The sequence below is a fragment of the Exiguobacterium sp. KRL4 genome, assembly GCF_001870785.1.
Lineage (GTDB): Bacteria > Bacillota > Bacilli > Exiguobacteriales > Exiguobacteriaceae > Exiguobacterium_A.
In genome coordinates this window covers 1-95,467 of record NZ_MOLV01000012.1, presented here as the reverse complement: position 1 = coordinate 95,467, position 95,467 = coordinate 1, and the positions used below count along the sequence as shown (strand labels likewise).

Sequence of the window (95,467 nt, the reverse complement as noted above, 5' to 3'; positions counted from 1 at the left end):
TTTCTACATCTTATTTTGTTTGATTTAAAACTTTTTTGTCTTTGTACCCCATAAGAGGATATCAGCATCCTTTCCGATCTTACCTATATGGAATTAAAACTGTATGTGTGCCTGTCAGTGCAGTAATGGAGGCTACACCCTTTCCGATCTTACCTATATGGAATTAAAACGCAAGACGTGCCTTTGCCTCTTTTAGTTCTGCCAATAACTTTCCGATCTTACCTATATGGAATTAAAACTAGTGAGCGTGAAGTTCTTTCATGTCGGCATTCATATCGACTTTCCGATCTTACCTATATGGAATTAAAACCATATATATGATTAATAGAACTCCTTAGTCAGTGACTTTCCGATCTTACCTATATGGAATTAAAACTCATGAGGGTTCAATCGTCTTGCGTATTCGGTTACGTCACTTTCCGATCTTGGATTGTCTAGTTTAGTGTTGACAATCCAAGTGTTACCTTTCCGATCTTACCTATAAGGAATTAAAACTCTGGCGTTTGACCATGGATGAAGCCCATCTTTGGACTTTCCGATCTTACCTATAAGGAATTAAAACTCCAGTCGTGTCTCGAATAGCCGCTCCTGCATCAGCTTTCCGATCTTACCTATAAGGAATTAAAACGCGTCACCACCGTCGTAATAGTATTCCTTTGATACTTTCCGATCTTACCTATATGGAATTAAAACGTATTCGGTGCGAGTTCTGCTAGTGCTGCGCGGTTCTGCCTTTCTGATCTTATTTCCTATATGGAATCAAAACCCTAAACGCTGACGTTCTGTTAATTAGAACGTCTTTTTGCTCCTCACAAAACCGTCACACCTTTTCGGCAGCATACCCGTGGCATCAACAGAATGGATTCGGTATACTGAATGTACGATATGTGAAAATATTCACTAAAAGTCGTTCACACTTTGTGAAAGGGCGTTTGATTATGAATCCACTTAAAGGGATCATCACGATTCCGCGTTCAATTTTAATACAACTGATGCTGGCGGCCGTCTTAATGGGTGTTGCCGTCATCGGTCAATCCTATTTGATCGTCATCATCGTCGACCGGATTTTCCTGCAAGAAGATCCGTTCGCGGCAGTCATTCCGTTGCTGGGTGTCCTGTTGTTGATGCTTGTCCTGCGCGTCGGCGTCACGTACTGGAACGGACGTCTCGGGACGAATCTTGCGGCACGGGTCAAACAGGACTTACGCCAGGCACTTGTCGCGAAATATACAAAAAACTCCGTTGAATCGATGCTCGAAGGGCAATCCGGAAAAAAGGTCAGTGTCCTGCTTGATTCGGTCGATGAGATGGACAGTTATTACAGTCAGTACATGCCGAAAGTCATCCAGACGTCAATCGTCCCGCTGATGGTGCTGATCGCAGCCTTCAGCTATGACTGGGTCACGGGACTCGTCATGATGATTACAGCCCCGTTCATTCCGTTGTTTTACATCGTCATCGGAATCATGACCCAAAATCGGGCCGATACGCAGCTGGAGAAGATGAATGCCTTCTCCGGAACATTTCTGGATACGTTACAGGGACTGACGACGTTGAAATTATTTGGTCGGGCGAAGGCCCAACAGGACGTCATCGAACGGAGCAGCCTTGACTTTCGGGATGCGACATTGACGGTGTTGAAACTTGCCTTCTTGTCATCACTGATGCTCGAATTCATCTCGATGCTCAGTATGGGAATGATTGCGCTTGAAGTCAGCTTACGTTTGATTCTGTTCCAAAGCATCACCTTTGTCCCGGCCTTTTTGATGTTGGTATTGGCGCCGGAATACTATCTGGCGTTAAAGGAAATGGGCGCAGCGTTCCATACGGGACGGGGCAGTGTCGCGGCCGCGAAACAGATTGCGGCGGAACTGACGGAAGATGACCGGAGCGTCGTTTTCGGACAGACGGAACTGCCGGCAGCCCGTCCACCACGGATCGAATTGAAGGACGTCGCTTTTTCATACCGCGATGCCCGGTTTGCGATGACCGAACTGAATCTTGCGATCGAACCGTATCAGAAGGTCGCGGTGATCGGTCGCAGCGGAGCCGGTAAATCAACGGTCCTTCAGTTATTGGCGGGTCTCGCCGATCCGCAGGACGGACAGCTGTTACTTGACGGTCAAGACCGTCAGATGATCACCGAAGCAAGCTGGTTCCGCCAACTGAGCTATATCTCCCAGCATCCGTATTTGTATGCAGGGACACTTGCGGAAAATATCGCGATTGGTGAATTACGCGAGGCATCACGTTCGGCGATTGAACAGGCGGCATCTGACGCCGGTCTGACGGAACTGATCGGACAGTTGCCGAACGGACTCGATACGGTGATCGGGGAAGGCGGACGCGGATTATCCGGCGGAGAAAAACAGCGCGTTGCTTTGGCGCGTGCGTTCTTAAAACGACCAAACATCATCTTGTTTGATGAACCGACGACCGGTCTTGACGTCAAGACGGAACGCTTGCTGCAAGAAGCAATCACGGTTTTAGGACGTGAAGCGACCGTCATCACGGTCGCCCACCGGTTGCATACGATTGAACAATCGGATCAAATCGTCATTCTGGAAGGAGGACAGATTGTCGACCGAGGGACACATGAAGAGTTGATGGGACGTGAATCGGAGTATGCGATGATGCGTGCCGTTCAACGAGGGGAGGAGACACGATGAAAGAGTTGATGGGAATTTTTCGCTTGATGTTGCACCAAAAACGAGACATCGTCTTCTCAATTTTCTTCGGTGTTCTGGCTGGAGTCACAGCGGTCGGTTTGTTTGCGGCAAGTGGATTTTTAATCTCGAAAGCAGCACTGTTGCCACCGATCCAGACACTGGCTGTCTTGATTGCCTTACAAAAGCTGTCGAGCTTGACGCGGGCGGCGAGTCGTTACGCCGAACGCTATTATTCGCACCGGGCGACGTTTACGATTCTCAGTGATTTACGAACGACGTTTTATAAACGACTTGAACCGCTCGCACCAGGCATCTTTGCCAAGTACCGGAGCGGTGACTTGCTCGCACGAATCGTCGGCGACGTCGAAAGTCTGCAAAATACGTTTCTACGTGTTGTTTATCCACCGATCATCTTAGTGCTTGTTTTTCTTTGTACGATCTTTTTCGTCAGCTTCTTTTCGCTCAGTGTTGCACTTGTCCTCGTGATCGGTCTTCTGTTGACGGGATTCATCATTCCCGGCTGGTTTGCCTACCGGGAACAACGCTTTGCGCGGTCCGTCCGGGCACGGCGCGGGGAACTGTCGACGGAAGTGACGGAACTCTTCCAAGGATACCGGGACTTAAAGATTTACCAACAACTCGGAAACAAGGAAGCAGAACTGAATGCTGTCGCAGCGCGATACGTCGCGGAAGAAAAACGTAACGGTCTGCACGCCGTCTCGAATCTTGCATGGAACACACTCGCCACCTTGATCATTTCCTGGATTGTCCTTGGTCTCGGTGCTTATCTGGTCGCCGACGGTCAGCTCGAAGGTGTTTTCCTGGCCTTACTCGTCATGACCTCGTTGACTGTGTTTGAAAATGCAGCCCCAATGGCGATTTTGCCGGGCTTCTTTGAAGACAGCCGCCACGCGGCGCGACGGCTCGATGATGTGGTCGAAGCGACGGTTGAACCGAACTATCGTCCGTTTGAGCTGACGCGGGCACCGGAACTCCGGGCCGAACAGGTCACGTTTGCGTTTCCCGATCAGGAACGTCCGGTCTTACGAGACGTCAGCGTGACGTTTCCTGCGGGCAGCAAAACAGCCATCGTCGGAGCGAGCGGATCCGGGAAATCGACGTTGTTGCAACTGTTGTTGCGCATGTATCCGGCAGACGGAATCCGGATTGAGGGAACGCCAGGTCAAGAGATTGATCCGGAAGCGATATGGCGACAATCGAATGTCGTCTTGCAACAAAACCATTTCTTTTACGGAACGATCCGCGACAATTTGCAGCTGGCCAGTAGCGAGGCAACGGATGATCAGATGACCGAAGCACTGAATCAAGTGGGTCTTTCGTTGCTCGCTCTTGACGACCGGGTGCTCGAAAAAGGGGAAAACCTGTCCGGTGGTGAAAAACAACGGCTGGCGATTGCCCGGATTTTCTTGCGGCAAGCTCCGCTCTACCTGCTCGACGAACCGACCTCATCGGTCGATGCCTTGACGGAACAGACCATCTTACAGCATTTGTTCGCACGTGCGGCGGATGCAACGCTGTTGTTGGTCAGTCACCGTCTCGCAGGACTCGAGGAGATGGACCAAATCGTTGTCATGGAGCAAGGTCAAGTCGTCGAAGTCGGCACGTATGCCGATTTGATGGCACGACAAGGTGCTTTTTATGCCTTAAAACAAGTCGAACAGTCAGTTTTTACACCGGATCAACTGGTCCGTTAAACCAACAGCCCTCTCCGTCGCTACTAAAGCGTTGGAGGGGGCTGTTTAGTATGTAGAGAATTCAAATAGACGACTGATAGCATTAATGGTAAAATAAGGAAAAATAAAGGGGGGATCTTGATAGAGATTCGTCGTTGCGAAGTGCAACTGGATGATCAAACGGTTGCTTATAACCCTTATTATTCCGATTCGGATGCGGTTTGTTTTATGTTATCCGGAGTCGGCTATGCCTATGACCATCCGTAATTTTACCAAAAAATTAGGTGATTCATCTCCCACTTCTAAACGAAGTGAAAGTGGGAGATGAATCGCCAGCCTGTTTTTCGGGTATATTTTTTTTGAAGGAGGTGAAAAAATCTTGGTGAAACACAAGGCCTACAAATTTAGAATCTATCCGACAAAAGAGCAGGAAATTCTGATTGCGAAGACGATTGGATGTTCGCGTTTCGTCTTCAACCACTTTCTGGCGAAGTGGGATGAAATGTACAAGACCACTGGAAAAGGACTGTCCTACGGCTCTTGTTCCAAAGAAATTCCTTTGTTGAAGCAGGAGTTCGACTGGTTGAAGGAAGTCGATAGTACATCTGTTCAGATTAGCGTTAAACATCTTGCCGATGCGTTTGATCGCTTCTTTAAGAAGCAGAATGAACGCCCTCGTTTCAAGTCCAAGCGCCATCCCGTCCAGTCTTACAAGACCAACATCCAGGGCAAGTCTCAACTTCCTGAAGTCTCGATTGTGTGCAACCAGCTCAAACTTCCCAAGCTGAAATGGGTTCGTTTCGCCTATTCGAAACAGATCACAGGCCGTATCTTGAGCGCCACGATCCGACGCAACGCTTCAGGGAAATACTTCGTCTCCCTGCTCGTCGAGCAGGAGATCAACGAACTGCCAAAGACCGGTTCATCCATCGGTATCGATGTCGGACTCAAGAACTTTGCCATCCTGTCGGACGGTACGATCTACAAGAGCGACCGTTACTTCCGTTCGCTTGAGAAGAAACTGGCGCGCGAACAGCGCAAGCTCTCCCGCCGTCAACGCATCGCCCTGAACAAGAAGGTCACGCTTTCCGAGGCGAGGAACTATCAGAAGCAGAAGCGGAAAGTCGCCCGTATCCACGAGGAAATCGCCAACAAGCGCACTGACTTCCTGCACAAGGTATCGACTGAAATCGTCCAAAACCACGACGTCATCGGAATCGAGACCTTGCAGGTGAAGAACATGCAGAAGAACCGCAAGTGGAGCAAGGCCATCTCGGACGTCAGCTGGTCGGAGTTCTTCCGCATGTTGGAATACAAGGCGGACTGGTACGGGAAAACCGTCGTGAAGGTCGGCAAGACCTTCGCATCGAGCCAACTGTGCTCGAGTTGCGGTCATCAACACAAGGACGTGAAACATCTTAGCTTGCGTGAATGGACATGCCCGAGTTGCGGGATCCATCACGACCGGGATGTGAACGCAGGACTGAATCTCAAACAAGAAGCCGAGCGTATCTTAGCTTCCTCAACCGTCGGGACGACGGGGTTAGCCTGATCAGGTTTCGACCGTTAGGTCGGATCACTCAGGAATCCTTCACCTCTAGGCGAAGCGTAGGTGGAGGTAGTTCAATTCAGCCGGATGATGTTACTAAAGCGGGGAATCAACGTGATTGAGATTCAGTATGTCTCGGACGACCTGTTCAGTTTACCGGACGAGCAGGGAGATGCGGAGATGAGTCGGCGGATTGAAGCGGTCATCGATGAGGTGTTACGGGCAAGAACGTATCAGACGATTCACTTCATTGCCAAATCTCTTGGTACGGTACCGCTTGTTTCGATGATGAACCGTGGATTGTTTCCGGAAGCCCGTGTCGTTCTGTTGACACCGTTACTGAAAGATCCGGCAATCGTCGAAGCAATTGCGAAAAGCCGGCATCGAGGATTACTAGTCATCGGGGATCAGGATCATCAGTACAGTCCGGAAGCGTTTGAACGGTGCGGTAGGTCGAACCTAGTCCTCGAACAGGCGGAAGGAGCTAATCATTCTCTAGATATCGATTTTGATGTCGATGCGTCACTTCAAGTACTCGGACGCATCATGCAACGGACGGAAGAAGTTTTGTTCCCCGTATCGGTTAAGGAAAACTGAAAAAACCGACAGAAAACTCTTGGAAGAGAGTTCTGTCGGTTTTTTTAATACGGTCGCATCAACGCGCGGACAGGACTGCCGTCACCGTCGACAATCGGAAGCGGAACGGCGTTTAGATGATAGTCACCCGGTGTGATTGCATCGAGCACGAGTCCTTCCAGGATGTGGACACCGTGTGTTGCGAGGGCATGGTGGGCACTCATTTCTTTACTGTCGATTGCGTCAACAGACGGTAAATCAAGTCCGATCAATTCGATGCCGAGTGCTCCGAGACGTTCGGCAAGACTCGGTGTCAGGACCGGAATCGTTTCCGGGAAAATCGCCTTATCGACCCATCCGTCCGTTTTGATGATGAGTCGGCGGACATCGGTTAAATCAAACGCATCGAGGTCACTTGCGATAATCTCTGTTCGACCGGGCAGGTAGATGACACGGGCATGACCGATGTAGAGGTCTGGATCAAGATCAATGACTTTTTGACCGGCATCGTCAAAGTGAAACGGTGCGTCGATGTGAGTGCCGGTATGCAGACTCATCGTGACTTGACCGACGTTGACGGAACCGGTGTCGGCTTTACTCCAATTGATCGTGTAGTTGAACTTCGTATCGCCCGGCCATGTCGTAATCGACGAGGTTAACGGTTGTGAGACATCTATCCAACGGTTCATTTCACATTCCTCCTCAAAGTTTTGTCCGAACTGACCAGAGTTCCGGGAAGAACCGGTGGTCGAGCACCCGGCGCAGGTAACTGACACCGGACGAGCCGCCCGTGCCCGGTTTTTGACCGATGATTCGTTCGACGGTGCTCATATGGTTAAAGCGCCACATTTGTTGCTGGCTGCCGATATCGAGTAACTTTTCACCGAGTTCATACAAGTCCCAGTACTGTTCGACATCTTGATAGACGATGGCCCAGGAAGCTTCGACACTCGCATCGGCTTCCCAGTCTTGCGTGATATCCCGATTGAGGATTGCTTTGTCAATCGGCAAGCCGCGCCGATTCATCGCCCGGACGGTTTCGTCATAGATGCTCGGTGTTTTTAAGTCATCGTTCAATTGAGCGAACAGCGCCGTTTCATGTTCATAGACCCGAAGCATCTGTGCATTCTTAAATCCAAGGGCAAATTCGATTTGCCGGTTCTGGTAGGACTGGAATCCGGACGAATGTCCGAGTGAGTCACGGAACTCCAAGTATTCAGCCGGTGTCAGTGTCGACAGGACACTCCATGATTGAATCAATTGTTGTTGAATTTTCGAGACGCGGGCGAGCATCTTAAACGACCGCTCGAGCTGATCATCGGCAATCGCTTTAGTTGCGGCCGTCATCTCATGCAAAATCAACTTCATCCAAAGCTCGCTTGTCTGATGGATGACGATGAACAGCATCTCATCATGGTGGTCCGATAAGCGTTGCTGGCTCGTCAAGAGTGAGTCGAGCTGTAAATAATCCCCGTAAGACATATCTTTTTTGAAGTCGGTTTGAATCGTTTCTTCGATTTGCGTCGCATCCGTCTGTTTCATTCCAATCGATCCCCTTTACATCAAAGTGATTGTGAACGTTTTGTCTGATCCGCTTGCGGCGGATTGTTGCGTTTCCAAAATACATAGGCAATCGTCAAGAACAGGAGCCACGGAACCCCGAACTTCAAGACAATCTGGAAATCCGTGAACCAGGTCGTAATGACGAGGGCGAATAATAAGAGAGCCCCGAGCGCGGTCAGATAAGGATACCCCATCATGCGAACCGGCAGTTTCCGGCCGCCGTCCCGTTCCCAGGCTTTCCGGAAATAGAGGTGGGAGATGAAAATCATGAACCAGGTGAAGATTGCCCCGAACATTGAAATCCCCATCATGAAGGGATAAGACACACTCGACTGGGTGCTGATGACAGCGGCGAGGAAAATTCCCAGCGTCGAGACAGCAAGTGCGAACAAGGGAACACCTTTCGTATTCAAGCGGCTGAAAATCCGCGGTGCGTACGTCGCTTTCGACAACGAGTACATCATACGCGTCGATGCATACAACTGACTGTTCATCGCGGATAAGGCAGCAGTCAGGATGATGAAGTTCATGATGCCGGCAGCCCCGGGAATCGATAGCATCTCCATTACTTTGACGAACGGGCTTTGATCAACGCCGCCCGCCTGTTGCCACGGCACGATCATCAGCATCAAGGCAATCGTGATGACATAAAACGTCGATAAGCGGAAGACGGTGGCCTTCAGTGCTTTTGGCACAGCGACATCCGGATCTTTCGCTTCGCCGGCCGTGACGGCAATCAGTTCCGTCCCGAGAAAACTAAACAACGAGATGAAGACGGCGACCCAGAGTCCGGAAAAACCAAACGGCAGGAATCCGCCGTCGTTCGTGAAGTTTTGCGGTCCGATGTCCGGTGAGTTGCTGCCGAAGACAAGATACGCACCGAGAATCATGAACATTAAAATCGCACTGATTTTAATGACCGAGAACCAGTATTCAAACGTCGCAAACGTATTGACGGTCGTAGCGTTGATATAAATCAACGCTACCGCAAAGACTAAAATCCAGATGTACCCGGGGACGTCCGGGAACCAATATTTCATATAGATGGCGATCGCACTGACTTCAACGCCGATCGCAAGGACGTTTGCCACCCAGTAGGAGTAGCGGACAAGAAATCCGGCGTATGGACTGATGTATTGTTCGGCAATCGTTCCGAATGAGCCGGACGTCGGATGGGCGACGGTCATTTCCGCGAGGCAACCCATCAACAGCAGGACGATGAAGGCACCAATCGCGTAACTGACGAGGACGCTTGGTCCGGCGAGACTGATGGCGAGTCCGCTCCCGAGAAAGAGTCCCGTTCCGATCGCACAACCCATCGCAATCATCGTCAGTTGACGTGTTTTTAAGTCACGCCGTAGTTCAGTAGGGTGTTCTTTCATAATTCCTCCTTACGCGACGACTTCGCGTTCGTTCTTGAATTGTTCATATTGTTTTTCATCCATGATCGTTTTCAAAATCGAGACGACCTCATAGACATCTTCAAAGCTATTATACAAGGCGACAGGGGCCAGGCGGACAATATTTGGTGTCCGAAAATCAGGAATGACGTGATGCGCCTTCAACGCTTTACAGATCCGTGCCGCTTCCGGATGTTCGAGACTCAAGTGAGCACCACGTCGTTTGTCGTCACGCGGGTTGCCGATCACAAAGCCGTACGGCGTCAATTCCTGATCGACGAGCGTCATCATGTAGTCCGTCAGTGCGAGTGACTTTGTCCGGACTGCGTCGATCCCGACTTCTGCAAACAGCTCGAGTGCACCGAGTTGCGGGGCAAGGCTCAAGACGTGCGGCGTTCCGATTTGGAAGGCACCAGCGTTTTCGGCGGGAGTCATCGTATGATCCATATCAAACTGTTTATCTTTACGGGAGCCGAACCAGCCGGTCAGACCCGGCAACGTGCCGAAATGCCGTTCGTGGACAAACAGTCCGCCGACCGTTCCCGGACCGCCGTTTAAATGTTTGTAGTTGCACCAGTAGGCAAAGTCGACGCCCCAGTCATGAAAGGCATGCGGAATCGCACCGACGGAATGACAGCCGTCAAAGCCAATCAAGATACCGCGGGCATGGGCTTCCCGTGTCAGACGCTCCATATCTAAAATCTGACCACTCCGGTAAAGGACTGTCGGTAAGACAATCAACGCAATCTCCTCCGTCATCGCGGCGATGATATCCGCTTCGTCGAGGAATCGTCCGTCGCGACTCTCGACTTGAACGAGATGTTCTGCCGGATCGAGTCCACGCAACCGAAGTTGGCTTTGGAGCGCATAAATATCAGACGGGAATGTTAAGCTGTCGGCTAAAATCTTTGTCCGTTGTCCGGACGGGGCAAAGAATGTTGCCACGAGTTGGTGCAGATTGACCGTCGTCGAACCGGTCACCATGACTTCATCCGCACTTCCGCCGATGAGAGGAGCGTTTAAGGCAGACAGTTTTTCCGACAGTTCAAACCACGGATGGCGTCCTTTCATCCAGCCGTCAATTCCAAGTTCCCGCCAATCGGCGAGTGATTCAAGCAATGTCGCTTCCGCACGTTTTGACAACAATCCAAGTGAATTGCCGTCCATGTAAATCGTATCTTTCTGCAGATAAAATTCGTGACGGTATGGAGCGAGTACATCTTGTTGATCCTGTTCGATGGCATGCTTGCGTGATGCGTTCAATGTCATGTCCGTTCCTCCTTGAATGAATCAGTAATCAGTTTTGAGAAAAGCGTAGCAAACAAATTGACATTGTGTCAATATTATCGGATAGAGAAGCAGGAGAGGTGGGGGAAATCATGAAATCAGACGACATGAAAATCGATAAACGGCATCTTCGGACGATGCGAACGCGGGAAAAACTGTTGGTGGCAGCTCGGGAAGTTTTTCTCGAAAACGACTTTCAAACGACGACGATTTCACAAATCATTAAGCGGGCGGGCGTTGGCTACGGAACGGCATATGTCCATTTTGAAGGAAAAGATGAACTGTTGATCGTACTGATGGAAGACGTCATGGATCGTTTTCATCAAGTGGCGGAACAGCCGTTTGAGCCCGGAACCGCCGAAGAAGCACGCGAGCAAATTGAACAGCAGGCGACGGCTTTCTTACAGCTTGCTGAGCGGGAACGGGAGATGCTCCGGATCGTCGAACAGGCAATCGGCGTATCGTATGCCATCCGGACCAAGTGGAAACAAATCCGCGAACGCTTCATCGAGCGGATCAGTCGCGATATCCGTTATGCGCAAGCAGCGGGGCTTGCCCGTCCGGACCTCAATCCGACACTCGTCGCACGCGGCTGGTTTTTTGCAAACGAAATGTATCTGTTCGAAGTCGTCCGCGAAGAGACGACAGCGTCGATTGACGAAATCGCGAAAACCTTGACGGCTGTTTATACGACCGGACTGTATCCACACGATTAAAGCCGGCTGTTCCCGGGAATCCTTTAGGGAAAGGGAGCGATAAGCATGGCATTTGATTACGATTTGGATTTTGAGACGACGGACTTCCGCAAAGAACCGGAAAAGTATCGGGTCGGACGGGGCGAGCAGGGTGTCTTACTCGTTGAACCGTATAAAGGAGAAATCCTGCCGCACTGGCGATTTAAGACGCCGGAGATTGCGAAGGAATCTTCTGAAAAAATCTATCAGATGTATCTCGATTATAAAGCGGTCGGAGACTTCGTCGGAATGGACATGGCGCGAAAGTTCATTCAGATGGGACACACACGGGCGCGCCGCTATACGAATTACAAAGGTGGACGGAAGTATAAAAACAAAGAGACCGGTGAGTTGAACGAGCGGGAAATTGATCCAGAAAAAGCAAAGTCGGCTGAGATTTTTCAAGAAAAATGGGATTTGATTCGGGCGGATGAAGAATATTTAGCGTTAAAAAAGGCGCATCAAAAACAATATGGCTAAACGAACGGTCAGGAGTTCTTCAAGCGGAGGAATGGAGTGAAGACGGTGCGAAACGGATCAAAAATCATATTGGCAATCGTGGTTGTCGGTGTACTGGCGTTGAGTTGGTGGCTCGTGTCGCCGCTGTTCTTGAATCAAGCCGTGGATGAAGAATTGCCGCCGAGTTCTTCGACGATAGAACAAGAAGATGAGACACCAGCATCCGAGACGGACAAGTCGGAACCGGCAACACCGGCTGACTTCTCAGGAACGTTCGTGGACGGTGAAAAAAATTATCAAACGTCCGGAAAAATTAAAACGGTAACGGCAGACGATGCGTTATATCTGCGGTTCGAAGATTTTCAAACGACGAACGGACCGGACTTGTTTGTTTACTTGGTCGAGCCAGGTAAAAAGACAGCAGACGGGATTCGTATCGGGGCGTTAAAAGGGAATCAGGGAGACCAAAACTACGTCCTCCCGAAAGAAGTGGATTTGACGAAACACAGCCGTGTCGTCATTTGGTGTCGGACTTTTGATGCTGATTTTGGAACGGGTGATTTAAAAGCAGCCAGCAAATGAAAAAAGCAACTCGCTTCCGGATGTGATATCGGAAGCGAGTTGCTTTTTGTCTGGTATTAAGACGTTTGTTCGATTTTTTTGATCAGCCGGGATTGACGGCGTTGCCAGACGACAGAACCAATCAAGGTCACAGCGAGGAAAACAAGTCCGAGTATGAACGGATAGAGAATGTTGACGTCATATAACAATCCGGCAAGTGTCGGACCGAGGACGTTTCCGATACTCATGTAGGCATTGTTCATGCCCATCGCAAACCCTTGTTCGTTTCCGGCAAGCTTGGAAATCATCGTGTTCAAGACCGGACGCAGGATGGATGTCGCAAGGAAAATGACGAGTGTGACGGCAAAGAATCCACCGTAGCTCGCTGTCAGTAACGACAACAAGAAACCGAGTGTCGCAATCAACAGGAAGATGTTCAAGACTTTTCCTTCGCCGAGACTGCGCGACAACTTGTCGACGACGAAAATTTGGGCGATGACACTGATGATTCCGGTCGACGTCACCATGATGGCGATGTCTTTTGGAGACGCCCCAAATTGATTGTCGACGAACAGACCAAGAACGGACTCATAGGCCATCAACCCAAAACTCATGACCAGTGTGATGACGAGTGGGACGAAGTACGGTTTATGGAACGACGCTCCGAGCTTGCTCCACATCGAACCTTCATCCGGTGCCATCGCCGTTGCGTCATGGACGTCACTTTCTTGAAGCAACAGAACGCTGAACAAAACAGCAAGTAACGAGACGAGTGCTGAGATGAGCAGTGGCAATTTCAAATCGAATTCAGCAAGAAAACCGCCGATTCCGGGACCGATGACGATTCCGAGTGACATCGCTGCAGAGACATAACTATTCCCTTTTGCGCGCTGATCCATCGTCGTGATGTCCGCGACATAGGCAAAGATCGCTGGAATCAATAAGGCCGCACCGACACCACCGATTGCCCGCGAGATATAGAGAATCGTGACGGAATTCGAGAAGTAAAAGACGAACATCGATAACGTCAGCCCAATCAAACCATAAATGATCATCTTCCGGCGACCGTATTGATCCGCCCATTTTCCGGCGACGGGTGACATGATGAGTTGTGCTCCGGCAAATATGGCAATCATCAGACCGGCAGCGGTTCCGCCTTGACCGATTGAAGCTAAATAAGCGGGCAGAATCGGAATGATGATCCCGAAGCTCCCGACGGCGATGAACATATTGATCATCAGGACCGTTAATTTTTTACGTTGATCCGCTTGCAAGGGGATCCCTTCTTTCTGGACGCTACTGTCAGCGTTTAGTGTATGTACCTTTACTATCTTAGTTTCAAGGGAAAGACCGTGTCAATTTAGAGCGTTGAAAAAGCTTAAAACAGACAAACGATGATTTAAAGTGAAAAGGAGTGATTCTGAACTGCTCCCACAAAAAAGGTTACAGTTTTTCGATTTGTCTGACTCACGCCCCGTGCTTCACTTCGTAGTCTAGGTTTGTCTGTGTCCATCCGCCAGCTCTCTTATTTTTGCTAACAGACTCATCAATTAAATGAAGGATTACATATTTTTGAAAAAAAACAAGATTCGTTCATGCAAAAACAATGCAAGGATTCGGGGTGCAATTGGGGAGCGACCAGGATGTTATTGCATGGGGATACGTTCGCTTGCATAAAAGTTCTGGTCATATGTGTAAACGCTTACATAGTTAGGGACGGAAGGCCGCTGCATATGCTCAACAGTGAGCATAAACTAAGGGTGTAAGCAGGAATGATATCCCTAAAGGAGGATTCATCATGACACAATCACTAGATGGACATGAACGGACGACTGGGGCGATACGAAATTTACCAATCCACGTCACGTCCGAGATCGGTGAGTTGAAGACGGTACTCTTGAAACGGCCGGGCCGGGAGCTCGAGAACTTGACACCAGACCATCTCGGTCGTCTGCTGTTCGACGATATCCCGCACCTGCCCGTCATCCAAAAGGAGCACGACTATTTTGCCGCTGTCCTGAGAAACAGAGGAATCGAGGTGCTCTACCTCGAGAAGCTGATGGAGGAGGTACTCGCGATTCCTCACTTGCGGGAACAGTTCGTCGCCAACGTACTCGAGGAATCGAAGTCGAACATTAACGGGTCGTACGAGAAGCTCCGCGATTATCTGCTCAGCTTCGACAACGAGCAGCTCGTCGAGGCCGTCATGGCGGGTATCCGCAAGACGGAAATTCCGCACAGCAAGCGGACGCACCTGCATGAGATGATCGAGGACACATATCCGTTCTATCTCGATCCGATGCCGAACCTCTATTTCACGCGTGATCCAGCCGCTGCGATCGGAGACGGCCTGACGATCAACCGGATGAAGGAACCGGCGCGGCGGCGTGAATCGCTCTTCATGCACTATATCATCACATATCACCCCCGCTTCGCGAAGCATGACATCCCGGTCTGGTCGGACCGTGAATACCGCTTCTCGATGGAAGGGGGCGACGAACTCGTTCTGTCGAAAGAAGTGCTCGCAATCGGTATCTCGGAACGGACGACGGCACAAGGTATCGAACGGCTTGCACGCAACCTGTTCGAGCGGAGCGAGTTCAAGAAGGTCATCGCGATTGAAATTCCGAAATCCCGCGCATTTATGCATCTCGACACCGTCTTCACGATGGTTGACTACGACAAGTTCACGATCCATTCGGCGATACAGGGATCGGGCGGGCAGATGAACATCTTTGAGCTGACGCGCGGTGCGGACGACATTACGATCACGAAACGGACCGACCTGCTCGAGACGTTGAAGGAAGCGCTCCATCTCGACCACCTTGTCCTCATCCCGTGCGGTGGAGGGGACGCGATCGCCTCGGCCCGCGAGCAGTGGAGTGACGGATCGAATACGCTCGCAATCGCACCGGGCGTCGTCGTCACGTACGACCGAAACTACGTCTCGAACGAGCTGCTACGGTCACACGGAATCGAAGTAATCGAGATTGGGTCGAGCGAACTGTCACGTGGACGAGGTGGTCCGCGGTGTATGAGTTGTCCGTTGGTACGAGAAGATATCTAAAACCAAGAGGAGGAACCTATCATGTCGAAAACAGCGCATATTGATCTCCGGAATCGTCACTTCCTTTCATTGAATGAGTTTACAGAAAGTGAGATCAATTACCTGATTGATCTATCGGCAGAACTAAAACGGCAGAAACAGGAAGGCATTCCGCACCGTGTCCTTAGTGGTAAGAACATCGCGCTCTTGTTCGAGAAACCGTCGACTCGGACGCGTTGCGCCTTCACAGTCGCTGCAATCGATCTTGGAATGCATCCGGAGTACCTCGGTAAGAACGACATCCAGTTTGGCAAGAAGGAATCGGTCCGTGACACGGCGATCGTCCTCGGCCGGATGTTCGACGGCATCCAGTATCGCGGCTTCAGCCACGCGACGGTCGAAGGGCTCGCGAAGGACGCAGGCATCCCGGTCTGGAACGGCTTGACCGACCTGTACCATCCGACGCAAATCCTCGCTGACTTCCTGACCGTCAAGGAACAGAGAGGGCATCTGAAAGGCATCAAGTTCGTCTACGTCGGTGACGGCCGCAATAATATGGGCAATACCCTTTTGATTGGCGGGGCTAAGGTCGGGATGGACATCCGGATCTGCGCGCCGGAATCGCTCTGGCCGGAACACGCGATCATCGAATACGCAGAAGCGGTCGCTGCCGAGAACGGCGGACGGATCATGGTGACGGAAGACATCGACGCCGCCGTCGACGGGGCAGACGTCATCTACACGGATGTCTGGGTCTCGATGGGTGAAGAAGCCCAGTTCGAGGAGCGGATCAAGCTGCTCACACCGTATCAGGTCGATATGGAGATGATCCGCAAGACGGGCAACGACGATGTCATCTTCCTCCACTGTCTGCCTGCCTTCCATGATCAGGAGACGGAGGTTGGGCGCGCCATCTTCGAGAAATACGGACTACGCGAGATGGAGGTGACGGATGAGGTGTTCCAAAGCACACATTCCTCCGTCTTCGATCAGGCAGAGAACCGGATGCATACGATCAAGGCCGTGATGGCGGCGACGATGACGGATTGCTCTGACATGTGGAACTGATTTCTCACACCAGAAAGGATGAGAGTTATGGTTACCAAACCGCATGACACGACCGGCACGACAGGTACGTCGCCAGCGAAACAACAGAAGAAATTAGGATTCTTCGCACTGACGGCAGTCGTCGTCGGCTCGATGATTGGTGGCGGGGCGTTCAACCTCGCCGCCGACATGGCGGTTGGCGCGAGCGCCGGTGCTGTCCTGATCGGATGGGTGATCACCGGTATCGGGATCATCGCGCTCGGACTCAGCTTCCAAAACTTGACGATGCGACGGCCGGACCTCGACGGCGGCATCTACAGTTACGCCCGTGCAGGGTTTGGTCCGTTCGTCGGCTTCAACTCGGCTTGGGGATACTGGCTGTCGGCCTGGCTCGGCAACGTCGCCTATGCCACGCTCCTGTTCAGCTCGGTCGGTTATTTCTTCCCCGTCTTTGAGGGCGGGCAGAACCTCGCCTCGATCCTCGGGGCATCCGTTCTTCTCTGGCTCGTCCACGCCTTGATCCTGCGCGGCGTCCATGAGGCCTCGCTCGTCAACATCATCACGACGATTGCGAAGCTCGTACCGATTTTTGCCTTCATCACGCTCATATTGTTTGCCTTCAACCTCGACCAGTTCACGTTCCAGTTCTTCGGTGAAGGCGGCTTCAACTTCAGCTCAGTCAAGGAGCAAGTCGTCTCGACGATGCTCGTCACGCTCTGGGTATTCATCGGTGTCGAAGGGGCGGTCGTCCTGTCAGGGCGCGCAAATAAACGCTCTGACATCGGAAAGGCGACCGTGATTGGTCTGATTGGGACACTCATCATCTACGTTCTGATCTCCGTCATGTCGCTCGGTGTCATGTCTAATGCGGATCTCGCCGCCATTGACCGTCCGGCGATGGCGTATCTCCTCGAGAGCGTCGTCGGGCAATGGGGTGCTGTCCTGATTAATATCGGGCTCGTCATCTCGGTGCTCGGGGCATGGCTCGGCTGGACGCTGCTTGCGGCCGAGATTCCGTATATCGCAGCGAAGGATGGGGTCTTCCCGAAATGGTTTGCGAAAGAGAACAAGAACGAGGCACCGGTCAATGCCCTTTGGCTGACGAACGGCTTGATTCAGCTCTTCCTGTTCACCTTCCTGATTTCGGACGCCGCCTACACGTTTGCTTTCTCGCTCGCTTCGAGCGCGATCCTGATCCCTTACGCGGTCTCTGCCTTCTTCCAGGTGAAGGTGTCGCGCGGCGAGATCGGTTATGCGCCGGGTGAGAAACGGACGCGCGACCTGATGCTCGGGCTCGTCGCTTCCGCCTATGGCATTTGGCTAATTTACGCGGCGGGCATGGATTATCTCCTGCTGACGACGCTCCTGTACGCACCGGGTACGCTTCTGTACGTCAAGGCACAACGGGAGGCAGGCATCAAAGGACTGACGAAATGGGAATGGACGGGTACTGCGGTACTGACAGTCCTCGCGTTTGCTGCGCTCATCGCAATGTGGAATGGCAATTTATCCATCTAGGAGGAGTTTGACATGAAAGGAAAACGAATCGTCATCGCGCTTGGTGGGAACGCGATTCAGCAAGGAAAGGAAGCGACGGCTGAGGCACAGATCCGGGCCGTCGCAAGGACAGCGGACGCGCTCGCTGGGCTCGTTTCGGAAGGCTATGAGATGGTCGTCACCCACGGGAACGGGCCACAGGTCGGGAGCCTGCTACTTCAGCAGGCGGCGTCGATCCCAGCAATCCCGGCGATGCCACTCGACGTCTGTGTTGCGATGACACAAGGGATGATCGGCTACTGGTTTCAGAACGCGCTCGACCATGCGTTCCTGCACAGAAAAAGTCCGCCGACGGTCGCGACCGTCGTCACGCGTTGCGTCGTCGATCCGAATGACCCGGCCTTCCTGAATCCGACGAAACCGATTGGTCCGTTCTATAGCGAGGAGGAGGCGAATGCCCTGACGATGAACGGATATGTCTACCGCGAGGACGCGGGGCGCGGCTACCGGCGTGTCGTCCCGAGCCCACGCCCACAGTCGATCATCGAGCATCACGTGTTGACCGACCTCGTCGAACGAGGACATCTCGTCGTCGCCTCGGGTGGTGGTGGGATCCCCGTCGTCGAGACAGGAGAAGGATATGTCGGCGTCGAGGCCGTCATCGACAAGGACTTTGCGGCCGAGAAACTCGCTGAGCTGATCGAGGCCGACACGCTCGTCATTCTGACGGCGGTCGAACATGTCGCGATCCACTATCATCAGCCGGACGAGCTGGCGCTTCGGGAAGTGACCGCCGCGGAGCTTGAGCGATATATCGCAAGCGGGGAGTTCGCGCCCGGGAGTATGTTGCCGAAGGTCGAGGCCGCGCTCGAGTTCGTCCGTTCGAAGGACGGACGCCGTGCCGTCATCACCTCGCTCGACCGAGTGAAGGAGGCGCTTGCCGGTGAGACGGGCACGATGATCGCTGTCTCGTTCAACCAGCTCGTCTGAAGGAAAAGGAGCGACTGCGGCCGCTCCTTTTCGATTGCCTTAAAACCGTGACATCCTGCATACGCACGGCTCGATGAGGGAATGTATGATAGTGAGGAGAACGAGTGAAGGAGTGAACGGGATGAACCGGAACGTGACGACGGAAGAACTGCGCGGTCTCGACATCTTCGAAACATGTACGGAGCGGGAGCTCGCGCAGCTTCTGCCGCACGTTTTCCACCGGACGTACCGGAAAGGGCAACTGCTGTTCATGGAAGGGGACCCGCGCGAGCGGATCTACTTCCTGCTCGAAGGGTATGTCCGGTTAGAGCGGCTGAATCTCGCCGGGACGCTCCAGTATTCCGATTACCTGAAGCCATGCCAACTTTTCCCTTACAGCGGGATATTCGAGGACGAATTCTACAGGTACACGGCGGAAGCACTGACGGACATCGAGGTCTACTATGTCCCGACGTACCAGCTTGAGCAGATGGCGAAGCGGCACTCGGCCATGTTGTTCCATATCATCAAGCAGATGAACCGTCTGCTCGACCTGCACGAGCGGCGCGTCCAGGAGATCATCACGCCGAACGCGACGGTGCGCGTCATCAACACGATCCACTTCCTGATGGAGGACCTCGGGGACACGCGGGAGGATGGGATTCACGTAAGCTGTCCGTTCACGACGATCGAACTGTCGCGTCTGTCCGGGACGTCGCGAGAGACGGTGTCCGGCGTCCTGTCGAAGCTGCGCAAGGACAACATCATCCGCTTCAGTGCGAAGCATCTGATCATCGGAAAGCCGGACTTTTTTGTGAAGGAATGACCGGAATACAAAAGAAGGCCGTCTTTTCTTTGAACGGCTGTCCGTCAAGTAGACAGGTAAAATAATAAAAAATAGTCTGACGGCCTGAACCCTGAATTCAAGGGAACTCAGGCCGTTTAGTCGTTGTTCTTCCTTGATCATAAAAAAAACTCCCTTCAGAAGTAGGCAGTTGAAATAACTAAACTGTCTACTTTTGAAGGGAGCATATCAATGGGAGTCAAAGCGTCAAAGTGTTTTCTTGAACAGCCAATTGACGTTTGGTGATAGTAGCGGTCGGAACAGTCGGACGACCGGACGACTCGATAAAATCCAAACGAAGAACAAAGCGAGCAAGAAGGAGGAACCAATCAGTAACACCGGCGATTCGGCAATCCATGGTGGAACGGAATCCCGAAACAGTCGGACGATGAATGAGTGCAACAAATAAATCGCCAACGTCTGAATCCCGATTTGATCAAACCGTTCACCGAACGAACGGTGTGGAATCATCATTAATACGGAGAAAATCATCACGGTACTGACCGCATATAAAAAGAGTTGAATCAGTGCCCCTTTGAGCAAGGGAACTTCAAACTCCCCGTAAGTATCCCGGTAAAACAACCAAACGGTATCAAATCCATTTTTCGTCCAGACGGCCATAGCGACGGCGATCGCGATCGAGACGATCAATCCGGTCAAACGACCAATGGGAGACGTCAAGCGGTCACGGATTCGACCACTAGCGAGCCAACCGCGTTGTTTGATGAGATACCCCATCAAGAAGAACGGATAAAAGCTGACGACCTTTTGGAGGGACAGGAAATTCGTGATGGAACCCGGATTGGCATTGATCAGTAAGGCAAACACCACACTGATCAACAGCGGATACCGAAGCGTCAGGAAACCAGGGGTCACGATCTGCCAGATGATGATGCCAAGCAGGTACCACAGGGTCCAACTCGGGACGAGCGGATGGAGTAGCCCGTCCATCAATCCATCGACCGTCTTTTCATTGACATAAGCAAGATAGACTTCATGGATCGATTGCCAAATCAAGTAAAGCACAACGAACGAAATGATCCGTCTGGGTCGGACCTCCTTAAAAAAGTAACCGCTCATGAAGATGAACGCTGGCATATGCAACAAGTAGATGATGTTGTAGACGATTTGAACGGAGTCGTTGCCATCCAGGTTACGGAACGTTTCAATCAGATGACCAAACACGACCATGAAGATCAGTAACACTTTGTAGTTCCCGAGCCAATGATCATAAGGTACGGTCATTGGTTTTGGTGTTTGGTTCATTTGTTTTCTCCAAGAATGATTTGATCGACGAAACGTTGACTGGATTTCCCGTCCTGCTGTTCGAAGAAATATTCGGCAAAGGCTTTGACGTTTTGCATCTCGAAGTCTTCGTTTTTGATCCGCTCAATCAATTCTTCAGACGTTCGAACAATCGGTCCAGGGACAAATTCTTCAAAGTCATAGTAGAAGTCACGTTTCGAGATGTAATCTTCTAAATCATAGGCGAAGAACAACATCGGTCGGTCGAGCAGTGAAAATTCAAAACAAGTCGACGAGTAGTCAGTAATCAAAATGTCAGAGACGAACAGCAACTCATTGATTTCTCGATGATCCGTCAGATCAAGGAAAAAGTCCGCATAGACTTCCGGGATCTCCATCCGGCGGCGGACGAACGGGTGCATCTTCAAGACAAACACGTAGTCTTCGTGGAATGCTTCATACAAGGCATCCAAATCGAGTTGGCTGAAATCATAGTGCGCACTCTTCGCACCATTACCTCGGAACGTCGGAGCAAACATGATGACTTTTTTAGTTTTGAAAATCGGATATTCTTCATAAATCCGTTCCTTCGCTTCGGCGATATAGTCTTGGTCAAAGAACATATCCGTCCGTGGAATACCGGTTGCGACGACTTGATCTTCGCGTAAGCCAAATCCTTCCGCATAATGACGTGCGACGTTATGCGAACTGACGATGGCTTTCGTATAGTTCCGGTGACTGAGCGAGTTGGCACTTGGACCGCCTGGTTTTCCGAGACGGCTGTAGCCGAATGTCTTGAAGGCTCCGACAGCATGCCAGACCTGAACAAGATCGCTTCCTTTACGGATGTTGAGCGGATAAATCATCGGATAAAAATCATCCACTAAAATCGTTTTTGCCGTCGCGAGATGATATGGTAACGTAAATTTGTCGCGCCAATCGCGTCGTGATTGGAGATTCGGTTTGAAAAACGTTTTAACGTCTAAATGTAAGTCACGTCGTTCGATTTCATTTAAGATGTAAGCGAAGTTCCCACTGACATCGCTCCGAGAGTCGGAAGCAAAAATGACTTTATTCTCTTGGATCGGCTGTGTCCACTTCGTCACATTGTAGATGGCCTTAAACGTAAAACGACGGAACTTGAACGCCCGTTTTCGCCAATTCTTCTTCGTTTTATTGAATTTTTCAATCATCCGGATAAAACGTTTCGTCTCCCCTTGCTTAAGGGAATGGAAACTTAAAGTATTACTGTATTCTGAGTACTGGACGACCACTTCGTACTCTAGTTTAAGCAACAGGTTACTATGTTTCGTATCGACTCGATAGATGACAGGAATCAAAGGACGCGTATCACCAAATGGAGCTTCATGTAAAATCGATTCTCCTTGGACGATAGCGAAGAAAGCATCAAAATAGCCCATCGGTAAAGGACGACCGGTTGGTGTGATGTGATTGAGGTCGAGTTCTCCGCTAAAGGTTTCCTCAGCCCAGTCGCCTTCGAATGGGAAACGTAGGATGAACGTTCGTTTATTTCGTTTGTTCCGGAAGATGATTGCCCGCTCGAGTGGAATCGGTTCTTCGGCAGCTTCAGACTGGATGTAACCATCTTCCGGCTGTGTTTCTTCTGTCAGTTCAGGAGTAGCTGGATTTTCAAAAAGTAACTGCTCGGCCTGAAGAAAATCAGTTAATCCAAAAAGGCGTGCCTCGAAGCGGAATTTTGTTCCGGCTAGTTCTAGATAGTTAACGTGTGCCTGTAGTAGTGGCATCTGTATTTCTTCTGTCAAAACAATCTCTCCTCGCTTAAATGATTACAATGCATTTACACAATAATGACAGATTTTTAAAATCAGCATGAACATAGTATAGTGATATTAGAAATCATCCATCATTATATCGTGACGAACCAAAAAAAATAGAACTTTGTCTATTTTTTTTGGTTTGCTTGATGGAATCGTCGAAAAAAACACCATATTTTAAGAGATACCCACATCGCTGGCAAGTGGAAACAAAAAACTTTTTTATAAGGGAGGGAAGCGGAGTGACTCATGACAGCGCCATCGTTGATGGATGATCACTCTGCGATACAAGATGATTTATGCAGCAATCTTAGCTGGCGGAAAAGGAACAAGAATGGGGAACGTGGACCGTCCAAAACAATTCCTCTCAATTGGAGAGCGTCCGATTCTCGTGCATACCGTCGAAAAATTTCTTTTAAACGAAGATTTTGATCAAATCATTATTGTGACACCAACCGCGTGGATCAACTATACACGTGACATTTTAGATAAGTATATCGGAAATGATACACGGATTGTCATCACGGCAGGCGGGAACGATCGAAACGAATCGATCATGGCTGCTATCAACTGGATTGAAGACAAAAACGGTCTGTCTGACGAAGACATCATCGTTACGCATGATGCGGTCCGTCCCTTCTTGACACACCGGATCATCAAAGAGAATATCTCGACTGCTTTGGAATATGGTGCTTGCGATACTGTAATCTCCGCCATCGATACGATTGTTGCTTCGACAGACGGGAAAACAATTTCAGACATTCCGGTTCGTGATCAGATGTATCAAGGACAAACACCACAAAGTTTCCAAATCACGAAATTAAAAAACCATTACGAAGCGTTGTCAGCAGAAGAACGAGCCATCTTAACGGATGCGTGTAAGATCTTATTGCTTAAAGGCGAAGATGTTGCACTGGTGACAGGTGAACTGTTTAACATTAAAGTCACGACACCGTATGATCTGCGGATCGCCAATGCAATTCTGAAGGAGCGGATTCACCAATGATTAACCAAGTCTATCAACTCGTGGCGCCACGCCAGATCGAGGTGACGTATGACGAACGGTCACTCAATTCGGACCGGGTTGTCGTACGCCCGACCTACCTGTCGATTTGTCATGCCGATCAACGGTATTTCACGGGAAGCCGGAGTGCTGAAGTATTGGCGAAGAAATTACCGATGGCGATGATTCACGAAGGAATCGGTAAAGTTGTCCATGATCCGTCTGGAACGTTTGCGATCGGTACATTAGTTGCAATGGTTCCGAATACACCGTCAGAAACAGATGACATCATCGGGGAAAACTATTTACGGACAAGTCGTTTCCGTTCGAGTGGCTATGATGGTTACATGCAGGATTATGTCTTCATCAAATCAGACCGTCTTGTTGAAGTACCAGCCGATCTCGATCCAGAAGTTGCAGCCTTTACGGAGCTTGTCAGTGTGTCGGTTCATGCGATGACTCGTTTTGATCAAATCGCCCATCCACGCCGCGAAACATTTGGTGTTTGGGGAGACGGGAATCTAGGGTTCATCACAGCACTGATGCTTCGGAAATTATATCCGGAAGCGAAATTGTTTGTGTTCGGAAAAACACAATCCAAACTGGATTATTTCTCATTTGCGGACGAGACATACCATATCGACCAAATTCCAGAAGGTGTTTCGTTTAACCATGGTTTTGAGTGTGTGGGTGGAATCGGTAGTCAATACGCGATCAATCAGATGATTGACTACATCATCCCGGAAGGAACGATGGCTTTACTCGGTGTTTCAGAAGAACCGGTCGCCATCAACACGCGGATGATTCTCGAAAAGGGACTTCGTGTCTATGGATCAAGCCGAAGTACACCGGCTGACTTTGCACGGACGATGGAATTGTATCAACTGTATCCAGATATTCCAGCGTATCTCTCGAATCTTGTCTCAGGCGTATTCCAGATTCGCCAAATCGAAGATATTCATCAGGCCTTTGAAAGTGATTTGACGAACCGTTTTGGGAAAACCGTCATGGAATGGTGTATGTAAGCATGAGATCGGGAAGAGAAGGGATCACTTTATGAAACAGAAATTACGGTTGATTCAACGACGAACGGTCCACTATCTGCTCGTGGTAACGTACTGGATGTCTAAACTTTTTCCGGTACAACCTAAAAAAGTCGTCTTCGCCACGTATCGTTCGGACAAACTCGTCGATAACTTCCGCGCCGTCTATGATGAACTGGAAAGTCGGGAACTTGGATTTCATTATGTGTTTTTATTGAAACGGTTCCCGCAAAATCTGTTCGGTCAGGTGAAGTACGTTTTTCATATGATGCGAGCAACCTATGAACTGGCGACGGCTCGTTACTTCATCATCGATGACTACTACTACCCCGTGTATGTGTCGTCACTGCGCAGAGGGACTGAAGTGGTTCAATTGTGGCATGCGTGCGGGGCGTTCAAAAAGTTCGGGTACAGTGTCCTCGATAAGTCCTATTCGCCGGATGACGACTATTTAAAAATGGTTGATATTCATCGCAACTACTCGAAAGTCTATGTTTCGGGAGAAGCGTGTGTCGCACCGTTTGCAGAAGCGTTTGGAATGGATTCAAAACGGATTCACCCGTTTGGTGTTCCCCGGACGGACCAGTTGTTGAATCAAGAGCGACAGGTTCAGATTGAGAACAAATTATATGCGAGTCATCCCGAGTGGCGTTCGAAAAAGTTGATTTTGCTTGCACCGACGTTTCGTGGGAACGGACAGACGACCGCCCATTACGATCAGGAGCTTGATTTTCAACAATTTCGCGAACAGCTTGGACCGGATCATATTCTTCTGTTACGGATGCATCCGTTTGTCTTGAATCGTCCGGTCGTTCCGGCAGAATTTTCCGATCAAATCATTGACATGACGGATTATCCTGACATCAATGATTTAATGCAAATTTCGGATATTTTGGTGACAGATTATTCTTCCGTCATCTTCGAATTTGCCTTGCTTAAAAAACCCATCATCTTTTTGGTCAACGATTTGAATTCGTATAAGGAAGAACGTGATTTTTACTTCCCGTACGAATCGTTTGTGCCGGGACCCATCGTGTCGTCATTCAATGACGTCATTACGTGGATCAAAGCGAATCAGTTTGAACCGGAGCAGATTGAACGTTTTGCCGCACGTTTCTTTACGTATCAGGATGGACAGGCGACGAAACGCATCGTCGATCATGTCTTGACGGGAGCACTCCCGGAGACGCCTGCACATCAAGAAAAGATGAACACCGTCTAATGCCAAAAGACTTGTACACGCTATCAAACAGGTTCATTCCTTCATCCGGGGAATGAACCTGTTTTTGATTCAAAGGAAAAAGAAAAGCGTCCAGCTTTCACGATTCCGTTTGGGGAAGGAATGGAAAGAGGGACGCTTTAGATGATTTTATGGGGCTTGATTGGCGCGAGCAGGGGTAGCTCGCAGAATGCGCACCGGTTTAGAAGTGCGTTAACTTGTCACGTGCAGCTGTTCGTTTTTTCAGCGGGGGAATCAAGGCAGGCCATCCGAATTGAATGACGCCTGCGACACGTTCATGTTCAGCAGCACCGATCATTTCGGCATATTCATCCGTGAACCAATGTTTTCCGCTTTTCCAACAACAGCCTAAACCAAGTTCAGTCGCTAGGAGTTGAACGTTTTGAATCATGGCAGCGGTCGCGAGCAAATCTTCCATCTGCTGATCTTCCGTTCCCTGTACCTCATATAAAACAGTCAGATAAACGGGGACGTCTGCAAATTTTTGACGCATCATTTGACGTTGTTCGTCTGTTTTTTGATCGAGTTGACCCCGTTTAGCAAGCAACGTCATCAATTGGTCGACATACCGGACTTGTCCATCTGCATTGGCAAGAACGAATCGCCAAGGTTCACGCAATTTATGAGTCGGTGCATAGATGGCGGCTTCTAAAATTTCTTCAATCATCTCGTTTGGAATCGGTTGATCCGTATAGGCACGAACCGAGCGACGTTCCAAAATCAGTTGTCGGGCGTTCATGGTGATCATCTCCTGACGTAAGTACTCTTAGAATATAATTGATAACGATTATCATTGTCAATGGTTAATTAAAAAAACGCTGTATCAAATCAGCGTTTCTCAGATGAAGCCATTAACTTTTTTTTCAGTTGACGAAGTCGGAACAAAGCAAACAGGTAATGGGCAAAATAAATCGTGAATCCAAAGAATAGCGCAATCACCATATTCAACTGGACACCGGGAACGACGGTCAAGTTCAAGTAAAGAAGAACAGCCATCGAGAGTGTATAGAGAGTTGCCTCCAGCAATTGAGGCATCATCCGATTTTTTTTCAAGAAGAAGGACCGGACGATTGGTAAGATGACTAAACTGACAAGGCGGTCGAGCAGACCGATCACAAGAATACTGATGATGATCGACAACGGACCTGCAAAGTATAATAAGTTCGGGAACGAGACATAAGAAATAAGCAAAAGAGGTCCGATCAATAGGAAAATCGATACAGAGGCTCTAAAAAAGATAAATAAACTGTTGATACTCGTTAAAAAGGCACGGGTGACTTTTTGAGACCAGGATGAAGGGCGTCCGACTTGCCAGGCAAAACAACAAGCAAAGATAAACGCATAAAACTGCAGAAAGGCAACCATAAAGCATCTCCTTTTGGATATGAAACTCAATGAACCTAGTGTAGCGATTTTATGAAGGAAGTGCAAAGACGAACGATTAAAAACCCGTTGACGATGTGCCATCAACGGGTTCAAAAGGTCTTAATCGAGATTGGGTTCTTTTTTTCCATGCAGGAAAAAGGATAAAAGCAAGGCGAGCGCCGATAAGACGGTAGCGACCCAAAATGCATCGGTGATTCCGTTGATTGTCGCCTGTTTCGTCAATTGGGAAATCCAACTGAGCGAAGCGGCTTGTGAACTGCCTAATTGTTGACCAAGCTCGCCTAAGTGTTGCGAAAGTGTCGGATCAAGTGTCGTGAACTGATTGGCGTCATCGGCAAGGTGTGCTGTCGTTTGACGTGTCATCACCGTCACGAGAATGGCGGTTCCAATCGAACCAGCGACTTGACGCAATGTATTTTGCGTCGCATTTCCGTGGGGAATCATCTTCATCGGCAAGGCATTCATACCTGCCGTCATGATCGGCATCATGATGAAGGCCATTCCAAACGAACGAAGCATATAGATACCCATGATGGAAGTATAAGACGTTTCCATATCGAGTTGAGTCAACTCCCATGTCCCATACGTCATCAGCGTCAGTCCAAAAATCGCGAGCGGTCGAATTCCGAATCGGTCAAACAGTCGACCGGGACTTATTGTTGAATTATGTCATTGGTGGACAATTTGGTTTATTGATATCGTGGCTCCGGAACGACCGGCCGTATTCTGCTTCGTATATGGCGGATCAATTGAGTCGGATGATCGTCTTCGGCACGGTCGAAAATATCGTTTTCCGAATAAAGTGCAGGATGGTATTTAAAAACCGCCCGATTACCATGAAGGTAAGGGCGGTTTGCTTATGCTTGTTCGAGTTCAAATTGTTTAGTGTAGAGGGTACTTCGATTGCGACCTGTATCTTTTGAACGATACAGCGCTTTATCGGCTTGTTGTAAGGCTTCGAGGGAAGTATGAGAACTACTTGAGTGAGCAATCCCCAGTGAAATCGTGATTTGCAGATCGGGAACCAGTGTCGTCGGGAAAAGATTTCGAGCGACGGTCATCCGAGCCAACTCGGCGATTTTTTTGGCGTCGAGGGCAGATGTATTGGGTAAGATGATTAAAAATTCTTCGCCGCCGTACCGTCCAACCAAGTCGTCCGGACGAGCTAGTGACGCGAGGGTCGTCCCGAGTTGGCGTAAGACGTCGTCCCCAGCGTCATGACCATATGTATCGTTGACATGCTTAAAGAAATCAATATCAATCAGGATAAGAGAATAGCCCTCTTCCGCTGAACCGACAAGAGACAGGGAGTCATCGAGCCGGCGACGGTTGGCAAGTCCGGTCAAAGCATCGGTCATCGCCAGCTTTTGCTGATACTGAATATTTTCGAAGTGTCGTCGTAGCTCCGCCAATAGATGATAGGTCACTAAACCGGCAATCAAGTTAAAGAAAATATAAGCGAGTGATATTTCGATGAAGGTCGACCAACTATTCGTTAAGAGATAGATCGCGGGTAAAGAATAGACGATTCCGATACCAACCATCAATTCAAAATGCCAGAGTGTCATTCGGGCGTATCGTCTGACGATGGAAATCGTCATGATAAACAATCCGATGACGATGGATGAAAGGATCGCGGCATCGATTTGTTCGACAGGCGTCAACGCAAAGCGTGTAACGATGATGATCAGACCGGTCACAAGTGCGCTTAGCCATCCGCCAAACATCGTGGCGATGACAACAGGAACGATTCGTAAATCGACACGTGCCACATCGATTTGGATACTGTTGAACATCAAGAGAACGGCAATCAGTCCAGCAATCCCACCTAAGGCGAGCCGGATATTCAGATTCGTGTTTGGGGTAACCCGTGGTCGATTCCGGAACGGTAGAAACAAAAGAGTGATCGTTGTAAACAGTAGACAAAAATTGATGATGAAATTATTCATGATGGACAACAAATCCTCCCAGCTCCTTATACACGCATTTTTAAGTAATATATTTCTAGTATACTCATTTTACTAACGGCAAGAAATGGAAAAATGTTAAGTGAAACAAGGAAAGTCGACAAAAAAGACAAAGTACACAGTCAAGTGAACTTTGTCCAAGAAAAAAGTATATTTTTTTGAATGGCTATTTTTTATGAAGAAACAGCCTCTTCGTCCATCGTCAAGAGGATCTTATCAAACACACGGACCATCACATTTAGTTCTTCTTCAGTCAATGTACCGAAGCGTTCCTGCAGATACTTACGGCGAACGATTTCAAGTTCCCGAAAAGCGGCTTCCCCTTCGTCTGTCAATGCAAGGACGATCGATCTCCGGTCGTCAGTCGAACGCGTCCGCGTGACGAATCCTGCTTTGTAGAGACGATCGGTCAAAGCTGTTACCTGGCTTGTCGCAAGCTCAAACTGTTCTGCGAGTAAGGTCGGACGTTGAGGACCATTTTCAGACAAACTGCGTAAGATAAAAAATTCACTTCGGGTCGCAGTCCCTTCGAAGAGGCGATTTAGTTCCCGGCGTAATGTCCGGAGAATGACACGCATTTGTTCCTCTAATCGATAGGTCAGTTGATCACGTTCTTGTGGCATTCAAGCAACATCCTTTCTTTCCGTTAACTTCTATAGTTTAGTGTACTAAAAATATCGGATTTTTACCATGAACAGCACTAAATTCAAAAAAGTAATTGACAATTTAAAGACGATTTGTGTAACATGACGAAGTAATAACGAAATTTATAACTAATTGAATTAGTTCTCACTCAACCAGTGGGATGGAGGTTGCGATTCTTAAGAGTACAGTCACGGATGTCGTCAAGCGGCAGATGAGGTGACTGAAAAGGAAGAATTGCCGAAATCAATCATCGCTTTGAAGATGATCGATTGGGATTAGATCAAACAGGTCTAATACTGTCACAAGTCAGATTTGATTTGTGGGGAGCTATCTTTCACGACGGTAGAATGGGGCGCATCCGTTTACTATGTTGCGTTCTCATCTTCCTTCTGGAAGGTGAGGGCGCTTTTTGTTTTTTTAGATTCAAAAAGTGTCCTCTCAAAAATTTAAAAAAGAGAGAAGCGAATGTCATGAACACTTTACAACCCCAAAGAAAACTTGATTCAACAGAAGAAGGATTAAAACGTGGTTTGCAAGCCCGCCATATGTCGATGATTGCGATTGGTGGCGCGATCGGAACCGGACTCTTCATCGCATCCGGTGCATCCGTTGCTGCTGCGGGTCCGGGAGGTGCGTTGTTATCGTACACGGTCGTCGGACTAATGGTGTACTTCCTGATGACGAGTCTGGGTGAGATGGCAGCCTATATGCCAGTCGCCGGTTCGTTCTCAACGTACGGTGCAAAATTCGTCGATCCATCGTTTGGTTTTGCGCTAGGTTGGAACTACTGGTACAACTGGGCGGTTACGATTGCCGTTGAACTCGTTGCGGCACAAATCGTCATGACGTATTGGTTCCCAGACGTACCTGGTTTTTATTTCAGTGCCATCTTCTTGTTGTTGATGATTGGTTTAAATTTCTTCTCCGTTAAAGGGTTCGGAGAAGCGGAATATTGGTTTGCAATGATCAAAGTCGTCACCGTCATCATCTTCTTGATCGTCGGAGTTGCCATGATCTTCGGCGTCTTCACGTCGGAAGCACCGGTCGGCTTTAAAAACTTTGCATTAGGTGACGCGCCGTTCGTCGGCGGTATTCCTGCTGTCATTGGTATCATTCTGGTCGCTGGTTTCAGCTTCCAAGGAACCGAGCTCGTCGGAATCGCGGCGGGTGAGTCTGAAGATCCGAAAAAAAATGTCCCGAAAGCTGTTAAACAAGTCTTTTGGCGGATTCTACTTTTTTATGTGTTTGCGATTTTTGTCATCGGGATGTTGATTCCGTATACAAGTCCGAACCTCGTTTCAAATGATATTACCGATGTAGCCGTCAGTCCGTTTACACTTGTCTTTGAAAAAGCCGGTCTCGCTTTCTCGGCAGCATTAATGAACGCCGTCATCTTGACGTCTGTCTTATCAGCCGGGAACTCGGGGATGTACGCGTCGACACGGATGCTGTATACACTGGCACGCCAAGGTGATGCACCAAAAATGTTTGCTAAAGTTTCAAAAAACGGTGTACCACGTAATGCCTTGCTCGCGACGGGTGCCATCGGAGCACTCTGTTTCCTGACATCGATGTTTGGTGGTCAAGTGTATCTCTGGTTGCTCAATGCTTCCGGGATGACGGGATTCATCGCATGGCTTGGTATCGCAATCAGTCATTACCGTTTCCGGAAAGGGTTCGTCGCGCAAGGTCATTCGTTAAGCGACTTGCCGTATGTCGCCCCGGCATTCCCGTTTGGACCACTGTTTGCCTTTGGACTTTGTTTCCTTGTCATTGTTGGTCAAAACTATGCTGCTTTCCTCGCGGATCAAATTGATTGGGTCGGAATCGCAGCGACGTATGTCGGTATTCCGTTATTCCTTGCTTTTTGGTTAGGTCATAAATTTAAAAACCGGACATCGGTTGTTCCTTATTCAGAAATGGAATTCCCGGAACATCCTCGTCCATAATCAAATTGTCGATCCCATGTGTGAACGGGATCGGCTTTTTTGTCGTGTCGTTGCTAGAAAAATGTTGAAAAATACAATCAAGCAGTAAAAAATCGATTAAGATAAAAGAAAATGGAGGCGACTACAGTGAATTATTGGTATCACTTTAAACGAGCATTCATTCCGATTGCGATTTTGCTTGTGACGTTAGCGATTTATCAGATGCTTTATCGAATGAACAACATCTGGTATTCGCTCGGTGGATTGATCTTAGTGTTTGCCGCGATTTATTTTGTGATGCGGCGCTTAAAAGCGAATCCGGAAGATTGACTGAGCAAGATAGTAGGGGAGTGGCACGGAACGCGTTAAAATAGGCATATACAGAGGAGGGGAAGCTAGATGGCAAAAGCAATATTCGCAGGTGGCTGTTTTTGGTGCATGGTCAAGCCATTTCATAAATATGATGGTGTCGAACAAGTCATTTCCGGTTATACAGGTGGTCATACAGAAAACCCGACTTATAAAGAGGTCTGTTCAGAAACGACAGGACATTTAGAAGCCGTAGAAGTCACGTATGATCCGTCTGTCATCACGTATGAGGGATTACTCGAAATTTTTTGGAGACAAATTGATCCGACCGATGGAGGCGGACAGTTTAATGATCGTGGTCAATCGTACGAACCGGCTATCTTTTATGTCGATGAAGAACAAAAACAAGCAGCTGAACGTTCGAAAGCGGTACTTGACGCATCAGGTCGGTTCTCGCGACCGGTAGCGGTCGATATCCGTCCGGCGAAACCGTTTTGGCCGGCAGAAGACTATCATCAGGATTATTACAAAAAAAATCCGTTCCGCTACCAGATGTATAGTGTAGGGTCAGGTCGAGCAAAATTCGTCAAAGAAGCATGGAAAGATCAAGGGAAAGAGCAGGAACTGAAACAACGTCTGACACCGATTCAGTATAAGGTGACACAAGAAAGTGGAACAGAACCGGCTTTCCGAAATGAGTACTGGGATGAAGAGCGACCAGGTCTTTATGTCGATATCGTCGACGGAACACCGCTCTTTACGTCAAAAGATAAATTTAACTCGAATTGTGGATGGCCGAGTTTTGCAAAACCGATTTCTGAAGACAAAATGGAAGTCACTCTTGATACGACACACGGCATGACACGGACAGAAGTCCGTTCGGCTGACGCTGATAGTCATCTTGGTCATATTTTTGATGACGGTCCAAAAGAGTTGGGTGGTTTACGCTACTGTATCAATTCAGCGTCTCTGCGCTTTATTCCGTTAGAAGAGCTTGAGACGGCAGGATATGGGGAATATAAAAAACACTTCGAATGAGTAAGACAGATAGACAGCAAAGCGGATTCGTTTTGCTGTCTTTTTACCACACTTTTAAGGAGGCGTTGAAATGTTCACACGTGTGTATGAAGAAATCCGGCAGCTGACCATCTCAAAGGTACTCGATTTTTACGATCATGAAATTCGTGGTCTTGATGAAGCGGCACGGCAAATCAAGTATCAAAAGATGAGTACGAGCCCTTTTTTATTTTTCCGTGGGAGCTCCCATCTCTTTTATTATGATTTGACACGAATTCCGTTAGGGTTCGATACGCCTAGTGAGACACCGACCTGGATCCAAGGCGACCTTCACTTCGAAAATTTTGGTGTTCATGGGAATGCTAAAGGGGAGATCATCTATGACGTCAATGATTTTGATGAAGGATATCTCGGTTCTTATCTATATGATTTGATCCGGATGGCGGTCTCCGTTCAATTGTTCGCTGAAGAAGCAGGTTATGACGCAGAGCCAGCCATTGCAGCCTATATTCAACACTACTTAGATGACTTACGACAATATGCCAAAGGCAAAAATCCGAGCAAAGTTTGTTTTACGATCGACAATACAAAAGGACCGATTCGGAAACTGATCAAAAAGGCAGAAAAAAAGAAAACGGAATTACTTGGCGAGCGGACGACTGTCATTGATGGTCAACGGAAATTTATCGATTTAGCGGATATGAAACGAGTGGATGCAGCAACGTATGCAGCAATAGAAGCCGTCTGGCCGGATTATATCGCTTCGATTGATGAAGAAGATCGGCAGGGTACGGCTTTTTATGATATCAAAGACATCGTCTATAAACTCGACAGCGGGACGGCATCGATTGGTCTCGAACGCTATTATATTCTCGTTGAAGGAGAAGGGGGGGAGCACAAAGACTTGATTCTGGAAATGAAGCAGGCACAAACATCCGTGCCCTCTCTTTTTTTACCGGTCTATCTGGAGGATGTCGAAACGATTCATCAGGGACGCCGTGTCGTGACGTCACAAAAGGCGATGCAGGCGCATGAAGATCCTTACCTTGGGTACGTCACGATGAATGAAAAAGAATATTACATTCGGGAACGATCGCCTTACAAAAAAAAGTTAAAAGCTAAACACATCAAAAGTCAGGAAGACCTCGAAAACGTCTTATCAATTCAAGGTCAGATAACTGCGAAAATACATGCGCGGGCCGACATGGATGCAGGAATTGGCGTAAATATCTTAAACCATCATGCAGATGTCGTGATCATCAAATCAATCGGTGTGTCAGATACTGAATTTACACGCCAAATCCAGCGCTGGTCACAAGCCTATACAATGCGGACAAAGCTTGATTTTCAAGTGTTTCTGGACTGGCTTCAGGTACGTTGATATGTAGCAATGGGAGAAGGAAAGACTTAAAAGATTCTTTTGGACACATGGTATGTAACATGTGTTACAGAAGAATCTTTTTTAGTGCAACAACTTATGAAAGCGTAACGCAAAAAATAAATAGGTCTAAAGAACTATATCAATTTATCAGAAAACTTTGTAAATTTTTGATTAAGTTCTTTTTTAAAAGATAAATAAAAACACAACAGGGGGAAGATCATCATGAGTTTGACGCGGAAAAAAGATATTTCCGCTATGATTGCTGCGAGTCAGCGAAACAGCGGACTTGCTCGAAATCTTGGCGCAATGGATTTAACGTTTTTAGGAATTGGCGCCATCATTGGTACGGGAATCTTTGTCCTAACCGGAACAGGAGCACTAACAGCAGGACCTGGTCTTATTGTTTCTTTCATTTTATCTGCTATTGCCTGTGGGTTAGCGGCACTCGCTTATGCGGAGTTCGCTTCAACGATTCCGGTAAGTGGATCCGTTTATACGTATACGTATGCGACGATGGGTGAAATCTTTGCCTGGATCATCGGTTGGAACTTGATACTCGAGTATGGGCTCGCCTCTAGTGCCGTCGCGGCAGGGTGGTCCGGTTACTTCCAATCGCTTCTCGGTGGGTTTGGTATTCATCTTCCGACAGCAATCTCAGCAGCACCCGGTGCGATAGAAGGCGCCAAAACATTCTTCAACTTACCGGCCTTCCTGATTTTACTTGCGATCACAGGCTTGTTATCGATGGGAATCAAGGAAACAAAACGTGTTAACAATATCATGGTTATCATTAAACTAGCAGTCGTCGTCTTATTCATCGTCGTTGGTGTCGGCTATGTTGAACCGACGAACTGGGCACCGTTCACACCATTCGGTTGGGGTGGAGTCTTCTCAGGAGCAGCGATCGTCTTCTTCGCTTACATCGGCTTTGATGCTGTTACATCAGCGGCAGAAGAAGTACGTGACCCACAGAAGAACTTACCACGTGGGATCATCGGTTCGTTGGCAGTTTGTACAGTACTTTACGTCATCGTTGCCGCAATCATGACAGGAATCGTTCCTTACCAACAGTTTGCTGGTGTCGATCACCCTGTATCACTCGCGATTCAAATGGCAGGTCAAAACTGGGTTGCAGGATTCATCGATTTAGGTGCAATCCTCGGTATCACAACCGTCATCATCGTTATGACATACGGAATGGTGCGTTTAGCGTTCGCCATCTCACGTGACGGAATGTTCCCAAAAGTCTTCTCAGAAGTACACCCGAAATACAAAACGCCGTTCAAAGCAACTTGGATGATTGGTCTTGGTAGCGCGACAGTTGCCGGATTAGTCCCGCTTGATGTCATCGCAAACCTCGTTAACATGGGGACACTTGCAGCATTCGTCTTGATCTCAGTCGCTGTCTTGATCCTTCGTAAAACACAACCGGATCTTCCACGTGCATTTAAATGCCCGGGAATGCCGTACGTGCCGATTGCAGCAATTGCTTCATGTCTTTTCTTGATGTTCAACTTGAAGCTTGAGACGTGGATTGCTTTCTTCATCTGGCTTGCGATTGGACTTGTCCTCTACTTCGCCTTTGCCCGAAAGAACTCGAATCTAGAACCAGGAAATATGCCGGCTACTGAAATCGCAGCTTCAGACGAAAAATAAAAAAATGCGATCCCGAGAGGGGTCGCATTTTTTTGATGACTTCAAACAAATAGGAGTTCCGTCACTGATGCATCATAATGCTGGAATCGAGTTTTTGATTCGGACAGCTTCGAATTCCCGTTGAATACTTTGATTCGCTTTTGCTTCTTCTTCTGCCGACCAGCCAAGCTCACTTCGCATTAAAGCAAGCACACCATCGGCATGTTTTTCGGCATTCGGATAATCAAAGAAGACGGCAGACGCACGGCGGTTCAAGAAATCGCCCGGTTGCATGACGAGTTCCGCTTCTAATCCATATAGAAGTCCCCCGAACCAGTGCAATGGCAGCTGATAACGTTCCGCTTCGTTTCCACGCGAACGAATCAATTCGAAGACACGTTCGACATCCGTGCCGTAGCGCTGAATCAACCACGTTGTTTCCGTCGGAGACAACCCAAGTGCTTCGCCTTTCGGTTGTTGTTCTTTCAGATAACGGGCAAACCCTTTACTGCCATCCGGATGTCCGCCACCGAGTAAGATATCGTGTGTTCGTGATGCAAGATAAATTCGATTTTCTTCATCTTTGAATTGATCGGAAACCATATCGATGATCCGTTCGGCCATCTTCCGGTAACCCGTCAACTTGCCGCCGGCGATGGACATCAAACCGGATTTTGAAACGAAAATCTCATCTTTTCGTGACAATTCGCTTGGGTCTTTTCCATCTTCGTGAATCAAAGGACGTAATCCAGACCACGTCGATTCAACATGCTCGGCATGGAGGTCGACGTTAAACATCTGATTGGTCGCATCGAGGATATAGTCGCGATCTTCTTCCGTTACACCGGGCTCGAGGATATCCCCTTGGTAATTCGTATCCGTCGTCCCGACATACGTTTTCCCTTCACGAGGAATCGCAAAAATCATCCGACCGTCAGCGACGTCAAAATAGACCGCTTGTTGGAGTGGGAAGTGTGCCTGATCGATGACGAGGTGAATACCTTTCGTCAAATGCAGCGATTTCCCGGATTTCGAGCCGTCCTTTTCGCGCAACTCATCGACCCATGGCCCGGTCGCATTGATGATTTTTTTGGCACGAATCGTATACGTTTTGCCACTTAAGACATCCTGGACTTCGACACCAACGACCTTACCGTTGTGATAGACCAGTGATTCAGCTTTCGTGTAGTTGACGGCACGTCCACCGTATCCGACAGCTGCCTTTAAGACTTCGACGGTCAAGCGTGCATCGTCCGTTTTATACTCGACATAACGTCCGCCGCCAACAAGGTGTTCAGTCCGTAAAAGGGGTTCATACCGAAGTGTCTCTTCTTTAGATAACATCTTCCGTCGCTCATGCCGTCTGACGCCTGCCAGTTGATCATAGACCCGCAAGCCGATGGACGTGGAAAAACTACCAAACGTCCCGCCCTCGACCAGCGGCAACATCATCCACTCCGGTGTCGTGACGTGTGGGGCGTTTTCGTAAACGATGGCCCGTTCTTTTCCGACTTCCGCGACCAACTTGATTTCAAATTGTTTGAGGTAACGTAAGCCACCGTGGACGAGTTTCGTCGAACGGCTTGATGTGCCTTCTGCGAAATCCTGCATCTCAATCAATCCGGTCCGCATACCCCGGCTTTGCGCATCAAGTAAAATCCCCGCACCTGTAATGCCGCCACCAATGACCAACACATCAAGCAGTTCCTGTCCCATCTCTTCGAGCCATGCTGTTCGTTCCGTACTTGAAAACATGCATATTTCCCCCTGTTCATTTGAAATAGAGTAATTTATTCTACTTCTATCCACTTACCCTCTTTTACGCTCTTTTGAGCACAATCGATAATTTTCATGACAAGTAGGGCTTGCTCCGTCGTGACGGTCAGTGGTACCTCGTTCCGGAGTGCTGCTGCGAGATCAAGATAATAGTTTTTAAAGCCGGATTCAAGGAAAGGACGTTCTTCGAGGGGTTGCTCCGGTCTGCCCCACCTGTATGTCGTTTCTTTCGTGTCGACGTGATCGACGAAATAACTGGCCTTTGTTCCATGGACAGCAAGTGAAGGACCGGGTGCAGGCACAAGTGATCCGATATGCAGAATGGCGCGCCGTGTTCCGAATGCCAGAATCAGGTGGGTATAATCTTCGACCGGACCATCAGGGCGTTGGATTGTCTGATCACAAAAAACACGATCCGGTTGTTCGCTAAACAACATCAGAGCTTGATCGATTAAATGTGAACCCAAATCGTAAAGGAGACCGGCACCGGGGACGTCTTGTTCCCGCCAGCGGGCTCGGACGGTCGGACGATAGCGGTCGTAATGCGCTTCGAATGTTTGAACGATGCCAAGTTCATCATCTTGAACAAGTTGTCGTAACGTCCGGAAGTCTTTTGTATAGCGGCGATTATGGTAAACTGTCAGTAAACGATTTTGCTGACGTGCGAGATCAGTCAGTTGTTCTGCTTCCGTCAAGGTGACGGTGAAGGGTTTTTCGACCAGGACATGACACCCTGCTAAAAGTGCCATTTTGGCGAGGGGAAAATGTTCCGCATTGGGTGTCGCGATCACGACCAGTTCAATCGTTTCTGATGCTAACAATTGTTCAAATGAAGGATAGACGGGAACATCCGGATAACGCGCAGCAACGGCTTCCGGACGACTTGACTGGACGGCAACGAGTTGATAATCAGGCGCAGTGATGTACGGAGCATGCAAATGTTCTCCGGCAAGTCCAAAACCAACTAAAGCGGTACGAATCATAAAGGACACTTCCTTTTCAGTTAATACATTCAATCTATCATACGAGGTGAGCAAGATGATTACAGAACAACAAGTCATTGAAAAAATGCGCCAGACGATGGCGAAAATCGAACAGACAAGCGGCACGGATCAAACGGGACACATTGCGGCCATGAAAGCCTACTGTGAATTGTTGTTGGAGCAACCTCAGACAGAACAAACGGCTACATCTGTCATGATGCCGGCATCCCAGCCGACAACGCCGGAAGTTGACCCGATGCTTGCCCGATTCATGGGAGTGACTCAGGAAAAAGAGGAAAAAGGACCGTCTTTACTCGATTTTTGAATAAATCAAATTGATTCCGGGAATAGAGTAGAAGGAAAAAAACAAGGGGGAACAGATTATGAAAACAGTCATCGTCATCGGAGCAGGTCCAGGAAACGGAGCAGAAATCAGTAAACGATTCGGAAAAGAAGGCTTTCAAGTCGTCTGTGCTGCGCGCACGCAAGAAACACTGGCTGCCGTCATCACGGAATTGAAGGAACAAGGCATCGAAGCCGTTGGTGTCGAATGTGATGCGTCACGTCGGACGGATCTGGAATCGCTTGTCGAATGGACAAAAGATCAGTATGGACAAATCGATGTCCTCGTTTACAACGCTTCGATTTTACATCAGGCATCGGTCCTTGAGGTTTCGGCAGAACAGATTACAAAAGAATTCGAGATCGATGTTCTCGGGGCGTTACATGCCGCACAAATCGTTGCACCGGATATGATTGCGCGTAAAGAAGGGGCAATCCTCATTACAGGCGGTGGTGCCGCTCTTCACGCCATCAAATCACTGCCTGGTCTCTCAATCGGGAAAGCAGGCGTGCGTCAATTGACGCATATGCTGCATGACACGTTAAAAGACGACAACGTCTACGTCGGTACGGTCACGATTGCGGGTGAAGTCAAACGCGGAACGGCGCTTGATCCGAAAAATGTGGCTGAAGCCTTCTATACGTTGTATACGAACAAAACAGACGTGGAAAAAGTGCTGGCTACCGAATGAGAACGTTGACGGTTTATTTTGACGGATGGTGTCCACTTTGTCAGAAGTCCAAGCGATTCCTGGAACAGCTGGATCGTTTTGATCAGTTGACGTTCATCGATGCGCGACAAGTCCGGACGTTTGAACAGCCGGCCTTACTTAAGCGGATGCATGTCGAAACCGAACAAGGTGTCCGGTATGCCGGGATTCATGGTATTCGTTTACTGACAAAGACGTTGCCGTTTCTACTACCGGCGTATCCGTTTGTCTCGTTATCGATTCGTCTCGGAATCGGTGAAGTGATCTATGACGGCGTCGCTAAAAATCGGGTCATTCCCGTCAGCTGTACGACGGATTGCCGGATCAATTAAGGAAATAAAGCGTCGACGCGTCTCATGTCGGCGTTTTTTTCATGACACGTAATCGGATAGGGGAGGAACCTTCAGATGAAAAGATGGATCAGTTATATGCTACTCATAATCGGCGTCATGTTCATAACCGGCTGTGCACTTGACTCAGAACCGGATGCAAAGACCGGGATTCAACAGCCGGATGGCAATAAAGTGACACAAGTGACCGTCGATCGTGTCATCGATGGAGATACGGTCAAAGTCCGGCTAAAAAACGGTCAGACAGAAGATGTCCGCCTGCTGTTGATCGATACACCAGAAACGGTCAATCCGGAAAAACCGGTTCAACCGTACGGACCAGAAGCCTCGCGTTTTACGAAAGACGCCCTGCCCGCCGGCAGTGATGTCCTGATTGAACGGGATCAATCGAAAACAGATCGATACGGACGGTTGCTCGCGTATGTCTGGGCAGACGGAAAGATGATCAATCAGGAATTGCTCAGGCAGGGTCTGGCGCGTGTCGCCTATATTTATGAACCGGATACGCGTTACGTCGAGACGTTTCAAGAGATTGAAGCAGAAGCAAAAGAGAAGAAGGTAGGCGTTTGGGAGACGACCGGTTATGCGACGGATCGTGGATTTGATGCTTCCGTCCTGACCGAGAAGCCGGTGAAGCAAACGGATGACTGTGAAAACATCAAAGGTAACATCAACCGCCAAGGGAAAAAAATCTATCACATCGAAGGGGGACGCTCGTATGACGAAGTGAATCCGGAAGAGATATTTTGCAGTGAACAAGAAGCGAAAGAAGCAGGGTTTATCCGGGCTGCAAATTAAACGTTCATCACAAAAGAGGTACCTGCCGAAAAATCGGAGGTACCTCTTTTACATGTACGCTACTGTTGTGATCAGGGCTGCGTCGGGGGTTGATAATGTTGAATCTTATCATCTTCATCAAAGGCGATCGTGACATCCGTAATGCCTTTAAGAATCCGAATCTGTAACTCAAGCCGATCCTTGATATCGTCCGCTTGTGCAATCGTCAGTTCAGGGTCGACTTCCAGTTCGATTTCGACATGGAAGTGATCCCCTTCTTTGATGACTTCGAGCTTTTCGATGTCACGGACGTCAGGATCCCGCATCAGGATTTCACCGATCTTCGCTGTCAATACTTCATCAATCTCACCAAGGGCACCAGCAGCGTTTTGAATGAAGACATTATAAACGACATAAAACATCATTAAACCAATCAGAATCGAAGCGATTCCTTCCGCTTGATAAAACGAAGTATAGTGCGAAATCAATACGGCAATGATGGCAATGATCCCGCCGAGTGTCGCGACCAAGTCTTCCATGAAGACAAGTCGTGTCGCTGGTTTTGCTTGAGATAAGTTCGTAAAACTTTGACCGACGAGTGTCAGACCACGTGATTTTAAACCGGTCTCATGAGCGATTTCAATCATCGCTTTATAAAAGACACCGACTTCAAGGACAACACCGATGCCGAGTGCGGTCAAGATGATCCAAAGACCACTTGTTTTGTCACCTGGCGCGTGTAAAATGTGTAAGATACCTTCACGGATTGTTTCGTAGGCGAGAATCGCGACAACAAGAATCGCTGCGAGCAGGACAAGGTTGACGAGGCGGCCAAAGCCGTTCGGAAAACGTTTTGTTGGTGCTTTTTTACTTAATGCTGAACCGATATAGACAAAATATTGATTGGCTGCGTCACCGATTGTATGCATCATTTCCGCAAACATCGCAATGTTTCCGGTCAAGACATACGCAACGAATTTTATGATGGCGATAATGGTATTGACGATCGCAGCAGCAAGAGCGGATTTATTTCCGCGCCTTAATAAAACAAAGAAATTCGACATGAGGGTTCCTCCCTTTAGAGAGCAGAAACGCGGGACTTACCCGCGTCCTGCTTGAAATGATGGATAAAGTGTCATCCCGCCATCTGCAAATAGCGTGATGCCAGTGACATAACTTGCTTCATCGGAGGCGAGCCACGCGGCGACCGCGGAAATTTCTTCCGGTTTTCCGATGTTCCCCATCGGAATCATGCTTTCAACATCAGCACGTTGTTTCGGATCTTCGAATTTCTCCGCATTGATCGGCGTATTGATCGCACCTGGTCCGATCGCATTGATGCGAATTCCTTTTGGAGCGTACTCCATCGCCAGTGTCTGCGTCATCAGTTTGACGCCGCCTTTACTGGCCGCATAATGAACAAACGTTGGCCATGGAATGATTTCGTGAACACTCGACATATTGATGATGTTGCCTTTGACGTCATGTTCCACAAAATATTTGAGGGCTTCACGGGCGCCGAGGAATGCACCGGTCAAGTTGACATCGATGACTTTCTGCCACTCTTCAAGAGACATCTCGTGAGAAGGTGATGGCATCTCGACACCGGCATTATTGACGAAGACGTCAAGTTGTCCAAAGTGATCAACGGTTTGTTTGACGAGGTTAATCATATCGTCTTCTTTTGAGACGTCCCCTTGAACGGTCAAAGCTTCACCGCCGGCTTGTTTGATGTCTTCTGCGATTTTAGACGCCTCTTCCGGGTGACTCCGGTAATTGATGACGACACGCATACCTTCTTCCGCATAACGGCGAACGATTGCTTCACCGATTCCCATTGATCCACCTGTTACGATCGCGACTTTTCCTTTTAGACTGTTATACATAAGATGATTTCCTCCTTATTGTTTCGTAAATCCAATCATGATCCCGCCAACGACGACTAAGATACAGCCGATGATGACGAACGTCATTTCTTTTTTTGTTTTTGTTTCTTTTAAGAGTAGGACGCCACCGATCGTCGAGATGACGACACCGGTTTGTGACAATGAAAAACTGGTTGCGACACCAACTTTGGCTGTGGCGAATAGCAGGGCAATATTTCCGACGGCCCACATCAGACCACCAATCGTATTGCCGGCCGTTTTTTTCGTGAACAAGTTTCCTTTGCGCAACGAGAGGAGTAGGGCACTGATGACCATCCCGATCGCTTGGGGTAAGACTGCTTCCCAGCCGTTGATGTTGAACCAGCGGGCGATGACGACATAGCCGACATAGCCGACGGTCGAAATCAAGAGTAACAACAGCCCTTTTCCGATATTTTCATCTTGTTTACTTTTGTCTTCTTTATAAGAAGTGAACGCTGCCCCGGCGACGATTAAGACAAGCGCACTGATTCCGAGTAGCAGAGCGGTCCGGTTCGACCACTCACCAAAGGCGAGGACACCAAATAAAGAGGTTCCGACGAGTTGCATCCCCGTCGAGATTGGCATCGTTTTTGAGACACCCATTTGTTTAAAGGCCGCAAACTGATTCATTTGACCAAGTGCCCAAAAGGCACCGGAGAAAAATCCGGCAATCCAAGCCGTCGTCGAAAGTTCAGGACTGACAAAAAAGAACGTAATGACAGCAAACATCAAAGCTCCAAGTGTCGTTCCGATAATTTGTTGTTCCGTCGAACCACCGATTTTAGAGACGACTAACGGAAGTGTCCCCCACATCAAGGCCGGTACGAGTGCAATTAAGATATCAATCACGTATTTCACCTCTTCTACTTTTCTTTCTATCTACTTGAAGATGTACCCCGGGAACAGGCTTAAAAAACATGGAAGAACTTAAAAAAAGTTATTTCAAAATAAAAAACGTTCTCCGTGGAGAACGTTTTTGAATACTCATTTAAAGGGTTCGTCCGCAATCCGGACAATTTGACGACCGATTCGTCGTCCGTTCCATAAAGCAATGATGGCAATTGTAAGCGATGCACCCATCAGATCATAATGGGCCAGGAAATAGCCGGTATAGCTGACGGGGAGACTGACGATTCCGACGAGGGAGCTGGTCCACTGGCGAATCTTCAGAGACTCCATGTTGGCGATCCGAGAGAATTTCTGTTGCTCGAATAGACGCCACCGGGTGGGTTCGCTGAGCGCATCGTTGACGAGACGCGGGAAGGCAAGAAGGCGTGCGCCATAAGAACCGGCGATCTGTAAGTAACGGTTTTGGTTTTTCCCTTCTTCATCAAGCCACCTTCGGACCATCGGCTTCGCTAGGTCAAGAAGGTTGATCTTCGGAGATAGGATTTGTAAGATCCCTAGAATCGTCGAAGCGGCTCGACCAAAAAAGGCAAACTCAGCCGGCAATTGAATCGGTTCGTTTCGAACCAATAATTCAATATCCGATAATACTTTTTCGATCAACTTCGTATCGACGTTTTCCATGTCGCTTTCCAGATAGAAGGTGACGGCTTTTTCAATCGCTTGACGGATATTTTGTTTGTTGGCGTTTGGTAACAAAAAACGTAAATCTTCGAGTCCGTCAACGATCGCATCGTAATCGAGTGTGACGAATGACTGTAAGATGCGTTGGATGGCCCGCATGTCATCAGCCGTCGTCGCCCCGATCATTCCGAAATCAAGGAGGACGATTCGACCATCGCTTTGGACGAGGACGTTACCTGGGTGGGGATCGGCGTGGAATTTTCCGCCGAACAACAACTGTTCACCGGCATTTAAAAACAGATTGCGGGCTAGTTCTTCCCGGTCGATGTTATGTTTCGCCAGATAATCGAGATCGGTAATCCGGGTGCCTTCGATCCATTCCATGACAAGGACACGATTCGTACAATGTTCTTCGAAATAGTCTGGGATATAGATGACGGGATTCGTTTCATACATTTTTTTAAAATACAGTCCGTTTTTCAATTCCGTCCGGTAGTTGAGCTCATCTCCGATGACGAAAACCATCTGACGATAGAGGCTCTGTAAATCAGTTGATTTATTGAGTGACGTCCGGCGCAACATGGCGATGACAATGCGCATGGCCCGGAAATCCGTTTTGATGATTTGTTCGATGTTCGGCCGTTGGACTTTGATTGCGATTTTTCGACCAGTTGATTTTAAGGTCGCACTGTAGACCTCACCAATCGAAGCAGAAGCGACCGGACGCGGGGAAATATTGTCGACGATATCTTCAATTGAGGTGCCCCAGTCTTCTTCGATGATTTTACGGGATTCGCCGAGTTTACTCGATGGAACTTTATCAACGAGTTCCGTCAGCTCCATCAAAACGGATGGAGGAAACAGATCGGCCCGAATCGAGAGAAACTGTCCGAGTTTAATGAGCAGTCCCTCGAGGCGAAGCGCTTTTTTCTTATAGTCACGCGCAATCGTAATCATGATGCGCTCAAATTCTTCATTATTCGTACCGGGTCGGTTCTTCCGGGTGAATCGATAAATCGTCCAAATGTAACGAGCGAACATCGTTACGATGATGAAAATCCGATAAAGCGCCCAACGTTTCATACCTTCACCTACGCTTCCTCTACAGTTTGTTTCAGTATAGGATACTTTACCTAAAAACGACACTTACAAACGGTCGAATCGGTGACAGAAAAAATAAGCTTGCCGGAATTGAAAAAGAGCGTATAGTAAGTATTGGAATTTCTATTGAGAAAGGTGAAATGTGCGTATGTCCTGGGACTTATTAAATATCATTGGAACGGTAGCATTTGCGATGAGTGGCGCAATTGTCGCGATGGAAGAAAAATATGATTTGTTTGGTGTTTGGTTACTCGCGTTGATCACGGCATTCGGCGGCGGTGCCATCCGTAACCTGTTGATTGGGGTCCCGGTCTCCGCGCTTTGGTCGCAAGGCGGTTTGTTTTTAATCGCAATTTTAGTCGCTTTGCTGATCTTCGTTTTACCGCAATTGTTTTTACCGCACTGGACACGGTGGGGAGTGCTCGCTGATGCACTCGGTTTATCAGCGTTTGCGATTCAAGGTGCGTTGATGGCTTCCGCCAAAGGATTGCCGTTATCGGCAACGATTTCCGCAGCTGTCTTGACGGGAGTCGGCGGCGGGGTGATCCGCGATCTGCTCGCCGGTCGCAAACCACTGGTCCTGCATAAAGAAATCTATGCGATGTGGGCTGTCATGGCGGCACTCGTCATCGATCGGTTTGAACTGACCAATCCTCTCCATTTGTTCACATTACTGGGGCTGATCACGATTTTACGTATGCTATCCTATTATTATGAATGGAATTTACCAGCACGACGTTTAGGGGGAGAAAAAGAATGAAAATCTTAATCATGATTGGGGCACTGTCGATGATGATGGCAGTGGCACTCGGGGCGTTTGGTGCCCATGCGTTGAAAGATATGTTGTCCGAGCGGATGCTCGCGAACTGGCAAACCGGTGTCCTCTATCAGATGGTTCACTCGCTTGGCATTTTGGCACTGGGCGGCATGTTATTAAAAGTGTCGATTTCACAATTTTCACTGGCCGGCTGGTTGATGCTCGCCGGAATCGTCTTCTTCTCCGGTAGCCTGTATGTGATGGCGTTGACAGGAGTGACGAAACTGGGAGCGATTACACCAATTGGTGGTGTCCTGTTCATCACGGCTTGGATTTTTGTCGCTATCGGGGCGTATAAAGGATTTTGACACTCCCACGATTAAAACCGTGGGATTCTGAAGTGCTTGTGCGAGCGCAGTCCATTTCTGTTTGGCTCAAGCCTTCAGATGAGGGTGTGCCATCACCCCTCCTGAGACAGACCGTATAGGTTCTCAGGCTGATGGACTGTTACCATCCACCACAGGTCGTTGCAGGTGTGTCCACCTGGTGTTTTAGCGTCTTTTGCGTGACGACAGGCATCGTTTTACCGGTCACATGTTTTCGTGACCGAACCGTATACGATTTTCAAGGGGCGATGGACACAGGCGTTTTAGAGACTTGTACTTGTCTATGGGATAGATATACCCGAACGTCGGGATAGATATACCCGAACGTCGGATGTGAAAACATCCGAACTCACTTTCATCCCATGCCTAAAGGCGGGCTATGCCCGATATGGGCTTTCCCGTTCGTAAAATCTGTAAGGATCTACTCGCTTCACGTGACTCGAACAGAGAAACGGATGAAGCGGATAGATCCTTTTCTGATGAACGCAAAAAAACCGGCAAACAGAACGTCGTCTGTTCACCGGTACGATATAGAGCGATGGAAGCAGATGCCTCAGCGCTTGGCAGGTTGTGTTTTATTTAGCTTCGATAATGCTTGCTCATAGCGATCCAGTACACGTTCCGCGACTGGCTTTAGCTCTTTTGAAAGCACAGCGAATTGCAATTCACGCGATCGTGTCGATCGGTTCATAGCATTCCCCATGGTAATTCCTCCTTCAGGTACAAATCTGACAGTTTTTGTGGCCGCAAAGAGTATATTCCCGTAGGGTTTTCCTATGAAACGTGATTCAGCAGATTAAAGTGCGAAATGTGCTTCGAGCTCGTCCGACTCGAGACGGTTACCAATGAAGAACTCACCGAATTCACCATATTTTGCACTGACTTCGTCAAACCGCATTTCATAGACGATTTTCTTGAACTGGAGAATATCATTGGCGAAGAGGGTGACGCCCCATTCCCAATCGTCAAATCCAGTCGATCCGCCGATGATTTGTTGAATCTTGCCGGCATAACTCCGACCGATCATCCCGTGACGGTACATCAGCTCTTTGCGTTTCTCCATCGAGAGTGTGTACCAGTTGTCACCGTCGCGGCGTGACTTGCTCATTGGATAGAAACAGATGTGCTTCGATTTTGGCAGGATTGGATAGAGACGGTCGCGGACATACGGATTTTCGTACGGGTTACCTTCTCCTGACCCACGGTATGTTCCAAGTTCGACAACAGAGACGTATGAATACGTTGGAATCAAGTAGTCGTAGAGATCAAGTTTCTGCATTTTGACTTCGACGGCTTGAATGTCTTCCATCGTCGGACGAAGGACCATCAAGACGAGGTCGGCTTTTTGACCGATGATCGTATAGAGGGCATGGCTTCCTTCTTTTTGTTCTTCGACCTGTGCGAGTTCACTCAAGAAAGCTTGGAATTCATGAATCATCTTTGTCCGGACCGTAGCTTCGACTTGCTTGAGACGGCTCCAGTCAATCCGGCGGAAATCATGGAATGTATACCAGCCGTCGAGTGTTTCGGCGGCTTGTTGCGTAACGGTTGGTTCTGATGATTGATGTTGCATAAGAAAACCTCCTGAATCTGGAATGGTAAACGGGTTGATCCATGTTCAATCTTACCATATCTTTTCAAATTGCCCGTAAGAAAACGGTTCATTTCAAAAGCGGACCGGACATATATCCCGAAGGAACAGGGTATGCTCTTAAAGGGTGTGAGATTTTCAGAGTGTCCGGAACTGTACTATATGAAAAAAATACTGTAATAGTATTCGAAAAGTCAGTCGTAGGAATGAAAAACACACTTTTTTGCAAATTGTTTTAACAACGAAACAGAACTGTGTATAATGAACAATGGAATGCAACAACAACAGAAACTGACACTTATTCGCCATAAAAGGAGCTAATATCATGCAATTATTCGAAATGCTTGAGACAAAAGTAAAAGCCCACCAACCAACCATCGTGTTCCCTGAAGGAATTGACGCACGTGTTCTTGGTGCAGCTGTCCGTTTGAAAAAAGATGGTCTTGTGACACCAATCGTCATCGGACCGCGCGTTAAAATCGAAGAGACAGCGGCTGCGAACCAAATCGATGTGACGGATCTCGAAACAATCGACCCGGCTTCATATGACGGAATCGAAGAACTGGTTGCGTCATTCGTCGAACGCCGTAAAGGAAAAGCGACAGCCGAGCAGGCGCGTGAAGTCATCCTCAAAGATGTCAACACGTTCGGCACGATGCTCGTTCACACCGGAAAAGCAGAAGGTCTTGTCTCGGGTGCGATGCACGCGACGGGTGACACGGTGCGCCCGGCACTTCAAATCATTAAGATGCAGGAAGGTTACAAAAAGACATCAGGTGTCTTCATCATGGTCCGTGACGATGAGCAGTACGTGTTCGCCGATTGCGCGATCAACATCGCGCCTGACGCTAACGATTTAGCAGAAAACGCCATCGCTTCTGCCAAAACGGCGAAAACATTCGGCATCGAGCCGAAAGTTGCCTTGCTCAGCTTCTCGACAAAAGGTTCGGCGAAATCACCGGAAACAGAACGCGTCGTTGAAGCGACACGTCTCGCGAAAGAACGGGCACCAGAACTCGCAATCGACGGCGAATTACAATTCGACGCAGCATTCGTTCCGAGTGTCGCGAAATCAAAAGCACCGGAATCAGATGTTGCCGGTCAAGCGAATGTCTTCATCTTCCCAAGCCTTGAGTCTGGAAACATCGGCTACAAAATCGCCCAGCGTCTCGGTGGTTTTGAAGCGATCGGACCAATCCTTCAAGGACTGAACAAACCGGTCAACGATCTTTCGCGTGGTTGTAACGAAGAAGATGTCTACAAATTAGCAATCATCACGGCGGCACAAGCAGTCGAAGAACGCCAAGCGTAAGCCATTTTCGAAAAAGGCTTTACTTTTTCAGTGAACTCCGTAAAATGGAACACATCACGCATCAACGAATAAACGTATAGCAACGCTCGTATAATAGTGGGAATTGGCCCACGAGTCTCTACCGGATCGCCGTAACGATCCGACTACGGGTGGTGAGTTACTGCTCTCTTTTTTAGCGTACAGTGGCTGCCCCCGGGTAGCGGCTGTGCGTTTTTTTTCGTCAAAAAAGGAGAAATCAGTTATGAAACGTTTGGAAGAAATGATTACACAAGAAGGACTGGTCTTATCGGATCAAGTCTTAAAAGTCGATTCCTTTTTAAACCATCAGGTCGATCCGACCTTGATGTGGGAAATCGCGTATGAATTCATGGACCGGTTTAAAGATGCCGGGATTACCCGGATCTTGACGATTGAAGCGGGAGGGATTGCACCTGCCATGATGACAGCCTTACGTCTTGGCGTCCCGATGGTCTATGCCCGGAAAACAAAGTCGTTAACGCTAAACGAAGGCACGATTTCAGCGGAAGTCTACTCGTTTACAAAACAACAGACCAGTACGATCACCGTCGCTGAAAAATATCTGCAAGCGGGCGAACGCGTCTTGATCATCGATGATTTCCTGGCGAACGGTGAAGCGGCATTTGGTCTCGCGAAACTCGTCGAACAGGCAGGAGCTGAAGTCGCAGGCTTCGGCATCGTCATTGAAAAATCATTCCAACCAGGACGTCAAAAGTTACTTGATGCCGGTTTCCGTGTTGAATCCCTTGCCCGCATCGAAAAGCTCGAAGCCGGACAAGCGACATTCGTTGACCCGGTGAACGTATGAAGACGTTATCGAACGTAAAAGCCGCGAGCCTTGGTCTGCAACATGTCCTCGCGATGTATACGGGGGCTGCGATTGTTCCGTTGATTGTCGGCAGTGCGATTGGTTTATCCGGTGAAGAACTGGCCTATCTCGTCGCGATTGATCTATTCATGTGTGGCGTGGCGACGTTACTGCAAGTCTTCGTGACAAAATATACCGGCGTCGGCTTACCGGTCGTCCTCGGATGTACATTTACGGCAGTCGGTCCGATGATTGCAATCGGGAGCCTGCAAGGAATCACAGCGATTTATGGTGCCTTGATCGCGAGCGGACTGATCATCGTAGTGATTTCCGGATTATTCAGCCGGATTGCGGTACTGTTTCCACCGGTTGTCCTCGGATCCGTCGTGACGATTATCGGGATTTCGCTGATTCCAGCGGCCATCAATGATATCGGTGGCGGGCAAGGGGCAAAAGACTTTGGGGACTTACGGTATTTAGGACTCGCCGGGTTGACGATTGTCTTGATTTTAGTCTTTAACCGATACGGGACTGTTTTTTCAAAAGCGGCAGCTGTATTGATTGCCGTCTTGATCGGAACACTGGTCGCATTCGGTATGGGAATGATTGATTTTAGTCCCGTTGCACAAGCGTCATGGTTCCAGATGGTGACACCGTTTTACTTTGGTGTACCAACGTTCAACGCAACGGCGATTCTGACGATGACACTCGTCGGTCTCGTGTCGATGGTCGAGTCGACGGGTGTCTTCTTGACGCTTGGTGAGATGACCGATAAGAAGTTGACCGATCAAGACTTGGCGCGTGGTTACCGGGCGGAAGGGGCAGCGACGATCATTGGCGGAATCTTTAACAGTTTCCCGTATACGACGTACAGCCAAAATGTCGGTCTCGTTCAACTGACCGGTGTGAAGACACGGAAAGTTATCGTCTTTGCCGGATTCTTTTTGATTTTGCTTGGTTTCTTACCAAAAGTCGCGACGTTCACGACCTTGATTCCAAAACCTGTCCTCGGTGGAGCGATGCTCGTTATGTTCGGAACGGTCGCAGCGAGCGGGATTCGGATTTTATCCCGTGTCAATTTTGCCAAAAATGATAACGTGATTACCGTTGCTTTAGCGCTTGGTGTCGGGCTTGGCATCAGTATGAATCCAGCGATTGTCGCGTCACTGCCGGAACAAGTCCGCGTCTTGACGGACAGCCCGATTGTCGCAGGATCACTGACGGCACTGGCGTTAAATGCTTTGTTCCGTCTTACCGAACAGAAGTCATCGTCTGAAAAATCACGTCTCGCTAAAGTTGAATAAGGTTTGTAACTTCTGTGAAAGGAGCTGTCATGTATACTATTTGGTATAGGTGGTTGCTCCTTTCATATTTCGTTACATAAATCAGAATATTTCGAGTATGTGTTCTTGAACAAAAATATCACGTGAAAACGTTTACAAAACGGACACAATTTCATTATACTGACAACGTAGCGGTTAGGGGAACTGCTAGGAAACAAACAGAGACGGGAAGGACGTCATACAGATGAAACAACAGACAGAACTGAATCGGGGATTAGAAGAACGTCACATTACATTGATGTCGCTGGGGGCGGCAATCGGTGTCGGGTTGTTCTTGGGGTCGGCCAAGGCGATTCAACTCGCTGGACCGGGAATACTGATCGGGTACTTAATCGGTGGTCTTATTATCTTTATCATCATGCGTGCTCTTGGGGAACTCGCAGTCCGTGAACCGGTATCAGGCAGTTTTGCCGAGTATGCTCGGAAATATGTCAGCCCGCTAGCCGGTTTCCTGACAGGATGGAATTATTGGTTACTCTGGATTTTCACATGTATGGCCGAAATTACGGCCGTCGGGATCTACATGCAAGAATGGTTCCCGAACTCACCAACGTGGATGTGGGCACTCGGTGCACTCATTCTGATGACGAGCATTAACTTCATTGCCGTTAAGTTTTATGGTGAATTTGAATTTTGGTTTGCTTTGATTAAAATCGTCGCCATCGTTGCGATGATCATCCTCGGAACACTGACGATCGTCATTGGTTTCGGGAACGGTGGTACACCGGTCGGGATTTCAAATCTTTGGTCGCACGGCGGTTTCTTACCGAACGGATTTGGTGGGGTCTTACTTGCGATGCAAATGGTCATGTTTGCCTTCTTAGGGATTGAAGTGATTGGGGTCACAGCAGGGGAAGCAAAAAATCCGAAGAAAACGATTCGCAAGGCCGTCAACAACGTTTTTTGGCGAATCCTGGTTTTCTATATCGGCGCATTGTTCGTCATTCTGTCGATTTATCCATGGGATCAAGTCGGACAGAATAACAGTAGTCCGTTTGTATTATTGTTTGAATCATTAGGTATTCCGGCAGCGGCTGGGATCATCAACTTCGTCGTCTTGACGGCAGCCTTGTCGTCATGTAACTCAGGGATCTTCTCGACGGCACGAATGATGATGAATTTGTCGCAAAATCAGGAAGCGCCGAAACGATTTGCGAAGATTTCAAAAAATGGTGTACCGGCACTGGCAACGATTCTTTCCGGAGTTGCCTTGTTGGTTGGCGTCGCCTTGAACTACTTCTTACCGGATGATGTCTTTGCGATCGTCACGAGTATTGCGACGTTCGGTGCGGTCTGGACATGGGCGATGATCTTGATTGCCCAGATGCGGGCACGGAAAGTCCATGGAACAGCTGAATTCGCGGTTCCGTTTTTCCCGATTGCGAACTATATCGCGTTAGTCGCTCTCGCGGGTGTCATCGTCTTGATGGCGTTTGATGCGGGGACGCGGATCGCACTTGTCGTTGGACCACTTTGGTACGTGATTTTGATTGCTGTCTATTATGCACGGGGTATGCATAAACAAAAGCGTCAACCACTGGATCAAGCGTCTGGCGAATGAATGAAGGAGATCAGCTTTGGCTGGTCTCTTTTGTTCTGTTTTGCTAACGGTTTTGCTACACTGGACACAGATACGTCAGAGGAGGATTAATTATGAAGACGATTCATGTTGATGAATTACAAGAAAAGCTCGAAGCAGGCGAAGCGTTACACGTCGTGGATGTCCGGGAACAAGACGAATACGACGCCGGTCATATTCCAAACGTCCGTTTCCTGCCGATGTCTGAGATTGGTGAACGCTATACCGAACTGCAAGAAGGCGAAACGTATTATCTGATTTGTAAAGCAGGGGCCCGAAGTGAGAACGTCGGACGGTTCCTCGAACAGTACGGTTACGACATCATTAATGTCGAAGGCGGCATGATGAACTGGAAGGGCAATCAAGAAGCTTAACTGAAATGAGTGAAAAGAAGAAGGTTCCTTGTAAAAAGGAATTTTCTTCTTTTTTTATTTGCTGTGAAAAAATACACATTCTAGCCGATAAAAAGAATAGAACAACGAGTCATCGTACTCGAGAATGGGAGTTGGACATGAAAGAAAAGAAAAAGCGTACATTGAGCATCAAACAAAAACTGATTTTGACCTCTATGCTCTTATTATTGATTCCGTCACTATTAATCGGCTTTGTCTCTTACAGTCAAGCCAAACAAAAAATCACGGACCAGATTCTTCAATCCGCACATGCCGGCGTCGACCGGATGAATGACGAAATCATGAATATCGTCGATCCGATGCGACGGGATGTCGCGTTTTTTGCGGACCGGATTGACGGGACTTTGTATCAATCAGGCAAACAGAACCTCGACTTAAAAGAAAAAATGACCGAATACTTAGATACACATCCCCAGGCCGCCAATATTTATTATGCGACGACGACTGGAGAGATGACGATTTATCCAGAGCAGTCGATGCCGGAGGATTATGACCCACGGGATCGTCCTTGGTATCAAGCAGCAGAAGACGCGAAAGGAAAAGTCGTCATCACGGATCCGTATGTCGATGCGGCGTCCGGAAAGATGATGGTCACCCTCTCACAAACAGGTGGCAATGGACGAGGCGTCATCGCGGTTGACGTCGATGTCGACCGGATCGCAGAAATCGCCAAAAAAATCAAAATAGGTAAAGAAGGTTACGTGACGATTTTGGACTCTGGTAAAAAATTCGTCAGTCACCCGACGCTAAAACCCGGTGAAAAAGCCTCAGGGGACTGGGTGGATTCAATTTACGCCGGCAAAGAGGGGCAATTTTCCTACCTGTTTGAAAATGAAGAAAAACAAATGGACTTCATGACGAACAATCTGACGGGCTGGAAGGTCGCCGGCACGCTGTACGACCATGAAATCACGGATGAATCATCGAGCATCCTTTGGACAACACTTGGCGTCATCGCCGTGACTTTCGTCTTTGCAGCTATTCTTTTATTTTTCATCTTACGTTCGATCCTCAGTCCGCTGAGTCGATTGACGAAAAGTGCGGAGCGGATTCAAGAAGGGGACTTGACGGAGCAGGTCGTCGTCGAATCCAACGATGAAATCGGGCAAGTGGCGGAAAGCTTTAACGTCATGATCGTATCGCTCCGTTCGATCATTACGAATCTTGACCAATCGATCGGACAGGTCGCAGCTTCGTCAGAGGAATTGATGGCGAATGCGGCGCAAACGACGGCAGCATCCGAACAAATCGCTGGTTCGATCCAAGAGATGGCGGCAGGTGCCGGTCAATCGAAGCGTCAGCTCGACGGAAATGCGGTTTCTTTGCAGGCCATTACATCGGGTGTCATGCGGATTGCGGAAAGTTCGACGAATGTCTCCGAATTATCGCGTGCGACAGCAGCGGAAGCGGAAGATGGAACGGCAGCAGTCGTTAAAAACGTCGAGCAGATGAAGGCAATTGATACATCGGTCGAAAACTTTGGGGAAGTCATCCAGTCGCTTGCCCACCGTTCCAATGAAATCGGAAAGATTGTCGACGTCATCAACGGCATCGCGACGCAAACCAATCTGCTTGCTTTGAATGCAGCAATCGAGGCGGCACGTGCCGGTGAGAACGGAAAAGGATTTGCGGTCGTCGCAAGTGAAGTCCGCAAACTCGCTGAACAATCACAGGAATCGACGAAACAGATTTCGCATTTGATCCAAAACATCAAACAAGAAACAGAACAATCTGTCTTCTTGATGAAAGAAGTATCACATCATACAAAAGCAGGACTCGAAACGACAGAAGATTCTGCCGTCCGCTTCAAACAAATCATGTTACGGACACAAGAGATGACACCACGAATCGAAGACGTCACGGCGACAGTCGAAGAAATTGCCGCCAACGTTCAGGAAGTGTCGGCATCGGCAACTGAAATCGCCCATATCGCCGATGAGAATTCTGCGGCATCGGAACGTGTCGCCGCAACGACTGAAGAACAGCTTGGTTCGATGGAAGATATTTCACAATCGGCTAAAACGTTGTCGGACATGGCGGAAGAATTACAAGTCCTCGTTTCACGATTTAAAGTCTAATCCTTCAAACGATCGTCACTTCGAGTGGCGATCGTTTTTGGTTTGAAAAAGACGTTGTCGTAGACCAAATTTCTGCTAAATGTTGCTTGAATAGAACAAGAAACGGGAAAATACTTGTATAGCCTGGCAACTTGTAATCGGGAGGTGTCAACGATGGCACGGCTGACAAAATTAATGGAATGGCAGCAAGCTGGTCTGATTGATGCAGAGACGACCCAACGGATTAAAGACTACGAAACACATCGTCAAAAAAAGCAACGCGTCCCGCTTTTACTGATAATCGGACTGACGTTCGTCGGTCTGGCGCTACTCAGTTTTTTGGCGGCGAACTGGCAGGTGATTCCCGCTCTTATTAAAATCGGATTGGTCTTAGTCATTATGGTCAGCTGTTATGTGCTTGCCGATTTGTCAGAGCGTCGAACGATTTGGAATCCCGTCGCCTTTCGCATTCTTGGACTGGTCGCCTTCGCAGGAGCCCTCATCGTAACGGTTCAGAGTTTTCATATGTCGATGCAAGGGACCTTCATCGGTTGGGCAGTCTTTGTCGCCGCGCTCGCTCATTTTTTTACGTGGCGTCATACGGCCTATGCCGTCTTCGCCTTTATTGCAGGTTTGAACATCTTCACGGGGATCGGGGGATTTGGGAGTGAACAAGCGACGTTTCTCGACTGGACGTCAATCGTCTTCCTTGTGCTCGTCTCACTCGCTTGGTTTTACTTTAGCCAGTCGTTACCTTCACTTGTCTTCAGTTGGTTATTTCTTTATTTTTCAGGGCTGGAATTGTTTGCACTCGTCTCGTATGATGGTGTGCTCTGGCCGATCTGGACCTTGTTCATCCTTGTCCCGCTGTTACTTGTCGTCAAACAAGAAGTCCATCGTCAGTTTTTATATCACCTGTATTTAGTTGTTGCAGCCATCAACTCGCTAGTGTATCTGACGGTCCGTGCCGAAACGACGAACTCATCGATTCCTTGGGGCGAAGCCATCGCCCTTGCCATCTTTGCTGTTGCGATCGGGTATTTGATGTATCAAAAATTCCGTCCGCTGCTCTGGCTGTTACCACTGGGTCTGTTCGGTTTGTTGTGGTTTGACGAACAAGCGATTTTGATTGCAGCCCTCGTCGAAATCATTGCGTTTGTCTATTTGATCGAACAGGAACGCAAAGGTCATCGTTTGACGATTGCCTTTGTCTACTTCATTGCTGTCCAACTGACGATCTACGTCATCTATGCCTGGGATCGTCTCGACATGTCGCTCTTCTTCTTGGTCGGTGCGCTGTTGGTCTTCTTCGTTGCCGGTGTCCTGTGGTGGATTCGAAAACGTCGTGAGGGAGGAGTTCCGTCATGAAACGGTATCTGTTTCCGGTGTTACAAATTATCGTCGTCCTGGGTGTGATCCTCAGCTTTTATTCGATTTCCTGGTTTGGTGACAGCTATCGTTTTCGGGCGGAACCCTTTGATCCGTTTAATCCCGTCTACGGTGAATATGTCATGTTACAGTATCCTGACTTGAAGCCCGAGGACTCGATCCAAAAAGGATTGGTCTATGTCACGTTTACGACCGATGCGGATGGTTATGCAAAGATTGATCAGATTTCAAATGAACGGTTTTTTGGTTCTGTTGCAGGCGATTATTATGATCAATACGTGACGATTCCACAATTGACGCAGTATTACGTGGAACAAGGCACGGGCAAAGGCTATGAGGATGCTAAAAAACTAGAGGTCAAAGCAGATGTCTCACCTTGGGGAACCGTTCGGGCAACTGATTTAACGGTACGAAAATGACTTGAGTTGAATTGAATCAAAAAAACCGCTCAGACGAATCACTTCGAAGAAGTGACGGTCTGTGCGGTTTTGATATCAGGCTGATTTTTTAAGTGTAAAAGCTGACTTTTGAGTCAGCCCCGTGACCTTGATTCTTATTGTGCGTCTTTATCAAACGTGATTCGGGCAATCGCATCATGTTGGTGAATCGTTTCTTCGTTCCGGCATTCGACGAAGAACGACGCGATTGGATCCATTTCGTAAAGGTCGGCAGCAATCAAACGCACCATATCTTCAACGAAACGTGGGTTTTCATACGCCATTTCAGTGACGCGTTTTTCATCCGGACGTTTGAGGACAGGATGAAGTGGTGCTGAAGCATTCGATTCTGCTGCGTCGAGGAGTTCCTGTTTCCAGTTGAACTCTTCGGCTTCGTCCCGTAACGATGCTTCCATCGTGACGTAACCCCGTTGGTTGTGGGCACTGTATTCACTGATTTCTTTTGAGCACGGGCAGAGTGTCGTGACGTTGATCGTCAGACCAACCGATAAAGTAGCTTCGTCCGTTTCCGTATTGACGCTGACAGTTTGCCAGACTTCGGCATTCATCAATCCACTGAGTCCCGTGGCTGGTGCTTTCCGCGAAAAGAACCATGGGTACCGGATTGTCAGCTGACCTTCTGCTTGTTCCATCCGCTCTGCTAAATCGCGTGCGAATTGAATGAGTGATTCATTTGTGACGACCCAACCTTCGTGATGGTACTGGTCAAGTTGCTCCGTCAAGCGGCTCATGTTGATTCCTTTACGGTCTTGCACAAGCGAAGTCGACAGTTCAAACGTCGCGATTGTAGCTTGTGTCGTCTCACCATCTTGAATGACGACGGGATGTTTGACGTTCGAGATTCCGACTGCATCCAGTGCAAACAAGAAATTTTTTGGTGTATTCTGAAGATCAATCATTTTTTCTTTTTCAGTCGGCTTTGTTCCTTTAATAGGAGGAACTGAACCAAACAACTTGTGACGCTCTTCTTTGGTTGGCAATGTAATCGGGTAGGTAGACATTCTAATCGGCCCCTTTGTCCTTTTGTAGTGGTACAAGTAGTAATAACATGACAGGAATGCTAGAGACGAGCAAGTCTGGTGATTCCGGGAATGTGTTTTCGCGACGTATCGTTGATATGAATTTTATCACGAACGCCTCTAAAAACGAAACCCGCAAGGCTCGGAAGAAACAGTTTGCTTATTTAGAGGCATAACTTGCTTGCAATCGGGCACATTATCGTATAGTATGTGTTCATGTGAACGTGTAAACTATTGTGTCCTGTGAATTTTTGATGTAATTTATATTGTAATAGGAAGGAATGAAGTAGATGGATTGGCAGTTAGTACTTCAATATGCCTGGGTTGTCCTCGTTTTAATCGCATTAGAAGGACTCCTTTCGGCAGATAACGCGCTTGTTTTAGCGGTAATGGTAAAACATTTACCCGGCGAGCAACAGAAAAAAGCTTTATTTTATGGATTGGCAGGAGCATTTGTTCTTCGATTTGCGGCATTATTCGCAATCTCATTCCTCGTCGACATTTGGCAAATCCAGGCACTTGGTGCAGCGTACTTGTTGATCATGGGACTGCGGCATATCTATAAAACCGTCAAGGCCCGGCGAATCGGTGAGAATCATGGAGCTGAAAATGAGCGCGACGCAGAACCAAAATCAGAAGAACCGGTTTCAAAAGCAGAGTTTTGGAAAACAGTCGCAAAAATTGAATTCGCTGACCTTGCGTTTGCGGTCGATTCGATTTTGGCAGCTGTCGCCTTGGCTGTTGCGCTTCCAAACTGGGGAACTGGTGAAGTCGGTGGCTTGAACACAGGTCACTTCGTCGTCATCTTAACCGGTGGATTGACGGGTGTCGTCTTGATGCGTTTTGCAGCACGTGTCTTCGTACGATTGCTCGCGGAACGTCCGGGTCTTGAAACAGCCGCTTTCGCAATCGTTGCGTGGGTCGGTGTCAAACTCGCTGTCCTTGCACTCGAACACCCGAAATACCATGCATCGATTGAAGGAACGATTTTTGAAGTGATGAAGCTTCCAGAAGGATTTGCCCACAGTACACCATGGCAGATTTTCTTCTGGACAGTCATGGTCAGTCTCGCACTTTGGGGTTGGTTCTCTTCTCCAAAAACAAAATCAAATCCAGATGCACAAAAGAAAGTCGAAAAACATCTGTAAGATCTTTGGGCTCTCCTTCACGGAGAGTCTTTTTTTGTCTAATAATCCGAAAGACCGGGTAAAAAGATGAATCAGTTCCAAGTCTTCAGTCTTTTTCTTTTAGGTAAGTCGACTTATAATAAACTTACTGAAGAAAAAGGAGATTCGTTTTTATGGATATTGGATTAATTACGCAGTATGCGACGGTTGGACTTGTCTTAATCATCTTACAAGGATTACTGTCGGCAGATAACGCCATGGTCATGGCGGTCCTCGTTCGTCCGCTACCGGATGAGCAACGAAAAAAAGCTTTATTTTATGGACTGATCGGGGCTCTCGTCTTACGTTTCATCGCAATTTTCTTTGCCTCGTATTTAGCAACGATTTGGGAATTGCAGGCACTTGGTGCGGTGTACCTCTTCTACGTCGCGTTTAAAGGAATCGTCGAGGCACGTTCCAACAAACACCAAGTTCCGGACGCGCTGGCGTCGGGAAAGGCCTCACCGAATTTTTGGTGGACCGTCGTCAAAGTCGAATTTTCCGACTTGGCATTTGCTGTTGACTCGACGCTTGCGGCAGTTGCGATGGCAACCACGTTACCGATGATCGGTGGTACGATCGGTGGTCTGAACACGGGACAATTCTGGGTCGTCTTCTTTAGCGGCATTATCGGCCTTGTCATCATGCGTTACTTTGCGAGCTGGTTTGTCGTGTTGTTACAGAAACGACCGGGAATCGAAGAAGCCGCCTTTTGGCTCGTTGCGTGGGTTGGTGTCAAGCTCGTCGTCATGACACTCGCGCACCCATCCATTCACGTCTTGCCACACGAATTTCCGGAAAGCACATTATGGCAATCCATCTTCTGGGTTGTGCTCGTCTTGATTTTGGTGTTAGGTTGGTTTAGAAGCGGTACAAAAACAGAAAAATAACAATTAGAAAAACGGACAGGATCATCATTCCTCTGTCCGTTTTTTATGAGGAGTGAGGACGATGCAAAACGGTAATTTTATTCGAATGCTGACACGGATGCAAAATGTACCACGCTGGGATGAGTACGCACCCCGTTTTCCGGATAATGCGGCGAGCCATAGTTTTCGGGTCGCCTTATTTAGTTTAATGGCGAGTTATCTCGAACAAGAAGCAACAGGCGTCAAATACGATCGTTTGTCGTTGCTCGGGAAAGCTTTGTTTCATGATATGAACGAAGTCATCACGGGACCGATTAAACACCGAACAAAAAAAGAACCGACGCTTCACGCTCATATCCAAGCGATGGAACAACAAGCGAGTGAGAAACTCGTCGCCTTGCTGTCCAAATCGTTACAACCCGATTTTACGAGCTATTTAGTGTTTGCTGAAGATGAATCGACAGAAGGACGGATGGTCGAAGCAATCGATACGTTTGATGCGATGTTGTTTGCAAAACGAGAAGCAGAAATGACGGGATCCGCCTTTTTTACGGCCAAAACGACGGAACTGAAAATCGTTTTATTGGATCATCCGTTGTCCGCGATTCGGACATTGACCGAGTCCGTCTTTGCAGGGGATTTGATGTCCCGCTTCATTGATAATATCTTAATGATGGACACGATTCGCCGTTGGAAAGGACGGTTCAATACGATTGATGACAATGATGCGACGCATGCATTTCGTGCTGCATCGCTCGGATTGTTCAACGGATTGATTGAGTCCAAAAAATACGGTGTCGAAATCAATACGGCAGAAGTCGTCTCACGTCTGCTCTGTCATGACTTGGTCGAAGGGACGACAGGAGACGTCCTTGGTCCCGTCAAACATGCGACGCCCGTTACAGCGGCGGCTTTTGAGGCTTATGAGCGAACAGAAGGCGAGGCTTTAATTAATCTGTTGCCGTCTTCCATGCGACAAGAATTCCATCGGTTCGTTGTCGAGGCAAAAGATGAGACGTACGAAGGACAGATGGTCGATGTCGTCGATAAGCTTGATGCGTTGATCAAGATGAACATGGAACGAAAACTGAACGGAGTCGAATATGAGACAGGGTACCGAGCACAATTAAAGAAAGTCCAGACGGTCTACGAAAATCCATCGGTCGTCTTTTTCCTGGCCTATGTCTTGCATGACTTGGATTACGTAACATCCTAAAAGGAGGGAAATCATGACGAATACCTCACTGATTCAAACGAAACGACTGACATTCATCCTGATTTTAGGATCACTGGCAGCGCTTGGACCACTTTCGATCGATATGTATTTACCGGCATTTCCCGATATGTCCCGTTCCTTTGGTGCGAGTGCATCGTCGATCCAACTGAGTTTGACAGCCTGTATGCTCGGAATGGCTCTCGGACAAATCATCGTCGGACCGCTCAGTGATGTCCGCGGTCGAAAACGTCCGTTATTGCTGGCATTATTCGCTTACCTGCTCGCGTCACTCGCTTGTGCCTTTGCGCCGACGATTGAGGTGTTGATTGCCCTGCGGTTCGCTCAGGGGGCGGCTGGAGCGTCCGGTATCGTCATCTCACGAGCGATTGTCCGTGATTTATTTGAAGGTCCGGAATTGACGAAGTTTTTTGCGGCCCTGTCACTGGTCAACGGAACGGCACCCATTCTCGCGCCGATCATCGGAGGACAGATTTTACGGTTTGGCGACTGGCGGGTTGTGTTTTATCTCCTTGCGATCTTAAGTACGCTGATGCTGATCGCGGTGGCCTTCCGTTTACCGGAAACACTTCCGGTCCATCACCGCGTCGAGGGGAATTTAAAAACGACGTTCCAAACATTCGGGCGGTTGTTATCGGACCGGACGTTCATCGGGTATGCCTTCGCTCAAGCCTTTGCGATGGGCGCGATGTTCGCGTATATTTCCGGTTCTCCGTTCGTCTTACAAAATATTTACGGGGCGACTCCACAACAATTCAGTTTTTTGTTTGGTCTAAACGGGATTGGGATCATCATCGCAGCACAAACTGCGGGACGACTTGCAGGTCGCGTCGACAGTGAAAAGATGATGCGCATTGCCTTGACCGTCGTAGCGTTAGCAGGCATTTGTCTATTCCTTGCCTTGACCTTATCGAGTTCGCTTGTTCTTGTCATGATTCCGTTGTTCTTCGTCGTCTCGAGTGTCGGTATGATTTCGACACTTGGTTTTACCTTGGCGATGCAAAATTATGGTTCGACGGCAGGAAGTGCTTCGGCGTTACTCGGTCTGTTGCCGATGCTTGTCGGGTCACTCGTCTCACCACTCGTCGGGGTGATGGGCGAAGACTCGGCCTTACCGATGGGATTAATCATCATGACGCTTGATTGTTTGGCTTTACTTGTCTATACCTTATTGATTGTTCGGAAAAAAGCATAAGACTTTTTGACGGTTAAAGAATCGTACCGCACCAAGTCAATCTCATCTCGTTCAACAGGAATCACTCGCTTCACGCGACCTCTACAGGAAAAAAGCGCAAGTTAATCTGCGCTGTCAGAGACAAACAAGACCCGTTTTCTTGCCTGAACCAGGCAGAAAAACTCGCTTGTGTCTTGCCTGAAGAAAGTGCGTGAACAAAGAGTGATTCCTTTTTTGCGTCAGCCTCTTTTTTGTGGATGCTGCTTTTAGATTCCAGAAAAAAGTCAAAAAAATTCAGGGGATTTTGAAACTATTCCCAAAAATAAACCGTAAATAAAGATGAGCTCAGCACAGAAGAGAGGAGCAGTCGGATGAAAAAACGATCTCTTTCGGATACACGGCCGGTATCTGAACCAAAGAATCAACGGACACTGGAAAGTTTGTTGGCGCGTCATTACGCGGCACAAAAAAAGTATGCCCGCAGGCGCCAGGAAGCAGACAGTCCACGGGAAAAGGAATTAGCTGATTTATTATATGAAGAAAATCGACATGCGTATCTTCAAGCCTATCGTCAACTATACGGATCGAATCCGTTTATCGAGGTGACAGAAGATGGACGTTAGTACCCTTTATCTGTATGCGCTGGCCGCCGCTGCTTGCGGTGTCTTATTATCCGTCATTTTTTCCGATTTGATTCCGGGCATCGATCAAATCTTTCATCCGACGTTAATCTTGTCCTTTATCATTTTGACATCCGCCTTTGGATTCGGACTGGAACATCTGACGTCACTTGGTTCGCTCGTTATTTTGCTGATCAGTGCCGGCATCAGTCTCCTTTTGACGTCTTTACTGCATTTATTCATTTTTGTACCGCTTGCCAAAGCAGAGCAATCAATCAGTTTTTCAGAACAGACCCTCGAAGGCCGCAGTGCCATCGTCATCATCCCGATTCCGGAGGCAGGCTACGGTGAAATTCTCGTCGACGATGTTTCGGGGCGAATCGCTAAATCAGCCGTTCTTTTTGAAGGTCCCGCTTTAGCACAAGGCACAAAAGTCATCATCGTTGAAATCAAACAAGGCGTGGCCCATGTCATGACCTATCCCACTCAATGGAAAGAGGAGATGTTTTCGTGAATCCGATCATTATCGTTGCTATCATTGCCGGGGCGCTGATCTTAGCGCTGATTGCCTTATTCGTAACGAAATACCGCACAGTTGGACCGGAAGAAGCCTTAATCGTGTCCGGAAGTTATCTCGGGAATAGTCCGACCGTCAACACCGATGAGTCGGGGAACCGGGTCAAAATCATTCGTGGGGGTGGAGCATTCATCTTACCTGTCTTTCAACAGGCTTCACCGATCAGTTTACTGTCGAGCAAGTTAGAGGTAACGACACCGGAAGTCTACACGGAACAAGGTGTTCCGGTCATGGCGGACGGAACAGCAATCATTAAAATCGGAAGCTCGATTTCAGAAATCGCGACGGCGGCCGAACAATTTCTCGGTAAATCAAAGGAAGACCGGGAAGGGGAAGCCCGTGAAGTCCTCGAAGGTCACTTGCGTTCGATCCTCGGTTCGATGACGGTCGAAGAGATTTATAAGAACCGGGATAAATTCTCGCAAGAAGTCCAACGTGTCGCTTCACAGGACTTAGCGAAGATGGGACTTGTCATCGTATCGTTTACGATCAAAGATGTCCGCGATAAAAACGGTTATTTGGAATCACTCGGGAAACCGCGGATTGCCCAAGTTCGCCGGGATGCTGATATTGCAACAGCTGATGCAGAAAAAGAAACACGGATCAAACGGGCGGAAGCATCAAAAGATGCCAAAAAAGCCGAACTGGAACGGGCGACGGAAATTGCAGAAGCGGAAAAAGAAAATCAGCTAAAAATGGCCGATTACCGCCGCGAGCAAGACATCGCGAAGGCGAAAGCCGACCAAGCATATGATCTTGAAAATGCCCGTGCGCAACAGGAAGTCACGGAACAACAAATGCAGATCAAAATCATCGAACGCCAAAAACAAATTGAGCTCGAAGAACGTGAGATTCTCCGCCGCGAGAAACAATATGATGCCGAAGTCAAAAAACGGGCGGATGCCGATCGCTACTCGATTGAACAGGCGGCCCAAGCCGACCGGGCAAAACAGTACGCAGAAGCGGACGCGACGAAATACCGGATCGAGGCATCTGCGAAAGCCGACGCCGAACGGATTCGTCTCGATGGTCTAGCCAAAGCGGAAGCCGAGCGGGCGCAAGGGGAGACGGAAGCAGATATCATCCGCCTGAAGGGTCTCGCGGAAGCCGAAGCAAAAGAAAAAATCGCCCAAGCCTTCGAACAGTTTGGACAAGCGGCGATTCTCGACATGGTCATCCGGATGATGCCAGAATATGCGAAACAAGTCGCAGCACCACTCGGCAACATCGACAAGATCACGGTCGTCGATACGGGAAGCGGCGAAGGCGGTGGAGCGAACCGGGTGACCGGCTACGCAACCGATTTGATGGCATCGTTGCAGGAAACACTCAAAGCGTCATCCGGAATCGACGTCAAAGACTTGATTGAGAATTTCTCGGGCAAAGGAACGGTGAAACCGTTGACGGTCAACTTGAATCAAGGTGAACCGGTTGTGTCAGGCAAATCTGAATGAAATCAAACATGATTTTAACGGATGTCGAAAAAAATCTTTTTTAATAAAACAGCTAAAAAAATCCGAATGCTCCCATCCCTCTGTCTAAAAGAAGAGGTGGGGACATTCGGATTTTTTTAATGCGAATCAGACTTATAGATCATAGCCGATGACGAGTAATCCCGGTCCAGTATGTGAACCGATAGCTGCTCCGGCAATCGTGATCAGGACTTCACTTGGTGCAAAGTGTTCTTCGATTAAGTGTTTCAACTGTTCTGCCCGTTCGATCGAATCGCCGTGACCGATGATGATACGGTGTCCGTCGATTGACGGGCGTGCTTCTTCCATCCACTCGACGATACGGTTCATGACTTTTTTCTGACCACGGATTTTTTCTTTTGGAATCAGCTTACCGTCCTCGACTGTCAACAGCGGAAGGATTGACAACAAACCACCGATGAAGGCACTCGCTCGCGAGACACGACCGCCGCGCATCAAGTATTCAAGCGATTCGACGGTAAAGAGATGACGGACGGTATTGATCTTTTGTTCGGCATACGTTTTTGTTTCTTCAAACGTGTGGCCCTCTGCAAATGCAGCGACGTCTAACACGAACAGGCCTTGACCGGTCGAAGCCGTTTTCGTATCGATGATCGCATATGGAACATCCGGATACGTTTCAGCAAGTTCTTCCGCAAGCATCGTCGCCGTTTGATACGTACCGGACAACTCACTTGAAAAAGCAAGGTAGATAAACGGTTCCCCTTGTTTAAAGTGCGCCGTGAAGACCTCGACCATCCGTGACACCTCGACTTGAAACGTCTTCGGGGCCGCACCTTCCCGCATTTTAGCGTAGAGTTCGACCGGCGAAATCGATTCGCCGTCAAAATACGTATCTTCTCCGATCAACACGCCAAACGGCATGACGGTGAAGCCAGCGGCGTCGAGTAATTCCTTTGGTGCGTCCGCACCGCTATCTGTAATAAAACGTACCATGTTCGTTCTCTCCTTTATCCACCTAGGACTTTTTCATTTCGATCTAACATCCGACCCAGGTTTACACCGAAGCGTTCATTCTCGACTTCGCTTAAGACGGACGGTGTTAATGTCGCATCAAGTGCCATTAAGGACCGATAGACACGTAACAGGCAGGCTTCGACTGTTAACGGGCGCTGCAGTAATTCTTCGAGGGAAGCCATCGTCTCCGGCACAACGGTCGGATACACGAATTTTGTTGCTTCTCCTTGTAAGGCGGCAGCATAAAAATCACGGACGAGTCGTGCGCGTTCGCTTCCGCTTCCATTGACGCAGAGATAAATTTGGACAGCGACGCCTCCGCGGACACGTCGTTGTGAAATCCCGGCAAATTTTTTCCCGGCAATCGATAAGTCATACGATCCGGGACAATACGAACCAACCACTTCTCCGGCAACGATTGCATCCGTCTCTTCTCTAAACATATGGCGGACAAGTGCAAGCATCGCTTCGTAGCCACTGTCGATGTCAATTCCACCACGTTCCGGAAGAACAAGTGAGATGTTCAGGACACCGGCATCAAGAACGACGGCAAGACCACCGGAGTTACGAATGACCGGCTGGAAACCGTGTGCGTGTAAGACCTCAATCCCTTGATCGAGATGAGGCAGACGCGCATCTTGGATTCCGAGGACAACCGTTTCATGGTGCACCCAAGAGCGGATCGCTGCACCTTCTGTTGCGACAGAGGCGCATAATGTATCGTCCATCGCAAACGATTGTGTGGCATGAAAGGCGCTTCCGAGTGACGTTTGATCAAAAATACGATAATGTTCTTGTTTTAAGAGTTCGATTCCCATAGACCCGTTCCTTTTTTTCTGGATTTGCGACATCATTATAGCATAAGGGGATGTAAACTTTCTGTAAGAAGCAAGTGAAGGGACAGGAACAGACCATTTAAAACCGAAATATAACGAGAGAGAACGAATGACCAAAGGAGAGAAAACATGTATCAGTCACTGGGACAACTAAAAGAAACAAAAGTATTCAAGGATCCCGTTCACCGCTACATCTATGTCAGCGATCAATTAATCTGGCAGTTGATTGGAACAAAGGAATTTCAACGTTTGCGCCGGATCAAACAACTGGGGACATCATTTTTAACCTTCCATGGAGCTGAGCATACACGTTTTCATCATTCGTTAGGGGTGTATGAGATTACCCGTCAGCTGATCGATGTCTTTAACGGGCGGGCGGACTGGGATGATCAGTACCGTGAATTGACGCTCGTCGCAGCACTTCTTCACGACGTTGGACATGGTCCGTTTTCGCATGCATTTGAAAATGTCTTTGGTGTTGACCATGAAGAGTGGACGGAACGAATCATTCTTGGGGATACGGAAATTAAACAGGTCCTTGATCAAGTCGGGGAAGGATTTGCGGAAGAAGTCGCCTCGATCATCAACAAGACACACCCGAATCAATTGCTCGTGACGATGATCAGTTCCCAGCTTGATGTTGACCGGATGGATTATTTGTTGCGGGATGCCCACTTCGCCGGTGTCAGTTACGGAAAGTTTGATCTCGAGCGGATGCTGCGTGTCCTGCGTCCGGCACCGAACCAGATGGTCGTCAAACAGTCGGGCATGCATTCGATCGAGGATTACATCATGCGACGGTATCAGATGTACTGGCAGGTGTATCTCCATCCAGTCACCCGGTCGAGTGATTACTTGCTCAAAGCAATCCTCGAACGGGCCAAAGAACTGTATACAAGCGACTACAGGTTTGCGATTGATCCGGTACATTTAAGTCCACTCTTCACACAACAGATGTTACTGAAAAACTATTTGGCGCTCGACGAGACGATTGTTTACTTCTATTTCCAACAATGGGCGGAAGAAGAAGACATGGTGCTGAGTGACCTGGCCCGTCGCTTCGTTGATCGGAAACTGTTTAAATATGTCGATTATCCGGCAGAAAAACGGACACGTGTCCATGAAAAACTCTGCCTGTTATTTGAAAAGATTGGTCTTGATCCGACGTATTATTTACTAGAAGACAAGCTCAGTCGTCTGCCGTATGACTTGTATGGGGACAATGGCGAAATCAGTAAACAGCCGATCATGCTTCAGATGAAAAATGGACAAATGAAAGAAATTTCACAAGTCTCTCCACTCGTTCAAGCCATTGCCAATTCACGTCAAACGGATGAAAAGTTATTTTACCCGCAAGAAATCCTGCATGATTTACGCGAATTCGCGAATGAAAAGATGCAAATTGATCAGTTGTTGCTCGGAGAAGATCCATCATGAAGGACGTCATCGCACGAATTTTAAAGCGGGTCGGGTTAGAAGCGGAAACGGTAGAACCACTAAAGGGAGCAACGTCCTCGTCTGTGTTTCGGGCAGGGGGAAGTGTCTTTCGGATTCATACGAATACTAGATGGCTCAAGCAGGAACCAGACCTCGTCGCGCACGAGGTTTTTGCGTTACAGGCAACGGGAATGCTTGGCCCGGATGCCGAGAATTATCAACTGACGTGGGAGGATGATCTCCCACCATGGATTCAGATGACCTATCTGCCAGGTACAGTACGACTGGAACCGTTAGATGCAGAGTATCTCAGAGGACTGGCCAAGACGTTGATTGCGATTCATCAATTACCGGTTCCGAAGACACACTACCGGTATGCACCATATACGACCGTAAGAACCATTCCTTCCTGGACAACCCAAAAAGACGTATGGCAACGAGCCGTATCGGAACAACCGGCGGCGAGTCAGCAAATCCGGTTCATCCACCGCGACTTCCATCCTGTTAATGTGTTATACGATTCAAGCGAACAGTATAACGTAGTGGGCTGGATCAATGCCTGTGTCGGACCGATTGAAGCGGACGTCGCGCATTGTCGATTAAATTTAGCTTTACTTGAATCGATTGAAATTGCCGATCAATTTTTAGCTGAATATATCAAGTTAAGCGGATTTTCGTATGATCGAAAATGGGATTTGACGGCTATTTTTGATATGGGACCGGAACACCTCGATGTTTATCCCGGTTGGAAAGCATATGGGAAGGCGAACATTAGTCAGGCCAATGTTCGGGAACGGATGGAAAACATTGTATTGAAAGTTTATGAAAATGACGAAAGCGGTTACTAAATGAACTTTACCCCTTGCAGTTCTTCCGAATGTTGATTATTCTAGTACTTGGGGAAGAGATTGAACGTCAGACCTCGTACTTATGTACAACTAATAAAATAAACTATGGATTGAGGGATAGTTCGTGAAATATTTAATCGCAATACTAGGACTTGTCGTCGTGTTTGGTTTGGCATTCCTTGTCAGTAGCAACCGTAAAGGCATCAAATTGAAACCGCTTGCGGTCATGCTAGTGCTTCAGTTAGTCTTTGGATTCATTTTACTCAACACATCGTTTGGTTATATCGTCATCCGTGGAGTTGCAAAAGTCTTTGATAAATTATTGGGATATGCGGCAATCGGAATCAACTTTGTCTTTGGTGGATTGGCAAATGAAGGGGCACAGCCATTCTTCATTAACGTCCTCTTACCAATCGTCTTCATCTCAGCTTTGATCGGAATTTTGCAGTTCACGAAAATCCTTCCGCTTTTGATGCGTGGAATCGGATTTGGATTATCGAAGATCAACGGGATGGGACAACTTGAGTCTTACAATGCCGTCGCTTCAGCAGCAATCGGTCAGTCGGAAGTGTTCATCACCGTCAAAAAACAAATCGGTAAATTGCCGCCAAATCGTCTGTACACATTATGTGCGTCGGCGATGTCGACGGTTTCGATGTCAATCGTCGGTGCCTACATGACGATGGTCGAACCGAAATATGTCGTCACAGCAATCGTCTTGAACTTGTTTGGTGGATTCATGATCGTTTCGATCATCAACCCGTACACGGTTGATCCAAAAGAGGACATTTTGGAAATCATCGAAGAAAAACAAACGTTTTTCGAAATGCTTGGCGAATACATCATGGATGGATTCAAAGTTGCGATCATCGTCGGGGCGATGTTGATCGGATACAACGCCTTGATCGGAATGGTCAACGATATCTTCTTGATGGTTCTCGGCATCTCGTTCCAGGATATTCTCGGTTACATCTTTGCACCAGTCGCCTTCATCATGGGGATTCCATGGGCGGAAGCGGTCAGTGCCGGTAGTGTCATGGCAACAAAATTGATCACAAACGAATTCGTCGCGATGCTCAGCTTGCCTGAGTACGCAAAAGAATTCTCAGCTCGTACACTTGGAATCGTATCCGTCTTCCTGATTTCATTCGCCAACTTCTCGTCTATCGGGATCATCGCGGGTGCTGTCAAAGGACTGGACGATCGTCAAGGCAGTGTCGCAGCGAGCTTTGGTCTGAAGTTACTTTACGGGGCAACACTTGTTAGCGTCTTGACGGCAATTGTCGTCAGTGTCTTAATCTAATCAAAACAGCAGTGACGGATCAGTCGCTCCTAGAAAAAGAAGGACTCGATTTTTTAAATCGGGTCCTTCTTTTTTCGTATTCGAGATGGGGGCATTTAACCACGCGAAGCAATCCCGACCCGTTCACGTGAAAATAGCTTTTCATCATACGCAGCATAGGCGAAGCGGGCGACGTTGATGCGCGGGATTGGACCTGTGTCATGGGTGAATCGATTGGATTCGATCAAGACATCGTCAATCGCAGCTTCGTCGACCAATTGAGTCGGACAGATGACAGTATAATCAACATCCGCATCCTTTAAGGTCAAGTACGCTTTTAGGTGATCTTCTGCCGCGATGGTTGAACGGCGACGGGATTCGCTTGATTGAAAACGATATTTCCCGGGTTCTTCCGAAGCATCAAGAATTCCGGCCGTCGAAACGAAAACAATCCGATCGATATGCTGTTCTTTCATTTTAATGATGAGGTGTGGGACCGCGACCGATAAAATTTGTTTTTGATCGGTGCCTAGACAACTGAAGACCACTGACGTCCCGTGAACAACTCGTTCTAGATCATCGGCATTCGTCGCATCACCATGAATGATTGTCAGACTAGGATGTTCAGGTAAGGCATGTTGCTCAGACCGGACAAGCGCCTGAACCTCGTGTCCTTCTTGTAACAATAAATCGAGCAATGGTCGACCCGTTCGTCCCGTCGCACCGAGTAAGCTTACTGTTGCCATTTAGATTCATCCTTTCGTGAGTGAACTGTATAGAGAAGAGGAACGACAAGTGAAAATCGTTCCTCCCGAATTGTACTTATTTATCGGCAAACATCACGCCGGCTTGACCGTAATCTGTTTTTTCCATCTCTTCGATGAAGACGGTGACATTTTCTTTTGGAGCGTCCACGGACTCGGAAACGGCCGCTGTGACTTTTTCGATCAACGCCCGTTTTTGTTCGACGGTGCGTCCTGCTAACATCTTGACTGTAACGTAAGGCATCTAATTTTCCTCCTTCTAGCATAAGTTCAACACGCCATCAGTATACCGTACGTCACCTGGGTTCCGTCAAACAGTGACATTTAAATTGCTAAAGACGGGTATAGTACAGGAATAGACTGTATCAAACGAGAACTACTTAATTAAGAAAACATAAGGATGAGGTGAACGCATGGAGATGGAACCGGTGATCCGTAAGAAAATCCATACCCTATTGATTTTTGACCGCGCTTTACCAGAAGATCAAACATATCCGTTGTCGGGAGCAAAAGGTCTTGAAGTGGCGGAAGTACTATTCGATCAAAATATTCCGTTTGGACGTCTCGTCACGGATAAGGAATTAGCGTTACTTGTCGGAAACGAAGAAGCAAAACGGTACGGAATGTTGACGTTATTGCGGGATGAAGACCGTTTCAAGCCGATTTTTCAAAACCGGAAACCAACACCTGACATCGAAGAAGAAATTTCAGAACGGATCCGCGAGCTTGCCAATCAATTACGGGCGATTCGTTCGAGATGCTCATCACTTGAACGGATTGTCTTATTTGGTCGTGCTGCCCAAACGTTGTATGACCAAGCGTTACGACAGTTAGAAGAGCTCAACCCACCGGCTCATGAAGAGTTGACGTCCCTGGAGTGCCTTCGCTTGCCGACGATCCGTCGGGTCACACGGGAGCAGCTCGAGCCATTAAGACGTTAAGGAAGACTTGCGTCGACTGTTGGATGCGGTATGATAGAAGCAACAGTGGTAAAAGGGGACGAGTAAACGATGGAAAAGAAAATTAATTTTAATATCATTTCAGATAACTCAACAGATGGTCATGGTGGATTTGGTGTCGGGACACTCAGTCTGAACAGCATGTCGCCGGTCATCATCTCACCGGAAGATGGTGAAGCCTATATCGATATGGGGGCGATGCATGCGAAAGCCGCCATCGAAAAGCGAATCAAGTTCACGACGGATCAAGCAGACACACCAAACGGGAAACCATACTGGATCGTCTGGGTGACAGTGGGGCGAAAGCCGGAAGGATTTTATTACGGTGGCGTCGCGGCGTGTGACTTGCTAGTCGACGTTGAAGCACGGCGCGGCTTTAAGATTTTGGCGGATCACGTCAACAAGATGGACAAATCGTTAAAAGGACGGATTGTCGTCAGTCATATGGACGATACGTCCAAACAATTGTTACGTGAATTCTTACAAACACATAAACCCGAGATGTGGGCCAATGCGGAACCTGAATTGCATGAAGCGCTAGCTTAAAATAAAGGTGCCAACTCTGTTAAAGGGTTGGCATTTTTTTGATCGATTATGTGCGTAACGTCACGACAATTAATTCAGGGCGGTTGAAAATCCGAAAAGGGAACAGGCTGTTACCGAGACCCCGGCTGATGATCAGTTTGGTTTGCTCCATCATATGTTCACCGGCCGTCAGCTCCGGGAAAAATCCTTGACCGGGTGCATACATCCCGTCTGTGAACGGAAGACGGATTTGTCCGCCGTGGGCATGACCGGATAACACGAGATCCATTTTTCGTTCCGCATACAGCGGCAAATATTCCGGACGATGGGCCATCAAGAGTTGGAAGGCATCTGTATCGACTGTCGATTGGGCCTGATCGAGACTTTGGCGGATGCCGTCCGGTTCTTGTAAACCTTCACTCCAGCGAGTCGTCGTAGGATCATCAATCCCAAGTAACTCAATGAACTGATTGCCTTTTTCAAGTGGGACGGACGTATTTCGAAGAACTGTGACACCGAGCTGCTCGAGCTTCGGCAAAATCGTCAAATTACGACGGACTTCATGATTACCGGTCACGAAATAGACAGGATAGTCGGCCGTTAATTTTTCCATCAATAAAAGGGCTTCTGCTTCCCCGTCACGGCGAGAGTCGATCAAGTCGCCTGTCATCAAGATGATATCCGGCTGAAGTTTGTGAACTTTTTTGAGGAGATACTTTTGTTTGCGGCCAAAGGATTTTCCGTGTAAATCAGCAATCTGAAGAATCGTATAGTCATTGAACGCAGCAGGTAATCGCTCCGATTGAACGGTCACCGACGTCGTTTCGATTTGATTGTTTTCACGATACAGAAACCAGCTACTGAGAGCAAGGATTCCGATTGAAAGATACCAGCGTTTTTTAACGCGCAAAAATCCCACCTCTTTTCTTTTGTTCAGCATACCAAAAAGACCCTGTCTTCCGCATGAGGGAAGGCAGGGTCTAACTGCAGTTACGCTTCTTTTTTCAAATCATTCGCTGCTTTGGTTGCGTCCGGTTCCTTGGAAAGATCCATGAACAGGGCAATCACCATCATCCCAACGACGAAGATGAAGGGGAAGGCGGCAAGGACAGCGGCTGCCTGCAAGGCACTGAGCCCACCTGCATATAGCAGAACAGCTGCAATCGAAGACTGGATGATGCCCCATGTCAACTTGATGCGCAGACTTGGAAGCAGGCTACCACCGGAAGACAACATCCCGAGGACATAGGTTGCCGAGTCGGCAGACGTGATGAAGAACGTCGTGATCAAGAAGACACCGATGATGCTGAGGAAGGTACCAAGCGTACCAAATGTCTCGAACAAGGCAAACATCCCCGTTTCGACACCTTTATCATTGACGGTCGAGATTAAATCGATGTTGTTGAATAATTCGTTCCAAATCGCTGATCCACCGAAGACGGAGAACCAAAGTAGTCCAAAGATGGTGGGGATTAAAACGATCCCAAGGACGAACTCACGAATCGTCCGTCCTTTTGAGACGCGGGCGATGAACGTTCCGACGAAGGGTGACCAGGAAATCCACCATGCCCAGTAGAAAATCGTCCAATCGTTGATCCATCCTCGTTCCTCAGGGTTAAACGCTGATGCGCGGAAACTCATGACGGGCAGGTTCTGCAAGTACGCACCTGTCGTTTGGACAAACAGATCCATGATGAAGCTGAATGGTCCAAGGAACAGGACACCGACCATCAAAAGAATGGCAAGAACGATGTTGGCGTTACTTAAGCGGACGATTCCTTTATCGAGACCGGAAGCGGCACTCATCATGTAAAGAACGGATACCACTAAAATGATAATCAATTGTGTGAAAAATGAGTTCGGAATACTGTCGACAAGGAAATGCAGGCCACCGGAAATTTGCTGGGCGCCGAGACCAAGTGACGTTGCGACACCAAATGCCGTTGCGACGATCGCCAACACTTCAACCGTTCCTTTACCGGCAGTTTGGTACTTTGGTTTCATGAGTGAAGCGACGGTATCACCAATCGTTGCCGGACGTCCTTTGCGGAACGTCGAGTAGGCAATGGCAAGACCCACGATCGCATAGAGTGCCCATGGATGGAGACCCCAGTGGAAAAATGAATAACGCATGGCCAGTCGTGCGGCTTCTGTCGGATCGCCGGTTGCGACCGGTGGTGTATGGAAGTGGGTCAATGGTTCCGAGACTCCCCAGAAAACGAGACCGATTCCCATGCCGGCACTAAACAACATTGCGAACCAGGAAATGAGTCCGTATTCCGGACGATCGGAGTCTTTACCGAGTCGGATGGAGCCGAAACGCGAAAAAATCAAAAAGATGGCAACCAATAAAAAGGCACTCATCCCGAGAAGATAAAGCCAACCAAAACCATTCGAGATAAAGTTTTGAGCGATTCCCGTGACATTGCCAAGATTTGCGGCACCAATGAGTGATTCAGGTAAGATTCCCCATATGGTAAAGAGCACACAGAAAATGACGGAGACAATAAAGACATTCGTGATCTTACTTTTTCTTTTACTTTCCATCGTGATCAACACCTTCTTTCGAATTTTACATGTGAGTTTTGCATCTGTTTTAGACAACGACTTTAGACAACGACATTAATGATACCCGCGTTATTTGAAACTAAAACTTTATCACGCAAGTTTCAACCCTAACAAACATTGATGACAACTGGCAAATGGAAATGGGTAATGACGGAAAGTGGAAACGTGGAAAAACAATGCGTTTTTTTGTCGGAAATCCAGTAATGGAGCGGTTTAAACTTACTTTCATGAACGGACGGATTCAAGTGGATTATTTATTATTTCCCGGTCTTGGTTTTTTGTAACGTATATCGATGAAGCAAAAAAACAGACGCAACAAAATTGGTTTGATATCGTAACAAGTAGCCACTATACAACAGGAGGAATTCGACATGAATCACGACCAAACAAAACAACAGATTATCGACGCCTTTCAGTTCCGTCATGCGACCAAATCATTTGATCCAACTAAAAAAGTAACAGCGGACGATTTTTCATTTATTTTGGAGACGGCACGTCTTTCACCAAGCTCATTTGGATATGAGCCGTGGAATCTGCTTGTCATTCAAAATGAAGCGATCCGAAACGAAATACGGGACGTCGCTTGGGGAGCGCAAGGACAGTTACCGACCGCGAGCCACTATGTCATTTTCCTTGCTCGGACAGGCGGGCAGATGCAGCCGGACGGGTCACACGTGACGTATATGATGGATGTACTTGGTTTATCAGACGAAGCGAAAGCCGGTCGGACGAAGCGATACGGATTGTTCTTAGAAGAAGATTTTAAGATTGGGGATAATCAGAAGGCGATGGAAGATTGGTCGGCGAAACAAGCGTATATTGCTCTTGGCAACATGATGTCCGCAGCAGCCCAAATTGGGATTGATTCTTGTCCGATCGAAGGATTTGATCAACAGGCGGTAGAACAACTTTTGGCACGACACGATTTGCTCGATCGGTCTGTTTTCACGGTACCGGTCATGGTTGCGTTTGGTTACCGGGCAGACGAACCAAAACGTGCGAAACAACGCCGCTGTCTGGACGAAATCGTCACATTCATCGACTAAAAAAACAGGCATGATTTTTCGAATTATATAGAAGTTTCTTTCAAAGTTCGGTATACTCGCACTTGTATGATTAAGAAGCGCCGTAAACGCCACTCGCATACGAACAACTTTTGTCTTGATGAAAGAAAGGGGTTCTATCGCAAATGGAACAAAAATTAAAGTTATGGTTCACGGAACACCAAACGGAAGATTACGGTATCACATTCCGTGTCAACCACGTTTATGAGAGCGAACAAACGGAGTTTCAACGCCTTGAGATGGTTGAGACGGACGAGTTCGGTACAATGTTGTTACTTGACGGAATGGTCATGACAACAGATCGAGATGAGTTTGTGTACCACGAAATGGTCGCACACGTTCCACTCTTTACACACCCGAACCCAAAATCGGTTCTGGTCGTAGGTGGAGGAGACGGTGGCGTCATCCGTGAAGTCTTAAAACACCCATCAGTCGAAAAGGCAGTTCTTGTCGAAATCGACGGGAAAGTCATCGAGTACTCGAAAAAATATCTACCAAACATCGCAGGTGGTCTTGACGACGCACGTGTTGAAGTCATCGTTGGAGACGGATTCATGCATATCGCAGAAGCTGTCAATGAATATGATGTCATCATGGTTGATTCAACAGAACCAGTCGGTCCAGCCGTCAACCTGTTTACAAAAGGATTCTATTCTGGAATCTCAAAAGCCTTAAAAGAAGACGGCATCTTCGTCGCGCAATCTGACAATCCATGGTTCACACCGGACTTGATTCGTGATGTGCAACGTGACGTCAAAGAGATCTTCCCGATCACAAAACTCTACATCGCCAACGTTCCGACTTATCCGAGCGGTCTATGGACATTTACGATTGGATCGAAAAAACATGATCCACTCGCTGTCGCACCAGAGCGTTTCCATGAGATCGAAACGAAGTATTATACACCGGAACTTCATACAGCAGCATTCGCGCTACCGAAGTTCGTCAAAGATTTAACGATTTAATTGTACGTCAGGAGTGTTCCGTTTTTAGGGGCACTCCTTTCTATGACTGGAGGAATAATGATGCGTTTTGATGAAGCTTATTCAGGTAAAGTATTTATCGCGAGCCAACCGACTCACGAAGATGCAAAAGCTGTACTATATGGTATGCCGATGGACTGGACGGTCAGCTTCCGTCCCGGTTCACGATTTGGTCCGGCTCGGATCCGTGAAGTCTCACTCGGTCTTGAAGAATACAGTCCGTATCTTGACGGCGATATTGCCGATGCGAAACTGTTTGACGCAGGCGACATCCCGCTTCCGTTCGGCAATGCGCAAAAGTCACTCGATATGATCGAAGAGTATGTCGATTCGTTGTTGACGGCAGGGAAGTTCCCGCTTGGCATGGGTGGCGAACACCTCGTCACGTGGCCGGTCGTCAAGGCGTTTGATAAACATTATGATGACTTTGTTGTGCTGCACTTTGATGCACATACAGACTTACGTGATTCCTATGAAGGCGAACCGTTGTCGCACTCGACACCGCTTAAAAAAATCGCGAACTTGATTGGACCGGAAAACTGTTATTCGTTTGGCATTCGTTCAGGGATGAAAGAAGAGTTTGAATGGGCGAAGACGTCTGGTTACAACTTGTTTAAATACGAAATCGTCGAACCGTTAAAAGCGGTTTTACCGAAGCTTGCCGGTAAAAAGGTCTACGTGACGATCGATATCGATGTCCTTGATCCGTCAGCTGCACCGGGAACCGGCACACAGGAAATCGGTGGTGTGACGACAAAAGAATTGCTCGAAGTCGTCCACATGATTGCACGTGCGGATGTCGACGTCATCGGAGCCGATCTCGTTGAGGTCTGCCCGGCGTATGATCAGTCTGACATGACGGCGATTGCCGCAGCAAAAGTGTTACGCGAGATGATGATTGGATTCGTCAAATAATATAATCAAGCGAGGATCAGTTTTCTATTTGGAAACTGGTCTTTTTTTGTAGATGATATCTTGACTTTCGTTAGCACATTAGAGCGTTTACATAAATGGATTTTTCCTTTAAGTTTAAGATGTCATCACAAGGGAAAGGTTCTTAATGTAAAGTAAATTGTTGGTTTGAGAGCGAAATACATCATGACATGAGAGGTGGAAAAAAAGATGAAGAAACTCTTATCTTTCGTTACAGCTGCTCTGCTATTCGCACTATTTGTGCTCCCAGTAGGCGCAGCGGACGACGCAATGGTTCGTGTGATTCACGCTTCACCTGATGCTCCAGCAGTGGACATCGCCGTCGATGGCAAAAAAGCAGTCTCAGGAGCAGAATTTAAGGATGTCACAGATTATCTGACTCTCCCAGCCGGAGAACGTAAAGTAGAAGTCTTCGCAGCCGGTACAACAAAAGATCCTGTACTTTCTCAAACACTCAACATTGAAGCTGGAAAATTCTATTCTGTAGCTGCAATCGGTAAATTGGCAGACATCAAACTGGCTGTCATGGAAGATAACGGCAAAGGCGAAGATGGAAAATCAATGGTCCGTGTCGCTCACTTTGCACCGGATGCACCAGCCGTTGATGTCGCACCAAAAGGTGGAGATCCACTCTTTAGCGACCTCGAGTTCTCGAAAGTCTCTGACTACGGTACACTGGATGCCGGTACGTACGATCTTGAAGTACGACCAGCCGGTGCAACGGACGTCGTCAAAGCACTTGATGGCATTAAACTCGATAGTGGCAAAAACTATACAGCACTCGCAATTGGTCTACTTGAAGGCGAACCAGCCTTTGACGTCCTCTTGATTCCAGATGGCGGTGAAATGGCAGCCATGCCGGACACAGGTCTTGGCGGAACAACTGAAAATTCTTCGATGGCAACAACTTGGGCGCTCGTAGCACTTGCTGGAGCAGCGCTTGTTGGGACAGCCTATGTCGTCCGTCGTAAAGAAAACGCGTAATCTCCTTGTAATGATCATTGTGATGCTCGCGGGGTGTGGAGGAGCAGAGGAACCTGCTCCATCTGTACCACGTTCCGAGGAACCAGCGCCACCTGTCGTTGAGTCACCAGTGCCAAATTCGGAGTCGGAACCGACAGAGATGGAAACATTCGTGCCCGCTCGTTTAAGTATTCCAACCATTGATGTTGAAGCCAATGTAGAGATCGTGGGGAAGGATACGAAAGGACGGATGGATGTCCCGAAGCAGACTGATCAAGTCGGTTGGTATCAGTACGGTGCAAAAGCCAATCAGACCGGCAATGTCATTCTGGCCGGACATCTCGATGACACCGACGGTCCGGCTGTGTTTTATGACTTAGCGAAGGTGAAACGAGGACAAAAAATTGAATTGAGTTCAAAAACGGGTGAAAAAGTTTTGTATGTGGTGACAAACGTAAAATCATACCCCGTGGATCAAGCACCAGTCGGATCGATTTTCGGTGCGACACTTGCACAACGTTTAACGTTAATTACGTGTATCGGTACGTTCACACAATCAAAAGGATACGATGAACGATTGGTCGTGACGGCCGAACAGGAAAAATAAAAAATGGACCGATCCACTGCGGATTGGTCCATTTGCTGTTTACGATGTAGAGAGACGTTAAGCGTTTAGTTCAGAAGCTGCGACAAGATCTGTCGTCAAGGCAGAGAGTCCTTGTGTCGTTTGACTGATGCCCTGAATCGTTTGGACGATTTGGCTTAGATCATTTTTATTGCGACCGAACATATCCAAGTAGTTTTCCATCTCTTGTTTAACGGTATGGATGCCGCTTTTCACTTGTTGTAATTCATTGCGAGATGCTGAGTTGGAACGGGTGATATCTTCCATCTGGGAGACGAGTTCGTTGATATTACCGTTATTTTTTTGAATCAAGGTATTGATGCTGCTGCTGAGTAATTTAGCGTTTTCCGCTAAGTTACGGACTTCGATCGCAACGACGGAGAAGCCTTTACCATGTTCACCTGCACGAGCGGCCTCGATGGAAGCATTCAAAGCAAGCAGGTTGGTCTGGTTAGCGATGTCTTCAATTCCTTGCGTCATCTTGACGATTTCGTCAGACGTTGTTTTCAACTGTTGGATGCTTGTTAACGACGTACTGACTTGTTCTGTCGCTTGGACAAATTGTTGCTCCATTTTATCCATCTGCGTTTCGTTTTCTGATGTCAAGCCGACGAGATTACGACTTGTTTTTTCGGTTTGATTCGTCTCAGACAAGATTTGTGTGGCGCGGCGACTTGTTTCTAAAATCGCACCTTCTGTCTGTTCAACTGTACTAGCGACTTCTTGGCTGACCCGGACGACGTCCTGTAACAAACGGCTCCGTGAGTCATTGGCGGCACTGACTTCATGTAAACGAGCATCGACATATTGACTCGTCACGATTTGGGCATCGAGATTCATCGCATGATTCAATGCTAAAATCGCATTCGCCAATTGGGCCGGTTCGTGTTGGAAATGTTCGACGATTTTCGGAATCAGTAATGTATTAAAAGCAGCGTAAGAAGCGATGAACCACGTGACAGGGACGAACGTCCGGTTGTGGGTTTTCCCCATCCGTGTCCGCATCGCGAGGAACTTGTCATCCATGTTTCCAGTCAATAAACTTCCGAAATAGTCAGCAAACACTTTTTTCAGACGTTCCCGTGTCGAAGAATTTTGAGCGATTTGGACCATTTCCGGATGAAGGAGTAAATGATCGAGTACTTGCTCGAGTACTTCGTCTAACACACTGTTGACGACAGGTGCCATCGCCTTTAAGGTTTGTAAATGTTCTTCCGTGTAGCCCATGTATTCCAGGCGTCCTGTTAAGCTTGGATCACTTGTTTTCGTAATCAGTCGTTTGTCTGGAAATCCGATGGTCGCCTGATAGGTCGACATCGATGATTTAGTTTTAAATGGATTGCGCACGATATGCCCCCGATTTTCTTGGAATTAAGATTTTTAGTGTCTTGTTAGTTATCGGCTGTTTCTAGAAATCTAATAATCATTTTCTGAAAAATTTGCTCCTACTTAACAAAATATTGACCTGAAATGAAAAAACTCATGGTCTGTGACCATGAGTGGAATCTCCACTTCGAAAGCGAAGGGTACACGTTATATATGTTGTCCATCATTTAGACAAATTGATCCTTTTGAAACGCTTTTTGGGCATCAACGATCGACCGCATCCGGCTTACGCAGTCTTGAACGAATTGGATGTCGATCGACGTAAAGCGAGTGACAGGTCCTTTGGCTGACTCAGCGCTAAATGTGAAGGTTCCGAGATTCCAAAGTTCGATTTTAAATCGTTTTCCTTTGTTGTCATCGAAGTATTCTACGAATTCGATTTTCGGTACCATACGAACCCCTCCTTGTTAAACCATTCCCGATTTACTCAAATTAAAAAAGCCAAACTGCGTCTTTCAGACAGTTTGGCTCAAAATATTTAAGCAGTCGGTACATCATAACCAATTTCTTCGATCGCTTCGACAAGACGTTCTGTCGCGACATCGTCGTGTGTGACGGTAACCGTATTGTCCGGAAGTGATACCGTGGCATTCGTGACGCCATCGAGTTCGTTTAACGCCGATTCGACGCTCGCTTTACAGTGGTTACACGTCATCCCGATGACGTTTAGAGTTGTTTCTTTCATGATCATTTTCCTCCTTTGGATAATGGAATACGTTTTAAGCGTAACGCATTTGTGACGACAGATACAGAGCTGAAGGCCATCGCGGCACCTGCGACCCATGGGGCAAGGAGTCCGAGGAAAGCAATCGGAATTCCAATCGTATTGTAGCCGAGTGCAAAAAACAGATTTTGACGAATGTTTTTCATCGTCTGCTCGCTTAAGCGGATGGCTGTTGCGACTTGTTGCAGATCATGTCCAAGCAGGGTGACATCTGCCGCTTCAAGTGCGACATCTGTCCCGCTGCCAAGCGCAATCCCAACATCTGCTGTCGCAAGGGCTGGTGCGTCATTGATGCCATCGCCGACCATCGCGACCCGTTGACCCATTGCTTGTAAGGCTTTGATTTTGTCTGCTTTTTCAATCGGTAACACATCGGCAAAGACCTGTGTCTGCGGAATACCAAGTTCATGTGCGAGCTCCAAAGCGACTTCTTGTCGGTCGCCTGTCAACAGATAAACCGCTTTAGTTTTCTGAAGCTCTTGAATGACGTGTTTCGTCGTTGGTTTTAGCTCATCCCGAATCGCATAACCGGCTTCGATCTGTCCATCGACCGCGACATAGACGAACGTCGCACCAGTGGAAGTCCAGTCGGGGAGAATCAGCTCATGCTCACGCATCATCCGTGCTGAACCGACCATCACGTGATGTCCTAAAATCGTTCCGCGGACACCACGTCCGGCATCGACGGTGAAGTCTTCGATATCAAAGACGACATCTCGTTCTTCCGTGACTGCATGCGCAAGGGGATGTTCTGATTTTTTTTCAATGGCTGCCGCAAAATCGAGTGCTTGTTCCTGGCCGAACGTTTGCACGACGACAGGGCGGCCAATCGTCAACGTACCGGTCTTATCAAAGACGACGGCATCGACATGTTGTAACGATTCCAGCTGGGCACCACCTTTAAACAGTACGCCGTGTTCTGCTCCTTTACCCGTTCCGACCATGATTGAGGTCGGTGTCGCAAGTCCAAGGGCACACGGACAGGCGATGACGAGCACGGCGATCGCTGGCCGGATGGCTTCGGCAAATGAGCCGGTCGTCCACCACCAGACAGCTAGTGTCACGATGGCAATGGCGACGACGATCGGGACGAAGATACCGGAAATTCGGTCTGCTTGTCGCTGAATCGGTGCTTTTTCCGTCTGGGCCTGTTCGACGACCCGGATGATGTTCGCGAGCATCGTCTCTTGACCAACTTTGGTCGCTTCCAGCAAAAGATGACCATTCGTATTTAACGTTCCACCGATGACAGCGTCATGAACAGTTTTATGAGCAGGAAGCGGTTCACCGGTCAACATCGATTCATCGAGATAGGCATCTCCCGAGACGATCACGCCATCAACCGGAATTTTTTGTCCGGGTTTCACGACGAGTTGCATCCCGACTTGGACATGCTCCATCGGGACTTTCCGTTCGATGCCATCTTCAAGTACGACAGCATCGGTTGCCTGTAAGGAAAGAAGACTTTTGATGGCACCGGTCGTTTGTTGTTTAGCCCGATCCTCGAGCACTTTCCCCAGAAGGACAAGCGTAATCAGGACGGCACTTGTCTCAAAATAGAGATTGGGCATGAGTGGATGGATCAGCATTTCCGCAATTGAGTAGAAATAAGCCGCGGAAGTTCCGAGTACGACCAAAACATCCATGTTGGCGCTGCCGCTGCGAAGACTCTTATAGGCACCGCTGTAGAACGGGGCACCAATGATGAACTGGACAGGTGTCGCAAGTGCAAATTGAAGCCACGGATTCATCAGGAACGGCAGGTGAAGCGGACTGTTCGGAATGTGCGACACCATGCTCAGTAACAAGGGTAACGACAGTAACGTGGCGATGAAAAACCGGTAGAGCATCCGACGATTTTGAACCTGTTCGTGGGGCGTCGTCTTGAGCGTCGCACCGTAGCCGACTTTTTTGATTTTATCAAGGATCACCTGCTCCTCCATCTCGTCCGGGACCGCAATCCGTGCCGTCTCAAGAGGTAAGTTGACGGTCGCTTCGACACCGTCCATCCGGTTCAAGACCTTTTCAATCCGGGCGGAGCAGGCGGCACATGTCATGCCTTCGATATTCAGTTCAATCGTTTTTGACATCTGAATCCCTCCTTACTTTTTGAGACGAGCGATGACAGCCATCAGTTCGTCGACGTAAACATCGGTCTCTTGCTGTCCGGTTGCTGCGTCATGGAGACACATCTTGACATGACGTTCGATGATTTGCAGTTCGACCTGGCGTAAAGCCGCTTGAATCGAGGCGGTTTGGGTCAAGATATCGATACAATAGCGATCGTCCGCCACCATATTGGCAATGCCGCGGACCTGTCCTTCGATCCGTCTCAAGCGTTTCGTTAAAGCATCCTGCTCTTCAGAGGAGCGGGGGACAAGGGGATGATCATGGTTCATGGGGACACCTCTTTCTTCTGTAATAGTTATTATGTTGAGTATATCATATAGGTATGGGGGGTACCAGTATATTGTTTATAACTGAAAAACCGCTTCATCCAAAAGGACAAAGCGGATCTGATAGACAATCTGCTTATTGGTTCGAGACTTGTGGTTTGATGATTTGTTCGTTGAGCGAACGGTTACTGATAATGTCTTCCGCTTGCGTCGCTCGTTTGATGAAGAAAGAGAGAAGAAACGCAAGACCAGCAATGAACGTCGAGATGAAGAAGGCGTAGTTGATGCCGTCAAGCGTTGCTTGCATCACGATTTGTTGTTTCATCGCTGCAGCGGCTTCAGCCGTTGGTTGACTTGTCATATTTTTCGCTGCTTCTTGTGCGAGTTCCGTTCCACGTGTTTTCGCATGAGTCGACATGATCGTCACGAGTAGAGCCGTTCCGATCGCACCTGATACTTGTTGTAACGTGTTGTTCATCGCAGTACCGTGCGGATAATAACGTGTTGGCAACTGGTTTAACCCGTTTGTCGAAACAGGCATCATGACCATCGACATCCCGAACATCCGGAGTGAATAAAGGATGATCAAATGGGTGTAAGTCGTATCCATTTCGAGCTGACTGAAGTAATAACTCGTGACGACGGTAATGAATAATCCTGTGATCGCGAGTGGACGTCCACCGATTTTATCAAACAATTTTCCGTTGATCGGCGACATGACGGCCATCAAAATCGCACCCGGTAGTAACATCAGACCGGCATCAAGTGGTGAGATACCGCGAATCGTCTGGACATAAATCGGGAGCAGCAACATTCCGGAGAACATCGCAATCGTCACGACCATCGAGATGACGGACGATAAAGCGAACATCGGATAACGATAAATCTTGAAGTTGAGCATTGGACGTTCCATTTTCAATTGACGCGTAATGAAGGTGACGAGTGCGATGACACCGATGACCAGCGCCAGGATGACCTGCAGGCTATCCCAGCCTTTGGAGCCGGCAGAACTAAAGCCGTACAAAAGACCTCCGAATCCGAACGAAGACAAGACGACGGAAGTAAAGTCAAGTTTCGCATCGGAACGTTCTTTGACGTCACGCAGTAAGACGACTCCACCAACCAGGACAATCAAAGCAATCGGTGTGATGAAGTGGAACAACATCCGCCAATCGTAATGTTCGATGATCCAACCGGAAAGTGTCGGACCAATAGCGGGGGCACCCATCATGATAAGACCGAAGAAGCCCATCGCGGTTCCACGTTTTTCAATCGGGAAGCTGACGAGCATGACGTTCATCAAAAGCGGCATCATGATGGCAGATCCTGAAGCCTGGATCATCCGTCCGGCGAGTAAAACCGGGAAGGTATCCGCGAATCCAGCAAGAATCGTTCCGAGCGAGAACAAGGTCATCGCTAAGATAAACAGACGGCGGACGGAGAATTTTTGAATTAAGAAAGCCGACGTCGGAATTAAAATCCCGTTGACGAGCATGAAGCCTGTCGACAGCCACTGGACCGTCGATGTTTCAATGTTTAAGTCTTTCATGATCGAAGGCAACGCAATATTAAGTAGTGTGTTGTTTAAGAAAGCGATAAAAGCACCGATCATCAATACGGCAAGGATGCCGTAAGGGGGACGAGCGGAAGTAGATTTTTCGTGTTGCATGGTATTCCTCCTTAATGAACTAACAGTACACAATTCTATACGGTCGTTATATCTGTTGTCTATCTTAATCTGATTTAGATTAAATTACAAACATTAATAGCTAAGAAAGGTAATTTTATTTGTTGTGAACAAGATGAGGTTCGATTGAACCAGCTCTGATCAAAAAAATCCCTTCCCCCTGTTTGATTGCAACAGGGAGAAGGGATTTTTTAAAGAAGAAAACAGATTAACCGACATGCGTGTTTAAGGCGTCTGTCGTAATGTCGTAATGGGACGTCGTCCAAACGGCCCGACCATCCTGAACGAACAAGACTTGCGGTGATTCATGTCGGACGTTGTAGTGTTCCGCGATATGGTTCGATAACGTCCGTGCTTCTTGAACCAATAGATAAGCAGTCGGGATCGCGGTCGTATCGGCGTATTTCGTATACTCGGAAAAACCAGCCGAACTGATCGGACAAGTCGTACTGTGTTTACAAATCACAAACGTGGTGTGTTCAGAAACGAATTGATCAAAGTCGGAAATCGATTGTAATTTTCTCAGTTGTGTCATAGTATCATCCTCCATAAGTCCGTAAACGGTCACTTAACTTCAGATTCTCCCTGTAATCGACGGGACAGTCAATCAAAACGGGTCCGTCACTCGTAAAAGCTTGCTTGAGACAAGCGGCGAGCGTTCCATGTTCGCCGACACGAAGACCAAGGGCGCCAAAGGCAACAGCCAGTTGAACAAGATCGGGATTATCAAACTCGATATAAGGCGCTCGCCCATATGCCTGCTGTTGTTTCCATTCAATTAGTCCGTACGTCCCGTCGCGCCAGATGATGACGACGATTGGAAGTTTCAGGCGAACAGCGGTCTCGAGATCTTGACCGTTCATCAAGAAGGCACCGTCTCCGGAGGCACACAAGACACGGCGTTCCGGATAAAGTAATTTAGCGGCAATCGCACTTGATAATCCGTACCCCATCGAAGAAAAGCCGTTTGAAATGAACAGCTGATTGGGACGTGTCGTCTGAAAATGCCGTCCGAGCCAGACTTTATGTGCACCGACATCAGAAAAAATCATCCCGTCTTCACCGGTCGCCTGTTCGAGTTCCCGGACGATGCTTTGCGGATGGAGGGGGAGGGCCATCGAATACGTCGCTTGAATTTCTTGACGCAAGCGATCGCGATCCTGTTGCCAGCCGGACCAAGCCCGGTTCGGGACATCTTCGGACAGCAACTGTAACGTGTCCGGTAACGAACCAATCAGATTAGCGACGACCGGATAAAATTGATCGATTTCATGTTGGTTCGTATCGATGTGCAGGACCGGTGTCCGGTTCGGATTCCACTTTGAAGGTGGCAATTCGGTGATGTCATAGCCGATGGCAATGATGAGATCACTTTGGTCAAGAATCCGTTGATTGTAGTCGGCATTCGGTAAACCAATCGTATGGGCTGCCAGTTCGTGGAACGATGAAATCGTTCCTTTGCCCATCATTGTCTCGACGACTGGAGCCCCTAAACGTTCGACAAAAAGACGGAAAGCGTCCGTCGCACCACTTCGGTTGATTCCGAATCCGGCAATCACGACCGGTTTGGTCGCTTGTTCGATCTGACGCAAGACGGCGCTATCCTTGACGGACGTCGGATGGAGGAACGTTGGGGCACTATCGCGTAAGACCGGTGTTTTCGCATCGACATCGGACTTCGCGATATCTTCCGGGAAGGACAGATGTGTCGCGCCCGGTTTTTCAGAAGCAGCCTGAGCAAATGCTTGCCGGACGACTTCTGAAATGATTTCACCGGAAGCAATCGACGTACTCGATTTTGTGATGGGGCGATACATCTCAACTAAATCAAACATCTGGTGGGAGGCCTTATGTTGGCGCCATGTCACCCCTTGGCCGGTAATCGCGACGACAGGGGAATGATCCATCGTTGCACTCGCGATTCCCGTCATCATGTTCGTTGCGCCAGGACCGAGTGTCGACAAACAAACGCCGGGGCGTCCGCTTAACCGTCCGAACATCGAGGCCATGAAGGCGGCGTTCGTCTCATGACGTGTCGTGATGAACGTGATGTCTGACTTGCTGATTGCTTCGAGTAACGTGATATTTTCTTCACCAGGAACACCAAAGATATGCGTGACCCCTTCAGCTTCTAAACACTGGACAAATCGTTCGGCGGCGTTCATTGGTCAAGACCGCCGATTGAGACATACTTCGTTTCAAGATAAGCCTCAAGCCCTTCAGAACCGCCTTCACGTCCGACACCGGACTGTTTCATGCCGCCAAACGGTGCTTGAGCCGCCGAAGGAACACCGTCATTCCAACCGACGATTCCATAATCGAGATTTTCGATGGCCCGGAATGCCCGTGCGTAGTTGTTCGTGAAGACATAAGAAGCAAGACCAAACGGTGTTTGATTGGCATAGTGGACAGCTTCTTCGTCCGAACTGACACGTTGGACAGGTGCGACCGGACCAAACGTCTCTTCGTTCATGATCAGCATCTGTGGGGTGACGTCAGCGAGGACCGTTGCTTCATAATAATAGACATCTTGTTCCTCGTCTGCGTGTCCCGTTCCACCGGTGACGATGCGGGCGCCGGCTGACGTTGCATCATCGACATGTTTTTTGACTTTTTCGTAACCGGCCTTGTTGATCATCGGACCGATTTTCGTTTCACGATCGAGTCCGTTACCGGTTTTGAGTTTAGCGGTTTCCTGTCCTAACTTCTCGACGAAGACGTCATAAATCGAATCCGAGACATAAATCCGGTTTCCGCAGACACACGTTTGACCACCATTGCGGAATTTTGATTTGATTGTTTCCGCGACGGCAAGATCGAGGTCACAATCATCAAAGACGAGAATCGGCGCATGTCCACCCAGCTCAAGCGACATCGCTTTGATCGTCTCGGCGCCTTGTGCCATCAACGTCCGACCGACTTCCGTCGAACCGGTGAAAGTGATCTTATCCACGTGTGGATGGGTCGCAAGCGATTCACCCAAGTCTTTTCCGCTGCCCGTCACGGCATTGACAACCCCGTCCGGAATCCCGACTTCCTGACAGAGTTCAAGTAGCCGCAGTGCCGTCAATGGAGTCGCTGTCGGTGGCTTCAAGACAAACGTACAGCCTGCGACGAGCGCCGGTGCTAACTTTCTTGTAATCATCGCAGCCGGGAAGTTCCAGGGGGTAATCGCAGCAACGACACCGATTGGTTGCTGGATGACATGGAGCCGTTTGTTTGTATCATGCGTTGGAATGATCCGACCGTAAGCCCGTTTTCCTTCTTCTGCAAACCATTTGACGAAGTTTGCCGCATATTCGACTTCGCCTTCCGACTCAGCGAGCGGTTTCCCCATCTCGAGTGTCATCAAGCGGGCCAGTTCATCCTTTTTCTCGAGCATCTTGGCATACAATTTTTCAAGAAGGGCCGCACGTTCATAAACTGTCCGTTTCGACCATTCCGGAAAAGCCATGTGAGCTGCTTCAACCGCATCGTTGACATCAGATTTTGTTCCGTTTGGTACACTGCCGACGATTTCACCTGTCGCCGGATTCTTGACATCCGTCCGCTCGCGTTCATGATCAAGCCACTGTCCGTTGATTAAAAACTGTCCGTCCATCTTACAAAATCCCCCTTTTTTATTCGCATTGTTAAGAATATACCCGAAGATTGAAAAAAAGATTCGCTTTTCTGAAAAAGGTTGTGCAAAAGGCTAGAAATTGACCGATAAACAGTGTAGGATAATTCAGTAAATGTAATGTATTTTCTATTGAATAATTTGATGGAAAACGAATGAGGAAAATGAATGTAAAGTAACGGAATGTATGTGGAAACGTTGACATTCCAACTCGGTTTGATAAGATGAATATAGGGTATTTGCGCAATCGGTTGCGCTTAAACGAAATCAACCGATGATTCATATAAAACATCAAGGAATACTATAAAATAACGGACAACAAAGACTGAAATACGAGAGGATTTATCCACAATGACACAAATGATACCACGCCCTGAAACGGCACAAAAAACACTCACACGAGCTTGGTGGAAAGAGGCAGTTGCTTACCAAATCTATCCGCGCAGCTTTTATGATGCAAACAATGATGGAATCGGCGATATCCCGGGTATCATTGCCAAGTTGGATTATCTAAAAGATCTCGGAGTCGATGTATTATGGATTTGCCCAATGTTCAAATCACCGAATGATGACAATGGATATGACATCAGTGATTATGAAGACATCATGGACGAATTCGGAACGATGGCCGATTTTGATTTATTAATGGAAGAAGCACATAAACGTGACATTAAAGTATTACTCGATTTAGTCGTCAATCATACGTCGGACGAACACCCGTGGTTCCTTGAATCCCGTTCGTCAAAAGACAATGACAAACGCGACTGGTACATCTGGAAGGATGCCGTCAACGGCGGGGATCCAAACAACTGGGAAAGTATCTTTGGTGGTTCGGCTTGGGAATACGATGAAAAAACGGAACAATATTTCTTACACGTCTTCTCACGTCGCCAGCCGGATTTAAACTGGCAGAACAAAGACATGCGCCAAGCGGTCTACACGATGATCAATTGGTGGCTCGACAAAGGGGTGGACGGTTTCCGGATCGACGCGATCAGCCACATTAATAAGGATCAATCTTACGCCGACTTACCGAATCCACTCGGTATGCCCCATGTGCCTTCATTCGAGATGCACATGAATATCGAAGGAATCCATGAATATCTCGAAGAATTGAAAAACGAGACGTTTTCGAAATACGACATCATGACGGTCGGTGAAGCGAACGGTGTGACACCGGAAGAGGCCGATCTCTGGGTCGGAGAAGAAAACGGCAAGATGAACATGGTCTTCCAGTTCGAGCACATGGATCTGTGGCGCGCCGATGCCGAAAAAGGCGTCGACGTCGTCAAGCTGAAACAAGTCTTGACGAAATGGCAAAAGGGGCTCGAAGAAACAGGCTGGAACGCACTTTATCTTGAAAACCACGACAAGGTCCGCTCCGTCTCACTTTGGGGCGATGAAGGACAATACTGGAAACAAAGCGCGAAGTCACTTGCGATGATGTATTTCTTCATGCAAGGGACGCCGTTCATCTATCAAGGACAGGAAATCGGGATGACGAACGTGCAGTTCCCGGACATCTCAGATTATGATGACGTCGCGACGAAAAACATGTACAACATGCAACTGGCATCAGGGAAAACACATCAAGAAATCATGGAAGTCATCTGGAACTCGTCCCGTGATAACTCCCGGACACCGATGCAGTGGACGAATGAACAAAACGGTGGGTTCTCTGAACAGTCTCCATGGTTCGGCGTCAATCCGAACTTCTCGGATATCAACGTTGCGGCTCAGCAAATAGACGAAGATTCAATCCTCAACTTCTACAAACGGATGATTCAAATTCGGAAGATGGAAGAAACGTTGATCTACGGGGAATATGATTTGATTCTTCCGGAAGATACAAAAGTCTACGCGTATACGCGGACGCTTGGGAACGAACAGTTCCTGATCGTCACGAACTTAAAAGGTGAAGTGGCGGAAGTCGATACGGACATCATTCTCCATGCGGACAACATCATGCTTGCGAACTATGAGACAACGTATCATGAAGGAACAGAATTGACGCTTCAACCATTCGAAGCACGCCTTTACCGCGTACGCTAAAACAAGGCTGGATTTGGCAGATGCCGAATCCGGCTTTTGCTGTCGCTAAAAAAGAAATCAAGAAGATGCAGGACAGAAGAAAATCGTGTACGCTAGACGATGAGGTGATAGAAGTGAAACCAGTACGTTATCCGGTCCGCCTGCGACAAGTGACATCGATTCAAGATGACGCGATGCGGGAGTCCGTTGAATTAGAAGCAGACGGGACCTTGTTTGAAACAAAAGACGGGTTTGCCCTGAAGTTCATGCAAGAAGATGAACAACCGATTGATACGACCATCAAGTGGTCACATGACCAGGTTGCTTTGAACCGAAAAGGTCCGGTCTCGATGCACCATGTCTTCATTTTAGGTCAGAATACAAAAAGTGGTTATGAGAGCCAGTTTGGCCAAATGGTGATGGAGACGGAAACAGCGACGATCGAGATGACGGAGCAACGCATGCAATTCCAGTACGATTTGATGATGAATCATCAGCCGGTCGGCTTGTATACGATTGAATTAACTTGGGAACGGAGTGAAGCAAATGGCATTTGAACAAACAGTAAAAGAGATGGAACAGATGCTCGAAGAAGATTGGTTCGAGTGGTTGGAAAATGATGAGCCGAAATACAACGAGTGGCGTGATCAACTTGAAGCACTGGCAGAACAGGTCATGACGGAATACAATTCAAAAGTCGATTCGGACGCGATTGACTCCTTATTGTTGATCAATGAAGACTTACCCGTCTTGTACGGTGAAGATACGGTCATGCTGTATACGGCATTACTCCATGCGCGTAAAGAAGATGATTCGGTCTACGAACGTTATTTGACGATCTTAGGGGCATTTTCTGAAGAAAATCATCCGGCCCTCCGTGAAGTCGAACAGGCGGTTGCAAAAAAAGATTACAAGACAGCGTATGCCCGTGCCGTCAAATTACCACAATCGCTTGGATTAGAATAAGTACCTGCTAAAGTAGTTCCATTCAAAGGATATTTGAAGGAGCTGCTTTTTTGATTTTCTATATACTAAGATGATTGGTGATTTCATTGAAATTCTAGACAGTTGGTCTAAGATTGTAAAGAATCGGGCATGAAGTAAAGGAAGCAGAACAGTTTCAAGATGGAGGAGTTTACATGAAAGTCGTTCAAGTCAACGCATACGGCGGTGTCGAGCAACTCGAAGTCGTCGAACGTCCAGTCCCGACACCGCGCGCCGGGGAAGTCCTGGTCGAAGTGAAAGCATGCGGCATCAACAACACAGAAATCTGGATGCGGGAAGGTGCCTACGGAACGGATGCCCAATCAGGCTGGAAACCGGAGGGCGTTCAGTTTCCCCGTGTCCCGGGTTCTGACATCAGTGGACGGATCGTGCAAGTCGGAAGCGGGGTCGATGAAGCACGCAACGGTCAAGACGTCGTCCTGTTCCCGTTCACGTCAAGTGGACAAGAGGGAGCGGAACACATCAGCGAAGATATGTCGTTCATCGGATCAGAGTATGACGGGGGATATGCCGAGTATGTCGTTTGGCCGGCAGAACTGTGTTATGCGATGCCGCTTGCCGATTATACGAAAAGTGCTGTTTTCTCCGTCAGTGGATTAACGGCGTGGCATATGAACGAACAAATCCAGTTACAGCCGGGACAAACGGTCCTCGTGACAGGCGCAAACGGCGGCGTCGGCTCCTTGAATGTCCAGATTGCCGCCCACGTGTTTAGTGCGACCGTCATTGCCGTGGTCGGAGACTTGAAGACGGAAGAGGCACTCAAACGTCTTGGCGCCACGCATGTCGTATCGTATCGCTCGGAACAATTGGCGGACGAGATCATCGCTGTTAACGGGGGACCGATTGACGCTGTTCTCGACGTGGTCGGAGATCCATTGTTCAAGACGGCACTGACTGTTTTGAAAAATGGCGGGAAGTTCTGTATTTCCGGTTCTGCCGGCGGACAACAGACGAACCTCGATTTCCGAACGATGTACTTAAAGCATTTGACGTTTTACGGCTCTGTTCTCGGAACGCGCGCTGAATATGCCCGGATGCTTGACGCGATTGCTGAAGGAAAACTGGAACCGGTCATCGACCGGACATTTCCGCTTGAAGAGGCAGCGGCAGCCCAGTCCTACTTTAAAGAAACAGGCAAGCTCGGGAAAATCGTATTAATACCGAATCAAAATTAGAAAAACGTGTGTACTCACTCGACTCCTACAGGAAAAAGCACGGTCACCCGTGCTGTCAGAGACAGGTAAGACCCGACTCCATGTCCTTTGGACAAAGGAGGCGCGGCTTGCGCCTCCATAGATGTCAACTTAAGAAAATGACTAACTTCTCTCGAAAAATGGTAAGGAATATTACCGCCTACGAGAGGAGTTTTTTTATATGTTAGCCCGAGCGAAATTCGATTTCCTCGACCAATTATTTACGTTTCTAGAGCCGGCTAAAATCGATCAGATGGCGAAGGAGACAGGTTTTGTACAGCGGAAACGAAAATTCGATGCCAATGACTTTTTATCTTTACTCTTCGGGATTCATGGAAATCTGATAGACTCTAGTCTTCAAGAATTGAGCACGAAGTGCGCCGTGAATCAAGACATCGAGATTAGTCGTGCCGCAATCGACAAAAAATTTACCAAAGCTGCCGTATTATT

The 95,467-nt window shown here is 48.2% G+C and carries 92 protein-coding genes, 2 pseudogenes, 1 CRISPR repeat array and 2 riboswitches; of the genes and pseudogenes, 58 read left to right on the top strand and 36 right to left on the bottom strand.

What is annotated here, in order from left to right; genetic code table 11:
• Positions 1-69: 69 nt before the first annotated feature.
• Positions 70-376: a CRISPR direct-repeat array (repeat unit 31 nt; unit sequence CTTTCCGATCTTACCTATATGGAATTAAAAC).
• Between the two features lie 562 nt (positions 377-938).
• From cydD to BLD48_RS09560, 5 genes are all read left to right on the top strand, one after another.
• Positions 939-2,669 (top strand): thiol reductant ABC exporter subunit CydD, encoded by a 1,731-nt coding sequence (gene cydD, locus BLD48_RS09575; RefSeq protein WP_071500017.1) that lies wholly within the window; start codon positions 939-941, stop codon positions 2,667-2,669.
• The gene (cydC, locus tag BLD48_RS09570; protein WP_071500016.1) at positions 2,666-4,384 is read left to right on the top strand and encodes a thiol reductant ABC exporter subunit CydC; all 1,719 of its coding nucleotides are present in this window, start codon (positions 2,666-2,668) and stop codon (positions 4,382-4,384) included. Before cydD ends, cydC begins: the two co-directional genes overlap by 4 nt.
• Positions 4,385-4,501: 117 nt before the next feature.
• On the top strand, positions 4,502-4,630 hold the full coding sequence (locus BLD48_RS16600; RefSeq protein ID WP_255366254.1) for a hypothetical protein: 129 nt from the start codon (positions 4,502-4,504) through the stop codon (positions 4,628-4,630).
• Between the two features lie 112 nt (positions 4,631-4,742).
• Positions 4,743-5,915: an IS200/IS605 family element RNA-guided endonuclease TnpB gene (gene tnpB, locus BLD48_RS09565; protein WP_071500015.1), complete on the top strand. Its 1,173-nt coding sequence runs from the start codon at positions 4,743-4,745 to the stop codon at positions 5,913-5,915.
• A 60-nt stretch (positions 5,916-5,975) separates the two neighbouring features.
• On the top strand, positions 5,976-6,509 hold the full coding sequence (locus tag BLD48_RS09560) for a cyclase (RefSeq protein ID WP_236629984.1): 534 nt from the start codon (positions 5,976-5,978) through the stop codon (positions 6,507-6,509).
• A 44-nt stretch (positions 6,510-6,553) separates the two neighbouring features.
• Here the strand turns inward: BLD48_RS09560 and kynB are convergent, their stop codons facing one another.
• Genes kynB through kynU form a run of 4 tightly spaced genes read right to left on the bottom strand, consistent with a single transcriptional unit; the run spans position 6,554 to position 10,720 of the window.
• On the bottom strand, positions 6,554-7,177 hold the full coding sequence (gene kynB, locus BLD48_RS09555) for an arylformamidase (RefSeq protein WP_071500014.1): 624 nt from the start codon (positions 7,175-7,177) through the stop codon (positions 6,554-6,556).
• A gap of 13 nt (positions 7,178-7,190) precedes the next feature.
• Positions 7,191-8,030: a tryptophan 2,3-dioxygenase gene (gene kynA / locus BLD48_RS09550; RefSeq protein ID WP_071500013.1), complete on the bottom strand. Its 840-nt coding sequence runs from the start codon at positions 8,028-8,030 to the stop codon at positions 7,191-7,193.
• 20 nt (positions 8,031-8,050) lie between these two features.
• Entirely contained in the window at positions 8,051-9,433 is a 1,383-nt protein-coding gene (locus BLD48_RS09545) for an amino acid permease (RefSeq protein ID WP_071500012.1), read from the bottom strand.
• A 9-nt stretch (positions 9,434-9,442) separates the two neighbouring features.
• Positions 9,443-10,720, bottom strand: coding sequence for a kynureninase (gene kynU, locus BLD48_RS09540; protein ID WP_071500011.1), 1,278 nt, complete (start codon positions 10,718-10,720; stop codon positions 9,443-9,445).
• Between the two features lie 110 nt (positions 10,721-10,830).
• Between kynU and BLD48_RS09535 the strand changes: the two genes are divergently transcribed.
• The 3 genes from BLD48_RS09535 to BLD48_RS09525 are packed head-to-tail and all read left to right on the top strand — an operon-like array spanning position 10,831 to position 12,513.
• On the top strand, positions 10,831-11,454 hold the full coding sequence (locus tag BLD48_RS09535; RefSeq protein ID WP_071500010.1) for a TetR/AcrR family transcriptional regulator: 624 nt from the start codon (positions 10,831-10,833) through the stop codon (positions 11,452-11,454).
• Between the two features lie 45 nt (positions 11,455-11,499).
• Positions 11,500-11,952: a DUF4385 domain-containing protein gene (locus BLD48_RS09530; protein WP_071500009.1), complete on the top strand. Its 453-nt coding sequence runs from the start codon at positions 11,500-11,502 to the stop codon at positions 11,950-11,952.
• A gap of 36 nt (positions 11,953-11,988) precedes the next feature.
• Entirely contained in the window at positions 11,989-12,513 is a 525-nt protein-coding gene (locus tag BLD48_RS09525) for a DM13 domain-containing protein (RefSeq protein WP_071500008.1), read from the top strand.
• 56 nt (positions 12,514-12,569) lie between these two features.
• Here BLD48_RS09525 and BLD48_RS09520 read toward each other — a convergent pair whose 3' ends face one another.
• Positions 12,570-13,766, bottom strand: coding sequence for an MFS transporter (locus BLD48_RS09520; RefSeq protein ID WP_071500007.1), 1,197 nt, complete (start codon positions 13,764-13,766; stop codon positions 12,570-12,572).
• A 524-nt stretch (positions 13,767-14,290) separates the two neighbouring features.
• On the opposite strand from BLD48_RS09520, the gene arcA reads away from it, so the two are divergent.
• From arcA to BLD48_RS09495, 5 genes are all read left to right on the top strand, one after another.
• Positions 14,291-15,559: an arginine deiminase gene (arcA, locus tag BLD48_RS09515; protein ID WP_051590475.1), complete on the top strand. Its 1,269-nt coding sequence runs from the start codon at positions 14,291-14,293 to the stop codon at positions 15,557-15,559.
• A gap of 21 nt (positions 15,560-15,580) precedes the next feature.
• Positions 15,581-16,606: an ornithine carbamoyltransferase gene (gene argF / locus BLD48_RS09510; RefSeq protein WP_071500006.1), complete on the top strand. Its 1,026-nt coding sequence runs from the start codon at positions 15,581-15,583 to the stop codon at positions 16,604-16,606.
• Positions 16,607-16,633: 27 nt separating this feature from the next.
• Entirely contained in the window at positions 16,634-18,103 is a 1,470-nt protein-coding gene (gene arcD, locus BLD48_RS09505; RefSeq protein ID WP_071500005.1) for an arginine-ornithine antiporter, read from the top strand.
• Positions 18,104-18,115: 12 nt separating this feature from the next.
• Entirely contained in the window at positions 18,116-19,072 is a 957-nt protein-coding gene (arcC, locus tag BLD48_RS09500) for a carbamate kinase (RefSeq protein WP_071500004.1), read from the top strand.
• Between the two features lie 121 nt (positions 19,073-19,193).
• Positions 19,194-19,877 carry a Crp/Fnr family transcriptional regulator gene (locus BLD48_RS09495; RefSeq protein WP_071500003.1) on the top strand — a complete coding sequence of 228 codons (684 nt, stop codon included), beginning with the start codon at positions 19,194-19,196 and terminating at the stop codon, positions 19,875-19,877.
• Positions 19,878-20,102: 225 nt separating this feature from the next.
• Here the strand turns inward: BLD48_RS09495 and BLD48_RS09490 are convergent, their stop codons facing one another.
• The gene (locus BLD48_RS09490) at positions 20,103-21,161 is read right to left on the bottom strand and encodes an acyltransferase family protein (protein ID WP_071500002.1); all 1,059 of its coding nucleotides are present in this window, start codon (positions 21,159-21,161) and stop codon (positions 20,103-20,105) included.
• Positions 21,158-22,924, bottom strand: coding sequence for a CDP-glycerol glycerophosphotransferase family protein (locus tag BLD48_RS09485; RefSeq protein WP_236624353.1), 1,767 nt, complete (start codon positions 22,922-22,924; stop codon positions 21,158-21,160). Before BLD48_RS09485 ends, BLD48_RS09490 begins: the two co-directional genes overlap by 4 nt.
• A 304-nt stretch (positions 22,925-23,228) precedes the next feature.
• Here BLD48_RS09485 and BLD48_RS09480 point away from each other — a divergent pair, with 304 nt between their 5' ends.
• The 3 genes from BLD48_RS09480 to BLD48_RS09470 are packed head-to-tail and all read left to right on the top strand — an operon-like array spanning position 23,229 to position 26,204.
• On the top strand, positions 23,229-23,942 hold the full coding sequence (locus BLD48_RS09480) for an IspD/TarI family cytidylyltransferase (protein WP_071500001.1): 714 nt from the start codon (positions 23,229-23,231) through the stop codon (positions 23,940-23,942).
• Positions 23,939-24,964 carry a ribitol-5-phosphate dehydrogenase gene (locus tag BLD48_RS09475; RefSeq protein WP_014969219.1) on the top strand — a complete coding sequence of 342 codons (1,026 nt, stop codon included), beginning with the start codon at positions 23,939-23,941 and terminating at the stop codon, positions 24,962-24,964. The genes BLD48_RS09480 and BLD48_RS09475 overlap by 4 nt, the downstream gene beginning before the upstream one ends.
• A gap of 31 nt (positions 24,965-24,995) precedes the next feature.
• Entirely contained in the window at positions 24,996-26,204 is a 1,209-nt protein-coding gene (locus BLD48_RS09470; protein ID WP_083412287.1) for a CDP-glycerol glycerophosphotransferase family protein, read from the top strand.
• A 199-nt stretch (positions 26,205-26,403) separates the two neighbouring features.
• Here the strand turns inward: BLD48_RS09470 and BLD48_RS09465 are convergent, their stop codons facing one another.
• The 3 genes and pseudogenes from BLD48_RS09465 to BLD48_RS09455 all read right to left on the bottom strand — a co-directional run.
• Positions 26,404-26,961, bottom strand: coding sequence for a nitroreductase family protein (locus BLD48_RS09465; protein ID WP_071500000.1), 558 nt, complete (start codon positions 26,959-26,961; stop codon positions 26,404-26,406).
• 89 nt (positions 26,962-27,050) lie between these two features.
• Positions 27,051-27,587 carry a hypothetical protein gene (locus BLD48_RS09460; RefSeq protein WP_071499999.1) on the bottom strand — a complete coding sequence of 179 codons (537 nt, stop codon included), beginning with the start codon at positions 27,585-27,587 and terminating at the stop codon, positions 27,051-27,053.
• A gap of 120 nt (positions 27,588-27,707) precedes the next feature.
• Positions 27,708-28,256 (bottom strand): annotated as a pseudogene (locus BLD48_RS09455) (MFS transporter); the annotation flags it as partial.
• On the opposite strand from BLD48_RS09455, the gene BLD48_RS16665 reads away from it, so the two are divergent.
• Entirely contained in the window at positions 28,184-28,531 is a 348-nt protein-coding gene (locus tag BLD48_RS16665) for a TetR-like C-terminal domain-containing protein (RefSeq protein ID WP_161487709.1), read from the top strand. The pseudogene BLD48_RS09455 and the gene BLD48_RS16665 overlap by 73 nt on opposite strands.
• Here BLD48_RS16665 and BLD48_RS09450 read toward each other — a convergent pair.
• Both BLD48_RS09450 and BLD48_RS09445 read right to left on the bottom strand, forming a co-directional pair.
• Positions 28,466-29,557: a GGDEF domain-containing protein gene (locus BLD48_RS09450; protein WP_236629982.1), complete on the bottom strand. Its 1,092-nt coding sequence runs from the start codon at positions 29,555-29,557 to the stop codon at positions 28,466-28,468. The two genes, BLD48_RS16665 and BLD48_RS09450, sit on opposite strands and share 66 nt — an antisense overlap.
• Before the next feature lie 191 nt (positions 29,558-29,748).
• Positions 29,749-30,198 (bottom strand): MarR family winged helix-turn-helix transcriptional regulator, encoded by a 450-nt coding sequence (locus tag BLD48_RS09445; RefSeq protein ID WP_071499996.1) that lies wholly within the window; start codon positions 30,196-30,198, stop codon positions 29,749-29,751.
• Between the two features lie 175 nt (positions 30,199-30,373).
• Positions 30,374-30,558: riboswitch (Lysine riboswitch) on the top strand.
• A 132-nt stretch (positions 30,559-30,690) separates the two neighbouring features.
• Between BLD48_RS09445 and BLD48_RS09440 the strand changes: the two genes are divergently transcribed.
• From BLD48_RS09440 to bcaP, 5 genes are all read left to right on the top strand, one after another.
• Complete coding sequence (locus BLD48_RS09440) at positions 30,691-32,169, top strand: amino acid permease (protein ID WP_071499995.1); 1,479 nt, start codon at positions 30,691-30,693, stop codon at positions 32,167-32,169.
• A gap of 126 nt (positions 32,170-32,295) precedes the next feature.
• Positions 32,296-32,478 carry a hypothetical protein gene (locus tag BLD48_RS09435; RefSeq protein ID WP_014969226.1) on the top strand — a complete coding sequence of 61 codons (183 nt, stop codon included), beginning with the start codon at positions 32,296-32,298 and terminating at the stop codon, positions 32,476-32,478.
• Positions 32,479-32,547: 69 nt separating this feature from the next.
• Positions 32,548-33,495 (top strand): peptide-methionine (S)-S-oxide reductase MsrA, encoded by a 948-nt coding sequence (msrA, locus tag BLD48_RS09430; protein WP_071499994.1) that lies wholly within the window; start codon positions 32,548-32,550, stop codon positions 33,493-33,495.
• A gap of 70 nt (positions 33,496-33,565) precedes the next feature.
• The gene (locus BLD48_RS09425; protein ID WP_071499993.1) at positions 33,566-34,855 is read left to right on the top strand and encodes a DUF2252 domain-containing protein; all 1,290 of its coding nucleotides are present in this window, start codon (positions 33,566-33,568) and stop codon (positions 34,853-34,855) included.
• 222 nt (positions 34,856-35,077) lie between these two features.
• Positions 35,078-36,511: a branched-chain amino acid transporter BcaP gene (bcaP, locus tag BLD48_RS09420; RefSeq protein WP_071499992.1), complete on the top strand. Its 1,434-nt coding sequence runs from the start codon at positions 35,078-35,080 to the stop codon at positions 36,509-36,511.
• A 72-nt stretch (positions 36,512-36,583) separates the two neighbouring features.
• Here bcaP and BLD48_RS09415 read toward each other — a convergent pair whose 3' ends face one another.
• Positions 36,584-38,245 (bottom strand): glycerol-3-phosphate dehydrogenase/oxidase, encoded by a 1,662-nt coding sequence (locus tag BLD48_RS09415; RefSeq protein WP_071499991.1) that lies wholly within the window; start codon positions 38,243-38,245, stop codon positions 36,584-36,586.
• A 35-nt stretch (positions 38,246-38,280) separates the two neighbouring features.
• A complete protein-coding gene (locus BLD48_RS09410; RefSeq protein ID WP_071499990.1) occupies positions 38,281-39,249 on the bottom strand; it encodes a Gfo/Idh/MocA family oxidoreductase in 969 nt (322 codons plus the stop codon).
• Between the two features lie 55 nt (positions 39,250-39,304).
• Between BLD48_RS09410 and BLD48_RS09405 the strand changes: the two genes are divergently transcribed.
• From BLD48_RS09405 to BLD48_RS09390, 4 genes are all read left to right on the top strand, one after another.
• Positions 39,305-39,574, top strand: a complete 270-nt coding sequence (locus BLD48_RS09405) for a DUF5327 family protein (protein WP_071499989.1) — start codon at positions 39,305-39,307, stop codon at positions 39,572-39,574.
• A gap of 58 nt (positions 39,575-39,632) precedes the next feature.
• Entirely contained in the window at positions 39,633-40,283 is a 651-nt protein-coding gene (locus tag BLD48_RS09400; RefSeq protein WP_071499988.1) for an SDR family NAD(P)-dependent oxidoreductase, read from the top strand.
• Positions 40,280-40,633, top strand: coding sequence for a thiol-disulfide oxidoreductase DCC family protein (locus BLD48_RS09395; protein ID WP_071499987.1), 354 nt, complete (start codon positions 40,280-40,282; stop codon positions 40,631-40,633). Before BLD48_RS09400 ends, BLD48_RS09395 begins: the two co-directional genes overlap by 4 nt.
• A gap of 75 nt (positions 40,634-40,708) precedes the next feature.
• On the top strand, positions 40,709-41,449 hold the full coding sequence (locus BLD48_RS09390; RefSeq protein ID WP_071499986.1) for a thermonuclease family protein: 741 nt from the start codon (positions 40,709-40,711) through the stop codon (positions 41,447-41,449).
• A gap of 71 nt (positions 41,450-41,520) precedes the next feature.
• On the opposite strand, the gene BLD48_RS09385 is transcribed toward BLD48_RS09390, so the two are convergent.
• From BLD48_RS09385 to BLD48_RS09370, 4 genes are all read right to left on the bottom strand, one after another.
• Entirely contained in the window at positions 41,521-42,492 is a 972-nt protein-coding gene (locus BLD48_RS09385; protein ID WP_071499985.1) for a cation diffusion facilitator family transporter, read from the bottom strand.
• A gap of 36 nt (positions 42,493-42,528) precedes the next feature.
• Positions 42,529-43,314: a glucose 1-dehydrogenase gene (locus BLD48_RS09380; RefSeq protein WP_071499984.1), complete on the bottom strand. Its 786-nt coding sequence runs from the start codon at positions 43,312-43,314 to the stop codon at positions 42,529-42,531.
• Positions 43,315-43,329: 15 nt separating this feature from the next.
• Positions 43,330-44,181 (bottom strand): GRP family sugar transporter, encoded by an 852-nt coding sequence (locus tag BLD48_RS09375; protein ID WP_201723146.1) that lies wholly within the window; start codon positions 44,179-44,181, stop codon positions 43,330-43,332.
• A 138-nt stretch (positions 44,182-44,319) separates the two neighbouring features.
• Positions 44,320-45,948 carry an ABC1 kinase family protein gene (locus BLD48_RS09370; protein WP_071499982.1) on the bottom strand — a complete coding sequence of 543 codons (1,629 nt, stop codon included), beginning with the start codon at positions 45,946-45,948 and terminating at the stop codon, positions 44,320-44,322.
• A 166-nt stretch (positions 45,949-46,114) separates the two neighbouring features.
• On the opposite strand from BLD48_RS09370, the gene BLD48_RS09365 reads away from it, so the two are divergent.
• Together BLD48_RS09365 and BLD48_RS09360 are read left to right on the top strand one after the other, a co-directional pair.
• Complete coding sequence (locus BLD48_RS09365; RefSeq protein WP_014969240.1) at positions 46,115-46,726, top strand: trimeric intracellular cation channel family protein; 612 nt, start codon at positions 46,115-46,117, stop codon at positions 46,724-46,726.
• The gene (locus BLD48_RS09360; protein ID WP_014969241.1) at positions 46,723-47,091 is read left to right on the top strand and encodes a DUF423 domain-containing protein; all 369 of its coding nucleotides are present in this window, start codon (positions 46,723-46,725) and stop codon (positions 47,089-47,091) included. Before BLD48_RS09365 ends, BLD48_RS09360 begins: the two co-directional genes overlap by 4 nt.
• A 571-nt stretch (positions 47,092-47,662) precedes the next feature.
• Here BLD48_RS09360 and BLD48_RS16385 read toward each other — a convergent pair.
• Together BLD48_RS16385 and hemQ are read right to left on the bottom strand one after the other, a co-directional pair.
• Entirely contained in the window at positions 47,663-47,812 is a 150-nt protein-coding gene (locus BLD48_RS16385) for a hypothetical protein (protein ID WP_012369127.1), read from the bottom strand.
• A 93-nt stretch (positions 47,813-47,905) separates the two neighbouring features.
• A complete protein-coding gene (gene hemQ, locus BLD48_RS09355; protein ID WP_071499981.1) occupies positions 47,906-48,682 on the bottom strand; it encodes a hydrogen peroxide-dependent heme synthase in 777 nt (258 codons plus the stop codon).
• A 343-nt stretch (positions 48,683-49,025) separates the two neighbouring features.
• On the opposite strand from hemQ, the gene pta reads away from it, so the two are divergent.
• The 8 genes from pta to BLD48_RS09315 all read left to right on the top strand — a co-directional run bounded on the left by pta (position 49,026) and on the right by BLD48_RS09315 (position 58,038).
• The gene (gene pta / locus BLD48_RS09350; RefSeq protein WP_071499980.1) at positions 49,026-50,012 is read left to right on the top strand and encodes a phosphate acetyltransferase; all 987 of its coding nucleotides are present in this window, start codon (positions 49,026-49,028) and stop codon (positions 50,010-50,012) included.
• Between the two features lie 66 nt (positions 50,013-50,078).
• Positions 50,079-50,178, top strand: a riboswitch (purine riboswitch).
• Positions 50,179-50,253: 75 nt separating this feature from the next.
• Positions 50,254-50,838 (top strand): xanthine phosphoribosyltransferase, encoded by a 585-nt coding sequence (locus tag BLD48_RS09345; RefSeq protein ID WP_071499979.1) that lies wholly within the window; start codon positions 50,254-50,256, stop codon positions 50,836-50,838.
• Complete coding sequence (locus tag BLD48_RS09340) at positions 50,835-52,142, top strand: nucleobase:cation symporter-2 family protein (protein ID WP_071499978.1); 1,308 nt, start codon at positions 50,835-50,837, stop codon at positions 52,140-52,142. The genes BLD48_RS09345 and BLD48_RS09340 overlap by 4 nt, the downstream gene beginning before the upstream one ends.
• Positions 52,143-52,365: 223 nt before the next feature.
• A complete protein-coding gene (locus BLD48_RS09335; RefSeq protein ID WP_071499977.1) occupies positions 52,366-53,742 on the top strand; it encodes an amino acid permease in 1,377 nt (458 codons plus the stop codon).
• 92 nt (positions 53,743-53,834) lie between these two features.
• Positions 53,835-54,134, top strand: coding sequence for a rhodanese-like domain-containing protein (locus BLD48_RS09330; RefSeq protein ID WP_071499976.1), 300 nt, complete (start codon positions 53,835-53,837; stop codon positions 54,132-54,134).
• Positions 54,135-54,271: 137 nt separating this feature from the next.
• Entirely contained in the window at positions 54,272-56,251 is a 1,980-nt protein-coding gene (locus BLD48_RS09325) for a methyl-accepting chemotaxis protein (RefSeq protein WP_071499975.1), read from the top strand.
• 153 nt (positions 56,252-56,404) lie between these two features.
• Complete coding sequence (locus BLD48_RS09320) at positions 56,405-57,598, top strand: DUF2157 domain-containing protein (RefSeq protein ID WP_071499974.1); 1,194 nt, start codon at positions 56,405-56,407, stop codon at positions 57,596-57,598.
• Positions 57,595-58,038 (top strand): GDYXXLXY domain-containing protein, encoded by a 444-nt coding sequence (locus BLD48_RS09315; RefSeq protein ID WP_071499973.1) that lies wholly within the window; start codon positions 57,595-57,597, stop codon positions 58,036-58,038. The genes BLD48_RS09320 and BLD48_RS09315 overlap by 4 nt, the downstream gene beginning before the upstream one ends.
• Before the next feature lie 134 nt (positions 58,039-58,172).
• Here the strand turns inward: BLD48_RS09315 and folE2 are convergent, their stop codons facing one another.
• Entirely contained in the window at positions 58,173-59,078 is a 906-nt protein-coding gene (folE2, locus tag BLD48_RS09310; protein WP_014969252.1) for a GTP cyclohydrolase FolE2, read from the bottom strand.
• A gap of 308 nt (positions 59,079-59,386) precedes the next feature.
• Here folE2 and BLD48_RS09305 point away from each other — a divergent pair, with 308 nt between their 5' ends.
• The 7 genes from BLD48_RS09305 (at position 59,387) to BLD48_RS09275 (ending at position 66,190) form a co-directional block, all read left to right on the top strand.
• Positions 59,387-60,244 (top strand): TerC family protein, encoded by an 858-nt coding sequence (locus BLD48_RS09305; RefSeq protein WP_071499972.1) that lies wholly within the window; start codon positions 59,387-59,389, stop codon positions 60,242-60,244.
• Positions 60,245-60,396: 152 nt separating this feature from the next.
• Positions 60,397-61,152, top strand: a complete 756-nt coding sequence (locus BLD48_RS09300; RefSeq protein ID WP_071499971.1) for a TerC family protein — start codon at positions 60,397-60,399, stop codon at positions 61,150-61,152.
• Positions 61,153-61,213: 61 nt separating this feature from the next.
• Positions 61,214-62,347 (top strand): YfbR-like 5'-deoxynucleotidase, encoded by a 1,134-nt coding sequence (locus BLD48_RS09295; protein WP_071499970.1) that lies wholly within the window; start codon positions 61,214-61,216, stop codon positions 62,345-62,347.
• Between the two features lie 13 nt (positions 62,348-62,360).
• The gene (locus BLD48_RS09290; protein WP_071499969.1) at positions 62,361-63,560 is read left to right on the top strand and encodes a Bcr/CflA family multidrug efflux MFS transporter; all 1,200 of its coding nucleotides are present in this window, start codon (positions 62,361-62,363) and stop codon (positions 63,558-63,560) included.
• A gap of 350 nt (positions 63,561-63,910) precedes the next feature.
• Positions 63,911-64,162, top strand: coding sequence for a hypothetical protein (locus BLD48_RS09285; protein WP_071499968.1), 252 nt, complete (start codon positions 63,911-63,913; stop codon positions 64,160-64,162).
• Positions 64,152-64,673 (top strand): NfeD family membrane protein, encoded by a 522-nt coding sequence (locus BLD48_RS09280; protein WP_071499967.1) that lies wholly within the window; start codon positions 64,152-64,154, stop codon positions 64,671-64,673. Before BLD48_RS09285 ends, BLD48_RS09280 begins: the two co-directional genes overlap by 11 nt.
• Positions 64,649-66,190 carry a flotillin lipid rafts scaffold protein FloT gene (locus BLD48_RS09275; protein ID WP_071499966.1) on the top strand — a complete coding sequence of 514 codons (1,542 nt, stop codon included), beginning with the start codon at positions 64,649-64,651 and terminating at the stop codon, positions 66,188-66,190. Before BLD48_RS09280 ends, BLD48_RS09275 begins: the two co-directional genes overlap by 25 nt.
• Before the next feature lie 132 nt (positions 66,191-66,322).
• Here the strand turns inward: BLD48_RS09275 and BLD48_RS09270 are convergent, their stop codons facing one another.
• Positions 66,323-67,165, bottom strand: a complete 843-nt coding sequence (locus BLD48_RS09270; RefSeq protein ID WP_071499965.1) for a DegV family protein — start codon at positions 67,163-67,165, stop codon at positions 66,323-66,325.
• Between the two features lie 14 nt (positions 67,166-67,179).
• Complete coding sequence (lipL, locus tag BLD48_RS09265) at positions 67,180-68,004, bottom strand: octanoyl-[GcvH]:protein N-octanoyltransferase (RefSeq protein WP_071499964.1); 825 nt, start codon at positions 68,002-68,004, stop codon at positions 67,180-67,182.
• A gap of 147 nt (positions 68,005-68,151) precedes the next feature.
• On the opposite strand from lipL, the gene BLD48_RS09260 reads away from it, so the two are divergent.
• The 3 genes from BLD48_RS09260 to BLD48_RS09250 all read left to right on the top strand — a co-directional run bounded on the left by BLD48_RS09260 (position 68,152) and on the right by BLD48_RS09250 (position 71,610).
• Entirely contained in the window at positions 68,152-69,459 is a 1,308-nt protein-coding gene (locus BLD48_RS09260) for an HD domain-containing protein (RefSeq protein ID WP_071499963.1), read from the top strand.
• Positions 69,456-70,307 (top strand): phosphotransferase family protein, encoded by an 852-nt coding sequence (locus BLD48_RS09255; protein WP_071499962.1) that lies wholly within the window; start codon positions 69,456-69,458, stop codon positions 70,305-70,307. The genes BLD48_RS09260 and BLD48_RS09255 overlap by 4 nt, the downstream gene beginning before the upstream one ends.
• A 124-nt stretch (positions 70,308-70,431) precedes the next feature.
• A complete protein-coding gene (locus tag BLD48_RS09250) occupies positions 70,432-71,610 on the top strand; it encodes a NupC/NupG family nucleoside CNT transporter (protein ID WP_071499961.1) in 1,179 nt (392 codons plus the stop codon).
• A 95-nt stretch (positions 71,611-71,705) separates the two neighbouring features.
• On the opposite strand, the gene BLD48_RS09245 is transcribed toward BLD48_RS09250, so the two are convergent.
• The gene (locus BLD48_RS09245) at positions 71,706-72,335 is read right to left on the bottom strand and encodes an NAD(P)-dependent oxidoreductase (RefSeq protein ID WP_071499960.1); all 630 of its coding nucleotides are present in this window, start codon (positions 72,333-72,335) and stop codon (positions 71,706-71,708) included.
• Positions 72,336-72,411: 76 nt separating this feature from the next.
• Positions 72,412-72,597 carry a 2-hydroxymuconate tautomerase gene (locus BLD48_RS09240; protein WP_014969267.1) on the bottom strand — a complete coding sequence of 62 codons (186 nt, stop codon included), beginning with the start codon at positions 72,595-72,597 and terminating at the stop codon, positions 72,412-72,414.
• A 169-nt stretch (positions 72,598-72,766) separates the two neighbouring features.
• On the opposite strand from BLD48_RS09240, the gene BLD48_RS09235 reads away from it, so the two are divergent.
• The gene (locus tag BLD48_RS09235; RefSeq protein ID WP_071499959.1) at positions 72,767-73,294 is read left to right on the top strand and encodes a hypothetical protein; all 528 of its coding nucleotides are present in this window, start codon (positions 72,767-72,769) and stop codon (positions 73,292-73,294) included.
• A 69-nt stretch (positions 73,295-73,363) separates the two neighbouring features.
• Positions 73,364-73,858 (top strand): YwhD family protein, encoded by a 495-nt coding sequence (locus tag BLD48_RS09230; protein ID WP_071499958.1) that lies wholly within the window; start codon positions 73,364-73,366, stop codon positions 73,856-73,858.
• Positions 73,859-73,904: 46 nt separating this feature from the next.
• Here the strand turns inward: BLD48_RS09230 and BLD48_RS09225 are convergent, their stop codons facing one another.
• Both BLD48_RS09225 and BLD48_RS09220 read right to left on the bottom strand, forming a co-directional pair.
• Complete coding sequence (locus BLD48_RS09225; protein WP_236629981.1) at positions 73,905-74,756, bottom strand: metallophosphoesterase; 852 nt, start codon at positions 74,754-74,756, stop codon at positions 73,905-73,907.
• A gap of 71 nt (positions 74,757-74,827) precedes the next feature.
• Positions 74,828-76,384: a BCCT family transporter gene (locus BLD48_RS09220; RefSeq protein WP_071499956.1), complete on the bottom strand. Its 1,557-nt coding sequence runs from the start codon at positions 76,382-76,384 to the stop codon at positions 74,828-74,830.
• Positions 76,385-76,776: 392 nt separating this feature from the next.
• On the opposite strand from BLD48_RS09220, the gene BLD48_RS09215 reads away from it, so the two are divergent.
• The 5 genes from BLD48_RS09215 to BLD48_RS09195 all read left to right on the top strand — a co-directional run bounded on the left by BLD48_RS09215 (position 76,777) and on the right by BLD48_RS09195 (position 80,955).
• Entirely contained in the window at positions 76,777-77,451 is a 675-nt protein-coding gene (locus tag BLD48_RS09215; RefSeq protein ID WP_071499955.1) for an NAD(P)H-dependent oxidoreductase, read from the top strand.
• A 143-nt stretch (positions 77,452-77,594) separates the two neighbouring features.
• Positions 77,595-78,434, top strand: coding sequence for a polyamine aminopropyltransferase (speE, locus tag BLD48_RS09210; protein ID WP_014969274.1), 840 nt, complete (start codon positions 77,595-77,597; stop codon positions 78,432-78,434).
• Positions 78,435-78,494: 60 nt separating this feature from the next.
• Positions 78,495-79,367, top strand: coding sequence for an agmatinase (gene speB, locus BLD48_RS09205; RefSeq protein WP_071499954.1), 873 nt, complete (start codon positions 78,495-78,497; stop codon positions 79,365-79,367).
• Between the two features lie 207 nt (positions 79,368-79,574).
• Positions 79,575-80,369 carry a DUF4397 domain-containing protein gene (locus tag BLD48_RS09200; RefSeq protein ID WP_071499953.1) on the top strand — a complete coding sequence of 265 codons (795 nt, stop codon included), beginning with the start codon at positions 79,575-79,577 and terminating at the stop codon, positions 80,367-80,369.
• 10 nt (positions 80,370-80,379) lie between these two features.
• Positions 80,380-80,955 carry a class F sortase gene (locus tag BLD48_RS09195; protein ID WP_236629980.1) on the top strand — a complete coding sequence of 192 codons (576 nt, stop codon included), beginning with the start codon at positions 80,380-80,382 and terminating at the stop codon, positions 80,953-80,955.
• Between the two features lie 57 nt (positions 80,956-81,012).
• On the opposite strand, the gene BLD48_RS09190 is transcribed toward BLD48_RS09195, so the two are convergent.
• The 9 genes from BLD48_RS09190 to BLD48_RS09150 form a co-directional block, all read right to left on the bottom strand.
• Positions 81,013-82,320, bottom strand: coding sequence for a globin-coupled sensor protein (locus BLD48_RS09190; protein WP_071499951.1), 1,308 nt, complete (start codon positions 82,318-82,320; stop codon positions 81,013-81,015).
• Positions 82,321-82,526: 206 nt separating this feature from the next.
• On the bottom strand, positions 82,527-82,751 hold the full coding sequence (locus tag BLD48_RS09185) for a hypothetical protein (RefSeq protein ID WP_014969279.1): 225 nt from the start codon (positions 82,749-82,751) through the stop codon (positions 82,527-82,529).
• An 86-nt stretch (positions 82,752-82,837) separates the two neighbouring features.
• Positions 82,838-83,044 carry a cation transporter gene (locus BLD48_RS09180; RefSeq protein WP_071499950.1) on the bottom strand — a complete coding sequence of 69 codons (207 nt, stop codon included), beginning with the start codon at positions 83,042-83,044 and terminating at the stop codon, positions 82,838-82,840.
• Positions 83,045-83,046: 2 nt separating this feature from the next.
• A complete protein-coding gene (locus tag BLD48_RS09175; RefSeq protein ID WP_071499949.1) occupies positions 83,047-85,173 on the bottom strand; it encodes a heavy metal translocating P-type ATPase in 2,127 nt (708 codons plus the stop codon).
• Positions 85,174-85,185: 12 nt separating this feature from the next.
• The gene (locus tag BLD48_RS09170; RefSeq protein ID WP_071499948.1) at positions 85,186-85,482 is read right to left on the bottom strand and encodes a metal-sensitive transcriptional regulator; all 297 of its coding nucleotides are present in this window, start codon (positions 85,480-85,482) and stop codon (positions 85,186-85,188) included.
• A 133-nt stretch (positions 85,483-85,615) separates the two neighbouring features.
• Positions 85,616-87,148, bottom strand: a complete 1,533-nt coding sequence (locus BLD48_RS09165; protein WP_014969283.1) for a DHA2 family efflux MFS transporter permease subunit — start codon at positions 87,146-87,148, stop codon at positions 85,616-85,618.
• A gap of 226 nt (positions 87,149-87,374) precedes the next feature.
• Positions 87,375-87,701, bottom strand: coding sequence for a bacillithiol system redox-active protein YtxJ (gene ytxJ / locus BLD48_RS09160; RefSeq protein ID WP_071499947.1), 327 nt, complete (start codon positions 87,699-87,701; stop codon positions 87,375-87,377).
• 4 nt (positions 87,702-87,705) lie between these two features.
• Positions 87,706-89,331 carry an acetolactate synthase large subunit gene (locus tag BLD48_RS09155; protein WP_071499946.1) on the bottom strand — a complete coding sequence of 542 codons (1,626 nt, stop codon included), beginning with the start codon at positions 89,329-89,331 and terminating at the stop codon, positions 87,706-87,708.
• Entirely contained in the window at positions 89,328-90,767 is a 1,440-nt protein-coding gene (locus tag BLD48_RS09150) for an NAD-dependent succinate-semialdehyde dehydrogenase (protein WP_071499945.1), read from the bottom strand. The genes BLD48_RS09155 and BLD48_RS09150 overlap by 4 nt, the downstream gene beginning before the upstream one ends.
• Positions 90,768-91,136: 369 nt before the next feature.
• On the opposite strand from BLD48_RS09150, the gene BLD48_RS09145 reads away from it, so the two are divergent.
• The 5 genes and pseudogenes from BLD48_RS09145 to BLD48_RS09125 form a co-directional block, all read left to right on the top strand.
• Entirely contained in the window at positions 91,137-92,837 is a 1,701-nt protein-coding gene (locus BLD48_RS09145) for a glycoside hydrolase family 13 protein (protein ID WP_071499944.1), read from the top strand.
• Positions 92,838-92,857: 20 nt separating this feature from the next.
• Positions 92,858-93,373, top strand: coding sequence for a YwiB family protein (locus BLD48_RS09140; RefSeq protein ID WP_071499943.1), 516 nt, complete (start codon positions 92,858-92,860; stop codon positions 93,371-93,373).
• Positions 93,363-93,782 carry a hypothetical protein gene (locus BLD48_RS09135; RefSeq protein WP_014969289.1) on the top strand — a complete coding sequence of 140 codons (420 nt, stop codon included), beginning with the start codon at positions 93,363-93,365 and terminating at the stop codon, positions 93,780-93,782. The genes BLD48_RS09140 and BLD48_RS09135 overlap by 11 nt, the downstream gene beginning before the upstream one ends.
• A gap of 173 nt (positions 93,783-93,955) precedes the next feature.
• Positions 93,956-94,999 (top strand): zinc-binding dehydrogenase, encoded by a 1,044-nt coding sequence (locus BLD48_RS09130; protein WP_071499942.1) that lies wholly within the window; start codon positions 93,956-93,958, stop codon positions 94,997-94,999.
• A 199-nt stretch (positions 95,000-95,198) separates the two neighbouring features.
• Positions 95,199-95,467, top strand: a pseudogene (locus BLD48_RS09125) (hypothetical protein); the annotation flags it as partial.

Bases quoted from the DNA above. Each gene is read 5' to 3' on its own strand.
- BLD48_RS09245 (WP_071499960.1), bottom strand. From the start codon at position 72,335: ATGGCAACAGTAAGCTTACTCGGTGCGACGGGACGAACGGGTCGACCA.
- pta (WP_071499980.1), top strand. From the start codon at position 49,026: ATGCAATTATTCGAAATGCTTGAGACAAAAGTAAAAGCCCACCAACCA.
- BLD48_RS09370 (WP_071499982.1), bottom strand. From the start codon at position 45,948: ATGAAACGTTGGGCGCTTTATCGGATTTTCATCATCGTAACGATGTTC.
- BLD48_RS09450 (WP_236629982.1), bottom strand. From the start codon at position 29,557: ATGAATAATTTCATCATCAATTTTTGTCTACTGTTTACAACGATCACT.
- BLD48_RS09410 (WP_071499990.1), bottom strand. From the start codon at position 39,249: ATGATTCGTACCGCTTTAGTTGGTTTTGGACTTGCCGGAGAACATTTG.
- speE (WP_014969274.1), top strand. From the start codon at position 77,595: ATGGAACAAAAATTAAAGTTATGGTTCACGGAACACCAAACGGAAGAT.
- BLD48_RS09295 (WP_071499970.1), top strand. From the start codon at position 61,214: ATGCAAAACGGTAATTTTATTCGAATGCTGACACGGATGCAAAATGTA.
- BLD48_RS09425 (WP_071499993.1), top strand. From the start codon at position 33,566: ATGTTCACACGTGTGTATGAAGAAATCCGGCAGCTGACCATCTCAAAG.
- BLD48_RS09390 (WP_071499986.1), top strand. From the start codon at position 40,709: ATGAAAAGATGGATCAGTTATATGCTACTCATAATCGGCGTCATGTTC.
- BLD48_RS09230 (WP_071499958.1), top strand. From the start codon at position 73,364: ATGGAAAAGAAAATTAATTTTAATATCATTTCAGATAACTCAACAGAT.
- cydC (WP_071500016.1), top strand. From the start codon at position 2,666: ATGAAAGAGTTGATGGGAATTTTTCGCTTGATGTTGCACCAAAAACGA.
- BLD48_RS09545 (WP_071500012.1), bottom strand. From the start codon at position 9,433: ATGAAAGAACACCCTACTGAACTACGGCGTGACTTAAAAACACGTCAA.
- BLD48_RS09140 (WP_071499943.1), top strand. From the start codon at position 92,858: ATGCCGAATCCGGCTTTTGCTGTCGCTAAAAAAGAAATCAAGAAGATG.
- BLD48_RS09440 (WP_071499995.1), top strand. From the start codon at position 30,691: ATGAACACTTTACAACCCCAAAGAAAACTTGATTCAACAGAAGAAGGA.
- argF (WP_071500006.1), top strand. From the start codon at position 15,581: ATGTCGAAAACAGCGCATATTGATCTCCGGAATCGTCACTTCCTTTCA.
- BLD48_RS09145 (WP_071499944.1), top strand. From the start codon at position 91,137: ATGACACAAATGATACCACGCCCTGAAACGGCACAAAAAACACTCACA.
- BLD48_RS09175 (WP_071499949.1), bottom strand. From the start codon at position 85,173: ATGTCAAAAACGATTGAACTGAATATCGAAGGCATGACATGTGCCGCC.
- BLD48_RS09535 (WP_071500010.1), top strand. From the start codon at position 10,831: ATGAAATCAGACGACATGAAAATCGATAAACGGCATCTTCGGACGATG.
- kynU (WP_071500011.1), bottom strand. From the start codon at position 10,720: ATGACATTGAACGCATCACGCAAGCATGCCATCGAACAGGATCAACAA.
- BLD48_RS09385 (WP_071499985.1), bottom strand. From the start codon at position 42,492: ATGTCGAATTTCTTTGTTTTATTAAGGCGCGGAAATAAATCCGCTCTT.
- BLD48_RS09290 (WP_071499969.1), top strand. From the start codon at position 62,361: ATGACGAATACCTCACTGATTCAAACGAAACGACTGACATTCATCCTG.
- BLD48_RS09275 (WP_071499966.1), top strand. From the start codon at position 64,649: ATGGAAAGAGGAGATGTTTTCGTGAATCCGATCATTATCGTTGCTATC.
- arcA (WP_051590475.1), top strand. From the start codon at position 14,291: ATGACACAATCACTAGATGGACATGAACGGACGACTGGGGCGATACGA.
- BLD48_RS09415 (WP_071499991.1), bottom strand. From the start codon at position 38,245: ATGTTTTCAAGTACGGAACGAACAGCATGGCTCGAAGAGATGGGACAG.
- arcC (WP_071500004.1), top strand. From the start codon at position 18,116: ATGAAAGGAAAACGAATCGTCATCGCGCTTGGTGGGAACGCGATTCAG.
- BLD48_RS09235 (WP_071499959.1), top strand. From the start codon at position 72,767: ATGGAGATGGAACCGGTGATCCGTAAGAAAATCCATACCCTATTGATT.
- BLD48_RS09200 (WP_071499953.1), top strand. From the start codon at position 79,575: ATGAAGAAACTCTTATCTTTCGTTACAGCTGCTCTGCTATTCGCACTA.
- kynB (WP_071500014.1), bottom strand. From the start codon at position 7,177: ATGAACCGTTGGATAGATGTCTCACAACCGTTAACCTCGTCGATTACG.
- BLD48_RS09345 (WP_071499979.1), top strand. From the start codon at position 50,254: ATGAAACGTTTGGAAGAAATGATTACACAAGAAGGACTGGTCTTATCG.
- BLD48_RS09335 (WP_071499977.1), top strand. From the start codon at position 52,366: ATGAAACAACAGACAGAACTGAATCGGGGATTAGAAGAACGTCACATT.
- BLD48_RS09270 (WP_071499965.1), bottom strand. From the start codon at position 67,165: ATGGTACGTTTTATTACAGATAGCGGTGCGGACGCACCAAAGGAATTA.
- kynA (WP_071500013.1), bottom strand. From the start codon at position 8,030: ATGAAACAGACGGATGCGACGCAAATCGAAGAAACGATTCAAACCGAC.
- BLD48_RS09470 (WP_083412287.1), top strand. From the start codon at position 24,996: ATGAAACAGAAATTACGGTTGATTCAACGACGAACGGTCCACTATCTG.
- BLD48_RS09130 (WP_071499942.1), top strand. From the start codon at position 93,956: ATGAAAGTCGTTCAAGTCAACGCATACGGCGGTGTCGAGCAACTCGAA.
- BLD48_RS09185 (WP_014969279.1), bottom strand. From the start codon at position 82,751: ATGGTACCGAAAATCGAATTCGTAGAATACTTCGATGACAACAAAGGA.
- BLD48_RS09320 (WP_071499974.1), top strand. From the start codon at position 56,405: ATGGCACGGCTGACAAAATTAATGGAATGGCAGCAAGCTGGTCTGATT.
- BLD48_RS09135 (WP_014969289.1), top strand. From the start codon at position 93,363: ATGGCATTTGAACAAACAGTAAAAGAGATGGAACAGATGCTCGAAGAA.
- msrA (WP_071499994.1), top strand. From the start codon at position 32,548: ATGGCAAAAGCAATATTCGCAGGTGGCTGTTTTTGGTGCATGGTCAAG.
- BLD48_RS09460 (WP_071499999.1), bottom strand. From the start codon at position 27,587: ATGGTTGCCTTTCTGCAGTTTTATGCGTTTATCTTTGCTTGTTGTTTT.
- BLD48_RS09215 (WP_071499955.1), top strand. From the start codon at position 76,777: ATGAATCACGACCAAACAAAACAACAGATTATCGACGCCTTTCAGTTC.
- folE2 (WP_014969252.1), bottom strand. From the start codon at position 59,078: ATGTCTACCTACCCGATTACATTGCCAACCAAAGAAGAGCGTCACAAG.
- BLD48_RS16665 (WP_161487709.1), top strand. From the start codon at position 28,184: ATGTCCCATACGTCATCAGCGTCAGTCCAAAAATCGCGAGCGGTCGAA.
- BLD48_RS09255 (WP_071499962.1), top strand. From the start codon at position 69,456: ATGAAGGACGTCATCGCACGAATTTTAAAGCGGGTCGGGTTAGAAGCG.
- BLD48_RS09170 (WP_071499948.1), bottom strand. From the start codon at position 85,482: ATGAACCATGATCATCCCCTTGTCCCCCGCTCCTCTGAAGAGCAGGAT.
- lipL (WP_071499964.1), bottom strand. From the start codon at position 68,004: ATGGGAATCGAACTCTTAAAACAAGAACATTATCGTATTTTTGATCAA.
- BLD48_RS09155 (WP_071499946.1), bottom strand. From the start codon at position 89,331: ATGAACGCCGCCGAACGATTTGTCCAGTGTTTAGAAGCTGAAGGGGTC.
- BLD48_RS09315 (WP_071499973.1), top strand. From the start codon at position 57,595: ATGAAACGGTATCTGTTTCCGGTGTTACAAATTATCGTCGTCCTGGGT.
- BLD48_RS09285 (WP_071499968.1), top strand. From the start codon at position 63,911: ATGAAAAAACGATCTCTTTCGGATACACGGCCGGTATCTGAACCAAAG.
- BLD48_RS09395 (WP_071499987.1), top strand. From the start codon at position 40,280: ATGAGAACGTTGACGGTTTATTTTGACGGATGGTGTCCACTTTGTCAG.
- BLD48_RS09445 (WP_071499996.1), bottom strand. From the start codon at position 30,198: ATGCCACAAGAACGTGATCAACTGACCTATCGATTAGAGGAACAAATG.
- BLD48_RS09495 (WP_071500003.1), top strand. From the start codon at position 19,194: ATGAACCGGAACGTGACGACGGAAGAACTGCGCGGTCTCGACATCTTC.
- BLD48_RS09380 (WP_071499984.1), bottom strand. From the start codon at position 43,314: ATGTATAACAGTCTAAAAGGAAAAGTCGCGATCGTAACAGGTGGATCA.
- BLD48_RS09340 (WP_071499978.1), top strand. From the start codon at position 50,835: ATGAAGACGTTATCGAACGTAAAAGCCGCGAGCCTTGGTCTGCAACAT.
- BLD48_RS09300 (WP_071499971.1), top strand. From the start codon at position 60,397: ATGGATATTGGATTAATTACGCAGTATGCGACGGTTGGACTTGTCTTA.
- BLD48_RS09280 (WP_071499967.1), top strand. From the start codon at position 64,152: ATGGACGTTAGTACCCTTTATCTGTATGCGCTGGCCGCCGCTGCTTGC.
- BLD48_RS09220 (WP_071499956.1), bottom strand. From the start codon at position 76,384: ATGGAAAGTAAAAGAAAAAGTAAGATCACGAATGTCTTTATTGTCTCC.
- hemQ (WP_071499981.1), bottom strand. From the start codon at position 48,682: ATGCAACATCAATCATCAGAACCAACCGTTACGCAACAAGCCGCCGAA.
- BLD48_RS09240 (WP_014969267.1), bottom strand. From the start codon at position 72,597: ATGCCTTACGTTACAGTCAAGATGTTAGCAGGACGCACCGTCGAACAA.
- BLD48_RS09490 (WP_071500002.1), bottom strand. From the start codon at position 21,161: ATGAACCAAACACCAAAACCAATGACCGTACCTTATGATCATTGGCTC.
- BLD48_RS09480 (WP_071500001.1), top strand. From the start codon at position 23,229: ATGATTTATGCAGCAATCTTAGCTGGCGGAAAAGGAACAAGAATGGGG.
- BLD48_RS09180 (WP_071499950.1), bottom strand. From the start codon at position 83,044: ATGAAAGAAACAACTCTAAACGTCATCGGGATGACGTGTAACCACTGT.
- ytxJ (WP_071499947.1), bottom strand. From the start codon at position 87,701: ATGACACAACTGAGAAAATTACAATCGATTTCCGACTTTGATCAATTC.
- BLD48_RS09475 (WP_014969219.1), top strand. From the start codon at position 23,939: ATGATTAACCAAGTCTATCAACTCGTGGCGCCACGCCAGATCGAGGTG.
- BLD48_RS09195 (WP_236629980.1), top strand. From the start codon at position 80,380: ATGATCATTGTGATGCTCGCGGGGTGTGGAGGAGCAGAGGAACCTGCT.
- BLD48_RS09365 (WP_014969240.1), top strand. From the start codon at position 46,115: ATGTCCTGGGACTTATTAAATATCATTGGAACGGTAGCATTTGCGATG.
- cydD (WP_071500017.1), top strand. From the start codon at position 939: ATGAATCCACTTAAAGGGATCATCACGATTCCGCGTTCAATTTTAATA.
- BLD48_RS09360 (WP_014969241.1), top strand. From the start codon at position 46,723: ATGAAAATCTTAATCATGATTGGGGCACTGTCGATGATGATGGCAGTG.
- BLD48_RS16385 (WP_012369127.1), bottom strand. From the start codon at position 47,812: ATGGGGAATGCTATGAACCGATCGACACGATCGCGTGAATTGCAATTC.
- BLD48_RS09530 (WP_071500009.1), top strand. From the start codon at position 11,500: ATGGCATTTGATTACGATTTGGATTTTGAGACGACGGACTTCCGCAAA.
- BLD48_RS09465 (WP_071500000.1), bottom strand. From the start codon at position 26,961: ATGAACGCCCGACAACTGATTTTGGAACGTCGCTCGGTTCGTGCCTAT.
- BLD48_RS09260 (WP_071499963.1), top strand. From the start codon at position 68,152: ATGTATCAGTCACTGGGACAACTAAAAGAAACAAAAGTATTCAAGGAT.
- BLD48_RS09330 (WP_071499976.1), top strand. From the start codon at position 53,835: ATGAAGACGATTCATGTTGATGAATTACAAGAAAAGCTCGAAGCAGGC.
- arcD (WP_071500005.1), top strand. From the start codon at position 16,634: ATGGTTACCAAACCGCATGACACGACCGGCACGACAGGTACGTCGCCA.
- speB (WP_071499954.1), top strand. From the start codon at position 78,495: ATGCGTTTTGATGAAGCTTATTCAGGTAAAGTATTTATCGCGAGCCAA.
- BLD48_RS09400 (WP_071499988.1), top strand. From the start codon at position 39,633: ATGAAAACAGTCATCGTCATCGGAGCAGGTCCAGGAAACGGAGCAGAA.
- BLD48_RS09325 (WP_071499975.1), top strand. From the start codon at position 54,272: ATGAAAGAAAAGAAAAAGCGTACATTGAGCATCAAACAAAAACTGATT.
- BLD48_RS09305 (WP_071499972.1), top strand. From the start codon at position 59,387: ATGGATTGGCAGTTAGTACTTCAATATGCCTGGGTTGTCCTCGTTTTA.
- BLD48_RS09405 (WP_071499989.1), top strand. From the start codon at position 39,305: ATGATTACAGAACAACAAGTCATTGAAAAAATGCGCCAGACGATGGCG.
- bcaP (WP_071499992.1), top strand. From the start codon at position 35,078: ATGAGTTTGACGCGGAAAAAAGATATTTCCGCTATGATTGCTGCGAGT.
- BLD48_RS09150 (WP_071499945.1), bottom strand. From the start codon at position 90,767: ATGGACGGACAGTTTTTAATCAACGGACAGTGGCTTGATCATGAACGC.
- BLD48_RS09165 (WP_014969283.1), bottom strand. From the start codon at position 87,148: ATGCAACACGAAAAATCTACTTCCGCTCGTCCCCCTTACGGCATCCTT.